This window comes from Ensifer sp. NPDC090286 (genome assembly GCF_044769565.1).
Taxonomy (GTDB): domain Bacteria; phylum Pseudomonadota; class Alphaproteobacteria; order Rhizobiales; family Rhizobiaceae; genus Ensifer.
Genome location: NZ_JBIVYF010000004.1, coordinates 620,695 through 734,047, shown reverse-complemented (window position 1 = coordinate 734,047; position 113,353 = coordinate 620,695). Strand labels below are relative to the sequence as shown.

The 113,353-nt window shown below is 63.1% G+C and carries 105 protein-coding genes (2 of these 105 running past the window's edge); 34 read left to right on the top strand and 71 right to left on the bottom strand.

Annotated features, from left to right (window positions below; translation table 11 throughout):
* On the top strand, positions 1–259 hold the final stretch of the coding sequence (locus ACIQUG_RS24070) for a GNAT family N-acetyltransferase (protein WP_402324565.1). Its footprint begins 848 nt before the window's first position; the window shows 259 of its 1,107 coding nt (coding positions 849–1,107); its start codon lies beyond the left edge, outside the window; its stop codon occupies positions 257–259.
* The gene (locus tag ACIQUG_RS24065; protein ID WP_402324563.1) at positions 256–1,278 is read left to right on the top strand and encodes a hypothetical protein; all 1,023 of its coding nucleotides are present in this window, start codon (positions 256–258) and stop codon (positions 1,276–1,278) included. The genes ACIQUG_RS24070 and ACIQUG_RS24065 overlap by 4 nt, the downstream gene beginning before the upstream one ends.
* A gap of 23 nt (positions 1,279–1,301) precedes the next feature.
* On the opposite strand, the gene ACIQUG_RS24060 is transcribed toward ACIQUG_RS24065, so the two are convergent.
* The 3 genes from ACIQUG_RS24060 to ACIQUG_RS24050 form a co-directional block, all read right to left on the bottom strand.
* Positions 1,302–4,700, bottom strand: a complete 3,399-nt coding sequence (locus ACIQUG_RS24060; protein WP_402324562.1) for an acyl-[ACP]--phospholipid O-acyltransferase — start codon at positions 4,698–4,700, stop codon at positions 1,302–1,304.
* Between the two features lie 88 nt (positions 4,701–4,788).
* Positions 4,789–5,067, bottom strand: a complete 279-nt coding sequence (locus tag ACIQUG_RS24055; RefSeq protein WP_034796305.1) for a YiaA/YiaB family inner membrane protein — start codon at positions 5,065–5,067, stop codon at positions 4,789–4,791.
* 28 nt (positions 5,068–5,095) lie between these two features.
* On the bottom strand, positions 5,096–5,782 hold the full coding sequence (locus ACIQUG_RS24050) for a PspA/IM30 family protein (protein ID WP_402324561.1): 687 nt from the start codon (positions 5,780–5,782) through the stop codon (positions 5,096–5,098).
* A 99-nt stretch (positions 5,783–5,881) separates the two neighbouring features.
* Between ACIQUG_RS24050 and ACIQUG_RS24045 the strand changes: the two genes are divergently transcribed.
* On the top strand, positions 5,882–6,478 hold the full coding sequence (locus ACIQUG_RS24045) for a TetR/AcrR family transcriptional regulator (RefSeq protein WP_402324559.1): 597 nt from the start codon (positions 5,882–5,884) through the stop codon (positions 6,476–6,478).
* 196 nt (positions 6,479–6,674) lie between these two features.
* Here ACIQUG_RS24045 and ACIQUG_RS24040 read toward each other — a convergent pair whose 3' ends face one another.
* On the bottom strand, positions 6,675–7,100 hold the full coding sequence (locus tag ACIQUG_RS24040) for a DUF4168 domain-containing protein (RefSeq protein WP_402324557.1): 426 nt from the start codon (positions 7,098–7,100) through the stop codon (positions 6,675–6,677).
* 256 nt (positions 7,101–7,356) lie between these two features.
* On the bottom strand, positions 7,357–8,586 hold the full coding sequence (locus ACIQUG_RS24035; RefSeq protein WP_402324555.1) for a Zn-dependent hydrolase: 1,230 nt from the start codon (positions 8,584–8,586) through the stop codon (positions 7,357–7,359).
* A 139-nt stretch (positions 8,587–8,725) separates the two neighbouring features.
* Here ACIQUG_RS24035 and ACIQUG_RS24030 point away from each other — a divergent pair, with 139 nt between their 5' ends.
* Both ACIQUG_RS24030 and ACIQUG_RS24025 read left to right on the top strand, forming a co-directional pair.
* A complete protein-coding gene (locus ACIQUG_RS24030) occupies positions 8,726–10,228 on the top strand; it encodes an aldehyde dehydrogenase family protein (RefSeq protein ID WP_402324554.1) in 1,503 nt (500 codons plus the stop codon).
* Between the two features lie 137 nt (positions 10,229–10,365).
* Positions 10,366–12,075: an amidohydrolase gene (locus ACIQUG_RS24025; RefSeq protein WP_402324552.1), complete on the top strand. Its 1,710-nt coding sequence runs from the start codon at positions 10,366–10,368 to the stop codon at positions 12,073–12,075.
* A gap of 95 nt (positions 12,076–12,170) precedes the next feature.
* On the opposite strand, the gene ACIQUG_RS24020 is transcribed toward ACIQUG_RS24025, so the two are convergent.
* The 13 genes from ACIQUG_RS24020 to ACIQUG_RS23960 all read right to left on the bottom strand — a co-directional run bounded on the left by ACIQUG_RS24020 (position 12,171) and on the right by ACIQUG_RS23960 (position 25,507).
* The gene (locus tag ACIQUG_RS24020; protein WP_402324551.1) at positions 12,171–12,920 is read right to left on the bottom strand and encodes a helix-turn-helix transcriptional regulator; all 750 of its coding nucleotides are present in this window, start codon (positions 12,918–12,920) and stop codon (positions 12,171–12,173) included.
* Between the two features lie 56 nt (positions 12,921–12,976).
* Positions 12,977–14,002 carry an agmatine/peptidylarginine deiminase gene (locus ACIQUG_RS24015; protein WP_402324550.1) on the bottom strand — a complete coding sequence of 342 codons (1,026 nt, stop codon included), beginning with the start codon at positions 14,000–14,002 and terminating at the stop codon, positions 12,977–12,979.
* Positions 14,003–14,100: 98 nt separating this feature from the next.
* Complete coding sequence (gene aguB / locus ACIQUG_RS24010; protein WP_402324549.1) at positions 14,101–14,976, bottom strand: N-carbamoylputrescine amidase; 876 nt, start codon at positions 14,974–14,976, stop codon at positions 14,101–14,103.
* Positions 14,977–14,988: 12 nt separating this feature from the next.
* Complete coding sequence (locus ACIQUG_RS24005) at positions 14,989–16,389, bottom strand: aminotransferase (RefSeq protein WP_402324546.1); 1,401 nt, start codon at positions 16,387–16,389, stop codon at positions 14,989–14,991.
* A gap of 44 nt (positions 16,390–16,433) precedes the next feature.
* Positions 16,434–17,459, bottom strand: coding sequence for an extracellular solute-binding protein (locus ACIQUG_RS24000; protein WP_052202054.1), 1,026 nt, complete (start codon positions 17,457–17,459; stop codon positions 16,434–16,436).
* A gap of 46 nt (positions 17,460–17,505) precedes the next feature.
* Positions 17,506–18,306, bottom strand: a complete 801-nt coding sequence (locus ACIQUG_RS23995; protein WP_402324543.1) for an ABC transporter permease — start codon at positions 18,304–18,306, stop codon at positions 17,506–17,508.
* A gap of 12 nt (positions 18,307–18,318) precedes the next feature.
* A complete protein-coding gene (locus ACIQUG_RS23990; protein ID WP_402324542.1) occupies positions 18,319–19,233 on the bottom strand; it encodes an ABC transporter permease in 915 nt (304 codons plus the stop codon).
* Entirely contained in the window at positions 19,230–20,408 is a 1,179-nt protein-coding gene (locus ACIQUG_RS23985) for an ABC transporter ATP-binding protein (protein ID WP_402324541.1), read from the bottom strand. Before ACIQUG_RS23985 ends, ACIQUG_RS23990 begins: the two co-directional genes overlap by 4 nt.
* A 203-nt stretch (positions 20,409–20,611) precedes the next feature.
* On the bottom strand, positions 20,612–21,382 hold the full coding sequence (locus ACIQUG_RS23980; protein ID WP_402324540.1) for an ABC transporter permease: 771 nt from the start codon (positions 21,380–21,382) through the stop codon (positions 20,612–20,614).
* Positions 21,383–21,389: 7 nt separating this feature from the next.
* A complete protein-coding gene (locus ACIQUG_RS23975; RefSeq protein ID WP_402324538.1) occupies positions 21,390–22,241 on the bottom strand; it encodes an ABC transporter permease in 852 nt (283 codons plus the stop codon).
* Positions 22,238–23,347: an ABC transporter substrate-binding protein gene (locus ACIQUG_RS23970; protein WP_402324537.1), complete on the bottom strand. Its 1,110-nt coding sequence runs from the start codon at positions 23,345–23,347 to the stop codon at positions 22,238–22,240. The genes ACIQUG_RS23975 and ACIQUG_RS23970 overlap by 4 nt, the downstream gene beginning before the upstream one ends.
* A 51-nt stretch (positions 23,348–23,398) precedes the next feature.
* Positions 23,399–24,478: an ABC transporter ATP-binding protein gene (locus ACIQUG_RS23965; RefSeq protein ID WP_402324536.1), complete on the bottom strand. Its 1,080-nt coding sequence runs from the start codon at positions 24,476–24,478 to the stop codon at positions 23,399–23,401.
* 15 nt (positions 24,479–24,493) lie between these two features.
* Positions 24,494–25,507, bottom strand: a complete 1,014-nt coding sequence (locus ACIQUG_RS23960) for a dimethylarginine dimethylaminohydrolase family protein (RefSeq protein WP_402324534.1) — start codon at positions 25,505–25,507, stop codon at positions 24,494–24,496.
* A gap of 148 nt (positions 25,508–25,655) precedes the next feature.
* Here ACIQUG_RS23960 and ACIQUG_RS23955 point away from each other — a divergent pair, with 148 nt between their 5' ends.
* Positions 25,656–26,567, top strand: a complete 912-nt coding sequence (locus ACIQUG_RS23955; RefSeq protein WP_402324533.1) for a LysR substrate-binding domain-containing protein — start codon at positions 25,656–25,658, stop codon at positions 26,565–26,567.
* A 69-nt stretch (positions 26,568–26,636) separates the two neighbouring features.
* On the opposite strand, the gene ACIQUG_RS23950 is transcribed toward ACIQUG_RS23955, so the two are convergent.
* The 4 genes from ACIQUG_RS23950 to ACIQUG_RS23935 form a co-directional block, all read right to left on the bottom strand.
* The gene (locus ACIQUG_RS23950) at positions 26,637–27,089 is read right to left on the bottom strand and encodes a DUF2721 domain-containing protein (protein ID WP_402324532.1); all 453 of its coding nucleotides are present in this window, start codon (positions 27,087–27,089) and stop codon (positions 26,637–26,639) included.
* A 261-nt stretch (positions 27,090–27,350) separates the two neighbouring features.
* Positions 27,351–28,685 carry a benzaldehyde dehydrogenase gene (locus ACIQUG_RS23945; protein ID WP_402324531.1) on the bottom strand — a complete coding sequence of 445 codons (1,335 nt, stop codon included), beginning with the start codon at positions 28,683–28,685 and terminating at the stop codon, positions 27,351–27,353.
* Positions 28,660–28,818: a hypothetical protein gene (locus ACIQUG_RS23940; protein ID WP_402324529.1), complete on the bottom strand. Its 159-nt coding sequence runs from the start codon at positions 28,816–28,818 to the stop codon at positions 28,660–28,662. The genes ACIQUG_RS23945 and ACIQUG_RS23940 overlap by 26 nt, the downstream gene beginning before the upstream one ends.
* A gap of 186 nt (positions 28,819–29,004) precedes the next feature.
* A complete protein-coding gene (locus ACIQUG_RS23935) occupies positions 29,005–29,838 on the bottom strand; it encodes an alpha/beta hydrolase (RefSeq protein WP_402324528.1) in 834 nt (277 codons plus the stop codon).
* A 329-nt stretch (positions 29,839–30,167) separates the two neighbouring features.
* On the opposite strand from ACIQUG_RS23935, the gene ACIQUG_RS23930 reads away from it, so the two are divergent.
* The 7 genes from ACIQUG_RS23930 to ACIQUG_RS23900 all read left to right on the top strand — a co-directional run bounded on the left by ACIQUG_RS23930 (position 30,168) and on the right by ACIQUG_RS23900 (position 37,226).
* On the top strand, positions 30,168–31,787 hold the full coding sequence (locus tag ACIQUG_RS23930; RefSeq protein WP_402324527.1) for a benzoate-CoA ligase family protein: 1,620 nt from the start codon (positions 30,168–30,170) through the stop codon (positions 31,785–31,787).
* Between the two features lie 4 nt (positions 31,788–31,791).
* Entirely contained in the window at positions 31,792–32,628 is an 837-nt protein-coding gene (gene kynA, locus ACIQUG_RS23925) for a tryptophan 2,3-dioxygenase (RefSeq protein ID WP_043624015.1), read from the top strand.
* Positions 32,629–32,670: 42 nt separating this feature from the next.
* Positions 32,671–33,810, top strand: a complete 1,140-nt coding sequence (locus ACIQUG_RS23920; protein WP_192449188.1) for an ABC transporter substrate-binding protein — start codon at positions 32,671–32,673, stop codon at positions 33,808–33,810.
* A 90-nt stretch (positions 33,811–33,900) separates the two neighbouring features.
* Positions 33,901–34,821: a branched-chain amino acid ABC transporter permease gene (locus ACIQUG_RS23915; RefSeq protein ID WP_043624088.1), complete on the top strand. Its 921-nt coding sequence runs from the start codon at positions 33,901–33,903 to the stop codon at positions 34,819–34,821.
* A gap of 8 nt (positions 34,822–34,829) precedes the next feature.
* Positions 34,830–35,801, top strand: a complete 972-nt coding sequence (locus ACIQUG_RS23910; protein ID WP_402324524.1) for a branched-chain amino acid ABC transporter permease — start codon at positions 34,830–34,832, stop codon at positions 35,799–35,801.
* Positions 35,794–36,543: an ABC transporter ATP-binding protein gene (locus ACIQUG_RS23905; protein WP_402324523.1), complete on the top strand. Its 750-nt coding sequence runs from the start codon at positions 35,794–35,796 to the stop codon at positions 36,541–36,543. Before ACIQUG_RS23910 ends, ACIQUG_RS23905 begins: the two co-directional genes overlap by 8 nt.
* Complete coding sequence (locus tag ACIQUG_RS23900; protein WP_402324522.1) at positions 36,540–37,226, top strand: ABC transporter ATP-binding protein; 687 nt, start codon at positions 36,540–36,542, stop codon at positions 37,224–37,226. The genes ACIQUG_RS23905 and ACIQUG_RS23900 overlap by 4 nt, the downstream gene beginning before the upstream one ends.
* 9 nt (positions 37,227–37,235) lie before the next feature.
* Here the strand turns inward: ACIQUG_RS23900 and ACIQUG_RS23895 are convergent, their stop codons facing one another.
* The 5 genes from ACIQUG_RS23895 to ACIQUG_RS23875 all read right to left on the bottom strand — a co-directional run bounded on the left by ACIQUG_RS23895 (position 37,236) and on the right by ACIQUG_RS23875 (position 42,367).
* Positions 37,236–38,204: a threonine/serine dehydratase gene (locus ACIQUG_RS23895; protein ID WP_402324521.1), complete on the bottom strand. Its 969-nt coding sequence runs from the start codon at positions 38,202–38,204 to the stop codon at positions 37,236–37,238.
* A gap of 135 nt (positions 38,205–38,339) precedes the next feature.
* The gene (gene kynU, locus ACIQUG_RS23890; RefSeq protein WP_402324520.1) at positions 38,340–39,587 is read right to left on the bottom strand and encodes a kynureninase; all 1,248 of its coding nucleotides are present in this window, start codon (positions 39,585–39,587) and stop codon (positions 38,340–38,342) included.
* 15 nt (positions 39,588–39,602) lie between these two features.
* Positions 39,603–40,526 (bottom strand): ABC transporter permease, encoded by a 924-nt coding sequence (locus ACIQUG_RS23885; protein WP_402324519.1) that lies wholly within the window; start codon positions 40,524–40,526, stop codon positions 39,603–39,605.
* 5 nt (positions 40,527–40,531) lie between these two features.
* Positions 40,532–41,311: an ABC transporter ATP-binding protein gene (locus ACIQUG_RS23880; protein WP_402324518.1), complete on the bottom strand. Its 780-nt coding sequence runs from the start codon at positions 41,309–41,311 to the stop codon at positions 40,532–40,534.
* Between the two features lie 66 nt (positions 41,312–41,377).
* A complete protein-coding gene (locus ACIQUG_RS23875; RefSeq protein WP_402324517.1) occupies positions 41,378–42,367 on the bottom strand; it encodes an ABC transporter substrate-binding protein in 990 nt (329 codons plus the stop codon).
* A 162-nt stretch (positions 42,368–42,529) separates the two neighbouring features.
* Between ACIQUG_RS23875 and ACIQUG_RS23870 the strand changes: the two genes are divergently transcribed.
* The 11 genes from ACIQUG_RS23870 to pcaF all read left to right on the top strand — a co-directional run bounded on the left by ACIQUG_RS23870 (position 42,530) and on the right by pcaF (position 54,510).
* The gene (locus ACIQUG_RS23870; RefSeq protein WP_402324516.1) at positions 42,530–43,303 is read left to right on the top strand and encodes a GntR family transcriptional regulator; all 774 of its coding nucleotides are present in this window, start codon (positions 42,530–42,532) and stop codon (positions 43,301–43,303) included.
* A gap of 100 nt (positions 43,304–43,403) precedes the next feature.
* The gene (locus ACIQUG_RS23865) at positions 43,404–43,928 is read left to right on the top strand and encodes a MarR family winged helix-turn-helix transcriptional regulator (protein WP_245281579.1); all 525 of its coding nucleotides are present in this window, start codon (positions 43,404–43,406) and stop codon (positions 43,926–43,928) included.
* A 235-nt stretch (positions 43,929–44,163) separates the two neighbouring features.
* Entirely contained in the window at positions 44,164–46,485 is a 2,322-nt protein-coding gene (locus ACIQUG_RS23860) for a bifunctional salicylyl-CoA 5-hydroxylase/oxidoreductase (RefSeq protein WP_402324515.1), read from the top strand.
* Positions 46,482–47,258: an SDR family NAD(P)-dependent oxidoreductase gene (locus ACIQUG_RS23855; protein ID WP_402324514.1), complete on the top strand. Its 777-nt coding sequence runs from the start codon at positions 46,482–46,484 to the stop codon at positions 47,256–47,258. The genes ACIQUG_RS23860 and ACIQUG_RS23855 overlap by 4 nt, the downstream gene beginning before the upstream one ends.
* Before the next feature lie 2 nt (positions 47,259–47,260).
* Complete coding sequence (locus ACIQUG_RS23850) at positions 47,261–48,103, top strand: enoyl-CoA hydratase family protein (RefSeq protein ID WP_402324513.1); 843 nt, start codon at positions 47,261–47,263, stop codon at positions 48,101–48,103.
* Between the two features lie 2 nt (positions 48,104–48,105).
* Entirely contained in the window at positions 48,106–49,302 is a 1,197-nt protein-coding gene (locus tag ACIQUG_RS23845; RefSeq protein ID WP_402324512.1) for an acyl-CoA dehydrogenase family protein, read from the top strand.
* Between the two features lie 16 nt (positions 49,303–49,318).
* Positions 49,319–50,506 (top strand): acyl-CoA dehydrogenase, encoded by a 1,188-nt coding sequence (locus ACIQUG_RS23840; RefSeq protein WP_402324511.1) that lies wholly within the window; start codon positions 49,319–49,321, stop codon positions 50,504–50,506.
* A 12-nt stretch (positions 50,507–50,518) separates the two neighbouring features.
* Positions 50,519–50,947, top strand: a complete 429-nt coding sequence (locus ACIQUG_RS23835) for an acyl-CoA thioesterase (RefSeq protein WP_402324510.1) — start codon at positions 50,519–50,521, stop codon at positions 50,945–50,947.
* Positions 50,925–51,320 (top strand): RidA family protein, encoded by a 396-nt coding sequence (locus ACIQUG_RS23830; RefSeq protein WP_043612409.1) that lies wholly within the window; start codon positions 50,925–50,927, stop codon positions 51,318–51,320. Before ACIQUG_RS23835 ends, ACIQUG_RS23830 begins: the two co-directional genes overlap by 23 nt.
* 11 nt (positions 51,321–51,331) lie before the next feature.
* The gene (locus ACIQUG_RS23825) at positions 51,332–53,302 is read left to right on the top strand and encodes a 3-hydroxyacyl-CoA dehydrogenase NAD-binding domain-containing protein (RefSeq protein WP_402324509.1); all 1,971 of its coding nucleotides are present in this window, start codon (positions 51,332–51,334) and stop codon (positions 53,300–53,302) included.
* Positions 53,303–53,307: 5 nt separating this feature from the next.
* Positions 53,308–54,510, top strand: a complete 1,203-nt coding sequence (gene pcaF, locus ACIQUG_RS23820) for a 3-oxoadipyl-CoA thiolase (RefSeq protein WP_402324508.1) — start codon at positions 53,308–53,310, stop codon at positions 54,508–54,510.
* A gap of 107 nt (positions 54,511–54,617) precedes the next feature.
* On the opposite strand, the gene ACIQUG_RS23815 is transcribed toward pcaF, so the two are convergent.
* The 6 genes from ACIQUG_RS23815 to ACIQUG_RS23790 are packed head-to-tail and all read right to left on the bottom strand — an operon-like array spanning position 54,618 to position 61,009.
* The gene (locus tag ACIQUG_RS23815) at positions 54,618–55,742 is read right to left on the bottom strand and encodes a substrate-binding domain-containing protein (RefSeq protein ID WP_402324507.1); all 1,125 of its coding nucleotides are present in this window, start codon (positions 55,740–55,742) and stop codon (positions 54,618–54,620) included.
* Between the two features lie 58 nt (positions 55,743–55,800).
* Positions 55,801–56,802 carry an ABC transporter permease gene (locus tag ACIQUG_RS23810; protein WP_402324506.1) on the bottom strand — a complete coding sequence of 334 codons (1,002 nt, stop codon included), beginning with the start codon at positions 56,800–56,802 and terminating at the stop codon, positions 55,801–55,803.
* A complete protein-coding gene (locus ACIQUG_RS23805; RefSeq protein ID WP_402324504.1) occupies positions 56,799–57,779 on the bottom strand; it encodes an ABC transporter permease in 981 nt (326 codons plus the stop codon). Before ACIQUG_RS23805 ends, ACIQUG_RS23810 begins: the two co-directional genes overlap by 4 nt.
* Positions 57,776–59,290, bottom strand: coding sequence for a sugar ABC transporter ATP-binding protein (locus tag ACIQUG_RS23800; RefSeq protein WP_402324503.1), 1,515 nt, complete (start codon positions 59,288–59,290; stop codon positions 57,776–57,778). Before ACIQUG_RS23800 ends, ACIQUG_RS23805 begins: the two co-directional genes overlap by 4 nt.
* Positions 59,287–60,135, bottom strand: a complete 849-nt coding sequence (locus tag ACIQUG_RS23795) for a sugar phosphate isomerase/epimerase family protein (RefSeq protein ID WP_402324501.1) — start codon at positions 60,133–60,135, stop codon at positions 59,287–59,289. Before ACIQUG_RS23795 ends, ACIQUG_RS23800 begins: the two co-directional genes overlap by 4 nt.
* A gap of 7 nt (positions 60,136–60,142) precedes the next feature.
* Positions 60,143–61,009 carry a sugar phosphate isomerase/epimerase family protein gene (locus ACIQUG_RS23790; protein ID WP_402324499.1) on the bottom strand — a complete coding sequence of 289 codons (867 nt, stop codon included), beginning with the start codon at positions 61,007–61,009 and terminating at the stop codon, positions 60,143–60,145.
* 162 nt (positions 61,010–61,171) lie between these two features.
* On the opposite strand from ACIQUG_RS23790, the gene ACIQUG_RS23785 reads away from it, so the two are divergent.
* From ACIQUG_RS23785 to ACIQUG_RS23775, 3 genes are all read left to right on the top strand, one after another.
* Entirely contained in the window at positions 61,172–62,206 is a 1,035-nt protein-coding gene (locus ACIQUG_RS23785) for a helix-turn-helix domain-containing protein (RefSeq protein WP_402324498.1), read from the top strand.
* Between the two features lie 53 nt (positions 62,207–62,259).
* Complete coding sequence (locus tag ACIQUG_RS23780) at positions 62,260–62,823, top strand: TetR/AcrR family transcriptional regulator (protein WP_402324497.1); 564 nt, start codon at positions 62,260–62,262, stop codon at positions 62,821–62,823.
* A gap of 276 nt (positions 62,824–63,099) precedes the next feature.
* Positions 63,100–63,558, top strand: coding sequence for a hypothetical protein (locus tag ACIQUG_RS23775; protein WP_402324495.1), 459 nt, complete (start codon positions 63,100–63,102; stop codon positions 63,556–63,558).
* A 96-nt stretch (positions 63,559–63,654) separates the two neighbouring features.
* On the opposite strand, the gene ACIQUG_RS23770 is transcribed toward ACIQUG_RS23775, so the two are convergent.
* The 10 genes from ACIQUG_RS23770 to ACIQUG_RS23725 all read right to left on the bottom strand — a co-directional run bounded on the left by ACIQUG_RS23770 (position 63,655) and on the right by ACIQUG_RS23725 (position 74,861).
* Positions 63,655–64,074, bottom strand: a complete 420-nt coding sequence (locus ACIQUG_RS23770; RefSeq protein WP_402324494.1) for a type II toxin-antitoxin system VapC family toxin — start codon at positions 64,072–64,074, stop codon at positions 63,655–63,657.
* On the bottom strand, positions 64,071–64,325 hold the full coding sequence (locus ACIQUG_RS23765) for a FitA-like ribbon-helix-helix domain-containing protein (RefSeq protein ID WP_402324493.1): 255 nt from the start codon (positions 64,323–64,325) through the stop codon (positions 64,071–64,073). Before ACIQUG_RS23765 ends, ACIQUG_RS23770 begins: the two co-directional genes overlap by 4 nt.
* A 211-nt stretch (positions 64,326–64,536) precedes the next feature.
* Positions 64,537–65,970 (bottom strand): NAD(P)(+) transhydrogenase (Re/Si-specific) subunit beta, encoded by a 1,434-nt coding sequence (locus tag ACIQUG_RS23760; protein WP_402324492.1) that lies wholly within the window; start codon positions 65,968–65,970, stop codon positions 64,537–64,539.
* A 19-nt stretch (positions 65,971–65,989) separates the two neighbouring features.
* Positions 65,990–67,576 carry a Re/Si-specific NAD(P)(+) transhydrogenase subunit alpha gene (locus tag ACIQUG_RS23755; protein ID WP_402324648.1) on the bottom strand — a complete coding sequence of 529 codons (1,587 nt, stop codon included), beginning with the start codon at positions 67,574–67,576 and terminating at the stop codon, positions 65,990–65,992.
* A gap of 431 nt (positions 67,577–68,007) precedes the next feature.
* Positions 68,008–68,889 (bottom strand): dihydrodipicolinate synthase family protein, encoded by an 882-nt coding sequence (locus ACIQUG_RS23750; protein WP_402324491.1) that lies wholly within the window; start codon positions 68,887–68,889, stop codon positions 68,008–68,010.
* A gap of 28 nt (positions 68,890–68,917) precedes the next feature.
* Complete coding sequence (locus tag ACIQUG_RS23745; RefSeq protein WP_402324490.1) at positions 68,918–70,537, bottom strand: ABC transporter ATP-binding protein; 1,620 nt, start codon at positions 70,535–70,537, stop codon at positions 68,918–68,920.
* Positions 70,530–71,453: an ABC transporter permease gene (locus ACIQUG_RS23740; protein WP_043612372.1), complete on the bottom strand. Its 924-nt coding sequence runs from the start codon at positions 71,451–71,453 to the stop codon at positions 70,530–70,532. The genes ACIQUG_RS23745 and ACIQUG_RS23740 overlap by 8 nt, the downstream gene beginning before the upstream one ends.
* 10 nt (positions 71,454–71,463) lie before the next feature.
* On the bottom strand, positions 71,464–72,378 hold the full coding sequence (locus tag ACIQUG_RS23735; protein ID WP_034796335.1) for an ABC transporter permease: 915 nt from the start codon (positions 72,376–72,378) through the stop codon (positions 71,464–71,466).
* 87 nt (positions 72,379–72,465) lie between these two features.
* Positions 72,466–73,935, bottom strand: a complete 1,470-nt coding sequence (locus tag ACIQUG_RS23730; protein ID WP_402324647.1) for an ABC transporter substrate-binding protein — start codon at positions 73,933–73,935, stop codon at positions 72,466–72,468.
* Positions 73,936–73,991: 56 nt separating this feature from the next.
* Complete coding sequence (locus tag ACIQUG_RS23725; RefSeq protein ID WP_402324489.1) at positions 73,992–74,861, bottom strand: DMT family transporter; 870 nt, start codon at positions 74,859–74,861, stop codon at positions 73,992–73,994.
* A gap of 230 nt (positions 74,862–75,091) precedes the next feature.
* Between ACIQUG_RS23725 and ACIQUG_RS23720 the strand changes: the two genes are divergently transcribed.
* The 3 genes from ACIQUG_RS23720 to ACIQUG_RS23710 are packed head-to-tail and all read left to right on the top strand — an operon-like array spanning position 75,092 to position 78,364.
* Positions 75,092–76,288 carry an exo-alpha-sialidase gene (locus ACIQUG_RS23720; RefSeq protein ID WP_402324488.1) on the top strand — a complete coding sequence of 399 codons (1,197 nt, stop codon included), beginning with the start codon at positions 75,092–75,094 and terminating at the stop codon, positions 76,286–76,288.
* Positions 76,285–77,241, top strand: coding sequence for a 4-hydroxythreonine-4-phosphate dehydrogenase PdxA (gene pdxA, locus ACIQUG_RS23715; protein ID WP_043612361.1), 957 nt, complete (start codon positions 76,285–76,287; stop codon positions 77,239–77,241). The genes ACIQUG_RS23720 and pdxA overlap by 4 nt, the downstream gene beginning before the upstream one ends.
* A 4-nt stretch (positions 77,242–77,245) precedes the next feature.
* Positions 77,246–78,364 carry an iron-containing alcohol dehydrogenase gene (locus ACIQUG_RS23710; RefSeq protein ID WP_402324486.1) on the top strand — a complete coding sequence of 373 codons (1,119 nt, stop codon included), beginning with the start codon at positions 77,246–77,248 and terminating at the stop codon, positions 78,362–78,364.
* Between the two features lie 58 nt (positions 78,365–78,422).
* Here ACIQUG_RS23710 and ACIQUG_RS23705 read toward each other — a convergent pair whose 3' ends face one another.
* The 11 genes from ACIQUG_RS23705 to ACIQUG_RS23655 all read right to left on the bottom strand — a co-directional run bounded on the left by ACIQUG_RS23705 (position 78,423) and on the right by ACIQUG_RS23655 (position 91,058).
* Positions 78,423–79,124, bottom strand: a complete 702-nt coding sequence (locus tag ACIQUG_RS23705; RefSeq protein WP_043612357.1) for a FadR/GntR family transcriptional regulator — start codon at positions 79,122–79,124, stop codon at positions 78,423–78,425.
* Positions 79,125–79,127: 3 nt separating this feature from the next.
* Positions 79,128–80,156 carry a four-carbon acid sugar kinase family protein gene (locus ACIQUG_RS23700; RefSeq protein ID WP_402324485.1) on the bottom strand — a complete coding sequence of 343 codons (1,029 nt, stop codon included), beginning with the start codon at positions 80,154–80,156 and terminating at the stop codon, positions 79,128–79,130.
* A gap of 422 nt (positions 80,157–80,578) precedes the next feature.
* Complete coding sequence (locus ACIQUG_RS23695) at positions 80,579–82,759, bottom strand: OmpA family protein (protein WP_402324483.1); 2,181 nt, start codon at positions 82,757–82,759, stop codon at positions 80,579–80,581.
* Between the two features lie 423 nt (positions 82,760–83,182).
* Complete coding sequence (locus ACIQUG_RS23690) at positions 83,183–83,620, bottom strand: SRPBCC family protein (RefSeq protein WP_043612350.1); 438 nt, start codon at positions 83,618–83,620, stop codon at positions 83,183–83,185.
* Between the two features lie 9 nt (positions 83,621–83,629).
* Entirely contained in the window at positions 83,630–84,463 is an 834-nt protein-coding gene (locus ACIQUG_RS23685) for a phosphoenolpyruvate hydrolase family protein (RefSeq protein WP_113294759.1), read from the bottom strand.
* A gap of 1 nt (position 84,464) precedes the next feature.
* Entirely contained in the window at positions 84,465–85,673 is a 1,209-nt protein-coding gene (locus tag ACIQUG_RS23680; RefSeq protein WP_402324482.1) for a Tm-1-like ATP-binding domain-containing protein, read from the bottom strand.
* A gap of 10 nt (positions 85,674–85,683) precedes the next feature.
* Complete coding sequence (locus ACIQUG_RS23675; protein WP_402324480.1) at positions 85,684–86,580, bottom strand: ABC transporter permease; 897 nt, start codon at positions 86,578–86,580, stop codon at positions 85,684–85,686.
* A gap of 3 nt (positions 86,581–86,583) precedes the next feature.
* Positions 86,584–87,576 carry an ABC transporter permease gene (locus tag ACIQUG_RS23670; protein ID WP_402324479.1) on the bottom strand — a complete coding sequence of 331 codons (993 nt, stop codon included), beginning with the start codon at positions 87,574–87,576 and terminating at the stop codon, positions 86,584–86,586.
* Between the two features lie 29 nt (positions 87,577–87,605).
* Positions 87,606–89,111 carry an ABC transporter ATP-binding protein gene (locus ACIQUG_RS23665; RefSeq protein ID WP_402324477.1) on the bottom strand — a complete coding sequence of 502 codons (1,506 nt, stop codon included), beginning with the start codon at positions 89,109–89,111 and terminating at the stop codon, positions 87,606–87,608.
* A 19-nt stretch (positions 89,112–89,130) separates the two neighbouring features.
* The gene (locus tag ACIQUG_RS23660) at positions 89,131–90,150 is read right to left on the bottom strand and encodes a BMP family ABC transporter substrate-binding protein (protein ID WP_402324475.1); all 1,020 of its coding nucleotides are present in this window, start codon (positions 90,148–90,150) and stop codon (positions 89,131–89,133) included.
* Between the two features lie 68 nt (positions 90,151–90,218).
* Positions 90,219–91,058 carry an SDR family NAD(P)-dependent oxidoreductase gene (locus ACIQUG_RS23655; RefSeq protein WP_052201598.1) on the bottom strand — a complete coding sequence of 280 codons (840 nt, stop codon included), beginning with the start codon at positions 91,056–91,058 and terminating at the stop codon, positions 90,219–90,221.
* A 113-nt stretch (positions 91,059–91,171) separates the two neighbouring features.
* Between ACIQUG_RS23655 and ACIQUG_RS23650 the strand changes: the two genes are divergently transcribed.
* Positions 91,172–92,581 carry a PLP-dependent aminotransferase family protein gene (locus tag ACIQUG_RS23650; protein WP_402324473.1) on the top strand — a complete coding sequence of 470 codons (1,410 nt, stop codon included), beginning with the start codon at positions 91,172–91,174 and terminating at the stop codon, positions 92,579–92,581.
* A 16-nt stretch (positions 92,582–92,597) separates the two neighbouring features.
* Here ACIQUG_RS23650 and ACIQUG_RS23645 read toward each other — a convergent pair whose 3' ends face one another.
* The 9 genes from ACIQUG_RS23645 to ACIQUG_RS23605 all read right to left on the bottom strand — a co-directional run bounded on the left by ACIQUG_RS23645 (position 92,598) and on the right by ACIQUG_RS23605 (position 102,320).
* Positions 92,598–92,972, bottom strand: a complete 375-nt coding sequence (locus ACIQUG_RS23645; protein WP_402324471.1) for a cupin domain-containing protein — start codon at positions 92,970–92,972, stop codon at positions 92,598–92,600.
* 208 nt (positions 92,973–93,180) lie between these two features.
* Entirely contained in the window at positions 93,181–94,689 is a 1,509-nt protein-coding gene (locus tag ACIQUG_RS23640; RefSeq protein ID WP_402324470.1) for an amidohydrolase, read from the bottom strand.
* 58 nt (positions 94,690–94,747) lie between these two features.
* Positions 94,748–95,641 carry an ABC transporter permease gene (locus ACIQUG_RS23635; protein ID WP_402324468.1) on the bottom strand — a complete coding sequence of 298 codons (894 nt, stop codon included), beginning with the start codon at positions 95,639–95,641 and terminating at the stop codon, positions 94,748–94,750.
* Positions 95,638–96,675 carry an ABC transporter permease gene (locus tag ACIQUG_RS23630; protein WP_402324467.1) on the bottom strand — a complete coding sequence of 346 codons (1,038 nt, stop codon included), beginning with the start codon at positions 96,673–96,675 and terminating at the stop codon, positions 95,638–95,640. The genes ACIQUG_RS23635 and ACIQUG_RS23630 overlap by 4 nt, the downstream gene beginning before the upstream one ends.
* Positions 96,672–98,252 (bottom strand): ABC transporter ATP-binding protein, encoded by a 1,581-nt coding sequence (locus tag ACIQUG_RS23625; RefSeq protein ID WP_402324465.1) that lies wholly within the window; start codon positions 98,250–98,252, stop codon positions 96,672–96,674. Before ACIQUG_RS23625 ends, ACIQUG_RS23630 begins: the two co-directional genes overlap by 4 nt.
* 140 nt (positions 98,253–98,392) lie before the next feature.
* Positions 98,393–99,418 carry a BMP family ABC transporter substrate-binding protein gene (locus ACIQUG_RS23620; protein WP_113294772.1) on the bottom strand — a complete coding sequence of 342 codons (1,026 nt, stop codon included), beginning with the start codon at positions 99,416–99,418 and terminating at the stop codon, positions 98,393–98,395.
* A gap of 113 nt (positions 99,419–99,531) precedes the next feature.
* On the bottom strand, positions 99,532–99,852 hold the full coding sequence (locus ACIQUG_RS23615) for an NIPSNAP family protein (RefSeq protein ID WP_043612319.1): 321 nt from the start codon (positions 99,850–99,852) through the stop codon (positions 99,532–99,534).
* An 11-nt stretch (positions 99,853–99,863) separates the two neighbouring features.
* On the bottom strand, positions 99,864–101,489 hold the full coding sequence (locus tag ACIQUG_RS23610; protein ID WP_402324463.1) for a GMC family oxidoreductase: 1,626 nt from the start codon (positions 101,487–101,489) through the stop codon (positions 99,864–99,866).
* A 3-nt stretch (positions 101,490–101,492) separates the two neighbouring features.
* Positions 101,493–102,320, bottom strand: a complete 828-nt coding sequence (locus tag ACIQUG_RS23605) for a uracil-DNA glycosylase (protein WP_402324646.1) — start codon at positions 102,318–102,320, stop codon at positions 101,493–101,495.
* Between the two features lie 253 nt (positions 102,321–102,573).
* Here ACIQUG_RS23605 and ACIQUG_RS23600 point away from each other — a divergent pair, with 253 nt between their 5' ends.
* On the top strand, positions 102,574–103,206 hold the full coding sequence (locus ACIQUG_RS23600; RefSeq protein WP_192449138.1) for a TetR family transcriptional regulator C-terminal domain-containing protein: 633 nt from the start codon (positions 102,574–102,576) through the stop codon (positions 103,204–103,206).
* A gap of 237 nt (positions 103,207–103,443) precedes the next feature.
* Positions 103,444–103,782, top strand: coding sequence for a ferredoxin (gene fdxA, locus ACIQUG_RS23595; protein ID WP_402324462.1), 339 nt, complete (start codon positions 103,444–103,446; stop codon positions 103,780–103,782).
* A gap of 56 nt (positions 103,783–103,838) precedes the next feature.
* On the opposite strand, the gene ACIQUG_RS23590 is transcribed toward fdxA, so the two are convergent.
* The 8 genes from ACIQUG_RS23590 to ACIQUG_RS23555 all read right to left on the bottom strand — a co-directional run bounded on the left by ACIQUG_RS23590 (position 103,839) and on the right by ACIQUG_RS23555 (position 112,270).
* Positions 103,839–105,236, bottom strand: a complete 1,398-nt coding sequence (locus ACIQUG_RS23590; RefSeq protein WP_402324460.1) for an amidohydrolase family protein — start codon at positions 105,234–105,236, stop codon at positions 103,839–103,841.
* Positions 105,233–106,156 (bottom strand): LysR family transcriptional regulator, encoded by a 924-nt coding sequence (locus ACIQUG_RS23585; protein WP_043612307.1) that lies wholly within the window; start codon positions 106,154–106,156, stop codon positions 105,233–105,235. The genes ACIQUG_RS23590 and ACIQUG_RS23585 overlap by 4 nt, the downstream gene beginning before the upstream one ends.
* Positions 106,157–106,198: 42 nt before the next feature.
* Positions 106,199–106,972, bottom strand: a complete 774-nt coding sequence (locus tag ACIQUG_RS23580) for an enoyl-CoA hydratase-related protein (RefSeq protein WP_402324459.1) — start codon at positions 106,970–106,972, stop codon at positions 106,199–106,201.
* A complete protein-coding gene (locus ACIQUG_RS23575; protein ID WP_402324457.1) occupies positions 106,969–108,126 on the bottom strand; it encodes a CaiB/BaiF CoA transferase family protein in 1,158 nt (385 codons plus the stop codon). Before ACIQUG_RS23575 ends, ACIQUG_RS23580 begins: the two co-directional genes overlap by 4 nt.
* The gene (locus ACIQUG_RS23570; protein ID WP_402324455.1) at positions 108,123–109,478 is read right to left on the bottom strand and encodes an FAD-dependent oxidoreductase; all 1,356 of its coding nucleotides are present in this window, start codon (positions 109,476–109,478) and stop codon (positions 108,123–108,125) included. The genes ACIQUG_RS23575 and ACIQUG_RS23570 overlap by 4 nt, the downstream gene beginning before the upstream one ends.
* 113 nt (positions 109,479–109,591) lie before the next feature.
* Complete coding sequence (locus ACIQUG_RS23565) at positions 109,592–110,428, bottom strand: ABC transporter permease (protein WP_402324454.1); 837 nt, start codon at positions 110,426–110,428, stop codon at positions 109,592–109,594.
* Positions 110,428–111,231, bottom strand: coding sequence for an ABC transporter ATP-binding protein (locus ACIQUG_RS23560; RefSeq protein ID WP_402324453.1), 804 nt, complete (start codon positions 111,229–111,231; stop codon positions 110,428–110,430). Before ACIQUG_RS23560 ends, ACIQUG_RS23565 begins: the two co-directional genes overlap by 1 nt.
* 4 nt (positions 111,232–111,235) lie before the next feature.
* Positions 111,236–112,270, bottom strand: a complete 1,035-nt coding sequence (locus ACIQUG_RS23555) for an ABC transporter substrate-binding protein (protein ID WP_402324451.1) — start codon at positions 112,268–112,270, stop codon at positions 111,236–111,238.
* A gap of 220 nt (positions 112,271–112,490) precedes the next feature.
* Here ACIQUG_RS23555 and ACIQUG_RS23550 point away from each other — a divergent pair, with 220 nt between their 5' ends.
* Positions 112,491–113,353, top strand: partial view of an aldehyde dehydrogenase family protein gene (locus ACIQUG_RS23550; RefSeq protein WP_402324449.1) — the 5' portion only. 571 nt of this gene lie beyond the right edge of the window; only the first 863 of its 1,434 coding nucleotides appear in the window; the start codon lies at positions 112,491–112,493; the stop codon falls past the right edge of the window.

Here is a 113,353-nt window from a genome sequence, read left to right as displayed (position 1 = left end):
CGCGCCCTGGCACCTGCTCAAGCACCGGCTGAAGCGTCGCCGCGCCGTGATCATCTTCCAGGGTGTGAAACCGGAACACCAGGGACGCGGCCTCAACCCGCTGCTGCTTGCCCATGTGCTGGGCGAGATGCGCCGTGCCGGCTACGAAACCGCCGGCGGCACCTGGATCGCGGACGTCAACGCGGCGAGCCTGAGACAGGCGGAGAAGGCAGGCGCAACTCCGCTTCATCGTCTGCATCTCTTCGGAAAGACGCTATGAAGCGCGTTGATGCCACCATGCTCGCCGCTCTCGCGGCCGAAGCCAACCTCGCCCCTTCCGTTCACAACACCCAGCCCGCCCGTTGGGCGCTCGACCAGGCGGGACGCATCCTGCTCGCCGCCGACCTCTCCCGGCAGCTGAGCGTCGGCGATCCGAGCAGCCGCGACATGGGGCTTTCCTGCGGGGCGGCACTTGAGGGCATGGTGATGGCGCTCGCCGCCCGCGGGATCGGTGTGGTGATCGATGATCTCTGGACGGACAATTTACGGGATTGGAAACCTGGCTATCGGCTGGCCGCACGGCTGGAGCTTACCGGCGACGACGCAGCGCCGCAGGCGCTTTCCCAGTGGATCACCCGGCGCTTCACATGGCGAGCGCGTTTCTCGCCAACCTCAACCGAGCAAATCGAGAGGCTCGAGCACTGGGCCGCCAAGGCGGCCGACGTGAGGCTTGCTTGCGGCCACGAGGACCTTGCCTTCATCTCGTCGCTCAACGATCGCGCAAGCCTCACAATCATGCGCGAACGCGCGTTCCGCGATGAACTCGTAAGATGGATGCGGCTTTCCCCCCGGCATCCGGCCTATTCCACCGACGGCCTCAACCTTGCTGCACTGCAGATGGGACGGCTGGAAGGGGCGTTGGCGGGACATGTCCTGGCCTCGCCGCTTTTCGACATTGCCGACCGCCTGGGGCTTGGCCAAGCGCTCGTCGCGGAATCGGAAAAGACGATGACGGCAGCCGCCTGCCTCCTGTTTCACCGGCCGGAGAATGAGAGCCCGATCGTCTCCGGGCAGGCCTTCTATCGTTTCTGGCTGAGCTTCACCCGCTTTGGTTTCGCCGGTTGGCCGATGGCGGTGCTTGCCGACCTGCCATCCGCTGCGCAGGCGTTGCGCGAGCGCTTCCCGCTGCCCCCCGGGCACCGGGTCATCAACGTGCTGCGCGTAGGGCCGGCGCCGTCAACGGTTCCGAAGTATCGCCTTCCGGCAAGCGATCTCGTGCTGGACGGGAAGCCGGCCTGAGGCCGGCTCCCTTTTCGACATTATCAGGCGGCGTTCTCGGTCGTTGCCGTCTCGGCAAGAAGCCTCTGGGCGCTGACGAAATCAACCTTGCCGGTCCCGAGCACCGGCACGGCACCCACCCTCACGTCAGAGGGAACCATCATGTCCATGGCCCCCTTGTCCTTGGCGAAGCGGAGGAAGGCGGCACGTGTCGCACCAGGAGCGTCGGTGAGCATGACCAGGCGCTCACCTTTCTTGGGATCAGGCAGCGACACGACGACCGTCAACTGGCCGGGCCACATCTCACCCGCCAGCGCTTCAACAGCGCCAAGCGAAACCATCTCGCCGCCGATCTTGGCGAAACGCTTGGCCCGCCCGCGGATGACGATGAAGCCGTCTTCATCGACCGTGACGATGTCGCCGGTGTCATGCCAGCCGTCGGGCGTCGGCTCGAGCACGCCGGGCGCCTCGACGCGAAGATACCCGGCCATGACGTTGGCGCCACGGATGAAGAGACGACCGCCTTCGGTGACACCCGGCACGGCATCGAGCCTGTATTCCATGCCCGGCATGATCTTGCCGACACTACCGGCCTTGTTGAACATCGGCGTGTTCAGCGCGATCACCGGCGCAGCCTCGGTCACGCCATAGCCTTCTAGGATGCGGACGCCGAACTTTTCCATGTAGAGCGCGCGCGTTGCGGCACGGACCGGTTCGGCACCGGCGAAGCAGTAGCGGATCGAACGGAAGTCATAGGGATGCGCCGTCCGGGCATAACCGTTCAGGAACGTGTCGGTCCCGAAGATGATGGTCGCGTTCGACGAATAGATCAGTTCCGGGATGATCCGATAATGCAATGGCGACGGGTAGAAATAGACCGGCACCCCGGAGATGAGCGGCAGAACCGTTCCGGCCGTGAGACCGAAGGAATGGAACACCGGCAGGATGTTGAACACCTTGTCGCCCGAGTGGAAATCGATGCGCGACGCGGCCTGGGCTGCGTTGGAGAGGATGTTGCGGTGTGTCAGCACCACGCCCTTCGGCGTACCCTCGGATCCCGACGTATAGAGAATGACCGCCGGCTCGTCGGCCGTGCGCCGCACAAGCGGCCGCCCCTTTCGCAGCAGACCACGCAGCTTGTCGGCAAGTCCGATCGTCTGGCGCAGATCATCGAGCCAGACGATCTCCACCGTCTTCGACAATTCCTCGACGACAGGCCCGAGTTTCGCCTGGGCGACGAAGGCACGCGACGTCAACACATGATGGACCTCGGCTGCCTTGCAGGCCGAGATGATGTTGGCCGCACCGGCGGTGAAGTTGAGCATGGCCGGGACCTTGCCGGCCGACATCACGCCGAGGATGGTGGCAACCGCACCGTTGGCGTTGGGCAGGAGAACGCCGAGCGCCTTTTCATTCGGGAAGAGCGACTGGAACTTGGCGCCGAGCACCGCCGCACCGGTCAACAGCTTGCCATAGGTGAGCGAACCGGTAACCGGGTCCTGCACGGCGAGCTTGTTGAACCCACGCTCCTTGGCCGTCTTGATCACCTTTTCGAGCACGGTGGTGTCCGTGTCGGTGGTGCGGAACATCAGCATCGACATGACCTGGTAGAGCGCGGCACCCGCGGCCATGCGCCGCTTGCGGCCCTTCAGCTCTTGCGGCACAGACAGGCGAACCGGCTCCAGAATGGTCACCTTCACCTTCGGGAACAGGCGGCGGCGCACGTGCATGGAACTGAGGCGCGAGAAGTAGCTCTTCTCCAGCCCGTCGATGCGCACCGGCACGACCATGGAGCCGGTCTTGTCGGCCACCATCGCGGCGCCGTCATAGACCTTCATCAAGGCGCCGGTCACCGTGATGCGGCCCTCAGGGAAGATCACCAGCGGCTCACCGTTGTTGACCGTCTTGATGAGCGTGCGCGTTGCCATCGGCTTTGACGGATCCAGCGGCAGGAAGTTGCACATCTTCAGGAACGGCTTTACCCACCAGGCCTTGGCGATCGTGTAGTCGACCGCGAAGGTCGGCTCCTCTTCGGTCAGCGCCAGCGCCAGCGCACCGTCGAGGAAGGACACATGGTTGAGCGCAATGATCGGTGCGCGACCGGCCTTCTTCAGATTTTCGAGGCCTTCGACTTCCAGACGCAGGAAGGCGCGGAAGAGGATGGAGACGAAATCGCGGAAAGCGTTGGTCGGCAGCGTGCGCAGCATGACCCAGGCCGCAACGGCATTGGCAAAGGCGAGACCGGCAAAGAGCACCGGTGTCGACATGCCGGACGCCTGCAGGATGGCGACAAGGCCGCCGCCGGTAGTGATGAAGGCTGCAGACAGCACGTTCGATGCGCCGATGACGCGCGACCGCTGGTCCTCTTGCGCCCAGGCCTGAAGCGCTGCGAGCGTGGGAACGGCGAGGAAGGCACCGGCGATCGCCATGCCGGCAAGATCGATGGCGATCCGCACCGTATAGGGATTGGCGAAGAAGGCAGAGAGCGTCTCAGCCGGAGCGACTGTGCCGGCTTGTCCCACGCACCAAGCGAGATCGAGACCGAACAGCGCCATGATCAGGGTGCCGACGGGTGCCGGCAGGAGCACGATGCGTCCGGCCGACATCCAGGCGGCAATCGCCGAGCCAATGCCGATTGCGACGGCAAAAACGGCGAGATAGGCGGTGATCGCCGTCTCGTCGCCGCCGAGATGGTTCTTCACCATGGGCGGCAGCAGCGACAACACGATGGCGCCCGCCAGCCAAAACCAGGCGGCCATCAGCGCGGTGCGCCAAAGGCGCTGGTCGCCGCGCAAAGAGGCAACGAGCCGACCGGTCGAGCGCAGGACGTTGCGATCGACGACGAGATCCGGAGCCTTTGCGCCGAGGCGAGGGATGTAACGGCTGGAAAGCCAGCAGGCGAGTGCCAGGCCGAGCATCATGGGACCGAACACCCAGGGATCGACGCCATCGGCCGCGGCAAGCCCTGCCACGACCGTGCCGCTGAGGATGGCGATGAAGGTTGCCCCTTCGATCCAGGCGTTGGCGCGCGGCAGTTCCTTGCGCTCCAGGTGGTCCGGCAGGATGCCGTATTTGACCGGCCCGAAGAGCGCGGAGATCGCGCCGAACAGGAAGAGTGCTACCAACAGTACCGCGATGGAGGAGAAGGCGATCCCGACAACCGCGACACCGGCGGCCGCAAGCTCCCAGCGCTTCAGTCTCTCGGCGACTTTAGCCTTGTCGAACTTGTCGGCGAGTTCGCCGCCAAGTGCGGAAAAGAGCAGGAACGGCGCCATGAAGACGGCGCCGGCCAGCGTGACGAGCGATCCCGCGTCATCGGCCGCCACGGTTGCGAGGATGAGGAAGACGAGCGTATTCTTAAGAAAATTGTCGTTGAACGCCGATAGAAACTGCGTCCAGAAGAGCGGCGCAAAGCGCCGGGAAGTCATCAGATTGTTTTTCACGGAACGTCTCCCTTTTTGAGCGTTCTAGATGAAAATAGTTACGCACTCGTCCACAGGTTGCTAGCCATCACGACAAGGCTAACGGGAACTAAACTTCGTCCGCCTTGATGCCGAGCAGCAATTTCTCGGTCTTGGCATCATCGATCCTGCGGATGAGCTTTTCTGCCTCCAGATTGTCGCGCAGCGTCTTGGTCACGTTCACGGCCGTCTGCAGCAGCATCAGGATACCCATGGCCAGGTAGCCTTTGCCCCAGAGGTCGATCGGCATCATGTAAAGGCCGATCACCACCATGAAGGCGGCCACGCCGAAGCTAACATAGGAAAAAGAGGTCCAGGCCGGGGAGTGTTTCATCAGGCTGTCGTTCATCGTCGTTGTCCTTTGAGAAACAGAGATTTCAAAGCGTGAGGTTCATCTTGGCGCGCAGGCGCTCGAGCACGTCGTCGGCGCTTGTCACGAGAGGACGCCCGCAACCGGCCGCGGCCAGTTTCTGGGCAAGTGCTGCCGGATCCGGCCGCTCTTCAAGCTCAATCAACGCTTCGGCGGTCAATTCAGCCTCGCGCTGGCGCGTTTCGAGCCGCGCCAGCGTTGCCTCGGCGTCGCCGAGTGTCGCGAGATCGTTGCCGGGCACCTCGCGGGAAAGCCGCTGCGTCCGGTCACGTGCGGCGGCTAGGCGTTCGCCGCGGCGCAGCGCCGCCAGGCGCGTTTCGCTCTGCCGCACCGCTTGCCTCAGCCGATCTATTCCGTCTGCAAATTCCGCCTGAACCTGACGCGCGTTCTGCAATTCGGTTTCCAGCCGCGCGATCGAGGCTGCGGCTTCCGCGGCCAGATCCCCTCGCCCCTTTTCAAGCGCCGCAATGGCGCGGATTTCGAGCTCCTCGATGTGAGCCGAAAGCCTCTCGGCATTTTCCTTTTCCAGGCGATTTTGCGCTATCGCCAAGGCGACGGCCCGGCGCGCGCTTTCGACACCGCGGGCGGCATCGCGTATCTGCTGCGCCAGAATGGGGAGCGCATGCCGATCGGCGAAAGCTTCTTCCGCCATATGGGCACGACCGCGCATGAGCGTTACGATTTGTTTGAACATCTCCTCACCTCCATGTATGAACAATGTTCAATAATGTTTTCTCATAAAAATGAACGTTGTTCAATATAAAAATGAACGCCGTTCAAAAAGAGGTGACCAGTGGCCGGAAAGCGTGAAGCGAAGAAGGAAGATCTGAGATCGAGGCTTGTTGCCGCGGGCACGGAGCTGATCCGGGAGCAAGGATTGAAGAACCTGCGCGCCCGCGACATAGCCGAGCGTGCAGGTGCGGCACTCGGTGGGCTCTACACCGTCTTCGATGATCTCGACGGGCTGATCCTGCATGTCAATTCGGGGACGTTAAAGCGCCTGGAAGCCGCCCTCAATTCGGCGGTCCTGCCGGCGGCAAATGTTCAGGAAACCTTCCTGAGCCTGTCGCTCGCCTATCTCCGTTTTGCACTCGCGGAGCGCAATCTATGGGCGGCGCTTTTCGAACACAGAATGCCCGAGGGCGCCCCGGTCCCCGAGTGGCATCTTGCCGAACATGGCTTCCTGATCGGTCTCATCGCAGCACCACTCGCGCAGCAATTGCCGCATGCCAGCCGGGAAGACGTGGCAATTCGTGCCCGCACGTTCTTCGCCGCCGTTCATGGCGTGATCTCTCTCAGCCTCGAAGGACGGTTCATCGGGATAACGCCCGAAGTGCTCGAGCGCGAGATTACGGCACTCGCCGGAATTCTTGCCAGGCGCCCGAACTGACGCGCTTATTGCCGACTTCAGCGACGTAGATCGCGCGCGCGTAGGTCAAAGGACAGTGGGAGAGGTTAACCAGGCGATCTTGAAGCGGCTGGACCTTGGTGAGGCCGATCGCCGAAGATCCATTTCCTAGCGAGTAGCCCACACCTGGTGCGGGCTACCCATTTGTCTCGGTCGAACCGGTTGCGTTCAAGCCCGGTTATTGCTGTGCGGGAGCCGTGTCTTGGAGCTTCGCCTGAACCTTCTTGGCGAATGCCGGATCGCTCTGTGCAGCTGTCAGGATTGCCGAATACTCTTCGATCGAAATGGTCGGTGAGGCTTGGACGGCCTCGACCATTTTCTTGCTGGCTTCGGTCTCCAGGTCCTTCTTCGCCGTTGCATCCGACGTAGCTTCTATCTTGGCAGAATATTCCTGCCTGACCTTATCGACCTGAAGATAGGCAACCGCGAAGGCCTCGATTTTCTGGTCGCTTATCGCAGCGTCCGGGGCCTTGTTGCCAGCCTGGCCCTGCGTCGGCTGGGTCGTTTCAGCCTGAGCGATCTCAAGGGCGGATGCGGGACTGACGACCATGAAGCTGAAGACCGCGGCTGCGAGTGACGCGACGGGTTTGTAACCGGTGATCATATTCATTCCTCTCTGATGCGCATGACGTGATCGGGAGCGACACTGATTTTTCAATCGCCCCCAAGGTCGGCCGGATACCGAATGCGCCGCGACGATGGAACGCTGGAATGGGCTCGATGCGGCCGTATCGGGGCCATTTGCTGACCATTCAACGGCAGCTTTACGGCTCAGACGATGCGTCCCGTCGCATCAAGAGCGATGTTCTCTCCCGTGCGGGGCCGACAATTCCGTTGCTCGTCCACGTCTTGCGCGCCCATCACGCCGACGCACGATCGAATGTGACGTCGAGGAGTACGTTCGCGCCGGCGGTGACATCGTCGGGTGACGCGTATTCGCGCGGATTGTGACTGACCCCGTCGCGGCAGGGTACGAAGATCATCGTGGTCGGGACCCGGCGCGCCAGATTGAACGCGTCATGGCCGGCGCCGGAAACGATGTCGCGATGGGAGAGCTGGCGCTCGCTCGCGCTTGTTCGAACGGCCGCGATCAAATCGCGATCGAAGGCGATCACCGGCGAATGCCAGGTCAGGCGCCCTTGAAGATCGATCGCTTTATGGCGTTGACGAAGTGCCTCCAGTCCGTCCGTCAGCCGTTGGTGCATGTTGTCGAGTACGGCTTCGTCGGGATGCCGCAGGTCTACCGTCATGTCAGCGCGCCCGGGGACGACGTTGATCGCACCAGGAGACAGGTCGATCCGGCCGATCGTGCAGCGTGCATCCTCGTCGACCCGACCGATCGCATGCACGAGCTCGATCACATGCATGAGCACCGGCACCGGGTCTTTGCGTAGCGCCATCGGCACCGGTCCGGCATGGGTTTCCTCGCCGTGAACCGATATCTCATACCAGCGAATACCCTGGCCGCCGGTGACGACGCCGATGGTCCTTGCCGCCGCTTCCAGGATCGGGCCCTGCTCGATATGAAGCTCGACGTAGCAAGCCGCATCCGGCAGGCCGGGTGCGCCCTCGCGATCGTAACCATGCCGGGCGATCTCGTCGGCCAGCACGATCCCGGCGCTGTCACGCGCCGACAGGGCCTTTTCCAAATCCAACACGCCGCAGGCAACGCCTGACCCCATCATCGCGGGCTGGAAGCGGCAGCCCTCTTCATTGGTCCAGACACAGAGATCGATCGGCCGGGCGGTTTCCACCGCCGCATCGTCCAACGTCTCCAAGACCTCAAGTCCGGCAAGCACGCCGAGCACGCCGTCGAAGCGCCCGCCGGTCGGCTGTGTGTCGAGATGACTGCCGATCAGGACCGGCGATGCTTCGAGATCGAGACCGGGACGGCGAATGAAGAGATTGCCGATCCGATCCTTGCGGATGCGGTAGCCACGCGCCTCACACCAGCCGAGAAACAGCGCCCGGCCGGCTTCGTCCGCATCCGTAAGCGCCTGCCGGCACGAGCCTCCTTCCGCCGTCGGCCCGACGTCGGCCATCGCCATCAGCCGTGCCCACAAACGATCCCCGTCGATCCCGCTTCGCATCCTGTCCTCCGAACCCATGTATTCGTCGCCGCCAAGGTCCGTGGCTATTCGAGGGAGCGCCAGTCACCCATGAGGGGGACTGTGCCGGGCTCTCTCCCGCTCGCTAGAACGGAGGCAAGGTCAACCGTGGAGGCAGGTCATGGACACGACACCGGACAGACGATGGCACCGCATCGCGGATGCGCTGCGACCCGAAACGCGACTGTTGATCGACGGACAGTTTCGCGCAGCCGCCGACAGTGAAACGCTGGCGTCGATCAATCCGGCAACCGGCGCTCTCGTCGCCAATGTCGCTTGCGGCAACGCCACCGACATCGAGGCGGCCTGCGAGGTCGCGGCGAAGCGATTCCGCCAAGGTGTCTGGTCGCGCATGCCGCTCCGGCAGCGGATACACATCCTCATTCGGTTTTCCGAATTGATCGCCGAGAACCGCGACATCCTGGCAGTGCTCGACACGATGGAAATGGGCAAGCCGATTGCCGAGATGTGCACGATCGACGTGCCCGGCGCAGTGCTGACCATGCGCTATATGGCCGAGAGCATCGACAAGATCGCAGGCTCTGCACCGCTCACCAATCCAGACGCGCTGCACTACATCCTGCGCCAGCCGCTGGGCGTCGTCGGCTGCATCACGCCGTGGAACTATCCGCTGATGATGGCCGTCTGGAAGATCGCCCCGGCCCTTGCCGCCGGCAACAGTGTCGTCCTCAAGCCCGCCGAAGATACGTCGCTGAGCGCCCTTCTGCTCGGTCGCCTGTTTCTGGAGGCGGGTGGACCCGACGGCGTCCTCAACGTCGTGCCCGGACGCGGCGCCGTCGCCGGCCAGGCGCTGGCACGTTCGATGCATGTCGAAAAGATCGCCTTCACCGGCTCGACGGCAATCGGCCGGCAGATGTATCGCTACGCCGCGGATACGAACCTCAAGGCGGTTTCGGCCGAGCTTGGCGGCAAGTCGCCGCAGATCGTACTTGCCGATGTGGAGGACCTGTCGGCGGTTGCCGAGAAGGTCGCCGACGGCCTGTTCGGCAATCAGGGCGAAGTCTGCTCGGCCGGTTCCCGCATTGTGGTGGAACGCAGCATTCACGACGAATTCTGCGCGCTCCTTGCAGGGCACGCTTCCCGGAAGTATCGGCCGGGAGATCCGCTCGACCCGACGACGACGATGGGACCGCTCGTCAACAAGGCCCATCAGGGCCGCGTGCTCGACTATATCGACGGCGCGCGCAAGGATGGGGCGAAACCCGTGATTGGCGGCGGCGCGCCCGATCGCACGTCAAGCGCAGCATGCTTCGTGGAGCCGACACTCTTTGCCGGCGTCGACAGCCGCATGACGATTGCGCAAGAAGAAATCTTCGGCCCGGTCGGCGCGATCATTGCCCATGACGGAGCGGAGGACGCCGTCAGGATCGCCAACGACAGCCCCTATGGCCTGGCCGCCGGCGTCTGGACGTCCAACCTCGGCAAGGCCCACCGCATCGCCCGCGATCTCGAATGCGGCATGGTCTGGATCAACGGCTATATGAACGGCGACATGAGCCAGCCCTGGGGCGGCTGGAAACTCTCCGGTCACGGCCGGGACAAATGTCTGCAGGCGCTCCTCGACAACACCCAGTCCAAATCCGTCTGGGTGACGCTCGACTGAGCGCCGGCGACAGCCGACAGCCCACCATACGTGGTGTCGGCACCCAAACGCCCGCAGCATCGATTATCGGAGAGTTCACCTGCATTGATGTGAGGAGCGTTATATCTAGAACATACGACAGGAAAGGTACGAACCCCATGGCCCCAAACACCAGGAGAACGCTGCGGTCGCTGACCGGCCTGCTTCTCGCAGCCTCGGCACTTTGCAGCGCCGCTGCCGGCGCCGCCGCCGAGACGCTCGTCATCACCGACGCCAAGGTCCGCACCATGAACCCCGCCGCCCCCTTGGCCGAGGCGGTGGCGATCGATGACGACGGGGTGATCCTTGCCGTCGGCGACGAGGCGGCTGTCCTTGAGAAAGCCGGAGCGGACGCCCACGTCGTCAAGCTCGGCGGTCGCATGCTCCTGCCGGGCTTCCAGGATGCCCACGTGCATCTGATCGAGGCCGGGGTCAATGCCAGCCTCTGCGAGTTCGAGCCCTTCGCCTCTCTTGAGGAGACCAAGGACAGCGTTCGCGATTGCGTCAAGCAGAGCGACAACGAATGGGTGGTCGGCTCCGGTGTCAGCATGACCAACCTGCTCGACGAAACCGAAGACCCGGTCGGCGTGCTGGACGAGATCTCCGAGGACAGGCCGATCCTGATCCTCGACGACATCGGCCACGGCGCCTGGGCCAACAGCGTCGCGCTTGAGGCTGCCGGTTACGACAAGATCGACGGCAACCCGCCGGGCGGCATCATCCTGCGCGACAAGAAGACGGGCGCGCCGAACGGCATCGTGCTCGAAAACGCCCAACAGAAGCTGCGCAACCTCGCCTTTCCGGATACACCCGAAAACGTCAAGTTCGCCTATGAAAGCATGCTGCCGACGTTAAAGACGATGGCCGAAAACGGCATCACCACCGTCAGCGATGCCGGGGGCTTCTGGCCGCAGGGGCACTTGAAGGCCTGGGAGATGGCGGAGAAGAACGACACGCTGACGCTGAGAGCCGCCAACGCAGTCTACGTCTATCCCGACCTGCCTTTCGACGAGCAGGTGGAAAAGCTGTCAAGTTTCTACAGCAACGATCCGAACCGGCTTTTGAAGTTCAACCAGGTGAAGATCTATGTCGACGGCATCCTCGAGCAGCGCACCGGTGCCCTGCTTGCGCCCTATAGAAAGGGTCCGGGCATCGACCACGGCTTCGACAGCGGGTTCCTCTATTTCGACGAGGCGACGCTCGACCGCTACTCCAAGGTTCTTTCCGAGAAGGGCTTCAAGCTGCACTATCACGTGACCGGTGACCGCGGTGCGCGCCTGGCGCTCGACGCCATCGCACAGTCCGCCCCGGCGCCAGGTCCGCACCGGTTGACGCATATCTACCTGCTCGACAAGACCGATTACGGCCGCTTCAAGGACGAGGGCGTCGTTGCCGATTTCCAGCTGGCACCGAGTTCGCTCAGCCGGGAATACGATGCCTTCATCCGCAAGTTCATCGGCGATCGCGCCGACACCATGATGCCGGCCGGAAGCATCGAGAAGACGGGCGCGACCGTGGTGATGAGCAGCGATTTCGACGCCGATGAGCTGTCACCGCTCGTCAAGATCCAGACCGCCCTTCAGCGCAAGAAGGATGGCGCGACGGATGTCGAAACGGCCGTCAAATGGATGACGATCAACCCGGCAAAGCTGCTCAACCAGGACGACAAGACGGGCACGATCGAGCCAGGCAAGTTCGCGGACCTCGTCGTCATCGACAAGGATATCTTCGAGATCCCGGTCAAGGAGATCGGCAAGGCCGCCGTCGAAGCGACGCTTCTGCAGGGCGAGCCAGTCTATGATGCGGAAGGTCTTTTCTCCGAACACTAAGCGCTAAAATGCCGTGCGTTCATGCGAACGCACGGCATCACGACTGTCGTTGCAGGGCTCTGCTTGCCGCAAGCCCTCGCGTGAAAGCGGCGTCTTTACCCGCCTGTACCGCCAAGCAGGAGCGAGAACAGCTCGCCCTGCGAGGAAATCTTGAGCTTGGAATAGATGCGCTTGCGGTGGACCTTCACCGTCTCCGGGCTGTTGCCGAGAATGCGCGCAATGCTCTTGGTCGAATGTCCCTTCAGCATCAGCCGGATGATCTCGCCCTCGCGGGTGCTCACCTTCAATTGCGACAGCGTGGCAAAGACCGTATCGGCCGCCGGCTCGCCATGTCCCTGGTTGGCGATCGGTTGCGGCCAGTGTTTGCGGCAAAGCTCGGAGACAACAGGCAACAGCCCGTCGAGATGGGCGCGGGCCTGCGGCCCGGGACGGCAGTCCTCTGTCCGCTGGCCGAGCGAAAGCGCGATCGCGGTGCCCTCGGCACTTGCGACCAGCATGACGATTTCGTCGTAGAGCCCGGTCTCCGAATAGAACATGCGGTAGTATTCGCTGGTGCGAAAATCGTCCGGAGCACAGTCGTCGAGGCTCACCACCCGGTCACCGGGATCGCTTCTGTAGAGGCTGTAGAACGGATCCAGCAAATAGGCGAAGCTGAGATAGGGGCCGACGGTGCGGCGGGTCGCCTCGGGATCGAGGTCGCTATAAAGCTGCAGCGGCGGCTGGTCTGTGGAAAAGACCGAAACGAACAGGCTGTCGAAGCCGTAGACGTCGAGGCACAGTTGCCTCAACGCATCCGGAAAGGCCGGGCTGCCGATCGCAGCCACGGCCTTGCCGATCAATGTCATTTGCTCAAACGGAAATCCCGTCATTCCCCGCCTTGTCGTCAAGAATCCCTCGACGATCAAAGCGGTTCCTGCTGGGTAATGCAATGGATGCCGCCGCCACCGATGGCAATGGCGTCGATGCGGACCTCACGGACCCGCCTGTCCGGAAATAGCGACCGGAACATCTGCCGTACGACCGTGTCGGACTCGATGCCATAACACGGCATGATTACGCCGCCATTGACGAGGTAGGAATTGACGTAGGAACGGCAGAACTTCGGATGATCCGACGGCGCGTCGACGGCTTCGGGAACCGTAACGATGCGGATCGGTCGGCCCTTGGCGTCGGTCTGGCCCTTCATCGCCTCGAGGTTCAGGCGGATGTAGTGGTTCCACTCATCCTCCTCCTTGCTCCCCCCCTCACCAGGGCTTTCCATCAGGACGACGCCGGGCGCGACAAAGACGGCAATGCCGTCCACATGGCCGTCGGTCTCGTCCTCGATCGGATTGCCGGGCAGCCAGATCACCTTTTCACCGCCGAGCATGTCGAGAAGCTCGCGCTCAATGTCGTCGCGGCTCCAGCCGGGATTGCGGTTGCTGTTCGGGAAGCAGGTCTCGGTGGTGATGATCGTACCTTCGCCGTCGACGCTGACACCGCCACCTTCAGCAATCAGGTTCGAGACGAAGCTGGCAACGCCTGCCTTCTCCAGCACCAGTCCGGAAAAGGCGGCATCGCCGTTGAACGGATGATATTTTCCGCCCCAGGCGTTGAACTTGAAGCGGGCGCCTGCGCGCCGGCCGTCGGCAGCCGTCAGGAAGCACGGCCCGGCATCACGCGCCCAGCTGTCGTTTATATCGGCCTCGACGAGATCGATCGACGGATCGAGGATGGCGCGTGCCTCGGCCATATCCTCCGCACGCGCGGCCATCGTCACCGGCTCGAACTCGCGGATCGCATGGGCGACGGCCGCATAATCGCGGCGGGTGGCGGCAATGTCGTCCCAGACTTCGTGACGGCATGGCCACATCATCCAGGTGCGCTTATGCGACTCCCATTCGGCCGGCATGCTAAACCCGGCTTCGCGTGGTGTCTGGTTCTTCATGATATCATATCCTTTCGCCCGGCCCCGTCATCTGCGATATCGCAGGCGACCGAAAACCTGGCTCTTCCGGTTGTCGTTGAGAAATTTGCAGGCGACCGTCAGCCGATCGCCGTCTCGCCATCGAGGGTGCGAATGGCGCCGTAAAGGTCCGGCCTTCGGTCGCGATAGATGCCCCAGCTGCGCCGGAAGGCGCGGACCGCATCAAGATCGAAACGTGCCGTCAGATAGGTTTCGTCGGTCCGGCTCGCCTCCGCAACGATCGCCCCCGTCTGGTCGGCAATGAAGGATGTGCCATAAAACAGCGCCTCGCTGTTGCCGGCTGCCTCCCTACCAACCCGGTTGGAGGCGATCACCGGGATCATGTTGGCGGCCGCATGCCCCTGCATCGTGCGACGCCAATGGCCGGAACTGTCGATCTCGACGTTCTGTTCGCTGCCGATCGCCGTCGGGAAGAACAGAAGTTCCGCCCCTTGCAAGGCGAGTGCCCGGGCGGTTTCCGGGAACCATTGATCCCAGCAGATGCCGCAGCCAATCCGCGCGTACCGCGTATCGACGGCACGAAAGCCGGTATCGCCGGGGCTGAAATAGAACTTCTCCTCGTAACCCGGCGCCTGCGGAATATGGGATTTGCGATAATTCCAGAGGATCTCGCCGTCCGCATCGATGATCGCCAGCGAATTGTATTGTGCCGGCCCGGCCTTCTCGTAGTAGGAAATTGGCAGAACCACGCCGAGCTCTTTCGCAACCGTGCGAAAATGCCTGATGGCGCGATCCTCGCCGAGGCTCGCCGCCAGATCGAGATGGTCGATCGTCTGCTCCAGGCAGAAATAAGGTGTCTGGAACAGCTCCTGCAGAAGGATGATCTGCGCGCCATCCTCGTGCGCAAGCCGCACCAGTTCCTCGGCCTTTTCGATGTTCTCGTCGATGTTCCAGCTGCAGGCCATCTGCGTCGCTGCGACCGTGACTTCGCTCATCTCAGATGCTCCTCAAGCGCGGGATGCCATGAAAGCGGCGATCGATTCCGACAGGGCAGAGACGATCGTGTCGCACTCGGTTTCCGTGACGATCAAAGGTGGCGATACGATGAGCCGGTTGCCGACCGGCCGGACGATGACGCCGCGGGCGACGCAGCCCTGGAAGATCACCTCGCTCGCCTTCTCGTAAGCCGGCAGTGGCTGTTTCGTGACCTTGTCTGCGACGAGATCGATGCCAAGCATCAGGCCCGCGCCACGGACATCGCCGACAATGTCGTGGGCGAGAAGAGCCTTTGCCCGGCGCTGCAGGTAGGCGCCGGTTTTCGCCGCATGCGGCAGGAGCCGCTCCCGCTCCATGATGTCGATGTTTGTGAGCGCTGCGGCACAGGCGACCGGATGGCCGAAATAAGTCAACCCCATCGAAAACACGCCGCCCTCGCACTGCGGACGGCTGATGACGTCGTAAATTTCGTCGGAAATCAGCGTCGCACCGAGCGGGATGTAGCCTGAGGTAATGCCCTTGGCCGAAACCAGGATATCCGGCTGCGTCTCATAAATGGCGTCGGAGGCGAACCACTCGCCGAGACGGCCGAAACCGGTGACCACCTCATCGGCGATGTAGAGAATATCGTTGCGGCGGCAGACCGCCTGCATGCGCTTGTGATACCCCTTCGGCGCCACCAGAACGCCCCCTGCCCCCATGATCGGCTCGGCGATGAAGGCGGCGACGTTCTGCGGTCCGAGCTGTTCGATGCGCATCTCGAATTCGCGCACCAGAAGGTCGCAATAGGCTTCCTCCGACATGCCGTCCGGACGGGCGTAACAATCGGCAGCCGAGATGTGGTGGATGAAATCCTCGCCGACCTGGGCAAAGCCATACTTGGTGCCGTGAATACCGGTCAGCGCCGCTGCCACATAGGTTGCGCCGTGATAGCCGTTGTTGCGCGAGATGATCTTGCGCTTGCCCGGCTTGCCGCGCATGGCGAAGTAGTAGTGCACGATACGAACAGCCGCATCGTTCGCGGTCGAACCGCCGCAGGTGTAATAGACATGGTTGAGGCTTCCGGGCGCAAGCTCCGCAAGCCGCGCTCCGAGTTCTGCGGCCGGCACGTTGCCCGATGCGCCGAAGGGATTGTAATAGTCCATGTCCATGACCTGAGCGGCGATCGCATCGGCCATCTCGCGACGGCCATGGCCGATGTTGACGCACCAGAGACCGGCGATGCCATCGAGCAGTCGGCGCCCGGCATTGTCGACGACATAGGCGCCCTCGGCCTTCTCGATGATCTGGCTGCCGGTCGCAGCAAAGGTCGAGAAGTCGGTATAGGGGTGCAGGACGTGATCCCGGTCCTTCTCGAAGGCCGAGCGGGCGTTCGGCCGATCGGCGGGAACGACGGATTGAACGATGGTCATTGGTTTCTCCAGAATGGCATGAGGCATGGTCTGCGGGATCGGCGTCACCGCAGAAGCTTGGTCCAGACACGGTCGTAAAGTTTGGTGACGGCGGGCGTGCAGGCGGTGAGGAATTCCGGCGCCGGCGCGCTTTCGGGCGGGCTGAGTTCGGGTGCACCGGCGAGCGCCTTGTCGACGAATGCTTCCGAACCCTTGATGCCGTTGGCGTAGCGGGCGTAGTTGGTGATCATCGCCGCGTTCTCTGGATCCATAATGAAATTGATCCAGAGCTTGGCGTTCTCGAGGTCCGGCGCGCCCTTCGGCACCGCGACATTGTCCATCCAGCCGGTGTAGCCTTCCTTCGGATAGATGTATTCGATCGACGGTCGCTCGTCGCGGGCGCGCATGGCATAACCGTTCCAGCTCATGGAAACGGCCGCCTCGCCCGAAACCAGAAGTTCCTTGGTCTCGGAGTTGTAGCTCTTGACGAATTGCTTCTGCGTCGAGAGCAGGTCGAGAACCGCTTTGAGGTCCTCGGGATTGTCGTTGCAGCGCGGCTTGCCGAGGTAGCGTAGCGCCATGTTTATGACGTCATTGACGTCGCGCAGCATGTTGATCTTGCCCTTCACCGCGTCATCCGGTTCGAACAGGATCTTCAGCGAGGTGTCGTCCCCCTTGACGATGTCACGGTCGACGGCAAGACCGGTCGAGCCCCATGCCCAGGGTGCCGAGTAAAGGCGACCCTTGTCCCAAAAGACGTCCCGCCACATCTCGTCGACATGCTGATAGTTCGGCATCGCCGCGACATTGATCGGCTCGAGCAGATTCTCGCCGATCAGGATCGTCATCGTATCGTGGCCAGGCACGATGATGTCGTAGCCGCCAGCCCCCGACTTCAGCTTGGCGAGCATGGTCTCCATGGAATCGTAGGTGTCGATATGGACCTTGACCCCATAGGTCTTCTCGAATTTCTCCACCATCTCCGGTGGCGTGTATTCGCCCCAGGTGTAGATGAAGAGATCGCCGGCGGCCGATGCGGGTCCGGCAAGGGTGGAGGCAAGCAGGGCAGTAAAGACGGCAGCTTTTTTCATCTGATGTTCCCTTTCTTGTTTTGGTTTTCGTTGAGTTTTCGCGATGTCAGTGCTTGCGGCCCGCCTGCCCCAGCAGTCCCGAAATCAAGACCAGCACGGTCGAGGCGGCCAGCATCAGCGTCGAGATCGCATTGACCTCCGGCGTCATGCCAAGCCTCAGCATTCCGTAGATGTGGAGCGGCAGGGTGGTGGCGCCGGGCCCGGCGACGAGCGCGGTGATGATGAAATCGTCGAGCGAGATGATGAAGGCGAGCAGCCAGCCGGAGACGAGACCGGGCACCAAGAGCGGCAGGGTGATGCGCAGGAACGCCCTGGCCGGTGACGCATAGAGGTCGGCCGCGGCCGACGGCAGTGTCGCGTCCATGCTTTCGAGCCGTGCCTTGATCGGCAGGTAGGCAAAGGGGATGCAGAAGACGATGTGGGCAATCAGGATGGTGGCAAAGCCGAGGCTGATGCCGACCGCGACGAAGAAGACGAGCGAGGCGACGGCAGTGACGATTTCCGGCACCATCAGCGGGAAGGTAAGCACCACATAGGCGCCCTCGCCGCCGCCCTTCTTGCGATTGACGGTCGCAATCGCGGCGCCGAGCGCAAAGACCGTGGCGACGGTCGCCGCGATGATGGCGATCACCACCGAGTTGATGGCGGCCGTCTGGATGTTCTGATTGGCAAAGACGGTCTGGTACCAGCGGAACGAAAAGCCGGTCCAGCGGGTGACCGAGCGGCCATCGTTGAAGGAGTAGATCGCCAAAACGACGATCGGCGCATAGAGGAAGACGACGCAGCCGACGGAAAGAAGGCCGAATCCGGGAAAGACACGCAGGTCGCGCAAGCGGGCCATGGACATGGCGGACCTCTCTCAGTGCTGCTGTTGCTGCTGGGCGGCGCGTCGCGCCAGCCAGAGAAGGACGATGAGGGTGATGGTGAGCAGGATCATCGACAGCGCAGCACCAAACGGCCAGTTGCGCGCCGCCTGGAATTGCGTTCCGATCAGGTTGCCGATCATCAGCGTCTTGCCGCCACCGAGAATGTCGGGCGCAAGGTAGGAGCCGACCGAGGGAATGAAGACGAGCAGGCTGCCGGCGATCAGCCCGGGCCGCATGACCGGCAGCACGATGCGGAAGAAGGCGACCCTGCGGCTCGCATAGAGATCGTAGGCCGCTTCGAGCAGGCGGAAATCGAAGCGCTCGAAGGCCGAATAGAGCGGCAGCACCATGAAGGGCAGGAACGAATAGATCAGCCCGAGCGAGATGGCGAAGCCGTTGTAGCTCAGCGCCAGGGGCTGGCCGATGAAGCCGAGGTCGAGCAAAGCGCTGTTGACCGGGCCATCGTCACGCAGCACGAACAGCAAAGCGATGGTACGGATCAGGAGGTTCACCCAATAGGGGATCGTGATCAGGAAGAGCCAGATGTTCTTCACCCGGTCGGTGCGGGTGGCGATGTAATAGGCGGTGGGCACGCTGATCACGAGGCAAAGCGCGGTCGCGACGGTCGCCTGCATGAGCGAGCGGGCGACGATGATCAGATAGTCGGGCGTAAAGGTCAGGCTGTCGTCGAGGAAATCCCGCTCGAACAGGATCTGCTCGTAGGCCGCCGTCGTAAACGTCCACTCGACGCCGCCATAGGCACCCGGCACCAGGAACGAATAGGTGAGCATGATCGCGATCGGCGCGACCATGAACACCAGGATGATACCGAGCGACGGCCAGAGCAGACCGGCATGGGCAAGGCCCGGCGGAATGCGCGAGGAAAGAGCGAGAGGCCGGGCGCTCATGACAGAAGCACCTTGATGGATCCCGGCTCGAAGCCGAGGCTGACGACATCACCGGGGGCGAAATCCTGGCGACCACGCAGGCCGCCGCGCGGCGACCGTGCCGTCAGCGCGTGGTTGCCGGCGCGCAGGTGGTATTCGACCGCATTGCCGAGATAGGTGCGATCGGCAACCGTCGCCGATGCCTGTCCATCGCCGTGAGCCGACCCAAGCATCAGCCGCTCGGGGCGGATCGACAGCCAGACCTCTTGGCCATCGTCGACGGGCTGCGCGAGCGGGGCATGCACCCGCCCGAAGCCGTCAATATCGAGCGCCGCCTCGCCACCGGCAGTGCCCGCGACTTTCGCCGCAATCAGATTCGACTCGCCGATGAAGTCGGCGACGAAGCGGCTTTGCGGCTGCTCGTAGATCTCCTCGGGCGTGCCTACCTGCTGCAGACGGCCATTGCTGATGACGGCGACACGGTCGCTCATCGCCAAGGCCTCTTCCTGGTCATGGGTGACGAAGATGAAGGTGATGCCGGTTTCGCGCTGGAGGGATTTCAGTTCCAGCCGCATCTTCTGCCGGAGCTTCAGGTCGAGCGCCGACAGCGGCTCGTCGAGCAACAGCAGCTTGGGCTGCGGGGCGAGAGCGCGGGCAAGTGCCACACGCTGGCGCTGGCCGCCCGACATCGTGTCCGGGCGGCGATCGGCATATTCGCGCATGTGCACGAGATCGAGCATGCGTTCGACGGTGCGATCGACTTCGAGCTTCGGCTTGCCGAGCATTTCCAGGCCGAAGGCAATGTTGCGGCGCACGGTCATGTGCGGAAACAGCGCATATTGCTGGAACACGGTGTTGACCGGCCGCGCTTCCGGCGGCAGGCGGCTGACATCCTCGCCGAAGATGCGGCAGGCCCCCGACGTCAGCATTTCAAAACCGCCGAGAATGCGCAGCAAGGTGGTCTTGCCGCAGCCGGAAGGGCCAAGCAGCGTGAAGAACTCGTTGGCGCGGATGGACAGACTGACGTCCTTCAGCGCCTCGTGGGCCTGCGGCGTGCCGGCATTGTAGGTCTTGCGCAGGTTCCGAACCTCGGCGGCGACGCTGTTTGGATGCTGTACCGGATCGGAACCGGCCATCGGCACGATGTTGTTTTCGGCCCGCGGCCTTGGATCGGGGTGTTTGATGGCGCGCTGCATGGCTCTCCTCCACTTGGGCCGAGGGGAGCGACACACCGCTCGGCATGGAGAAACTATGCGTGGCGCCGCCTGGGGGCGTTAGTCCCCCAGAGGGGGTACCGCCGATGGCAGGGGCTCCAGATGCCTGTAAACGCAAGAAAGGCGGCTTTCAGCCGCCTTTCGGAAAACCGCGCCAATCCCCATGAACGACGGTTGCGTCTCTTTCAGCTTCCCGCTTCCGACTTGCGGAAAACGATGACCAAGGTGGTCGCGACGATCATGATCACCGATATGGCGGCCACCGCCGGATCGAGATCCAGGCGCAGGTTGTCCCATATGCGCTTGGGCAGCGTGACGACGTTGACGCCGCTGACGAAGAGGGTGACGGAACTCTCTTCCCAGGACATGACGAGGCTGACGAACCAGGCCGCGAAAAGGCCGAAGCGGATGTTCGGCAGGATCACCCGGAAGATCGACTGCAGCTGGCTTGCCCCGAGGTTTCGGGCGGCAAGCTCGAGGTTCCGGTCCAGCCGGCTGAGCGCCCCGAGGATGGCGATGACGGCAAACGGCACGATCATCACCACATGGGAGAGCACCAATCCGGGGATCGTGTCGAGCAGGCCGATCTGCGCCAGCAGGAAATACAGCGCGACGGCGGAGGTGACCGGCGGAACGATGATCGGCAACAACACCAGGCCGATCAGGAAACGCCCGCTCGCCGGCCGCCGCAGCCAGATACCGATGCCGAAGGCGGCCGCAAGCGCCGTTGCAATGACGCTCGAGAGCAGCGCGACGAGCGTGCTCGTGCCGATGCTTGCAAGCCAGGTATCGGGGTCGAAGATCGCCAGGTAATGCCTGAGCGAATACGCCCCGTCCGGCATCGACAGGAAACGCTTGGCGGTGAAGGAAAACGGGATGACGGCGGCAAGAGGCAAGAGCAGGAAGAGCCCGGCCGCACCGGCAAGAAAGCCGCCAAGACGTGATGTGCCAAACATGATCCACCTACCGCGACATGAGTTGTTCGATGCGCATGACGCGCTGCGACAGCCAAAGGATGGCAAAGACGACGACGAGCAACACGACACCGAGGGCGGCACCGAGCCCCCAATTGGCCGTCTGGAACATCTGCACGAACACCGATTCCGCCGTCATCACCACCCGACCGCCACCGAGGATCATCGGCGTGACGAAGAAACCGAGCGAGAAGATGAAGGTCATGGCCAGTGCCGAAAACACGCCGGGCAACGACATCGGCAGGTAGATCCGCCAGAACACGCCGAGCGGCCGGCAGCCGAGACCGAGTGCGGCCAGAAGCACGCGCCTGTCGATCTTGCGCATGACGGAGGCCATCGGCAGGATCGCAAAGGGCACCATGAAGTGCACCATGCCCGTGATCACCGACCAGACATTTCGGCCGGTCGAAAGCCCGCTCAGACCGAAGGCCGCTGCGACGTCGCTGGCAAGCCCGTTGTTGCGCAGGATGACCACCCAGCCGAAGGCGCGCACCAGCACCGAGATCCAGAACGGAATGAAGATGCAGATCTCGATCAGCCGACTGCGGCGCGCGCTGCCCATCACCCAGTAGTAGGCGAGCAGATAGGCGATCGGGATGGTGATCGCCGTGCTCAACACGCACACCCAGAAGGTTCTGAAGAAGATCGCCTGGAAGTCCGCACCGGTGAAGATGCGGACGTAATTGCCGACGCCGAGCTCGGGCCGCGTGACGCTCCAGAGCGTCACGCCGGCAAAGGGCAGCACATAGGCAGCCAAGAGGATCACCGGCAACGCCCAGAGCATTACAAGCGACCCGCTCGCGCCGAGGGGCTTGAGCAACAGGAAACGCCTCTCGATCATGACGCGGTCATCGCCAGGTATTTTTCGAGCGCCGCATCACCGCGGGCCGAATACCAGTCCATGTCCATCAGCACCTGTTGCGCCATGTTCTCAGCCGAGCTGCAATCCAGCCGCTTCAGCTCCGCCGGCACGAGGTCATGCGCAAGCGGATTGGAAGGGCCGCAGCCAAGAGCCTTGAGGAGTTCGACCTGGCGCGTCGGATCCTGGCAATAGCGGATGAAGTCCATTGCCCGGGCCGACCCCGCCGGATTGCCCTTGATCACCGCCCAGCCCGACGGCGCAAGAATGCCTTCGGCATAGGTCCAGCTTACGTCGCCGCCGGTATCTTTCTCCACCAGATTGGCGCGGGTGTGCCAGATCAGCGCCATCGACGCCTCGCCGTCGCGCATCAGCTGTTGGCTCTCGGCACCGGAATCCCAGAAGCTGACGATATGCGGCTTGATCTCGTTGAGCTTGCGGATGGCGCGTTCTTCGTCCAGCGGATAGAGCTTGTCCATCGGTACGCCGTCGGCGAGAAGCGCTGCCTCCATGCAGCCCGACATCCATTTGTAAAGCGAGCGCTTGCCCGGGTACTTCTCGACGTTCCAGAAATCGGCCCAGGACTTCGGTGGGTTGTCGCCGAATTTCTTGGCGTCATAGGCGATGACATAGCTCAGGAAATAGTTGGCGACGCTGTATTCATAGGCAAAGCCCGATTGCACTTTCTCGCGATCGACCACCTTGTAGTCGATCGGCTCGATCATGCCCGCCTGCCCGAGCGACTTCGTCGCGCCGGGATCAGCGTCACAGACGTCCCAGGAAACCGCGCCGCTTTCGAACTGCGCCTTCATCGCGCCCTTGGTCGGCCCGGAGCCGTCGATCTTCACCGCAATCTTTTGTTGGTCGGCGTAGCTGGCGGTCAGGGACGCTTCGAAAGCGCCCACCGCGTCACCACCCCAGTTGGTGACGACAAGCTCGCCCTCGGCGGCGCGGGCCGATCGGCCGCCAAGATGCGGCGCGACGCCCAGCAGGACGAGGCCCGTCAGGAACGTCCGCCGATCGATACGGCCATTAAGATGGCCGTCTTTCAAGAGTTCGAGGCATTCCGCCTTCAGATCGTTGTTCATGCCATTTCCCCTTTTTGTTGTTTGGTTCGTTTGTGTTCTCAGGATGAGTCTTCAGCCGGCGAGCACGCGCCCGTCCAGGTGGCCCCAACGCACCCAAAGCTGTTCTCCGCGCACCGGCGGCATGCCGAGCGCGTCACGTGCGGTCGTTACTGTCAGGCCCGTTCCTTCCGGAGCGCTGCCCTTGACGATGGTCGTTCCGCCTTGAAAGACGACGCCGTCGACGGTCATCGGCAGCAGGTTGTGATCGATCTCAGGCCGGTCGCGGCAAAGGGTCAGCTTCTCCGGGCGAATAGCGAGAATGGCCGGCGCCCCCGCCAGCTGCTCGGCGTCGGGCAGCGTTGCCCTGACGCCGAACTCGCCGACATGGGCGTGAAATTCCCCGGCGACGGCCCGTTGCCGCGAGACCGGCAGCGTGTTCATCGTGCCGAGAAACTCCGCGACGAAACGGGAGTTGGGTTCGTCATAGAGCACGCTTGGCCGGTCGAGCTGGACGATGCGGCCATGGTCGAAGATCGCGATCCGGTCCGACATGGCCATGGCTTCCATCTGGTCGTGGGTGACGAACAGGAAGGTCGTTCCGGTCTTGCGGTGGATGGCGACCAGTTCGTCCTGCAATTGCTCGCGAAGGTTCTTGTCGAGCGCCGACAGCGGCTCGTCGAGCAGCAGGAGTTCGGGCTCGAACACCAGCGCGCGTGCAAGTGCTACACGCTGCTGCTGCCCGCCCGACAGTGCCGATGGGCGCTTGTGTTCGTGTCCCCTGAGGCCGACGAGGTCGACCATCCGGGCCACGCGCTCATCCACCTCCGCCCGTGCCACTTTCCGCACGCGCAGCGAAAAGGCGATGTTCTCGGCAACGGTCAGATGCGGGAACAGCGCATAGCCCTGGAACACCATGCCGAAATTGCGCCGGTCGGCCGGCGTCGCGCCGATATCCTCACCGTTTCTCAAAATGGCGCCCGACGACAGCGGCTCGAAGCCGGCGATCGCGTTCAGAAGCGTCGACTTGCCCGATCCGGACGGGCCGAGAAAGGTGAGGAACTCCCCCTTCTCGATGTCGAGCGAGACGTTTCTCAAGGCCTCGAAGGTCCCGAAGGACTTGCAGGCTTTGCGAATGGAAATATGGGCTGACATGGTCTCTAACTCCGCTCAGTCGACGCTGTCCCGGATCAGCGGGCTGGTCGAGCAATGGATGCCGCCGCCGTTGAGCTGAACCTTGTCGTAGTCGATCTCAAGCACGGTGACATTGTGGCGGGCGAGCGCCTCGCGGGTCTGGTCGGAGAGGCCGCGCGGCATGATCACCCGGCCGGGCGCAATCGCCAGGCCGTTGACGATCCAGGGATTGTCGTCCTCGTTCATTTCGATGGTGCGGATGCCGAGCGCGCGCAGCTTTTCCAGGAAGACGAAGGAGAGGCCGCGCGGCCAGACCAGGGCGAGATCGACGTCGATCATCAGAAAATGGCCGTCGATATGAATGTCGTAGCCGCAGAGGTCGACGACCAGAAGTTCAACGCCCTGGTAGCGCAGGACCTCGGCGATCTGGCTGATGCCGTCGTCGTTGATGCGGATGCCGCGGCCGATGACGGCGGTGCGGCTGTTGAGCCAGGCAAAGCTGCCGCCTTCAGCCATCGCGGTTCCGTGCAGGGTGCGAAGCACCGGCATGCCCTGCTTTGCCAGCGTCCGGGTCACGGCGAGTTCCTCGCCATGGCGCATGCGCGGTGCCAGCCGCGGGATGATCGCCCCGCCCTTCACGGCGATGCAGGAGTCCCGAGTGTAGACCGACTTGAAGCGGCCGCGATCGACGCCTTCGACATAAACGACCTCGACGCCTTCGGCCCGCAGCAAATCGGCGAGACCATCATGCTGGGCCTGCAGTTCCTCAAGGGTCGGGATGCTGTCGCTCTGCCAGTACCAGCCGGCCTCGAGGTCGCCATAGGTGCCGATTTCCTCAATGCGCTTGGTGCGGTCGATAACGGAAAACTCCTCTCCCGGACGGTGCATCAGCACGGTGCGCAGCTGGCCGACATCGTTGTCGCAACCCCAGTTTCGGCCCCAGAGGTTGCTCAGCCGCTCGGACGCCTCGAAAGCGGGTTCGGCGACAGAGCCGAAATACTTGATCGTTGCGGAGTAAAGATCTTTTTTCTTGGGCGGAACGGCGTTCATGTCTGATCCCCTTGCATGTGGTCGGCTGTCATAATCAAACCAGCCTCCCGTTTCGTTAAAGCAGATGCTAACGGATCGTTTTCCTCCCTCATAACGAATTGATTTCCGCTCTTACTTGAGGTTTTCTCAATCACAGGAGAGACCGGGAGTGAGATCTGTGACGAGACTGCCGCCGCTCAATGCCCTGCGCGCCTTCGAGGCGAGCGCCCGAAACAGGAGCCTGACGAAGGCTGCGCATGAGCTGCACGTGACGCCGGGGGCGGTCAGTAAGCAGTTCCGGCAGCTGGAAGAGCATTTCGGTTTTGCGCTCGCCACCAAATCGCGCGACAGCTTCGCGCTGACCCCCGAAGGCCAGGAGCTGTTCTCCAAGCTCACTCAATCCTTCGAGACCCTCAACGATGCGGTGCTCGGCCTGCAGCGCAATCCGATTGCCGGAAGGCTCGCCGTCAGGTGCATGCCGGCCTTTGCAACACGATGGCTGGTGCCACGTCTCGGCAAGTTCTACGAGCGTTACGAACACGTCGAGCTGCAGATCCTCTCGATGCCGGAATGGGGCGAACCCTTCCCGGACGGCCGCGCGGATCTGGCGATCATGTTCGGCGATCCCGCTGTCGCAAAAGGCGAGGCCACGCCGCTCAGGCAGTTGGAGTTCTTCCCCGTCTGCAGCCCGATCCTGCTCAACCGCGACGGTGACATCAAGCGCACCAGGGATTTGACCCGGCACATCCTTGTCGACGGCGTCGGCTCGACCCATTGGAACGACTGGTTCAGCCATCACGGCCAGGAAATACCGCCAACCGTCCGCCGGGTGAGTTTCGAGGATTTCAACCAGAACCTGGCCGCTGCCCGCAGCGGAATAGGCATCGCGATGGGTGACAATCTGACAGCGGGCGAAGAACTCGCCCAGGGCGCGCTCGTGCGTCCACTGAAGGGTTTCATCAAATCGGCTGCAAAGGGCTACTACATCGTCACGCAGAAGAACCGGGACAGCTCGCCGCTTGCCAAGGTGTTCATCGACTGGGTGGTCAACGAGGCGGAGGCCACGGTCGAATTCGCGTGATCGAAGTCGAGGAGTAGCGGTCTTGTCATCCAATGCGCTGCGCACCGGGGCGTGGATTTGCCCTGAGAATCAGTCGCTTTCCGGCGCCGCCAGGTCGGTGCGCATCTGGCGCAACATGTTTCGCCCGGCGATCAGCATCTCGAACAGGAAGGCCACCAGCGACCCGATAAGCGAGAGGATCGCACCGCCGAAGAACCAGAACAGGTTCTCCTCGCGAAACCGGAAATCAAGCGCTCCCGACAGAAGGTTGAGAATGGCGCAGCCCGTGCAGATCGCGGCCAGGGTTCCGAGCGCCACCGCGATCTCAAGCGCCAGCGTACGCCGGCGCAGATAGTTGAGCTGCGTGCGCCGCGCTCCGCTCTGCTCGTCCTTCTCCCCGATCTCGTTAAGGCGGTCGGACACCCTGCCAAGGCGGGTGGCGTAGACGCTGACGAAGCCCGCGGTGCCTGCGAGAAGGAACACCGGCGCCAGCGAGGTCTGGATGATCGAAGCAAGATCACTGACGTTCGACGGCGTGTCCATGCGAGCCTTCTCTTGTGCCCGTCGCGCTCCATGCGAGACCGGGAGCAGCACTCTAGTCAGTTTTGAAGGCGTCAAAAACCGATAAATTCGACCGTCATCGGAAGCGGTCGGTTTCGGTTTTGCGGAACGCGCATTCTTGCGGGCAGCAGGAAGCGTCGAGCCCCCGTCCTCGTCACGTACCGTAGCGACGTCATCGAATGCCAAAGAGCCAAGGGATGTTGCGGCCTGCGTAACGGGCGCTATTCCGTGGCTCTTGTCGCTTCAAAGCGGGTATGCCGGCGGCTCCGCCCTGATCGTCACCCACTGCCACTGGGTGAACTCTTCCCAGTTGGCCGGGCCGCCGATGCTGGTGCCGTTGCCGGAAGCGCCGACGCCGCCGAACGGATTGACGACGTCGTCATTGACCGTGGCATCGTTGATATGGAGCAGACCGACATTCAGCCTTTCGCCGAGCGCCAGTGCCCGGCCGACATTGCGCGAGACGATCGCTGCCGACAGGCCGTAATCTGTATCGTTGGCAAGCGCGACCGCCTCCTCGTCCGTATTGAAGGTCGTGACCACCGCCACGGGCGCGAAAATCTCCTCGGCGAAGGCGGGGTTCCCGGGCGAAACGCCGGCCAGGACCGTCGGCTGGAAGAACAACCCGTCGCTGCTGCCGCCGGCTTCGAGCTTGGCACCGCCTGCGACCGCCGCCTTGACGATGCCAAGCGCGTGGTCAGCCTGGGCGCGGTTGATGAGGGGGCCAAGCGCCACCTGGCCCGTGGCCGGATCACCGACCGGCAGCCTGCCGGCATGATCTGCGAGCTTGGCGGTGAACTTTTCGGCGATGCCCGACTGCACCAGGACGCGACCCGCCGACATGCAGATCTGCCCCTGATGCAGATAGACGCTCCAGACGGCGTTCCTGACCGCAAGGTCGAGGTCGGCATCGTCGAGCACAATGAAGGAATTCTTGCCGCCGAGTTCAAGCGACACCTTCTTCAGATTGCGCCCCGCCGCCTCGCCGACCCGGCGCCCGGCCGCCGTCGAGCCGGTAAACTGGATCATGCCGATGTTTCGGTCGTCCGTCAGCGCAGCTCCGGCCGCGCCGTCGCCCGGCAGCACCGCAAGCACGCCCTCAGGAAGCCCCGCTTCCTCGAAGAGGCGAGCGATAACGTGACCGCCGCAAAGGGCCGTGCGCGGATCAGGCTTGAGAACGACGGCATTGCCGACGGCAATCGCAGGCGCAACGGCACGCATGGCGAGATAGAGAGGGAAATTGAAAGGCGAGATGACGCCGACGACGCCGATCGGCCGGCGCTTGGCAAAGCTCAGCCGGCCCGGCTGCGACGGTAACACGGCACCGGCCGCCTGCGAGGGCATCGCAGCCGCCTCGTAGAGCGCCTTGATGGTGAGCGCGACCTCGAATTCGGCCTTTGCCGGAACGGAGCCGGATTCGCGCACGATCCAGCCGGCGATCTCCGCACGGTGTCCCTCGGCGACCTGCGCCGCCTTACGCAAGATCTCCGCACGCCGTTCATAGGCCGTCGCCGCCCAGGCCGGCTGTGCCAGCCGAGCGCGCGCTGCTGCTTCAGCGACCGCGGCGGGGCTGGCCATGCCGACCCTTCCCAATGTCGCGCCCCGGCTCGACGGCGTCCACCACATTCGCGGCCGCCCTCCAACCGCCGTCGAACAGGACACCGCCGATATGTCTTTCCTGCAGAAGCGTCTTGCCGATATCGCTGCTCATGTTTTCCTCCCGCGTCATTGCAACCAGGGTCACAAGATCGAACAGGCGCGGGAAAGCGTCCAACACCATTTGGGTTGGAGAGCATACCTTGCGGATATAGTAGCGATACCAACACGAGAGGTATGACGCGGATGGAAGCGCGTCATACCCTTGTCGTGGGAATAGCGAAGCGACCCGGCCTGACGATCACTCGTCCGACAGCAGCGTCCGAACCAGAGGATGCCTGGCGTCGGCAAGGCCGTCGATGACGTTGAAGTGGTGCCTGTCCGGTTCGGCGACAGCAGCCGTCCTTGCGCCCAACCCGGTCCAGATATTGGCAAGAAGCGCATTCTGGCGCAGGAACTCCGCACGCTCGCCGCCGCCGACCCAGCAGGTGATACGGGCGTCTTTCATGGGCCGCAGCAGCGCCGGGCTCTGCGAAAGTGCCTCGGCCTCGTCGATGGCGAGCTTCTCGTTCATGGTCGTCGACATGATCGGGCGCAGGTCATGGACGCCCGAGATCGACACGACGTTGCGGATCCGGGCCTGGACATCCCGCGAAAGCGGCGCTGTCGTCGTGATCATCCGGCTGACCAGATGGCCGCCGGCCGAGTGGCCAGTCAGCATCAAGGGACCCTCGACGCGTTTCGCTGCCTCGCTGATGGCGGCGGCGACGTCCTCGACGATCCCGGCAATGCGGATCTCCGGGCAGAGCGTGTAGGACGGCATCGCGACGGCATAGCCGTGCTCCACGGCCCCTGCCGCCAAGTGGGACCAGAAGCTCTTGTCGAGCTGCAGCCAGTAGCCGCCGTGGACGAAGACCACCAGGCCCTTGGGCGAACCATCGGGCAGAAAGAGGTCCATGCGGTTCCTCGGCCGATCGCCATAGGCAAGGTCGAGTTTGGCGCGTCCAGCGCTCGAGAGGGCGTTGCGGAACGCCTCGGCCGGCTTGACCCAAGCCTCCGGCCAGCGATCGCCGCGCGCGATGTTCGAGCCGTTCGCATAGGCGTCGTCCCAGTCGGAAATGCGGTGTTCCAGCATCGATTTCATCCTCCCCTTGATGTCTCCTTACAGATAGCAATCGCCTGCCCCACCGGGAAAGGCAATGCTGGAATTCGAAAAAAACTTTAGGCTTGAAATAATTTTGGACTGGTGCGATGCTGCCCCATGTTCAGCCGAGAAGTGGAGGTCTCGCTGTGCCTATCGCCATAACTGGGATCGCGTCAGCGACCGCCCGTGTCACCTTGAACCGTGACGCGACGCTCGTCGCGTGCCTGCAGACCAGGGCTTTGAACCACCGCAAGACTTTCAGCCGGCTTTGAACAATGCCTGGGCAACAGGCACGAACGAAAATAGGGAACAGCCGCCACATGCTTGGACCGACTTCGCACGTCGATACGTTCACCCGCGACCATCTTCCGCCACCGGAAGAATGGCCGGAGTTCCTTCTCGAAGGTTTTGACTATCCGGATCACCTCAACGCCGCCGTTGAACTGACGGACGCCATGGTCGCCAAGGGTTTCGGCGATCATACCGCGCTGATCGGCAACGGGCGCCGCCGGACCTACAAGGAACTGTCCGACTGGACCAACCGGCTCGCCCATGCGCTGGTCGAAAATTACGGCGTCAAACCCGGCCATCGCGTGCTCATCCGGTCCGCCAACAATCCGGCCATGGTCGCCTGCTGGCTGGCGGCAACCAAGGCCGGTGCCGTCGTCGTCAACACCATGCCGATGCTGAGAGCCGGGGAACTCGCCAAGATCGTCGACAAGGCCGAAGTCAGCCTGGCGCTCTGCGACACGCGACTGATGGAAGAGATGATCGCCTGCGCCAAGGACAGCCGCTTTCTGAAGCAGGTCGTGAGCTTCGACGGCACGGCGAACCACGACGCGGAACTCGACCGCATCGCACTCGACAAATCCGTCGTGTTCGAGGCCGTGCATACCGGTCGCGACGACGTGGCGCTGCTCGGCTTCACCTCGGGCACGACCGGGATCCCCAAGGCGACCATGCACTTCCATCGCGATCTGCTTGCGATCGCCGACGGCTACGCCCGTGAAGTGCTCGCCGTCACGCCCGATGATATCTTCGTCGGCTCGCCGCCGCTCGCCTTCACCTTCGGCCTTGGCGGCCTTGCGATCTTCCCCTTGCGCTTTGGAGCCGCAGCGACACTGCTCGAGCACGCGACGCCCGCCAACATGGTGGAGATTATCGAGAAATACAGAGCGACGATCTCGTTTACCGCTCCCACCGCCTATCGGGCGATGATGAAGGCGATGGACAACGGCGCCGATCTTTCATCACTGCGCGTCGCGATTTCCGCGGGCGAGACCCTGCCCGGTCCGGTCTTTACGGAGTGGACGGCCAAGACCGGCAAGCCGATCCTCGACGGCATCGGGGCGACCGAGATGCTGCACATCTTCATTTCCAATCGCTTCGAGGATCGCAAGGCCGCCTCGACCGGCAAGCCCGTCGGCGGCTACCAGGCACGGATCGTCAATGACGACATGCAGGAAGTGCCCCGTGGCACGATTGGCAGGCTTGCGGTGCGCGGCCCGACCGGCTGCCGCTACATGTCGGATGCCCGCCAGCGCGACTATGTCCGCGACGGCTGGAACCTTACCGGCGACGCCTTCTACCAGGACGAGGACGGGTTCTTCCATTTCGCCGCCCGCTCCGACGACATGATCATCACCGCCGGCTACAACATCGCCGGCCCCGAGGTCGAGGCGGCGCTGATCGCGCATCCGGAAGTCGCCGAATGCGCCGTTGTCGGCGCGCCCGATGCGGAGCGCGGCCAGATTGTCGAAGCCTATGTCGTTCTGATATCTGGCGTGTCGGCGGACGACGCAACGATCAAGCGGCTGCAGGATCATGTGAAGGCGACGATCGCACCCTACAAATATCCGCGATCGGTAAAGTTCCTGGACAACCTGCCAAAGACAGCCACGGGCAAGATCCAGCGGTTCCGATTGCGGTCGGAGAACTGAAAATATGAGCAAGTCATACGACCCTTCGAAAGAAGGCGCCCAAATGTCGTTCAAGGGACGCATGTCCTACAGCGACTACCTGATGCTGGAAAAGGTGCTGGACGCACAGGAGCCGCTTTCCAAAGCCCATGACGAGATGCTGTTCATCATCCAGCATCAGACGTCCGAGCTCTGGATGAAGCTCGCGCTGCACGAGATCAACGCGGCGGTCCGCTCGATCCGCGACGACCGGCTGGAGCCCGCGTTCAAGATGCTGACGCGCGTCGCCCGCATCTTCGAGCAGCTGAACAGCGCCTGGGACGTGCTGCGCACGATGACCCCGAGCGAATACACCACGTTCCGCGAATCGCTCGGCCAGTCCTCCGGCTTCCAGTCGTGGCAGTACCGGGCGATCGAGTTCCTTGCCGGCAACCGCAATGTCGCGATGCTCGGCCCCCATGCGCACCGCCCCGACATCATGGAAAAGCTGGAAGCGATACTTTCAGCGCCGTCGCTCTACGACGAGGCGATCCGGCTTCTTTCGCGCAACGGCTTCGACGTCGGCGCGGAAGCGGACAAGACCGATTGGCGCGAGACGCGAGCGGAAAGCGACAAGGTCTTTGCCGCCTGGCAGACCGTCTACCGCGATCCGGAACGCTACTGGATGCTCTACGAGCTTGCCGAGAAGCTGGTCGATTTCGAGGACTATTTCCGCCGCTGGCGCTTCAACCACGTCACGACGGTCGAGCGCATCATCGGCATGAAACGCGGAACCGGGGGCACATCCGGCGCGTCCTATCTGAAAAAGATGCTCGAAGTGGAACTTTTCCCCGAGCTCTGGCACGTGCGCACGGGTCTCTGATAGAACACAACCCAAAAGGGAACCAACAAAGAGGAGAACAGCATGAACCGCATTCTGGCCGCGGGCCTTCTTGGCCTTTCGCTTGCGACATCGAGCCTTGCCCATGCCGAGCCGGTGAAGATCGGCGTCATCACCACGCTTTCAGGCGGCGGCGCGGGCCTCGGCATCGACATGCGCGACGCCTTCACCCTGGCGATCAAGCAGTCGGGCAACAAGGACGTCGAACTGGTGATCGAGGACGATGCCCAGAAGCCGGAACTTGCGGTGCAGATCGCCGAGAAGATGATCCAGGGCGACAAGGTCGACCTGATGACGGGCATCATCTGGTCGAACCTCGCAATGGCCGTCGTGCCGAACACGGTGGCGCAGGACGTGATCTATCTCTCGCCGAACGCCGGTCCTTCGGCGCTTGCCGGTGCGAACTGCAATCCGAACTATTTCAACGTCGCCTACCAGAACGACAACTTCCACGAGGCGATGGGGCAATACGCCAACAAGGACTACAAGAACGCCTTCATCCTGGCGCCCAACTATCCGGCCGGCAAGGACGCGCTGACCGGCTTCAAGCGCTACTACAAGGGTGCACTTGCCGGCGAGATCTACACGCAGGTCGGCCAGACCGACTATGCCGCCGAGATCGCCCAGATCCGCGCCTCGGGCGCCGACAGCGTCTACTTCTTCCTGCCCGGCGGCATGGGCATCGCCTTCATGAAGCAATACGCCCAGTCGGGCGTGAACATCCCGGTCATGGGCCCCGGCTTCTCCTTCAGCCAGGACGTCCTGCCGGCGATCGGCGATGCTGCCCTCGGCGTCAAGAACTCCGCGACCTGGTCGAAGGACCTCGACAACGAGGCCAACAAGAAGTTCGTTGAAGCCTTCAAGGCCGAATACAAGCGCCTGCCCTCGATCTACGCGGCGCAGAGCTGGGATACGGCCAACCTGATCCTCGCCGCCCTTTCCAAGGCTGATGTCAAGGACAAGGACGCCTTCCGCGCAGCGCTTAAGGCAGCCGACTTCCAGTCGGTGCGCGGCAAGTTCGTCTTCAACAACAACAACCACCCGATCCAGAACATCTACGTTCGCGAAGTGGTGAAGGAAGCCGACGGCGTGCTCACCAACAAGATCATCGCCACCGCTTTCGAAGACCACAAGGACGCCTACGCCGACAAGTGCAGCATGTAACGCTTGTCGCCCGTCACCCGGATGCCTGGCTTTGATGCCGGCATCCGGTCGATGATCCGTGTCGTCCCGAATGAAGCTTGGACCGGTCTCTTGTTCACCGCACTTCTGATCGAACAACTGCTCAACGGGCTCCAGCTCGGTGTGATGCTGTTTCTGATGGCCGCCGGCCTGACGCTGATCTTTGGCGTCATGGGTCTGATCAACCTGGCACACGGCTCGCTCTACATGATCGGCGCCTTTGCCTGCGCGACGGTCGCAGCCGCTACAGGCTCCTTCTGGATCGGGCTGATCGCGAGCCTTGCGGCCGCCGCCGGCGTCGGTGCGATCATCGAGGTCGCCGTCATCCGCAGGCTCTATGACCGCGATCATCTCGATCAGGTGCTCGCCACCTTCGCGCTGATCCTGGTCCTGTCGGAAGGCGCCCGCTGGCTGTTCGGCTCGTTCCCGCTCTATCTCGACATCCCGCCCGTGCTCCAGGGCGCGGTGCCGCTTCCGGGCGGCGGCCAGTACCAGCTCTACCGGTTGGCGATCATCGGCGTCGGTATCGCCGTTGCCATTGGCCTCTATCTGCTGATCTCCCGTACCCGGCTCGGCATGCGCATCCGGGCGGGCGAGTCCGATCGCGAGATGATCGGAGCGCTCGGTGTCGACATCGGCACGCTTTATACGGTGGTCTTCGCGCTTGGAGCGGCGCTTGCCGGGCTTGCCGGTGCACTGGTCGGCGCGCTGCAATCGGTGCAGGTCGGGATGGGCGAGCCGGTGCTGATCCTCGCCTTCGTCGTCATCGTCATCGGCGGCATCGGCTCGATCAAGGGCGCGCTGGTCGGTGCCATCATCGTCGGCGTCGTCGATACGATGGGCCGCTTTCTGCTTCCCTCGCTTTTGGCACTCACTATGCCCGCATCGCAGGCGACCACGATCGGGGCAGCGCTCGCCTCGATGCTGATCTATGTCGTCATGGCTCTCATCCTCGCCTTCAGGCCAAGCGGCCTGTTTGCGGCGCAGTCGTGAGGGCATCGATGACCCGCGAAACCACAATCAACCTGCTGCTCGCCCTCCTGCTTCTCGGCGCGCCGATCCTGGCCGCAAATCTGGGCGAACCCTTCTATGTGACACTCGCAACCCGCATCGCGGTGCTGGCTCTTGCCGCCGTCGGCCTCAATATGGCGCTCGGGCTCGGCGGGCTGCTTTCGTTCGGGCATGCGGCCTTTTTCGGCCTCGGCGGCTACGTCGCCGGCATCCTTGCGACCCACGCCTTCAATGCCGAGCCGCTTTTCGCTGGCATTCCGGCGACGACGTCGATGCCGATTATCTGGGTTACGGCGATCGCGGTCGCCGGTCTCATCGCGTTGCCCATCGGCGCGATCAGCCTGCGCACGTCGGGCGTCTATTTCATCATGATCACGCTCGCTTTTGCGCAGATGATCTATTACTTCGCGATCTCCTGGCCGGCCTATGGCGGCGAGGACGGTCTTTCGCTGTCGATGCGCAACGCCTTTCCCGGCGTCAACACCGCCAAGCCCCTGCCCTACTTCCTGATCTGCTACGCGGCCCTGATGGTGGCGCTGCTCCTGTTTCGCGTCGTCGAAGGCTCGCGCTTCGGCAGCGCCCTGCAGGCGGCAAGGCAGAACGGGATCCGCCTTGCGGCAGTGGGCATTGCGCCCTTCAACATCCGGCTCGTCGCCTTTGCCGTCTCGGCGATGATCACCGGGCTTGCCGGCGCGCTCTATGCCGATCTCAACCGCTTCGTCGGGCCCTCGATGCTCTCCTGGCACATGTCGGGCGAACTGATCGTACTCATCATCCTCGGCGGCAAGGGCCGGCTGTTCGGCCCCGTCGCCGGCGCGATGATCTTCGTCTTCTTCGAATATGTGCTCGGCGGCATTACCGAGCGCTGGCAGTTCTTCCTCGGCCTCATCCTGCTCGGCATCGTGCTCTTTGCTCGCGGTGGTCTGCTGGGTCTCCTCTCCGGAAAGCCGCGCCATGTCTGAGCCCGTTCTCGAAATCCGCGATCTCAGAAAATCCTTCGGCGCGCTGAAAGCGACCGATGGTGTCAGTCTTGAGCTCCGCCCCGGCCAGATCCACGCACTGATCGGCCCGAACGGCGCCGGCAAGAGCACCCTGATCCACCAGATCGCCGGCTCACTGAAAGCCGATAGCGGCACGATCCGCTTTCTCGGCCAGGATATCGGCGGCCTCGACATGGCCGCCCGCGCCAAACTCGGCCTCGCCCGCAGCTTCCAGATTTCCTCGCTGGCGCAGGAGTTCTCGGCGCTTCGCAACGTCATGCTGGCAGTGCAGGCGCGACAGGGCAGCAGCTTCCACTTCTTCCGCCAGGTGACCCGCGACAAGGACCTGATCGAACCGGCGATGGCGATGCTGGAGCGCGTCGATCTGGCCGCGCGTGCTCATGTGCCCGCAGCCGAACTCTCGCACGGCGAGCGCAGGCAGCTCGAAATCGCCATCGCATTGGCGTTGTCGCCGAAGGCGTTTCTCTTCGACGAGCCGATGGCCGGCATGGGGCCGGAGGGCTCGAAGCGGCTGACCTCCTTCCTCGACGGTTTGCGCCACGAAGCGCCGATGCTCCTGGTCGAGCACGACATGGACGCGGTCTTTGCGCTGGCGGACCGCATTTCCGTGCTGGTCTATGGCCGCATCATCGCGTCGGGCACGGTCGATGAAATCCGCAGCGATCCCGAAGTACGACGGGCCTATCTGGGAGAAGCCGCGTGAGCCTGCTCGAACTGAAAGGTCTTGAAACCTTCTACGGCGCGTCACAGGCGCTCTTCGGCGTCAACCTCGATGTGCGCGAGGGCGAGGTCGTCGCGCTCATGGGGCGCAACGGCATGGGCAAGACGACGACGATCAACTCGATCCTCGGGCTCGTGCGCCCGCGCTCAGGCGCGATCAGCTTTGCGGGCAAGACGATCTCCGGCCTGCGTCCGCACCGGATTGCGAGACTCGGCCTCGGCCTCGTGCCCGAAGGACGGCGCTGCTTTCCCAATCTCACCGTCATGGAGAACCTCGTCGCCACCGCCCGCGGCAACGGATGGACCTTCGAGAAGGTGACCGCGCTCTTCCCGCGCCTCGGCGAACGGCGCGACCAATATGCCAACACACTGTCTGGCGGCGAACAGCAGATGCTGGCGATCGGCCGGGCGCTTATGACCAATCCGAGCCTGCTCATTCTCGACGAGGCAACCGAAGGGCTTGCCCCGGTCATCCGCCAGGACATCTGGTCGGCGATCCGCACGCTGAAGGCATCGGGGCAATCGATCCTCGTCGTCGACAAGACGCTTTCGGAGCTGCTACCCGTTGCTGACCGTTGCTTCGTCCTGGAAAAGGGTACGACCGTCTTCGAAGGCGCACCGGCCACGCTAACGCCTGAACTTCAGGACCGCTATCTCGGCGTTTGAGCCAGTCGCTCAGGCCGAGGGAATGCCACCGCCGAGCACGGTCGAATAGGCCTCGGCATCGATGTTGCCGCCCGAGATAACGCAGACGATGTTGCCCTTGAGATCCGGCCGGGCGGTTGCTGCCGCGAGCGAGGCGGCCCCGGCTCCCTCAGCGACCACCTTTGCTTTTTTGAAGAGCAGCCGTATCGCGTCGCACACCTGCGCCTGGCTGACGGCAATCGCCCCATCGATCAGGTCCCGCGCGACCGGCCAAAGCTGCGGCACGAGCGATGGCGCACCGATGCTCTTGATAAAGGACGGGCGGGTTTCGATCGTCACGATCTGCCCGGCCTCAAGAGTTGCCGAAACCGGGGCAGCACTGTCATCCTCCACCGCAAAGACACGGCAACGACTGGAAGCGGCCTTAAGAGCGCTGGCCACCCCGGTGGTCATGCTGCCGCCGCCAAAGGGCGTCAGCACGACATCGACCTCGGGCAGGTCCTCGAGGATTTCCATGCCGATGGACCCATTGCCGGCCAGCACCGCCTGGTCGGTTACCGGATTGATCAACAGCTCCGGCGCGTCCGGGCGATCGACGCCAGTGATGTAATCCCACCAGGTCTCGGCACTGACGAAACGCACCTCACCGCCAAGCATACGCACGCCGTCTATCTTGGTCTGCGGCGCGCCGCGATACATGTAGGCAACCATGGGCACGCCGATAAGGCGTGCGGCCCAGGCCATGCCATAGGCCATGTTACCGGAACTGGTGACTGCGACGCCGTTTTTGAGATCGGCCGGATCGCGTGACAAGACAGCGTTCAGGGCCGGGCGGAGCTTGAAGGCGCCGATCGGAGACAACGTCTCCAGCTTGAGAAAAATCTGACGGTCCGGAAGCCCAAGATCGAGCCTGACCAGCGGCGTGCGCGCAAAATGCGGCGCGATGCGCTTGCGGGCGTCGGCGATTTCGTCCGGTGTCGGGCGGCGTGGCGCAGTCATGGCTTAAGTCCCCCGTTCGCCGTCCTCTCGCCCCAGGGCACAGTAGCTCTGAACGAACGCTGCGGGCGGCTACCTCAGTACGCGTCTGAACGAGAAAGCAGCGGACGAAAATGCCGCCCGCTGCTCTACAGTCCATCAGGTCACGGCCGCACGGACCGCGAAGCGCGCATCCTGCCATGCACCGGTCTTGAGGATGTCTTCGAGGATTTCGACCGCCTGCCAGACGTCGGCATAGCTCACATAGAGCGGCGTGAATCCGAAGCGCATCGTCGTTGGTGCCCGGAAATCGCCGATGACGCCGCGGGCAATGAGCGCTTGCATGATCTCGTAGGCGTTCGGGTGTTTGAACGAAACCTGGCTTCCGCGCTTCGTACCATCGCGCGGGCTTTCGAGCTCGAGGCCATAGGCACCGCATTTCGCCTCGACCAGCGCGATGAAGAGGTCCGTGAGGCCGATGCTTTTTTCGCGCAGCGCCTTCATGTCAACCGCGTCCCAGACGTCGAGCGCCCCCTTCAGTGCCCGCAGCGACAGGATCGGCTGCGTTCCGCAGAGGAAACGTCGAATGCCCTCGCCGGCTGCATAGTGCTTTTCGAAGGCGAAGGGACGGGCGTGGCCCCACCAGCCGCTAAGCGGCTGGCGGATATCGCCGTGGTGACGGGTGGCGGCATAGATGAAGGCGGGCGCGCCGGGGCCGCCGTTCAGGTACTTGTAGGTGCAGCCGACGGCGAAATCGACATTGGCGCCATCGAGATCAACCGGCAGGGCGCCGGCCGTATGGCAGAGGTCCCAGATAACAAGCGCGCCGTGTTCGTGCGCCTTGCGGGTCAAGGCCGCCATGTCGCGCAGCTCGCCGGACTTGTAATTGACATGGTTGACCAGAACCACGGCGACGCTGCCGTCGATCAGGTTCTCGATCTCGGGCGCATCGACCCCTTCGAGCCGGAGCGAAGCACCGGGGCGCGTCGAGACCACGCCTTCGGCCATGTAGAGGTCGGTCGGGAAACTGCCGCCTTCGCTGACGATCACCGAACGGTCCGGCCGGAGCGCCATGGCCGCATGCAGCGCCTTGTAGATGTTGATCGAGGTGGTGTCGCAGACGACGGTCTGGCCGGCGGCAGCCCCGATCAGCCGCCCGACCCGATCTCCGAGGGTCAGCGGCATATCGAACCAGCCGGCGGTGTTCCAGCTGCGGATGAGGTCCTGCCCCCACTCCACCGTCGCGGCCTTCTGAAGTTCGTCGAAGGCGGCGGTCGAGGCAACGCCGAGCGAGTTGCCGTCGAGATAGATGAGCCCCGGCGGCAGGATGAAGCGCTCGCGCATCGGGGCGAGCACGTCGGCCGCATCCATGGCCTTGATCGCAGCAAAATCGGGAACAGCATTCATAAAGGTGGTCCTCACTTATTCGCGAACGGTTTCGCGGGCGGGCGCGGGCCCGCGGCTTCGCTTGAGGCTCGGAAGAGCCAGCATGGCCAGAACGAAGAGGCCGGTCGCCAGCTTCAGGTCCGGCGGCGGCATGCCGGCGGCCAGGCAGAAGGAGACGAGCTGGTAATAGACGATCGCACCGACAAACGGCGCGGCAAGCTGGCGCGCCACACTCTGCTTGCCGACGATCGCCTCGCCGATCATCAGCGCTGCAAGGCCGTTAATCAGGATGCCGAGGCCCATGTTGACGTCGGCGAAGCCCTGCGACTGCACCATCAGTGCGCCGCCGGCTGCCGAAAACGCGCCTGCCAGTCCGACGCCGCCGATCGTCGCCATCCAGACATTGATGCCTTGGGCTTCTGCCATGTCAGGATTGGCGCCGACGGCGCGTACGGCCGTGCCCTTCTCCGTGCGGAAGAAGTGATAGAGCAGGAAGAAGACGATGAGGGCGATCAGCCCCGCAACCACGATCTTGCTTGCCGGGAAGCCCGGCTGCAGCCCCGGCGCCCAGTCGAACACCGTCGGCGCACCGAAAACGGAAAGGTTCGAGCGGCCCATGATCCGGAGATTGATCGAATAGAGCATCGTCATCATCAGAATGCCGGCAAGCAGCGTGTGGATCCGGAACCTGAGATGGATGAAGGCCGTACAACAGCCGGCGAGGAACCCGGCGAGAAGCGCGATGGCGATCGCGGCGAGCGGCGACATGCCGGCCGCCATCAACACGCCGCAGACGCAGCCGCCGAGCGGAAATGCGCCTTCGCTGGTCAGGTCAGGAAAGCTCAGCATGCGGAACGGGATCATGATCCCGAGCACGACGAAGGCGAGGATCAGGCTCTGGGCGAGCGTGACCGGAACGAGCGAGACGAAGCTCGAAATGGTGTTTTGAATGATATCCATGATCGTCAGCTCGCCAGAAACATGCGGTCGGTTTTGACGGCGAAATGGCCGATCAGGTCGGGAACCGTCGTCTGCGCCTTTTCCTTGCCATCGATCTCGAGGCGCACGCGCCCGGCATCGAGCATGATGACCTTGTGACCGAAGTCGACGGCATGCTGCATGTTGTGCGTCACCATCAGCGTCGTCAGCTTCAAGGCTTCGACCGCACGGATCGTCGCCTGCATGACGATATCTGCCGTGCGCGGATCAAGCGCTGCGGTGTGTTCGTCAAGCAGCAGCAGTTCCGGCTCACCGCCGACCGCCATGATCAAGGACAGCGATTGCCGCTGGCCGCCGGACAGAAGCTCCACCCGTGTGTCGAGGCGGTTTTCAAGGCCGAGCCCGAGCAGCGACAGGCGCTCCTTGTAGGTCGCCAGCCGCGGCGCATTCAGCCCGCGCCGCAGCGTGCGCTTGTTGCTGCGAAGTTCCGCAAGCAGCATGTTTTCGGCCACCGTCATCGAGGCGGCGGTACCGCGCATCGGGTCTTGGAACACGCGGGCAAGCCGCATGGCGCGCTTGTGCACGGGCGTTGCGGTCACGTCGTCGCCGTTGATGACGATCTGGCCGGTATCGAGCACCAATGCACCCGAAATGGCGTTGAGCATGCTGCTCTTGCCGGCGCCGTTGGAACCGATGACAACGCCGAATTCGCCCGTGGCAAGACTGAGATTGAGGCCGTCGAGCGCGACCTTTTCGTCCGGCTGCCCCTTGTAGAAGACTTTGCGGGCCGATCTGATTTCCAGCACTGGCTCCCCCTTAACTTATGAAATGACGGCGCTCGGGGCGCCGTCACTGAAGAGACAAGACGGAGATCAATCGACCACGCAGTTGCATTCGGTCGCAAGCGCTGCCGGCACTTCGATACCGAAGGCGGCGGCCGCCTTCTTCGAGATCAGCGGCGCGTGATCTTCATAGGCCGGACGCGACGGTGCGATGGTCTTCGGGTCTGCACCCTTGAGGATCTGAGCAGCGATCTTGCCGGCATTGACGCCGACCTGCTCGTAGTTGACCGCAAAGCTTGCCGGTACGACGCCGTCACGCACGGCACCGTCGTCGGAGTTGACGATCGGGATCTGGGCCTGGCGCGCGGCTGCCGAAACGGCGCCGATCGCCGGCTGCAGCAGGTTGGATGCGGGCGTGTAGATCACGTCGGCCTTGCCGGCGAAGGAGGCGATGCGCTGCTGAATGTCGTTGACGTTGTCGACGCCGACCTCCACGACCTCAAAGCCTGCAGCAGGGGCTGCTTCCTTGATCTTGTCGAGCAGGGCCTGGTCGTTCGCTTCACCCGGATTATAGGGCACGCCAAAACGCTTCGCATTCGGAAGCAGCTTGTGCGTAAAGGCCATGACGGCGGCCACGTCCTGAAGGTCGGTCGCACCGGTCATGCCCTCGTCACCGGCTTCCCAGGACGGAACGAGCTTGGCGGCCACCGGATCGGTGACGGCCGAGAAGACCACCGGAATGCCGGAGCCGGCGAGCGCCTTCTTGGCGATCTGCGAGACGGGCGTGGTGATCGTATAGACCAGTTTCGGCTGTTCGGCCTGCAGCTTGGCGATCATCTGCGGAACCAGCGAGGCGTCGAAATTGGTGTGGCTCTCGGTGTAGACGACATCCTTGCCTTCGACGAAGCCGTTTTCGGCCAGTGCCTTCTTGAAGCCGGCGATCGACGCGTTCAATTGCGGATGCTCGCCGAAATTGGCAATGCCGATGCGGATCGGATCGGCAGCAGCCGCGCCCAGTCCCCATGCCATTGCGCCGGCGACAACCAATCCCGAAAGCCACGTGCTCTTAAGCCTGCTCATACATCCCTCCCAGAATTCGACGAGCGTTACCGCCCTCCTCGGCGGCTTGCGCGGATCATGGGACCACTCCGGGCTCTTGTCAAATTAATATATATATTTTCATTCCAGGCGCTGAACTATATATATTTGTCTCAACCCGAGTGTGGCGCTAAGGGAACTTGGATGCAAGACCAAGAACAGTCGACCAAGACGGAATCGGCCTACCGGCTGCTGCGCCGCGACATCCTTGCGACGCGGCTGAAGCCGGGCGCGCCGATGAAGCTGAGCACGCTGCGCGAAAGTTACGGCATCGGCTGGACGCCGCTTCGCGAGGCCCTCTCGCGGCTGGAGGCGGAAGGGCTGGTGACGGCCATCAGCAATCGCGGCTTTGCCGTTGCTCCGGTGTCACGCGAAGAACTCGACGACCTCACCCGCGCCCGCCTTGCCGTCGAAATGCCGCTGCTCATCGAATCGATCGAGAACGGCGACAGCGCCTGGGAATCCGCCGTGGTCACGGCACACTACCGGCTGTCGCGCTGCAAGGTTTCCGTCGAGCGCTTCTCCGAGAGCGAAGTCGACGAGTGGGACGAAAAACATGCCGGCTTTCATACGGCTCTAATCAGCGCTGCAAGATCGCGCTGGCTCACGCGGTTTCAGGCAACGATCTCCGACCAGCTTCGCCGTCACCACCGCTTCTTAAGCCTGGCGCCGACGATGCGGGCCGCTGCCGGCATGAGTGCAGGCTACGAGGAGGCCGTTGCCGCGCTTGAGGACGCCATGGCGATCGAGCACCATACCGAGCTGATGGAGGCAGCACTCGATCGCGATATCGAGCGTGCCCGCACCCTGATGGCCGAGCACATCGGCTTTACCGTCAACGTCTATGTCCAGTCCGAGGATGGCGGTCGCGCGTCGCCATCGCTCGCCCAGGCCGTGCCCGGCCTTGCGTCCAAATGACGGCCCGTGACAACCTGTCCAAGACCTGCTTACCTCTCTAAAAGCAGAAAAACGAAAGAGCCGCTGATTTGCGGCGCAGGGTTGGAAGCGGACGTTGGGAATGATGGGTGAAGACAAGTTCGACACCTCGCCGGAATGGGTGGATGGCGAGACCAAGGCGCTCGAGGCTCCGGGCGATCACCGCGCAGAGCTCAGGCTATGGCTGCGTCTTCTGACCTGCTCGACGCTGGTCGAAAGCGAAATCCGTCGGCGGCTGCGGGAAGACTTCGATTCGACGTTGCCGCGTTTCGACCTGATGGCCCAGCTCGAGCGCGCGCCTGACGGCATGGTGCTTGGCGAGGTCTCCAAGCGGATGATGGTCTCGCCCGGCAACATTACGGTGCTGGTGGAGCGGCTGACCGAGAGCGGCCACATCAACCGTACGACGCTTCCGACCGATCGGCGTGTTCAGATCATCGCCCTTACCCCCTTCGGCCGCGCCGAATTCGAGAAGATGGCGGCAAGGCATGCCGATTGGATCTCGGACCTGTTCGCCGGCCTTCCGGCCAAGGACGGCGGCGTGCTGATGGATGAGCTTGCCACGCTCAAGCGGTCGATCATCGCCTCGCTTGGCCGAAACTCCTGAGGCCGCGCGCCTCGGCCCTTCCTGTCCTCCCTTGCCTTTTGCCGCACCGGCCTTGAAGCGATGCGACAGCGCTCGCCTGCGCTGCAAAAGCCGGCGTCGGCGTCCCGTCTGCTCAAAACAATTTTAAGCTTGAAATTTCTCCGGAACGAGTCCACCCTGCTTGCAACAGTCCGGCATGGCCGCTTGCGCCAGCTCGACGGTGACGCGCGCAGCCGGAACTCGGGAGGAGAACGACATGCGGATCGTCTGTATCGGTGGCGGACCTGCCGGACTCTATTTTGCGCTGCTGATGAAGCGGCAGCATCCGGAGCACCACGTCACGGTGGTCGAGCGGAACCGCGCCTTCGACACCTTCGGCTGGGGGGTGGTTTTTTCGGACGCCACCATGCAGTCGATGCGGCAATGGGACCCGGAAACGGCCGAGGCGATCGAGGTTTCCTTCAACCATTGGGACGATATCGAGCTGGTCTTCAAGGGCCGCAAGATCCGCACGACCGGCCACGGCTTTGTCGGCATCGGCCGCAAGAAGATGCTCAACATCCTCCAAGAACGCTGCCTCGAACTCGGCGTCGAGCTGCTGTTCGAGCAGGACGTGGAAAGCGACGAGCAGTTCGCCGACGCCGATCTGATCATCGCCGCAGATGGCGTCAACTCACGGATCCGCAACAAATACGCGGACGTCTTCAAGCCCGACATGGTGATCCGGCCGAACCGCTATGTCTGGCTTGGCACGGACAAGAAGTTCGACGCCTTCACCTTCGATTTCCAGCGCACCGAACATGGCTGGTTCCAAGCGCATATCTACCGCTTCGACGAGAACACCTCGACCTTCATCGTCGAGACCACCGACGACGTCTTCAAGGCCCACGGCCTCGACCAGATGGACCAGGACCAGTCGATCGCGTTCTGCGAGAAGCTGTTCGCCGAGACACTCGACGGCCACAAGCTTATGACCAATGCGCGGCACTTGCGCGGCTCGGCCTGGCTGAACTTCGGCCGACTGATCTGCGAGAAGTGGAGCCATTTCAATGGCCAAAGCCACGTCGTTCTGATGGGCGACAGCGCCCACACCGCCCATTTTGCCATCGGCTCGGGCACCAAGCTTGCGATCGATGACGCGATCGAGTTGACCCGCCAGTTCGACATTCTCGGCCACGACAAGGCGAACATCCCGGCCGTGCTCTCGGCTTACGAGGAAGTGCGCCGCGTCGATGTCGCCCGCATCCAGAATGCCGCCCGCAATGCCATGGAATGGTTCGAAGTGGTCGGCACGCGCTATGCCGACACACTTGAGCCCGAGCAGTTCATGTACTCGATGCTGACCCGCTCGCAGCGCATCAGCCACGAAAACCTTCGCTTGCGCGACAAGGACTGGCTCGAGGGCTTCGAGCGCTGGTTTGCCGAACGCGCCGGTGTCGAGCCCGCGGCGAATGGGGCGGTGCCGCCGCCGATGTTTACGCCGTTCAGGCTTCGTGGCCTGACACTGAAGAACCGCATCGTCGTTTCGCCGATGGCGATGTATTCGGCAACGGACGGCGTGCCGAACGATTTTCATCTCGTGCATCTCGGCGCGCGCGCCATGGGCGGCGCCGCCCTCGTCTTCCCGGAAATGACCTGCGTGTCGGCCGACGCCCGCATCACGCCCGGTTGCCTGGGGCTCTGGAATGACGAGCAGGCCCAGGCCTTCAAGCGCATCGTCGACTTCGTGCACCAGCAGACACCCGCCAAGATCGGCATCCAGCTCGGCCATGCCGGCCGCAAGGGCGCGACGAAGCTCGCCTGGGAGGGGATCGACCAGCCGTTGAACGAAGGCGCATGGCCGCTCATCTCCGCATCCGCCCTGCCCTACCTCAAGCATTCCGACACGCCGCGGGAAATGACGCGGGAGGATATGGACCGGGTCGTCGCCGATTTCGTGCACGCCACCGAACGGGCCCGCGACCTCGGTTTCGATATTCTCGAACTGCACGTGGCGCACGGCTACCTGCTGTCGAGTTTCCTGTCGCCGCTCACCAATCTGCGCACCGACGACTATGGCGGCGACCATGCGGCTCGCGCCCGCTTCCCGCTCGAGGTGTTCCACGCAGTCCGTAAGGTCTGGCCCGAGGACCGACCGATGTCGGTCCGCCTCTCGACCCATGACTGGCACGAGGGCGGCAATACGCCCGAGGATGCGGCGATCTTCGCCCGGCTGTTCAAGGAGGCCGGCGCCGACATGATTGACTGCTCCTCCGGCCAGGTGGTGAAGGAGGAAAAGCCGGTTTATGGCCGGCTGTTCCAGACGCCGTTTTCCGACAAGATCCGCAACGAGATCCAGGTCCCGACCATTGCCGTCGGGGCGATTTCCGAGGCCGACCACGCCAATTCGATCATTGCCGCCGGTCGGGCCGATCTCTGCGCGATCGCCCGTCCGCATCTGGCCGACCCGTCCTTCGTCATGCACGAGGCGGCGAAGATCGGCTACGAGGAGCAGCCCTGGCCGAAACAGTACCATTCGGCTCGAGCGCAGTATGTGAACAACCTGGCGCGCGCCGCAACGACGGCGGGCAAATCATGAGCAAGAGACACGCCCTCGTCACCGGTGCCGGAAGCGGCATTGGCAAGGCGATCGCGCTGGCACTGGCCGCCGACGGCCATGTCGTCAGCCTCGCCGGCCGGCGCGCAGCACCACTTGAAGCCGTGCGGGACGAGATCCTTGCGGCCGGCGGACAGGCCCTTGTCCGTGCCGGCTTCGATGTGACCGACCCCGAGGCAGTCGAGCAAGGCATTGCGGCCGCAATTGCCGAAGCCGCAGACATCGCTGTTCTCGTCAATTGCGCCGGCGAAGCACCCTCGGCACCGTTCGAAAAGACCGACTTCGCGCTTTGGCAGCGGGTGCTTTCCATCAACCTCACCGGGGTCTATCTGGTGACGCAGGCAGCGCTTGCCTCCGTGCGGCGGGCCGGCAACGGCCGGATCGTCAACGTCGCAAGCACCGCGGGCCTCACCGGCTATGCCTATGTGTCGGCCTATTGCGCATCGAAGCACGGCGTCGTCGGCCTGACGCGCGCACTGGCGCTTGAGCTTGCCCGCAGCGACGTGACCGTGAACGCCGTCTGCCCCGGCTTCACCGACACGCCGCTTATCGATGGTGCACTCGATACGATCAGCGAAAAGACCGGCCGCTCGCGCGAGGAAGCGCGCGCCAGCCTTGCCCGTTCCAACCCACAGGGGCGCCTGGTGACGCCGGAAGAAGTCGCCCACACCGTCTCTTGGTTGGCATCGGAGCGAGCGACCGCAATCACCGGTCAGGCGATCGCCGTCGCCGGCGGCGAAGTTCTCGGAGGATAGAGATGACAAATCCGATGCAGGCCAAGAAGCGCGCCTTCAAAGACCATAAGGCCAAGCACTTCCTGTTCGAGACGGATGCCGACGGGCGGGTCGCCACGATCACCCTCAACCGTCCGGAAAAGAAAAACCCGCTGACCTTCGAAAGCTACGAGGAACTCTGCGATCTTTTCCGCTCGCTTGCTCGCGCCAGCGACGTGCGCGCCGTGGTGCTGACCGGCGCCGGCGACAATTTCTCCTCCGGCGGCGACGTCTTCGAGATCATCGAGCCGCTGACGCGCATGCCGATGCCCGATCTTCTGGATTTCACCCGCATGACCGGCGAACTGGTGCGCCAGATCCGCGCATGCCCTCAGCCCGTTATCGCTGCGGTCGATGGCATTTGTGCCGGTGCCGGAGCGATCCTGGCCATGGCGTCGGACTTCCGCGTGGCAACGCCGGAAGCGAAGACCGCCTTTCTCTTTACCCGCGTCGGGCTGGCCGGCGCCGATATGGGTGCCTGCGGCATTCTTCCCCGCATCATCGGCCAGGGCCGCGCAGCCGAACTGCTCTTCACCGGCCGCGTGATGACCGCGACGGAGGGCAATGCCTGGGGCTTCTACAACGCCCTGCATGAACGCTCGTCGCTGCTTGCCGAAGCGCAGAAGTTCGCGCGCAATATCGCCGACGGTCCCTGGTTTGCCCATGCGATGACCAAGAAGATGCTCGACCAGGAATGGGCGATGGGCATCGATCAGTTGATCGAGGCGGAAGCGCAGGCGCAGGCGATCTGCATGGCGACCGGCGACTTCCGCCGCGCTTTCGAGGCCTTTGCCGCCAAGGCGAAGCCGGAATTCAAGGGGAACTGAGCATGAGTTCCCATGACACGGCCTTGCGCCCGCCTTCTCGCGATCATCTGGATTGGCCGTTCTACGATGACAGCCACCGTGCGCTCGCTGTTGAGCTCGACGCCTTCGTGGCCTGTGGCGGCCTCGGCGAAGTCGACCACGCCGATGTGGATGCCGCCTGCAAGCGGCTGGTCGCAGCACTCGGCACCGCGGGCGTGCTTCGTCATTGCGTGCCGAAGGCATTCGGCGGCGCCAGCGAAGAGATCGACAGCCGGTCGCTGTGCCTGATCCGCGAGACGCTTGCCTATACAGACGGGCTTGCCGATTTTGCCTTCGCCATGCAGGGGCTCGGCACCGGTGCAATCAGCCTGTCCGGCTCCGAGGCATTGAAGCAGGCTGTCCTGCCCAAAGTCGCCCGCGGCGAATGGATTTCCGCCTTTGCACTTTCCGAACCCGAGGCCGGCTCTGATGTCGCGGCGATGGCGTGCGCTGCGCGCCGCGACGGCGATCACTTCGTGCTCGACGGCGAAAAGACCTGGATATCGAACGGCGGTATCGCCGACGTCTATACCGTCTTTGCCCGCACCGGCGAGGCGCCCGGCACGCGCGGCATTTCGGCCTTCGTGGTCTTTGCCGAGACGCCGGGCTTCACGATCGCCGAGCGCATCGAGACGATCGCGCCGCATCCGCTTGCCCGTCTTCGCTTCGACAATTGCCGCATCCCGGCCTCGCAGCTTTTGGGTGCGCCTGGCGAAGGCTTTAAGATCGCCATGCGCACACTCGACATCTTCCGCCCCTCCGTGGCTGCCGCGGCAATCGGCTTTGCCCGCCGCGCGCTCGACGAGGCGGTGGCGCACGCAAAGAGCCGCAAGATGTTCGGCGCGACTCTTTCAGATCTGCCGACGGCGCAAAGCACGCTCGGCGAGATGGCGACCGCGATCGATGCGGCAGCGCTGCTGACCGGCCGTACCGCCTGGCAGCGCGACGTGCAGAAGCGGCCGACGACGCGCGAAGCGGCAATGGCCAAGATGACGGCAACCGAGAACGCGCAATGGGTGATCGATCAGGCGCTTCAGCTCTTTGGCGGCCGCGGCGTACGCGTCGGCGAGATCACCGAGCGGCTCTATCGCGAAATCCGCGCGCTCAGGATCTACGAGGGCGCGACCGAGGTTCAAAAGCTCATCATCGGCCGGGAGCTGATGAAGGGCACGGGACGATAACGAGGGGGTGTCGAACATGCATGGTTCGAAAGCGTCATTCGACTGGCAGGATCCGTTCAACCTGGATGGGCAGCTGAGCGAAGAAGAGCGCATGGTGCGGCAGACCGCTGAGCGCTATGCCGAAGACCGGCTGGCTCCGCGCGTCCAGGAGGCCTTCCGTCACGAGAAAACCGATCCGTCGATTTTCGCCGAGATGGGCGAACTCGGCCTGCTCGGTCCGATGGTGTCGGAGGAATACGGTGGCGCCGGCCTCAACTACGTTTCTTACGGCCTGATCGCCCGCGAGGTCGAGCGCATCGACAGCGGCTACCGCTCGATGATGAGCGTACAGTCTTCGCTCGTCATCGTACCGATCTATACCTTCGGCAGCGAGGCGCAGAAGCGCAAATACCTGCCGGGCCTGATTGCCGGCACCAAGATCGGCTGTTTCGGCCTCACCGAACCGGACCACGGTTCCGATCCCGGATCGATGATCACGAAGGCCGCCAAGGTCGATGGCGGCTATCTGCTTTCCGGCTCCAAGACCTGGATCTCCAATGCGCCGATCGCCGATGTCTTCGTCGTCTGGGCAAAGACATCGGATGGTCTGATCCGCGGCTTCATTCTCGAAAAGGGATGGAAGGGTCTGAGCGCCCCGGCGATCCATGGCAAGGTGGGCCTGCGAGCCTCGATCACCGGCCAGATCGTCATGGAGGAAGTCTTCGTTCCGGACGAAAACATGCTGCCCGAGGTGACCGGCCTGAAGGGCCCCTTCACCTGCCTCAACTCAGCACGCTTCGGCATCGCCTGGGGCGCGCTCGGTGCAGCGGAATCCTGCTACGAGACGGCGCGACAATATGTGATCGACCGCAAGCAGTTCGGACGCCCGCTCGCCGCCAACCAGCTGATCCAGAAGAAGCTTGCGGACATGGCAACCGAGATCGCCCTTGGCCTGCAGGGCTGCCTGCGCCTCGGGCGCATGAAGGATGAAGGCAATCCGCCGGTCGAGCTGACGTCGATCCTCAAGCGCAACTCCTGCGGCAAGGCGCTGGAGATCGCCCGAGCGGCGCGCGACATGCTCGGCGGCAACGGCATTTCGGACGAATTTCCGGTCGCCCGCCATCTCGTCAATCTCGAAGTGGTCAACACCTATGAGGGCACGCACGACATCCATGCGCTGATCCTCGGCCGTGCCATCACCGGCATCGCCGCCTTTGCGAACTGAAGTCCGGCACAAATGTTCAGGACCAAAAGACCGCTGCGCTTTGGAGACTGCGACCCCTCGGGGATCGCCTATTTCCCGTCTTACCTCAACATTCTCGTCGGGGTGACGGAGGACTTCTTTGCCTCGCTCGGCTTTCCCTGGAAGGCCATGAACGACGAGCGGCGGATCGGCGTGCCGACGGTGCGGCTCGATCTCACCTTCTCTCGACTGGGCTTCCAGGGCGACGAACTGGATTTCGCGCTCAAGATCGCGGGCATCGGCCGCTCATCGCTCGACATGGAGCACACGGTCTCGGCGAAAGGCACCGTGCTCTGGACAGCAAAACAGCGGGTCGTTGCCACCTCGCTCGACACGCACGCTTCTTTCGCCTGGCCGGACGATATCCGCGCCGCGCTGACACAACATCTGGAGACGACCGATGCACACCATCCTGCAACCTGAAGGCTGGGCTAAGCCCATCGGCTATTCCAACGGCGTTTCGGCCAAGGGCCGCACTGTCTTCGTCGGCGGCCAGATCGGCTGGAATGCGCAGTCCGAGTTCGAGACCGACGATTTCGTCGAGCAAGTGCGCCAGACTCTGAAGAACGTCGTTGCCGTGCTTGCCGCCGGGGGCGCCGAGCCGCAGCACATCACCACCATGACCTGGTACTTCACCGACAAGCAGGAATATGTCGGCAATCTGCGCGGCATCGGCCAGGCCTATCGCGAGACCATCGGCCGGCATTTCCCGGCGATGGCCGCGATGCAGGTGGTGTCGCTCGTCGAAGACCGCGCCAAGATCGAGATCCAGGCCACCGCCGTCGTCCCCGATTGAGGTTCGCCGCGATGACCGAGATGCGATTTTCCGAGAGCGTTTCCGCCCGTGTCGAAGGCAATGTTCTCGTCGTGACCATCGACAACCCGCCCGTCAATGCGCTCTCCGCGCATGTCCGGTCCGGCCTGACGGCGGCGCTCGATCATGTTGCCGAGCACCCGGCAATTGCGGGTCTCGTCATCACCGGTGCCGGCAACACCTTCATCGGCGGCGCGGATATCAGGGAGTTCGGCAAGCCACCGATCGAACCGGTGCTGCCTGAGGTGATCGAGCGCATCGAGACCTTCGGCAAGCCTGTCATCGCCGCTGTCAACGGCGCCGCCCTTGGCGGCGGCTGCGAGGTGGCACTTGCCTGCCACGGCCGCATCGCCGGCGAGAAGGCATCGTTCGGCCTGCCGGAGGTAAAGCTCGGCCTGGTTCCGGGCGCCGGCGGGACGCAACGTCTGCCGCGCATGATCGGCATGGTCGCGGCGATCGATCTCATCGGGACGGGCCGTGCCGTGAAGGCTGGCGAAGCCGTGACGCTTGGGCTTGCCGACAGCCTTGCCGCCGATCCCGTCACCGCCGCGCTGGCTTTCATACAGGAACAGGCCGGCACGCCGCTTCGGCGGACCGGAATGATCGCGGTTCCGCCAGCGGACGGCGAAGCCATCGGCGCGGCGGAAGCGAAGGTTCTGGCGAAGGCCCGCGGCCAGGCTGCCCCCGCCGAGGCAATCCGCCTCGTCAAGGCAGCCGGAGAACTCGATCTGAAACAGGGACTGGCCGAGGAACGCGCGACCTTCTTGAGGCTTCGCGATTCCACCGAGTCAGCAGCCCTCAGGCATGTGTTCTTTGCCGAGCGCGCCGCCGGCAAGGTCGAGGGACTCGACAAGGTTTCGCCTCGGCCGATCGCGACCGTCGGCGTGGTCGGCACTGGGCTGATGGGGTCCGGCATCGCCGTCTCGGCCCTGACGTCCGGCTACCGCGTGGTCGCCCTGGAGCAGACGGAGGAATCGGCCGCCGGTGGGCGGGCGCGCATCGCCGAGACGCTGGAGAAGACCGTGCGGGCCGGACGGCTGACTGCTGATGGACGCGACGAATGCCTGGCGCGACTGCAGACAACGGCGAAAGCGGCGGAACTCGCGAAGGCCGAACTCGTCATCGAAGCGGTGTTCGACGACCTCATGGTCAAGACGGAGCTGTTTCGGAAGCTCGACGGCATCGTTGCGCCTGGCGCCATTCTCGCGACCAACACCAGCTATCTCGACCCCGATGCGATCGCGGCGACGACGGCCGATCCGTCGCGTGTTGTGGGCCTGCATTTCTTTTCTCCCGCCAACGTGATGCGGCTCGTCGAAGTCGTCGATTGTGCCCGGACGGCGCCAGATGTGCTGGCGACGGCACTCGCCTTCGTCAAACGGCTCGGCAAGCTGCCGGTCGTCACCGGCGTCACCGAAGGCTTCATCGGCAACCGCATCTTCTCGGCCTATCGCCGCGAAGCCGAGTTCATGCTCGAGGATGGAGCACTCCCGCACGAGATCGACGCCGCGCTCGAGGCCTATGGTTTTCCGATGGGCATCTTCGCCGTCAACGATATGGCCGGGCTCGAGATCGCCTGGGCACGGCGCAAGCGACACGCCGCGACCCGCGATCCTGCTGCACGCTATGTCGAAATCGCCGACAGGCTCTGCGAGGCCGGCCGTCTCGGCCGCAAGAGTGGCCGCGGCTGGTACGCCTATCCCGATGGTAAGCGCATCGTCGATCCTGATGTCACGGTGGTGATTGAGGCGGCGCGGGCAGCCAAGGGCATCACGCCGCGCGCCTTTAATTCCGACGAGATCATGAGCCGGCTTCTGGACGCCATGCGCGACGAAGGTAACGCGCTGCTTGCCGAAGACATTGCCGCGCGTCCCGGCGACATCGATCTGGTGATGATCAACGGCTACGGCTTTCCCGCCCATAAGGGTGGGCCGATGTTCGCCGCCGGGCAAAGCAAAGGATAAATCTCATGGCTGAAGCCTATATCGTCGGCGGCGTCCGCACGCCTATCGGCCGCTACGGCGGTGCGCTGTCGAGCGCCCGCCCGGACGATCTGGCAGCGCATGTGATCCGCGAGGCGTTGGCGCGCGTCTCATCCGTTCCGGCCGAAGCGATCGACGAAGTCGTGCTTGGCTGTGCCAACCAGGCCGGCGAGGACAATCGTAACGTTGCCCGCATGGCCGCCTTGCTCGCCCGGCTACCGCAGACGGTTGCGGGAACGACGATCAACCGGCTCTGTGGTTCCGGTCTGGACGCTGTCGGCTACGCTGCTCGCGCGATCCGGCTCGGCGAAGCCGAGATCATGGTCGCCGGCGGCGTCGAAAGCATGTCGCGCGCACCCTTCGTCATGCCGAAGGCCGAAGGCCCGTTCCAGCGCAGCACCGAGATCCACGACACCACCATCGGCTGGCGCTTCGTCAACCCGGTGATGAAGGACCAATACGGCATCGACTCGATGCCGGAGACCGCCGAAAACGTCGCCGCCGAGTTTTCCATCTCCCGCGAAGACCAGGATGCCTTTGCGCTTCGCAGCCAGGCGCGCGCGGCAGCTGCGCAAAAGAGTGGGCGTTTTGCCGGCGAGATCGCTCCCTATGCGATCAAAGGACGCAAGGGCGAGACGACATGGGTCGAACACGACGAGCATCCCCGCGAGACGACGATCGAAAAGCTCGGCAGCCTGCAGACGCCCTTCCGCGCCAATGGCACGGTGACCGCCGGCAATGCTTCCGGCGTCAATGACGGCGCCGCGGCAGTCATTCTCGCCTCGGCCGGCGCAGTCGAGCGTTACGGGCTTCAGCCGTTGGCCCGCGTCGACGGCATGGCAACGGCCGGTGTCGCGCCGCGCATCATGGGCATCGGCCCGGTCTTTTCGACGCGAAAGCTGCTGGAGCGTTTTGGTCTCGGCATCGGCGACATCGATATCGTCGAGTTGAACGAAGCTTTTGCCGCACAGGCGCTCGCCTGCATGCGGCAGCTTGGACTGGCCGACGATGCGCCCCACGTCAATCCGAACGGCGGCGCCATCGCGCTCGGCCATCCGCTCGGCATGTCCGGCGCGCGTCTGGCCCTCACCACGGCCCTGGAGCTTGAGGCGCAGGGTTCGAAGCGTGCGATTGCCACCATGTGCATCGGCGTCGGACAGGGCATTTCGATGCTGTTGTCACGGCCGTAGCGATTGGACGTTTCGGTCGTCCGCCGAAGGCCGCCCAAAACGTTGAGAAAGCCGGGCTACTCAGTTGAGGAGTTAAGACCGAGCCGCAGGCGGCTCGGTCTCCAAGCTTACTTTCCACCCCAGGCGGCGGGATAGTCCGGCAGCTTCTCGCAGCCGCACATAGCGTGATGCAGCGGCGGCATCTTGGCATCGACATACTGGTCGAGCGTTTCTGCCGTGATCGCCGGCTGCGGCATGACCCATTCCGGGCCGGGCACGGCCTCTCCCTGCAGCACCTTCACTGCCGCGATGATCGGCGTGCGCCATTGGTAGGTCGGATAGGTTGGCGCTATCGCCTTGAAGCCTTCCGACTTCCACTTGACCAGGAAGTCCTGCTGGTCCTCGCCGGTAATGATCGGAGGCGGCAGGCCGGCATCCTCGAAGGCTTCGAGGGCTGCAACCGCCGTCGCACCCGCATCCATCCAGATCGCATCGATCTTGCCCCGTTGCAGGTAGTCTTCGACGATCGACTTGGTCTTGGCATTGTCGCCCTCGGTGAATTCCTCGCCGATGACGTTCAGGCCGGTCTCCTTGAAAATGCGCTTGGCCGCGGACGCGCGGGTCTCGAGAACATCGACACCCGGCACGATCCGCAGCATCAGGACGTCGGCCCCCGCCGGTGCCGTGGCCGCCACGAACTCGCCTGCCTGGATACCGAAGCCGTAACCGCCGACCGGGTGGATGAAGGTGACCGGGCACTTGGTGTTGACGCCGCGGTCAAAGACGATCACCGGCAACTTGGCACAAGCTTTTTCGACCGCCGGCGTCAGGGCTGCGGTCGTATTCGGCGAGACGATCAGGGCCGAGCACTTGCCGCCATTGATGAGGTCGTCGATGTCGGCGATCTGCTTGTCGTCGGACCCTTCGGCATCGACGTGAATAAGCTCCTTGATCTCCGGATGGAGCTTCACTTCGGCCTGCATGTTCGTCCAGCCGGTTACCCGCCAAGCATTGTTCACGCCGGCGTTCGAGAAGCAGATCGTGTAAGGACCTGGCTTCTTGTACTTTGCAGTGTCGGCCATCTGGTCGCCATAGTACTGTTGCCACGGCTCCCCTTCCGGGCCATTGGCCTTGGCCGTCAGCAGCGTCCGTTGCCTGTCGAACTCGGCTGTATCGTCGAAGTTCAGCTGTTGGCTATGCGCCGTGCCGGCGATGAGTGCCGCCGAAAGGGCGGCGGTCAGCAATCTTTTCATGTCTCACTCCCATTGATCATGATTTTCAGTTCCTCCCGACGGCTTGAGGCCGGCGAAATCAGGTCCCGCCGGCGCGGTTGCGCCGGTAGGTGGCAAGCACGACCGCGGCGATCAGGATCAGGCCCTGGACGACATCGCGCGTCGGCTTCGGCAGTCCGATGAAATTGAGCAGCGTGAAGATGGCGGTCAGCGTCAGCGCGCCTGCAATCGAGGCCGAAACGGAGCCGCGGCCGCCGAGAAGCTGCGCGCCGCCGATGACGCAGGCGGTGATCGCCTGGAGCTCGTAGCCGACACCGACATCGGTCGATACGCCTGCAAATCCACCGAGCAGGATGCCCGCCGTCACCGCGCTCAGCGACGAGGCGACAAAAGCGATGATGCGCACCCTCACGATCGGGACGCCCGACATCTGCGCCGCCCGCGGATTGTCGCCGAGCGCGTGCAACATGCGCCCGAGATTGGTGCGATGCATCAGCCAGAACAGGACGAAGCCGACAACCATAAGCACCAGCAATGCCACCGGCAGGAACTGGATCAGCGGAATGCCCTGAAGGCTGGCGCGCCCGAAGAAGCGGAACGTCTCCGGCAGGTAGCCGCGCGGCGAACCGCTCGACCACATGAAGGCAGCACCATTGAGCGTGATCATCATGCCGAGCGTGGCGATCAATGACGGCACCCGGAGGTAGGAAACGACCATGCCGTTGACCACGCCGACGGCAAGCCCCACCGCATACATGACCGCAATCACCCACCAGGTCGCATCGGCGCTGTTGTCGAGCAGCATCGACGAGCCGACAACCGTCAGCGTGATGAGCGAGCCTGCGGATAAGTCAAAGCCGCCGGACACGATGACGTAGATCTGGCCGGCCGCGAGGATGGCGAGAGGAGCGGCACGCTTCAGGAAATTCATGTAGCCGGTGGGCTCCATGAAGTTCGGGTTCGAAAACGTGATGGCAACGAGAAGGGCTGCCAGCACGAAGAAGACGGGATTGATCTTCGGCAGCCGCCCAACGCTTGCCACGCCGCGCGTCTTTGCGGAGCCGACGGTTTCCTGGATCATGCCACTATCCTCTTTGAACGGACTGCGTAGAAGGCGACGGCGGCGACGATGATGATGCCGCGCATCACCTGCTTGGCGAAGGCGTCGATGCCGGCGAGATTGAAGATGGAATCGATCAGCGAGAAGATGATCACGCCGGCAACCGTGCCCCAGATCCCGCCCTTGCCGCCGGCAAGGATCGTGCCGCCGATGACGACGACCGCGATCGATTCCAGATCGTAGGCGCCTTCCGTGCCGATCCAGGGCGAGCCGGATTTCAGGCGGCTGGCCAGGTAGAGGCCGGCGAGCGCCGCGCAAAGGCTGCAGATGATATGGCTCGCCATGACGACCCGGGTCGTGTTGATGCCGGCCGCGCGCGCCGTGTCGCGGCTGCCGCCAACCGAATAGATGTTGGATCCGAAGCGCGTGAAGCGCAGCACGATCCATGCGCCAAGGACGAGCAGCGCCAGGACGATCAGGCTGACCGGTAGCCCGAGCACCTCTCCATAGGCAAAATACTGGAACGCATCCGGCACCGAACCGCCGAACCGGCCATGAAAGGAGGCAAGACAGCCCTGAATGATCAGTGCCATGCCGAGCGTCGCGATCAGCGGGTTGACGTCGAGACGCGTGATCAGGAGCCCGTTGAGCGTGCCGACCACCGCCCCCATGACGAGCACCGCAACAACCGCCGGCACCATCATCGCCGGATCGCCGTTCATGATCGCGGAGGACACCACGGCCGAGGCCGAGATGAGATGGGCCACCGACAGGTCGATCGAACCGACGAGTATGGTGAAGGTCTGCCCGACGGCGGTGATGCCAAGCGCGATGGACCGGTTGAGGATGGAGACGGTCGCCTCCGGCGTCAGGAAGCGTGTCAGGCCGAGGCTGAGCGCAATCGCGACATAGATGAGGACGGCCAGCCCGAGCAGCAGCGCCGGCGCGTAGTGTTCCCTGCGCCAGGCCGGAAAGCGGATGAGACTTACCTTGTTCATGCTGCCACCGCCTCCTCGCCGGTTGCCGCCAACATCACGTCGGCCTCACTGACCCCGCGCGAAAACGCCGCGACGAGTTCGCCATTCCGCATCACAAGGACGCGGTCGGATACGCCGAGAACCTCCGGAAGATCGGACGAGACCATCATGATGGCCGTGCCCTTGCGCGCGAGATCCCGCATCAGGTGGTAGATCCCGGCCTTGGCATTGACGTCGATCCCGCGTGTCGGCTCGATGAAGATCAACAGCCGAGGCGCGAGCGCCAGCCAGCGCGCGACGATGGCTTTCTGTTGGTTTCCGCCCGACAGCGCCTTGATGTCCTGGGCAAAGCTGCCGGCGCGCACGTCGAGTTCCCGCAGCAGCTTTTCCATTGCTTCCGTCGAGGCGAATGACGTCGCATTGGCATTGCCGGAAAGGGAGGAGAGCGCGCGGGACGTCAGCATGCCGTTGTCTACGACCGATTGCATCAACACCAGCGCTTCGGCCTTGCGATCGCCCGGTAGCAGCCCGACCCCGGCGCGGATCGCCTCGCGCGGACTGGCAAACCGTGCCGGCTTTCCGGCAAGGGTGATCTCGCCCTCGGTGAAGGGAGAAAGGCCGAATATCGCCTGCGCGAGCGCAACGCGCCCTGCCCCTTGCAAGCCGGAGAAGCCGACGATCTCGCCGGCACGCAGCTCGAAGGACACGTTTTTCAGCCGGTCGTTTCCGGCATTGCGGACTGAGAGCACGACGTCGCCGATCTCCTGCGGTGCGGCCGGTTCCGCATAGAAATCGCCAAGGTCACGGCCGACCATGGCGCGCACGATCGCCTCCGGCTCGGGCACATGGTCGAAGCAAACCGCCACCTCGCCATCCTTGAGCACCGTCACGCGATTGGCGAGCCGCGTGATTTCAGGCATGCGGTGGGTGATGTAGACGATGGCCACACCGCTCTTCTTCAGGGTGTCGACGAGACCGAAGAGCACCTCGCATTCGGCCTCGTTCAGCGCTGCCGTCGGCTCGTCCATCACGATCACCTTTGCCTCGAGCGACACCGCCTTGGCGATCTCGACCAGTTGCTGGCTGGCGACGTCGAGGTCGGCGACCACAGTGCTCGGCTCGATCCGATGCGCCGAGCCGAACAGCGCAAGCACGCGCTGCGCTTCGTCGTTCATCGCCCTGTGGTCGATCAGACCGCGACGCGTCGGCTCGCGGCCGAGGAAGATGTTCTGTGCGACGGTTCGCTCGGGCAGCAGGGAGAATTCCTGATAGATGACAGCAATGCCCGCCCGGATCGCCGCCAGCGGATGCGTGAAATGCCGTTCCTCGCCGTTCACGACAACCGCGCCTGCGTCCGGCCGATAGACGCCGGAAAGGATTTTCATCAGCGTCGACTTGCCGGCACCGTTCTCGCCGGCCAGCGCATGAACCTCGCCGCAATGGGCGGAGAAGCTGACGCTTTTCAACGCCTTGACGCCGGGGAAACTCTTGGTGATACCGCGCATCTCGATGGCGGGATGTTGCGTGTTCATGCTGCAGCCCATGTCTTGCGGATGAATGTCGCGCTCTCGGAAAAGAGCGTATCGAAGTCGGGAAACAGCGGCCGCCAGACGCGGGTCGCCGTCGCAATCGCCGGAAGCCCGGCGCCGAATGCCTCAAGCGTCAGCCAACCGTCATAGCCGATCTCCTTCAACACCGTGAACATCGCCGCAAAGTCGATATGCCCGCGCCCCGGTATGCCGCGATCGTTCTCGGAGACATGGAAGACACCGATATCCTGGCCGATCAGCCGGATCGCCGCCTCCGGCCGACGCTCCTCCACATTGGCATGGAAGGTGTCGTACATGATCTTGAAGGCAGGATGTGCCACGCGATCCACATAAGCACGCGCCTGCTCCATCGTGTTGAGAAAATAGGTCTCGAAACGATTGAGTGGCTCGAGGCTCAGATGCATGCCGTGGGCCGCGGCCCGCTCCGCGAGCGCATGGTGCGCGTCGGCCCCGTGTTTCAGCTCGTCTTCGCTGGCGCCCCGCCCGGTGAAGAAGCCGATCGGCGCATGAAACGGCCCACCCATGCTTTCGGCGCCAAGGGCGATGGCGCAGTCAAGCGCCCAGTCGAGATGGGCGCGCCCGCGCGCCCGCACGTCGGCATCGCAACTGACGGGGTTTGCCTCGGGCGTCGGGACGATCGATGTGGTGGACCGGCCGAGGCCGAGTCCGTCCAGTTCGCGGCCCAGGCGTTCGTAGTGACTTACCTTGCCCGATAGAACCGGCACTTCGACGCCGTCATAGCCGAGATCGCGCAACCGGCTGATGTTGTCGAGATGCCTCTCCTCGACGAAATCGGTCAGGCAAAGGAGATTGATACCAAGCTTCATGGGGCACTCAATTCAAAGAGATGCCGAGATCGCGACAGATCGCGCGGATCCAGGCCAGTGACGTTTCGATCATCGGGCCAGCGGCGCCTTCGCATTCGAGGCTGAGCACACCGTCGTAGCCATGGTCGCGAAGCGTGGCGAGGCAAGCCTTGATGTTCTCGGCATTGACGCCCTCGCCGAGCGCGCAATGGCTGACCGCGATCCCGGTTTGCCCGCCGCGGGCGGCCGCTGCCAGCGACGGCGACACGTCCTTCAGATGGACATGGGACACCCTGTCGATGAACCGCGACAGAAACTGCTGCGGTTCCTGCCCGGCGATGAACGTGTTGCCGGTGTCCATGTTCATGCGCAGCCACTTGCTGTCTGCGAAGTCGAGCATGCGCTCCATGAATTCCGGACGCGTCGTGAAATGACCATGGGGCTCGATGTTGACGACGATCTCGTGTGCTTCGGCGACTTCGACGATCTTTTCGTAGCTGCGCTTCATCAGCGCCATCGATTGTTCTTCGGTCAGTCCGGGCGGCATGTGGAGCCCGTCTGTCGTGTCGACGCAGGGGCTGCCGGCCTGCGCTGCCCAGGCAATCGACTTCAGCACATAGGGCACACCTCTGAGCGGCCCGTCCTCGCCAGACAGTGGATAGGCCGCATCGACCTGCGAAAAGCGCACGCCGTAGCGCTCCATCTTGCGACGCAAGAGGACGGGATCCTCGTAGAGCGCGACATGCGGTTGGTAGCCCAGTCCGTGGATCCAGCTCACGCCATCGATCAGGCCGCATTCGATCAAGTGCAAATCGTTGTCGCTTGCCCATTGCAAGCATTTTTCAAACGACCAGTAGGCCGAGTTGAACGCGTCCGTGTGGAAGCCTATCCGCACCGGCAAAATCCTCCCCATTTCCCTCCATACCATTGAGTTTCAACGGCAAATCACCAGCGCCTCCAAAATGTCGCTTGATGATGCCCAAGCATTGCGCAATAAATCGATGCCTGCGTTCGAAATAGACGACTGGTAAATTTTATACATCCGCGAGGGAGCAGCATGACGAGGAGCAGCAACGAACGGGCCGTCAATCGGCCTGCGGTCTTCCGCGAGCCGGGCGCCCTGCTCTATGCCGGCAATTGCCAGGACCTGATGAAGGCCTCGCTTGCGGGCCAGGTGTTGCTCAACGCCTGGACGCGGCGCGGCTATCCCGGCATCGATCTCGGCGCGGCGCTGCCACAGGTCTGCTCCGTCGGCGGCTGGGATGCGACCACCCCGCAGGACTGGGGCCTGCGCGAACATTGCAACGAAGGGGTCAAGATCGCCTATCTGGCGCGCGGATCATTGACGATCACTATGGATGGCCGCAGGACGACGATCAAGGAAGGCCAGATGTTCGTCGTGCGACCCTGGCAGTTGCACGCGCTCGGCGATCCCAATGTCGGCGCCAGCCACATCATCTGGGTGCTCATGGATATGGGCGTGCGCCGCCCGCACGAAACCTGGCTGTGGCCCGACTGGATCGGCTGGCCCGAGCGCGACCGAAAGCGCCTGAGCGAACTTCTGTCGAAGAACGAACAGATTTCCTACAACGCCTCGCGCGAGGTCGCCCGCACCTTCCTCGATATCCACGAGGTGGTGGCAGGCGGCGATATCGACGGTGGCGAAGCGCATCTGCGCCTTTTGATTTCGATGATGCTGCTGCAATTCCGCCAGATGCTGGAAAGCCAGGCGCCGGTTCTGGATCTTGCTCTCGCAAGCTCGAAACGCACGGTCGAGATCTTTCTGAAACGGCTGCGTCACGCGCTCGACGAGGACTGGACGCTCGAGAACATGGCGGCGGAGTGCAATCTTTCCCGCACGCAATTTTCGCAGCATTGCCAGGTGCTGACCAACATGACGCCGGTCCGCTACCTCCAGACGCTCCGGCTCAACGCCGCACGGCAGCTTCTCGAAAGCGGCGCGCATTCGGTCACCAATATCGCCTTTGATTGCGGCTTCTCATCGAGCCAGTATTTTGCCACCTGCTACAAGAAGCGCTTCGGCTTTTCGCCAATGGAAACGCCGCGTCAGACGCTATCGATCGCCAACTGAAAGTGAGCCGCCGCGACCGGATCAAAGCCGCTTCGCAGCGACGCTCGCGAGCGATGATCGAGGCGCTGGTGGAAGCGACGGCGCGTGTCCTGATCAAGGAAGGATTTGAGCGCGCAAACACAAATCGCATTGCCGAGGAGGCCGGCGTCAGCATCGGCTCCCTCTATCAATATTTTCCGAGCAAGGAAGCGCTCGTCGTTGCCGCCATCGAACGGCACAAGGGCGAGATGGTCGATGTCTTGCGGAGTACCCTCGCAAAGGTGACGACGCTACCGCTCGACAATGCCGTGCGCGAACTGGTCAAGGCGATGATCGATGCGCATCGCGTGAACCCGGACCTTCATCGGGTGCTGGTCGAGGAAACGCCTCGTGCGGGACGGATTGGCACGATCGACGGCTTTGACAGAGAGTTCTACGAGCTGATCAGGGCGTATCTCGAATTGCACAAGGTAGAACTGCGGCCGGTGGACCTGGACCTGGCCGCTTACATCTGCGTCAGTTGCACGGAAGCGCTGACGCACGGCGCGGTCGTCGGCAGTCCAGATAAGCTAAACGATGGGAACGTCGACGCCTTCATCAACGAAGTGACGACGCTGATCACACGCTACCTGAAGTAACGCCCTCCAGGTCCAGACATCCAAGATGCGAGCAGGGTCTTGGTAACGTGACGCCGCTCCGTGAACGCCTGCGGCCAACTGCGTGAATTGCCGGGGAAATTTGGAGGGGTAGCGCGCGCCGAGACAGCTTCCCGAACGCGAGTAGATTTTTGCGAGCAATCGCTCACAATTCGCCTGCGCGCGGCCATTCCGACAACCAGCCTCGTGTCGACATCGAATGCCACACGAGCGGTCAAACAACCGCTTCTCGAAGCCCCAGACCAAGGTAACAGGAAGATGTACGCACACGTCGTGATGATTCATGCCGCGGCCATGGGCACGGCATTTCTGCTGTTTGCAGCACGGGAGCTGCTTTTCATTACTGCCTGGCGAGGGCAAATCGGCGCTGCGAAATTGGCGCTGACCGCCAACTGGATTGCGGGCCTGCTCACGGGCATAGGGATTGCCGGAGGCATTGGGCTCATCGTCTTGGGCGGGTGGCCGCTATCGACACCCTGGCTACTGGTGTCATTCACCCTGATCGCCACCTTGATGGTTGTCGAAAGCAGGTTCGTACGGCCATGGGAGGCACAGGTGCAACCAGCCCTTCAAGGCGCGAGCGACACAATGGAAGTCCGAGCGCTTCTTGGAAACAAGCGCGCCCTGGGCGGCCGCCTGGCATCGATCTTACTTTTCGCTCTGGTCATAGCGCTGATGGTCGTCAAACCCGACCTACCCGGCATTTTCGGCGCCTAGGGCCACGCCGGCGGGCACAGCAGCGTTGCACGGCCCTCGGAGGACGACCCTGACAACAACGTCTAAGTCAGCCTCGCTGTTTGGCGAATGCCAAGTTTAGAGGCGGTCCCAAGGATTGACGACAGGGACACCTGCCGCCTCAAAGGGGCTTGTATCGCGTGTTGCGATTGCAAAACCCTTGGAGGCTGCGATAGCGGCGATGTACCCATCAGGCGTCGGGAGGCCCTTCCCCGCCGCTCGCGCCCCTGCTGCGAGATCCGCATAATGCCGCGCGCACGCAGCGTCGAACGGCAATACGCGATCACCGAACAATTCGAGCAGGCCATCAAGTGTTTCGGCTAGCGCTTTCTTGCGACGCCCCTCCGGCAGCGCGGCGATGCCAAACAGCAGCTCCGCCAACGTCACACTGGACAAATAAAGGGTCTCGGCGACTTGGTCATTCAACCAAGTGCGCACTGCCAGATCCGGCGCCGGCTTCATCGCTTCCGAGACAACATTCGTGTCCAGGATGATCATTCAAACCTCATTGGCTTCGCCGGCACCTTGTCCCGCACCTGGTCGAACACTTCAAAATCCTCGTTGGTCAGGCCAACCCGCGCGCCTAGTTCAGCCAAGGCGTCTCCCATACGGACACGTTCTTCCGGTTTTACCGCTAGTTCCAAGATATCTCGGACTTCCGCCTCTGTGCTGCGGCCGTGAACCGCCGCCCGAACACGCAAGGCTCTGTGCACTTCTTCAGGCACATTTCGGATTGTCAAAACAGCCACAGTCAGACACTCCATCTTGATTTCATTGACTGCAGTATAGTCTCAATGCAGTCACCACTCAAGTTACAGGATTGTGGCGAGTACGAAACGCTCATTAAAGTACCGACCAGCGCTTCAACGCAACTCGCAGCCCTCCGCGCCAGCCGTTCATCAACGGATTTGAACTCACCGCCCTACATGCAGGGCGGTGAGTTTCCGTTTCAGGGTGTCGTCACGCCAGTGCCGGCAGCAACTGGTCGATGCTCTTCTTGGCGTCGCCGTAGAACATGCGGGTGTTGTCCTTGTAGAACAGCGGGTTCTCGATGCCGGAGTAACCGGTACCCTGGCCGCGCTTGGAGACGAACACCTGCTTGGCCTTCCAGACTTCGAGCACCGGCATGCCGGCGATCGGCGAGTTCGGGTCTTCCTGAGCAGCCGGATTGACGATGTCGTTGGAGCCGATGACGATGACGACGTCGGTTTCGTGGAAGTCTTCGTTGATCTCGTCCATCTCCAGCACGATGTCGTAGGGAACCTTCGCCTCGGCCAGGAGCACGTTCATGTGGCCCGGCAGACGGCCGGCGACCGGGTGAATGGCGAAGCGGACGTTCTTGCCGGCCGCCCGCAGCTTGCGGGTAAGCTCGGAGACCGACTGCTGCGCCTGCGCCACCGCCATGCCGTAGCCCGGCACGATGATGACGCTGTCGGCGTCGTTAAGCGCAGCGGCCACACCATCGGCATCAATGGCGATCTGCTCGCCGGTGATTTCCATTGCCGGACCGGTGGTGGCGCCGAAACCACCGAGAATGACCGAGACGAAGGAGCGGTTCATCGCCTTGCACATGATGTAGGAGAGGATCGCACCCGAGGAGCCGACCAGCGCACCGGTGACGATCAGAAGGTCGTTGCCGAGCGTGAAGCCGATCGCGGCGGCCGCCCAGCCGGAATAGCTGTTCAGCATCGACACCACCACCGGCATGTCGGCGCCGCCGATGCCCATGATCAGGTGATACCCGATGAAGAAGGCGGCGAGCGTCATGACAAGCAGCGTCCAGGTGCCGGCACCATTGACGTAGAGCGCCAACAGAACGAGCGAGAGAAGAGCAGCACCGGCGTTGAGCAGGTGACCGCCCGGCAGCTTCTTGGCCTTGCCGTCGACCTTGCCGGCAAGCTTGCCGAAGGCGATGACCGAGCCGGTGAAGGTGACGGCGCCGATGAAGACGCCGAGGAAGACCTCGACCTTCATGATCGACAGTTCCACCGGTTCCTTGTGCGCGAGGATCGCGGCAAAGCCTGTCAATGCGGAGCGGGCCGCCGCATCGAGGCCGGCGACATCAGCCGCCTCGATATGGGCATTGAAGCCGATGAAGACTGCGGCGAGTCCGACGAAGGAATGGAGGGCCGCAACAAGCTGCGGCATCTCGGTCATCTGGACGCGGGAGGCAACGAAGTGGCCGAGCACGGCGCCGCCGGCAATCATCAGGACGATGATGAACCAGTTGCCGACATCGGGTCCGAAGACCGTGGCGACAATGGCGAGTGCCATGCCCGTCATACCGTACCAGACGGCGCGCTTGGCGCTTTCCTGGCCCGAAAGTCCGCCGAGCGAGAGGATGAAGAGGACGGCTGCCGCGATGTAGGCGGCCGATACGATACCGATCATCATAATGTCTACCCCTGCCCGATCAGGATTTCTGGAACATGGCGAGCATGCGCCGTGTGACGAGGAAGCCGCCGACGATGTTGATCGTGGCGATCAGCACCGACAGCGCCGCAAGCAGCACCACCAGCCAGTTGCCTGACCCGATCTGCAGCAGTGCGCCGAGAATGACGATGCCCGATACCGCGTTGGTGACGGCCATCAGCGGGGTGTGCAGCGAATGCGAGACGTTCCAGATGACCTGGAAGCCGACAAAGCAGGCGAGCACGAAGACGACGAAATGGCTCATGAAGGCCGGCGGCGCAAAGGCGCCGACCAAAAGCAGCAGCGCCGTGCCGACGGCGAGAAGCGTCAGCTGTCTCTTCGTCTGGGCCTTGAAGGCTGCGGCCTCGGTGGCGCGCTTTTCCTCCGGCGTCGGTTCCTTCACTTTCTCCTTGGGTTTCTGCGCCGCGATCGCGGCGATCTTCGGCGGTGGCGGCGGGTAGGTGATGGCGCCTTCGAAGGTGACGGTCGCGCCACGGATGACGTCGTCCTCCATATTGTGGACGAGCTTGCCATCCTTGCCCGGCGTCAGGTCGGTCAGCATATGGCGGATATTGGTGGCATAGAGCGTGGACGCCTGCGCGGCCATGCGGCTCGGGAAATCGGTATAGCCGATGACGACGACGCCGTTGTCGGAGACGATCCGCTGGTCGGCAACCGTCAGATCGCAGTTGCCGCCGCGCTCGGCGGCAAGGTCGACCACCACCGATCCCGGCTTCATTGCGGCCACCATGTCGGCAAGCCAGAGTTTCGGCGCGTCGCGACCGGGGATCAGCGCCGTGGTGATGACGATGTCGATCTGCGGCGCAAGCTCGCGGAATTTGGCAAGCTGCTTCTCGCGGAACTCCGGCGAAGACGGGGCTGCATAGCCGCCGGTGGCAGCGCCGTCCTGCTGAGTGCCCCCCTCACCATCGGCGAAATCGAGATAGACGAATTCGGCGCCCATGCTTTCGATCTGTTCGGCGACCTCTGGACGCACGTCAAAGGCATAGGTCTGGGCGCCGAGCGAGGTGGCGACACCGATCGCCGCAAGTCCGGCGACGCCGGCACCGATCACCAGGACCTTTGCCGGCGGCACCTTGCCGGCGGCCGTTACCTGGCCGGTGAAGAAGCGGCCGAAATTGTTGCCGGCCTCGATCACCGCGCGATAGCCGGCGATATTGGCCATTGACGACAGCGCATCCATCTTCTGGGCGCGGCTGATGCGCGGCACCATGTCCATGGCGATGACGTTGGCGCCCTTCGCCTTGGCAAGCTCCAGCAGTTCGGCATTCTGGCCGGGATAGAAGAACGAGATCAGCGTCTTGTCCGCAGACAGGTGCGCGACTTCACTCGGCTCGGGCGGCCGTACCTTGACGACCACATCGGCTGAACCCCACAGCGCCTCTGCCGACGGCGCCACCTCGACGCCCGCGGCGCGATAGGCATCATCGGAAAAACCAGCCGCAACGCCAGCACCCGTTTCGATGATGCTGCTATAGCCAAGTTTCGCAAGTTGCACCGCGCTGTCAGGTGTCAGCGCCACGCGCGCCTCGCTTGCGGTGACCTCCCGCGGCGCGCCAATTTTAATCGCCATGCTTGTCTGTCCTCTCCTGCCGACTAGGCAATGCCTTGTCCCTCAACAATGCGACAGCAGAACAAGCAAACCTTGAGAGTACTGTCCAGTACGCTTTGCCGCGAATCCGTCCATTCTTGTCGCTTTTTAGTTTTCCCTAATCGTTTTTATCGGCCGGGCACCACGCCAGGCCGGCCGATCGGGCGCGAATGGTCAGCAAAAAGCAGACGGAGACGCCTCCGCAAAGCGGGCGCGGAATCGGTTCCAGGGGCCCGCCGATCGCGTGTGTGAAGCGACGAACATCACCCGAGAGGGGTCCGAGTCCGCATCCGTTGCATGAAACGATCACGCCGAGCGGCGACCGGCAACGTGGCGCACCGACATCGACGCGGCACGGGGAGGTGCCGCGTCGTGCGAATCAAACTCGGCTGTCTGTTGAAGAGCCTCTAGAGAAGGCGGTAGCGTTTCAGGATTTCGGCGATCTGTTCGTCCTGCTCCCTGTTGGGCAGAAGAGCTGGCTGGCGGCTTGCGCCGACGGATGCGTCCTGAAGGTAGAGCGCGCGCTTGACCATCGCCGGGGCAAAGCCGAGTGCATAGAGGTCGGTCCGAAAGGCGGCAAAGGTTGCCTGCTGCTTCTGCGCTTCGACGATATCGCCGGCATTGAAGGCCTTCAAGATGCCCGCGAGCACATCCGGCATGGCATTTCCGAGGCCCGAGATGCAACCGGCCGCACCATTCTGCAACGCCCAGAGCACGAGGTGGTCAGGGCCGGAATAGACTTCAAAACCGTCGACCTCCTTGGCAACCTGCAGATAGGCTTCCAGCGTTTCCTTTGCGCCACCGGAATCCTTGATGCCGGCAATGTTGCCGTGGCCGGCAAGCGTGCGCGCCGTATCGGGCTCGATATGATTCTGCGTGCGGGCCGGAATATCGTAGAGGTAGACGGGCGTCTTCACGGCATCGGCCACGGTCGAGAAATGGCGGACAAGGCCATCCTGGGTGCAGGCGATGAAGAACGGCGTGATCACCGCAATGCCGTCGACGCCGATCCGGTCGAATTCGCGGGCGAGCTTGACGGTTTCGAAGGTGGCCGGCATGCCGGCATTGACGATCACCTTGACGCGACCGCCGACTTCGTCGACCACCTCTTCCGTCAGGCGCACCTTTTCCTCGAAGGTCAGCGCGGAGAAGTCGCCGTTGGTTCCGGCGCACATGATATTGTTGCCGGCTGCGACCTGGCGGCGGACCTGGGCGCGCGTCGCCTGGTAGTTGATGGTTTCGTCCTCGTTGAAGCAGGTTACGAGGGCGACGAAAGCTTGCTTGGTCATGCGGGTATTCCTCTTACTGGACGACGCCTCACGAGGCGCGCTGAAGGCGGGCGGCGCGGTGGGCTGCCTGGACATCGGGATCGGGATCGAGTCCGGCGGCGAGCAGCGCGCGCGTGTAATCCTGTTGCGGCGTCTCGAACACCTCGCGCACCGTGCCGAGCTCGACGATATTGCCCTTCTGCATGACCATGACGTGGTCGGCAAAGTCGCGCACCACCGGCAGGTCGTGAGCGATGAAGATGAAGGCGATGCCCATTTCCTTGCGCAGCCGGTCGAGCAGCGCGATCACCTGCGCCTGCACCGAAACGTCAAGTGCCGAGACCGCCTCGTCGCAGATGATGAGCTGCGGCTCGAGTGCGAGTGCGCGGGCAATGGCGATACGTTGCCGCTGGCCGCCGGAAAACTGATGCGGGTAGCGGCCCATGTGTTCCGGGCCGAGACCGACCTGCACCAGAAGTTCGGCGACGCGCTCGCGCCATTTCGCCTTGGGCAGGATATCGGGATGGATGACCCAGGCCTCGGAAATGAGCTGGTAGACGGTCATGCGCGGATTGAGCGACTGCGTCGGGTCCTGGAAAACCATCTGCAGGTCGCGGCGCAGCTTGTAGAGTTCCGCAGGCGACATCGTGAAGAGGTCACGGCCCTTCCACAGAGCGCTGCCGCTATCCGGCTCATCGAGGCGAAGCAGGATGCGCGCCAGCGTCGACTTGCCCGAGCCGCTCTCTCCGACGACGGCCATGGTCTCGCCGGGCATGAGATCGAAGGACAGACCCTTCAACGCCTCGAAGGAGCCATAACGCTTGCGCACGTCGCGAACGGAAAGGACAGGCTCGGCGCGGGCGGCCGGCGCATGCATCGCCCCCTTGCCGGGAGCAGCAGCAATCAGTTTCTTGGTATAGGGATGCTGCGGGTTCTTGTAGACCTCGCGCACGGTGCCGGCCTCGACCAGAACGCCTTTTTCCATCACCACCACGCGATCGGCGATCTCGGCGACCACACCGAGGTCGTGGGTGATGATGAGCACCGCCATCCCGGTCTCCCGCTGCAACTCTTCGAGCAGGGCGAGCACCTCGGCCTGCACGGTAACGTCGAGCGCCGTCGTCGGCTCATCGGCGATCAACAGGTCCGGGCGGAGCGCCAATGCCATGGCGATCATGACGCGCTGGCGCTGGCCGCCGGAGAATTCGTGCGGGTACTTGTCCAGCGAGCGTTCGGGGTCGGGGATGCCGACCCGGGTCAAAAGCCGCAACGCCTCGGAAGCGGCCTTCGTCGCATCCGTTCCGTGGGTGGTCAGCGCCTCGCGGATCTGCCAGCCGACGGTATAGACCGGGTTGAGATGGCTCAGCGGGTCCTGGAAGATCATCGCAATGCGGCGCCCGTTGACCTTGCGCCTTTCCTGCGCCGGCATTTTCAGAAGGTCGACGCCGTCGAGCAGGATCTCGCCCGAGCTGATACGCCCCGGTGGCATGTCGATCAGGTTCATGATCGCCGAGGAGGAGACCGACTTGCCGGATCCGCTCTCTCCGAGAATTGCGAGCGTTTCGCCCCGGTCGAGATGGTAGGAGATGTTGCGGACCGCTTTCACGACGCCAACTGCGGTGTGGAACTCGACCGACAGGTCGCGGACTTCGAGGAGATGATCAGCCATTCTTGCGACCTTTCATTTCGAGACGCCAGCGCTGCACCGGATCGAGCGCGATGCGCAGCCAGTTCGACAAGAGGTTCAGTGACATGGTGGTAAGGATGATCGCAAGGCCCGGCCAGAACGAAAGCCACCATGCGTTGGTGAGGTACTGGCGTCCCTGCGAGATCATCAGACCCCAGGTGATTTCCGGCGGCTGGATGCCGATCCCGAGGAACGAAAGCGCGCTTTCGGCCAGCATCACATAGGCGAAGTCGAGGGTCGCAAGCGTCGTCAGCGTCGGCAGCACCACGGGCAGGATGTGGCGAAAGACGATGCGCTTGCTCGATGCGCCCATGACGCGCGCTGCCTGCACGAACATGCGTTCACGGATCTCCAGCACTTCGGCGCGTGTGGTTCTGAGGTAGACCGGGATGCGGGTGATTGCCAGCACCAGCATGAGGTTCAGGACCGACGAGCCGAGAATGTAGAGAACAATGACGGCAATCAGCAGCGACGGGAAGGACATGATGACGTCGGCGAGCCGCATGATGATCTGATTGACGCGCGGCGAGGAGAAGCCGGCAACCAGGCCGAGGATGGTGCCGACGGTTGCCGAAAGCGCGACGGCACCGGCTGCCACCATCAGCGTATTCTGGGTGGCAACGATGATGCGGGCAAGCAGAGGCCGCCCGAGGGCATCGGCGCCCATCCACCAGACCCAACCACGCTCCCAGTCGAAGGGAACGGCGTTGCGGCCTCGAAGGTTCTGCTTGGTCGCGAGATCGCCGAGCCAGGTCGGCCCGATGATTGCGAGGATAAGAACGAAAAGCAGGAAGATCGCAGCGCAAAGCGCGAACTTGTCGGCAAGCAGCATGCGGAACATGCGGGTCGCAAAGCGCGGTTCTTCGGCGATGACGGGATCGGCGGTCTGCAGGGTCATGGTCCCCTCCTCAATGCCGGATGCGCGGATCGAGCAGCGCGTAGGCCAGATCGATCAGCAGGTTCATGAGGAAGATCGCCAGCGCCGTGACGAGGATGGCGGCAAGCACGACGTTGAAATCGCGCTGCAGAATCGAATCGATCATCAGCTTGCCGACGCCCGGAAAGCCGAAGATGGTTTCGACGATCACCGCGCCGTTCAGAAGGCTCGCGGCCTGGTCGCCGATGACGGTAATGACCGGCAGCATGGCGTTACGCAGCGCATGCACGAAGATGATCGGGCCGGATTTGACGCCCTTGGCGCGCGCCGTCTTCACATAGGCCGAAGAAAGCGCCCCGATCATCGAGCCGCGCACCACCTGTACGATGATGCCAAAGGGCCGGATGAACAGAACCGAGATCGGCAGGATCCAATGCAGCAGCGACCCCGTGCCTGACGTCGGCAGCCAGGCGAGGTTGACCGAAAAGACGACGATCGCGACGATGGCGATCCAGAAATCGGGAACGGAAGCGCCCACCAGCGAGATCAGCGAGGAGAGCCGATCGAAGAAGCCGCCGGCACGGAAGGCGGCAAGCGAGCCGACAACAATCGCAGCGCCGGCGACCAGCGTCATGGTGATGACGGCAAGCCAGAGCGTCCAGGTAAAGGCCTCCAGCACAACATCCAAGGCAGGGCGAGCCTTGCGCAGGGATTCGCCGAAGTCGCCGGTGACGACGTCGCCGACATAGCGTCCGAACTGCACCAGCATGGGATCGTTCAAGCCATGCAGCTCGCGGAATTGCGCCTTCATCTCAGCGGAGGCCTCGACCGGCAGGAACAAGGCGGCCGGATCACCCGTCAACCGCGACAGGAAGAAGACCATGACGAGCAGCCCGACGAGCGAGATCAGACTGGCCACGGCGCGTTTTCGAACGAATTTCAGCATGGCGCCCTCGAAGAAATCCGGCGGCGGGATCATCCCACCGCCTTGATTGCTGTTGTGACTGGCGAACCTGTCGTTCGCCAGGGCAGATTACTTGATCTTGATCTCCGAGAGCTGCAGGGTCCCGTTGGTCGCCATCGTCGGCTTGAAATCGAGCCGCTCAGAGACGCGGGAGAAGCCTACCATGTGGAAGAGCAGGACGTCGGCAACGACGTCGTCGTGCAGATAGGCGATCAGTTCCGACCAGAGCTTGGCGCGCTCGTCACCAACGGCAGCCGACGCACGCTTGATCAGGTCGTCGACCTTCGGATCGGAGAAGCCGGACTGGGTGCCTTCGGTTGCGTATTTGAAGAACATCGAGAACGACGGATCGCCCTTGGAATTGTCGTGCATGGCGGCAACGATCTGCGGACCGCGACCTTCCTTGAAGGGCTTTGAGTAGTACTGCTCGTGCTCGGCGACCTCGACGAATTTCAGCTCGACCTTGAAGCCCACTTCCTCAAGCTGCGCCTGAATGGCTTCCATGATCTCGGTCACGTTCGGAAAGTTCGCCGAACGGGCGATGATGGTGATCGGCGTGTCGACCTTGACGCCATCGGCCTTGGCTTCCTCAAGCAGCTTCTTGGCGCCTTCCGGATCGTAGGGGAAGACCTTGACGTCGGGGTTCCAGCCAAGCGTCGGCGGCGGCACGATCGCGGTGGCAAGCAGCGCGCTTTCGGGAACCAGGGTGCCGAGGAAGGCCTGGCGGTCGATGGCGATGTTGAGCGCACGGCGAACACGAACGTCGTTCAGCGGCTCTATGTTGTGATCGATGCGCAGGTAGACGGTTTCGCTGTCGAGGTAGGAAAAGTCCGTTGCCGGATTTGTGGCGTCGAGCTGCGAGATCGACGGCGAAAGGTCGGCTTCACCGGTCTGCACCATGGCCGCGCGCACCGACGGGTCGGCGCGGAACAGGTAGGTGGCTTCCGTCACTTCCGGCTTTGCGCCCCAATAGTCGTCACGGCTGGTCAGCACGATCTGCTGGCCCGGGGTCCAGTTGGTCAGCTTGTACGGACCGGTGCCGACTGGTTCGCGCACGAACTCAAGGGGGGTTTCCTCCGGCACGATCGTGACGAGAGACATCAGCAGCGGCAGGATCGGCTGAACCGGATCGGCCTTGAAATCGATCGTGTAGTCGTCGACGACCGTCGGGGTAACCGTGATGCCGCCAAAATAACGGCGCGATTCACAGGTGTTCTTGTCGCTCATGATGCGATCGAAGCTGTGCTTGACGTCCTTGGCGTCAAAGGTCGTGCCGTCGGAGAACTTGACGCCCTTGCGCAGGTGAAAGCGCCAGCTGCTGTCTTCGTTCTGCTCCCATTTGTCGGCCAGGCGCGGCATGACGCCCTTGTCGCCGCGAACGTCGAGTTCGGTCAGCGTTTCGCTGACGTTCTGCATGATGACGCGGCCGATGTTCGAGCGCGTGGCCATGCAGGGTTCTAGCAGGTCGGCCTCCTCGGCCAGCACGATCTTGATGGGGCCAGACCCCGCGAATGCGGGCGACAGGGCCGAACTCAACATGAGCGCACTCAAGACGAATAGTTTCTTCACGGCATTTCCTCCCTAGTGAAATTCGTTCAGCTGGATGTTGCTTTTCCGGATCGCGCGGCGATCAGCGCCGCACAACCGATGAGCCCGCCGCCGCAAAGGGTGGTGAGGGCGATGTCTTCACCAAAAAGCGCGAAGCCGCCGAGCGCCACGAGCGGCAGGCGCAAAAAATCGACCGGCGCGACGATCGTGGCGGGCGCGAGCGAAAAGGCATGGGTCATCATGCCCATGCAGGCCGTTCCGACGACTCCCTGCAGCGCCAGAAGCGTCATCTCCCTCGTCCCCGGCATGGTCCAGAACGGCAAGGCGAAGAGAAGCGCGATCGGAACAGTCAAAAGGAGGTTCCAGACGACCAGCGTCGCGGTCTTATCGCCCTTCGACATGGATTTCAGGATCAGCTGGATGGTCGACTGGAGCACCGCGCCGGTGAGCGCGAGAAGGATGGCGAGACTGAAGCCGGTTCCCGAGGGGCCGATGATCAGCATCGCGCCGCCAAAACCGAGCACCACCGCACCGATCATAGCCGGACCAGGCCTTTCGCCCAGCGCCAGTGCGGCCCCGAGCAAAAGGAAGATCGGCGAGGTGAAGGCGATGGCCGTCACGTCGGCAAGCGGTCCCCAGCTGAAGGCAGCGAAAAAGGCGACCATGGCGAGCAGCTTGAAGCCGGCACGGACCGCATGCTGACGCAAGGGGTGGCTCGACCTCAAGACCGATGGACGCAGGGCAATCCAGGGAAGAAGGATGACCGCGCCGAAGAAGGCGCGGAAGAAGCCAATGACGAAGGGGTGCACGGCACCGTTCAGCGCCCGCACGATCACCGCGTCGGTGGCAGCAAGGATCGCTGCGCCGACCGCGAACATGACCGCCATCTTAGCCCCCTTCGGGCTGGCTTCCGGCATAAGACCTCCTCCCGGCATCCTCTTGCCGGCTTGCCCAGACCATCCACCTTTCACCAAAGTTTGTCAAATTAATTCGCGATGTAAATTTTATTCGGAAGCAGACTAATAAAATATCATCATTAAAACAGTGCGTTAATAAACTTCAAAATGGAACTCACTCCGATTTGTAACTTTATCAAACTTGACAACTTTGAAAATTGGGTGATTTTCGAGGCAGACAGGAGGAACTCATGGACCCTGAAGAAATCGCCCGCAGCATGAACGGCCTGCTTCAAACCGTGTCGCCCGAGCGCATGGAAGCGCTATTGCCGTCGCCGATGATCCAGAACCATGCAGCCTTCCTGCACCTGCTTTCAGATGGCGCGCTCGCCTGCGCCTGGTTCGGCGGCACGCTCGAGGGCAAGTCGGACATTTCCATTTTTGCTTCGGTGCTGCCGAAGGGCGCGACGCAATGGGGGCCGCCACAGCGCCTGAGCTTCGATGCCGCGCATTCTGAACAAAACCCGGTGCTCTTCACCGCATCCGACGGCAGGCTGTGGCTCTTTCACACCTCCCAACCCTCCGGCAATCAGGATGAGTGCCGGATCCGGATGGCTGAGGTTCACCGCGATCCCTCCAACCCGTTGGCACTAACAACCAGCGAAGACCGCTATCTGAACCTTCCTCGTGGCTGCTTTATCCGCGCGCCGCTCGTGGTGCGCAGCGACGGCGCGTGGCTGCTACCGATCTTCCGCTGTGTCCAGCGCCCGGGCCAGAAATGGAACGGAAGCCACGACACGGCAGCCGTCGGCATTTCCCTCGACCAGGGCGCGACGTGGCAGCTAAAAGAACTGGATCAGTCCATTGGCTGCGTGCACATGTCGCCGGTGTCGCTTGGCGAAGGCCGTCTTGCTGCCTTCTTCCGCCGGCGGCAGGCCGATCGGGTCTACCGGACCGAGAGCCTCGATGACGGCCACTCCTGGTCCGCGCCGGAGGCGAGCGACGTCCCGAACAACAATTCCTCGATCGCCGCTCTGCGCCTGCGTGACGGCAGGATCGCGATGATCTGCAATCCCGTCAGCGCGGCCGACACCGACGAGCGACGCGCCTCGCTCTATGACGAGCTCGGCGAGGACGACAACCGCCCGGACGCCGACCCCACGGGCGGCTGCGTACCGATCTGGGGTGTCCGGCGCGCGCCGGTCGCCCTCTGCCTCTCCAAGGATGGTGGCAAGACTTTTCCCGTGCGCCTGCTGATCGAGGACGGCCCCGGCACCTGCCTATCCAACGACTCAACCGACGGCCGCAACAAGGAGATGTCCTATCCCTGGCTGCTCGAAGGGCCGGACGGGACCATGCACCTTGCCTACACCTACCACCGGCGCGCCATCAAATATGTCCGCCTAGCCCCCGGCTGGGACCACGCCGACCAACGGAGACCTTCATGAGCAACATCATCGGCATAACCATGGGCGACCCGTGCGGCGTCGGCCCCGAGATTTCGGTGCGCGCGCTGGCCGACATGTCACAGCAGGAGCGCGACACGGTCCGGATCTACGGCAATCTCGCCACACTCGAAGCGGCCCGAACCGCTCTCGGCCTTGAGGTCGATCTCGCCGGACATGTCGTCGATCTGCCGATCGAGGGGGCTCCGCTTGCCTGGGGACAGTTGAGCCCCGTCGCCGGCGACGCGGCCTTTCGCTTCATCGAAAAGGCGGTGCGCGATGCTGAAGCCGGTGTGATCGGCTGCATCGTCACGGCGCCCATCAACAAAGAAGCGCTGAACCTTGCCGGTCATCACTATGACGGCCACACCGGAATGCTGCGCAGCCTCACCGGCTCCAAGGCCGCTTACATGCTGCTTGCCTCCGAACGCCTCAAGGTCATCCACGTTTCTACCCACGTGGCGTTGCAGGAGGCGATCCGGCGCTCGACGACCGAACGGGTGCTCGCCACCATCCGCGCCGGCGACGCTCACTTGAAACGCATCGGTTATGCGGCACCCAAAATCGCGGTCGCCGGCATTAATCCCCATTGCGGCGAAAACGGCCTGTTCGGCACCGAGGATGACGACCAGATCGCGCCGGCCGTTGCAGCAGCACGTGCGGAAGGCATCGATGCCTATGGACCGATTTCCGCAGACACGGTGTTCCATCGCGCCTATTCGGGCGCCTTCGACCTCGTGGTCGCGCAGTATCACGACCAGGGGCACATCCCCGTGAAGCTCGTCGCCTTCGACACCGCCGTAAACGTCTCAGTGGACCTGCCGATCGACCGAACCTCGGTCGATCACGGCACGGCGTTCGACATCGCCGGCAAGGGGATCGCCAACCACGGCAACATGAATTCTGCCATCGCCTATGCCCGCAAGCTGGTGGCAGGCGACGCCAAGCGAGGATGACACCATGACCATCGCTCCCATCACCCTTCATCAGCCGCGCCGCCTCGCCGTCGGCGCCGGCACGATCGCAGAGGTCGGCGCCTGGGCGGCCGATGCCCGTTCAGTGCTCGTCATCGCCACGCCGATCACCACAGGCTTCGTCGATCGCCTGAAGCTTTCCGGCCGCGTCACGGTGTTCGACGCCATCCCGGGCGAACCCGATGTCGACACACTCGATGCCGCACTCGACTTCGCGCGCCAAAACAAGCCGGATCTCATCGTCGGCCTTGGGGGCGGATCGGTGCTCGACGTTGCCAAGCTGGTTGCCGTGCTTTGGGACTCTCAGCAGACGCTTGCCGACGTTGCCGGACCGAACCGGGTTCTCGGCCGCAACACGCGCCTGGCCCAGGTCGCAACAACCGCCGGCACAGGCTCGGAGGCCGGGATCCGCTCGCTGATCACCGATCCCGCGAAGGGAAACAAGATCGCGGTCGAAAGCCCGCACATGATTGCCGACTTCGCCGTTCTCGATCCGGAACTCACCTATTCCGTGCCGTCAGCGGTCACCGCCGCCACCGGCGTCGATGCCATGGCCCATTGCGTGGAAGCCTTCACCAATCGCCGCGCCCATCCGATGATCGACGGCTTTGCCCGCATGGGCTTCAAGCTCGTCGGCAAATATCTCGCCCGGGCCGTCAGGGACGGTGCAGATACCGAGGCGCGAGAGGGGATGATGCTGGCTTCCTACTACGGCGGCATCTGCCTTGGCCCGGTCAACACAGCTGCCGGCCATGCGATTGCCTATCCGCTCGGCACGCGGCTTCGCCTGCCCCATGGCCTGGCAAACGCCATCATCTTTCCGCATGTGCTCGCCTTCAACCAACCAGTTGCGGCGGGCAAGACGGCGGAAGTCGCAACGGCGCTGGGTCTTGGCGAAAATCTCTCCTCCCGGGAACTCCTGGGCGCTGCCCGTGGCTTCTGCCGTGACCTCGGCATCGAGATGTCGCTTGCCGCTCACGGCGCAAGTGCCGACGATTTGCCGCTCTATGCAAGCGAGGCCCATGCCAACCGAAGGCTGATGGACAACAATCCGAGCGACATGAGCGTGGAGGACGTGCTTGCCGTCTACAAGGCAGCCTTTTGAGCAATAGACCAATGCAAAAAACAAAACCCCGGCGTCTGCCGGGGTTTTGTTTTATCGATTACTTGGTCGCCTGGAACAGGCGTTCGCGGGATCCGGCAAGGTGGTCATGCATGAGTTGCCTCGCCTTTGCGCCTTCACGCGCGGCAATCGCTTCCGCGATCGCTTCGTGCTCACCGAAAACGCGCGTCAGCCCGGTCGTCTCCCGTTTGACCGAGGCGCCATGAAACCGCATGCCAACGGCAATGTGGTCCTTGAGCGCTTCCATCGCCGTAAAGAAATAGCTGTTCTGGGCGGCGCGGGCGATCGCAAGATGAAACTGGAAGTCGGCATCTTCCCGGTGTGATTGCCGGTTGGTGGCGTCCCGCATCAGTTCCAGCGCCTGCCGGATGGCGGCCAAGCCGGCCGCGTCATGTCGCTCCGCGGCGGCGGCCGCCGCCGCCGGCTCGACCGTCAGGCGGAACTCGTAGCAGTTCAGGAGATCGGCAACGTTCTCAAGCTGTCCGAAGCCCAGCGGCTCACGCATGCCGACGGCACGAACGAAGCTGCCGGCACCGCGGCGCGAATAGATGAAGCCCTGCTCGCGCAGTCGGCGCAGCGCCTCGCGGATGATCGGACGCGAAACCTCGAACTCGCTTGCCAGCTCGTGCTCGGTCGGCAAGCGCTCGTCCGGCTTGTAGGCGCCGGACTTGATCGCACGGTGCATGCGCTCAAAGACGAGATCGCCGAGGCTCTTGCGTGCTGTTCCGTTCTCCAGTCCCATCCGTCATCCCATCTTGCGGAGGACAGCCTCCGCGATTTCCTTAAGCGTGCCCGGCGCACCGAATCCGCCAGACTTGGCGATGATGCAACGTCCGTCGACCTCAGCCAAGCCCAGGCCGGGCAGGCATTCGCCGAGCAGGCGAAAACGCTGGATGCCCATCTTCTTCAATACTGCCTCGGCGGTTGCGCCGCCGGACAGAAGCAGTGTGCCCGCCCGTTCGACAAGGCCCGGACAAACGCTTTCGGCCAGCGCCTCGGAAACGGCCTCCGGCGTCACCTCCCCGTCACCCGGCACCGCCTGAACGAGCGTGATTGCGCCGCCGGTCTTGTCTGCGACCGAAAGCCGGCCGTTGGGCGCGGGCAAATAGGATAGGGCAAGGCCGTCGCGAAGCGTATCGATCTGGGCAAGGGTAATCGGATCACGAGACCCGATGACGAACAAGGCCGGGCCGGCCGACACCTCGGCAGCCCGCGCTTGTTGACCGCCACTCATCCTTTCGGCAAGCGCCTCGGCCAGACCACGCGCACCAATGAGCAGATCCGTGCCGCTTCTTTCCGCATCCTGAAGTAGGGCGCGCATTTCCGCCTCGGTGGAGACGTCCGGGATCACGGCCTTGCTCGCATGCGGACCGAGCTTCTCGGCAATCGAAATGGGCGTATCGACCCCGAAGCCTTGTACGCTCCCGGACATGACGACCCGACCGAAGGCTGGAATGGCAGGCGCCACGAGCGCTGACCCGAAAGACATCGCGTCGAGTTCGGCAACGATGTTGCCCTTGAGGCGGGAGTCGACCTTCTTGAAGATGCGCGAACCGGAAGGCAGCGCGGCGAGCGTGGCAACTGTTCGTTGCCTGGCCACTGCGGGGCTGAGCTCTCGCGATCCGAGATTGACCGAAACCACGTCCGGCCCCGTTTTCAGGACATCATCAATCGCTTCGGGCGCCAAGGCGACTTCGACATAAAAGCCCCTCGCGGCAAAGGGCGCTGCGGCATCCAGAGCGCCGGTCAGATCATCAGCGACAATGACGAGCATCTCAAAATCCAGACGATTTGTTGTTATCTTTAAATGTCCAGTTTATGTTGAAATGTCAATATTTTTCGAGATTAAATTACAAATCATGCGAGCTCTTCCGCAACGGGAACGAGGCACCTGTTTTCGTCCTCGGGCTCCCGCGTGCCGATCGTCAGGAAGCGCGTGCCATAGCCTGGCAACAGCAGACTGTCCGCCGCAAGGCCGGAAATCTCGCCCAGGAGGGCTGCAGCAAGTTTCTCTTCGAAGAGGAAAAGGAACGGTCGAACAGGCGGCGCCTGGATGCCCGTTCCTCAGGCGTTTTCACCAGTCGCACGGTTAAGCGTGCCACGCAGGACGAGCGTCAGGTTCGCCACGTCATCGGGCCGAATAAATTTGAGCCTCCCTGCTCCGGTGCAAGCGCCGCTGGCTGGATGTCGCGCGCACTATCGCTGCGCGACCGGGCGCACCAGTGGCGTCACGCGGCGGATGGTCACCCGGCGGTTCTCTTCCTCGGGCTCCTGCGTGCCGATCTTCAGGAAGCGCTCGCCATAGCCTTGCGTCACCAGGTTTTCCGCCGGGATGCCGTAGACTTCCGTCAGGAGAACCGCGACGGATTCGGCGCGCTCGTCGGAGAGAACGAGGTTAGACCGGTCAGAACCGACAGCGTCCGTGTGCCCTTCGATGAAGAAGGTTTCGCCGGGATCCTTGCCGAGCACTTTCTGCATGGCGTCCGCGACCGTTCGCAGCGTCTTTGCCTGTGACATCGACACTTCGGCGCTCCCCGTGTCGAAGTGAATCGTGTCGAGATCGATGCGCCGGACCTTGTCACGGAGGCGGGCCGAATTGCGGACCTCGTCGATCGTATAGACGCGCTCCACGCGCTCGACCGGCGGTTCGGACAGGAACGCGTAGTAATCCCGATCCGGTTCCTGCGAATAGTCGACGACGTAGTCGTCGACCGGGATCGTCAGGCGCATCGGCGGCAGGTCATAACCGACGTCTGCGATCGCCGGACGCCGTTCGGCCTGGTAGTCCGGCGCGTACATCAGCACATATTCGTTGCCGTCGCCGTCGACACGCGAGCGCTGCAAGACGTCACCATAGCGGTCATAGACGGTGACGATCCGGTAGCCTCCCGGGCGCACGATCGTTTCACGCACGCGGCCGCGCGGAAGTTCGTCGTAGTACGCTTCCCGCGCATCGTGGCGCAGGCGCGGGCGATCGTCGCCACGCACGAAGATCTGGTCGCCAACGCCAAGGACGACACGATCGTCGAGCCTCTCGACCACGTGCACCTCGTTCAAATCCTTGTTCCTGGTGTTGTTGACGGTCCTGGTGTTGATCACCGTATTGTTGATGACGGTGTTGTTGATGATGTTCGTTGTGTCCGGAACCGCAAAGGCAGGCGCCGCTTCGACGCGCCGGCCCTCCTCCTTGATCGCCGCCTCGATCCTCTGCGGGGCCGCCTGCCGAACCCCGGCCGGGATTTCGGCCTGGGCCGCGGCGTCATCCGTCGGCGGCGCTACGGCCTTTTGCTCGGTGCGTAGCTCTTCACGCTGCTTGCGCCGAGCCTCGCGCGCCCGGTCGCCACCCGACTTGTCGGCATCCTTGTCGCTGTCGAGCACGGCGGCACCGTTATCGACCGGAAGCACGACGGTTTCGTCGGTCGCCGCCGGGTCCTCAGCGATCTTGCGCTTCTCAGCCTTCGTGCGCTTGTCGACGACCACAGGTGAAGGCCTGCCCTGAGGCTCCTCACCCTGACGCTGCTCGGCTGTTGCGGGCTGTTTAGACCCTGGAACCAGCTGCTGCTCACTCTCGCCGGTCTGTGGCGCCGGCTGTTCCGTGGACGGTGCGGCACGCTGTTCGGGCGCCGTCTGCTCATCCGGCCGCTGACCTTCAGCTTGCTGCTTGCGTTTCTTGGGCACTGGGACCTGCTCCTCCCCAGTGTTCTGCGGAGTGCTCTCCTCCATGGCAGGCTGCTGTCCTTCCGCTTGCTGCTTGCGCTTCTTGCGTTCAGGCGCCTGTTGCTCCTCGGCCTGCCGCGGTGCCACTTCCTCGGCGCCAGGCTGCTGCTCTCCGGCCTGTTGCTTGCGCTTCTTGCGCTCAGGTGCCTGTTGTTCCTCGGCCTGCCGCGGAGCGCCTTCCTCGATGGCGGGTTGCTGTTCTTCGGCCTGCTGCTTGCGCTTCTTTCGCTCGGGCGCCCGTTGCTCCTCGGCCTGCCGCGGTGCCACGTCCTCGGCGCCAGGCTGCTGCTCTTCGACCTGCTGCTTTCGCTTCTTGCGTTCAGGCGCCTGTTGCTGGTCGGCCTGTCGCGGTGCGCTTTCCCCGGCGCCGGGCTGCTGTTCTTCAGCCTGTTGCTTGCGCTTCTTGCGAGACGGCTCTTCCGTCTGGCGCTGCGGCTCCTCGGCCTGCGGTTGCTGCTGTTCTGCCTGCCCTTCCTCGGCGGCCTGCTGCTTCTTGCGCTTCTTGAGCAACAGCAAGTCCTCGGGCGACTGCTGATCGACCCCTTCCTGCGCCACCTGGAACGGCGCCCTCAGGCTCTCGGCCAGAGCCGGCTGAATCACGAGTGATGCGGCGAAGACTGGAAGGGCGACCGTTGCGAAAAGTTTGGAAGGAACCGACATGACTTTCACTCCTCTTACTGGGAGGCCCCGGCGCCCGTCGGCGCCGTACGAACGGCGCGCGTTACGTGGCAGCACAAAAGGGGCCATCACCCACGCCTTCGACTTTTGTGTTCATCAAAGGCTAGTCCCAACGCAGCAGCGCGCGAACGGTTCCGCGCGATAGACCCGTTGCGAAACTGCTGACTGCAGGTTCGGACGGTCATTCCCAGGGATCGAAGAGGCAAAAGTGAGGCGTTGTCGGCCAGGTGTGCGGGCGGCTGTCACCGATCATGCATGCGGAGGTCGTGGCGTTCCGCTTGAGCTGCCGCCCACCCAGAATATCATCGGGTCGGCCGTGATGTTACGCGCCGTCGTCCGGTGGCTGTTACAGTCGCAGGCATTTGGCGGGTGGCGAAACGTTCGCCACCCGCCAAACGAACATGTCTACCCGGCGAGCTTCGCCCGGAGCGCCGACCAGCCGGCTGCAAAGACATGCGTAGAGATGATCTCCACGTACTTTCCGGCATCCTCCGGTGCCTCGTCGAAAACGGCGGTCCATTCGACAAAGGTGCGGTTGCCGTCGGTGATCGGAAGCAGCCTGATCCCCGCAACATAGTTCGTCACCGGAAAGGCCGGTTTCACGAAGCTGTAGGAGAGCGAATGCTCGCTATCGCTGAGGGCAAGGAGCTGCTCGCGAACATGGGCTCCATCCTGAAGATAGAAGGAGCGCACGCAACCGACTTCGGCGCTGCCTCTTCCCTCTTCGATTTCACTGCTGGCGATGGCCGGGTGCCAGGTCGCCAGGCCGTTGAAGTCGCGAACGATCTTCCAGACGGTCTCAATCGGCGCATCGATCACTGCGCTTGCATATGCCTTTGCCACATTTCCCTCCTACTGCTGGATGACAAGTTTCTTGAAGGCCTGCGTCTGGGCGACGAGGGCCTTTTCGACCGGAAGACGCTCCATGCTGGATGCGCCATAAAACCCGTGGCAACCCGGGCATCGTTCGAGGATGTAGCGGGCATCCTCCGGCTCGGCGATCGGGCCGCCATGGCAAAGAACGATGATGTCGGGATTGACGCTTCGGGCCGCAGCCGCGATCGCGTTGACCTCATCGACACACGCCTCAAGCGTCAGCGCGGTGTCAGCGCCAATCGCGCCGCCGGTCGTCAGCCCCATATGGGCGACGACGATGTCTGCCCCCGCCTCCGTCATGGCCCGGGCATCGTTGGCCGAAAACACATAGGGCGTGGTCAGCATGTCTTTGCTGCGCGCCAGGCGAACGAGGTCGACCTCCAGGGCGTAACCCATGCCCGTCTCTTCGAGATTGGCCCGGAAGGTGCCGTCGATGAGACCCACGGTTGGAAAATTCTGAATGCCGGCGAAACCGACGGCCTTCAGCTGGTCCAGGAAGAAATCGAAGTTGCAGAACGGATCCGTGCCGTTCACGCCGGCAAGAACCGGCGTGTGCTTGACCACGGGCAGCACCTCGCGTGCCATGTCGAGCACGATCTCGTTGGCGTTGCCATAGGCAAGCAGGCCGGCAAGCGACCCTCGTCCGGCCATGCGGTAGCGGCCGGAGTTGTAGATGACGATGAGGTCGATGCCGCCGGCTTCCTCGCATTTGGCCGAAAGGCCGGTGCCAGCGCCGCCGCCGATGATCGGGATCTTCGCTTTGATCTGCTGGCGAAATTTGTCCAGCAACTGGCGTCTTTCAAACTTCATACTAACTGCCTCTACTGATTTCGTTGAAATGACGAAGGATTTCGGAACTGAATTCGGGCGCGTTGATCGCGTGCGGCACGCGCAGGACGCGACGCTCGTCGGTCTGCTCAACCGTGTTTTCGATGGTGGTGAACAGGGCCTCGTCTGCCTCCGGGTCGTGGAAAGGCTGGCCCGGTGCATCGAGCAGCGACACCCCGCCCGTCGGCAGAAGGAAGCGAACCGGACCGATGCTGCGGTTCAGGCGCTCGCCGATCCATTTGCCCATCGCGACATTCTCGTCGACCGTCGTGCGCATCAGCGTGATCTGCGGGTTGTGCACATAGAGATTGCGGTGGCGATACTTCTCCGGAACCGTCTCGAGGCCGGCGAAGTTCACCATGTCGAGGGCGCCGCAGGATCCGACATAAGGAAGGTCCGACTGGGCAAGGAAGCCGAACCGCTCTTCGGTCGCCGGCAAGATGCCGTCAAACAGCAGATCGCACACCTCAGTGGTGGTGATGTCTAGAACGCCTGCGAGATAGCCGGACGAAGCAAGCTTCTCCATCGACTGCCCGCCGATGCCGGTCGCGTGGAACACCAGGCATTCGTACCGGTCGCGCAGCTGCTCGACGACCTGGGTGACGCAAGGGGTGGTGACGCCGAACATCGTCAGGCCAAGCGCCGGCCGGTCGTCCTGCTCGGCTTCCCGCCGGTTGCGCACCATTCCGGCGATTGAATTGGCGGCATTGGCAAGGACGGTTCGCGAGATGCGGTTGAGCCCGGCGATATCCGTGATCGAATTCACCATCGCGATGTCGTTCGGACCGACATAGGCGCTGACGTTTCCGGCCGCCACCGTCGAGACCATCACCCGCGGCGTTCCGACCGGCAGGGCGCGCATGGCCTGGGTGACGACCGCGGTTCCTCCGGATCCGCCAAGCCCGATGATGCCGCCGACGTCGTCACGCGACAGGATGAACCGTTCGAACGCCAGTCCCATGGCGGAAACGGCGCTGCCGCGATCCCCGGTAAAGACGGCTAAGACACCGCCCGGATGGAAACCGGCAACCTCTCTCGCGTCGATATCGGCATCCGCCGAAGGCTTGGCGGTGGAAAGATCCACCAGAACCGCAGGCATCGATTGCGCCCTGATCAGCTCCGCCACGTAGCGCAGCTCGTCACCCTTGGTGTCGAAAGTGCCCGCTACATAAATCGTCTTGGCTGTACTCATTCATTCCTCCTCAGGTATTTCTTATCTTTCTCATCGCCCCGCGCAGGCCGAGGCCGATCATCGCCAACAGGGTGATCGCGTAGGGCGCGATATCGGTGATCTGGTTCGGCAAGCCCTGGCCCTGCAGCCGCAGGCCGATCGCGTCTGCGAGACCGAAACCGAAACAGGCGAGCGCGATGCCGAGTGGATGGGCGCGCCCAAGCATGACGGCAACCACCGCGATCCAACCGCGACCGGCCGTCATGTTTTCGGCAAATAGGGCGACTGAGCCGAGCGCCAGCTGCGCACCCGCCAGACCGCACAGAGCGCCCGCGAGAAGCACGATCGCCGTCTGATAGCGGTTCACATTCGCGCCCATCGCCGCTGCTGCAGACGGCACTTCACCGATCCCCCGCAAGCGCAGGCCCCATCGCGTGCGAAACAGGTAGACGTTGAGGACGAGCACGAGCAGCCATGAGAGATAGACCAGCAGATTGTGCCCATCGACGATGGCGCCGAGGACGGGAATCCCGGCAAAAGCGCCGATACCGAAGCGCGGCAAGGCGATCACCGCGGGATCGACCAGTGTGCCGGTGACGCCGAAAAGCGCGCTCAGAAGATAGGTTGTTAGCCCTGCGGCAAGCAGGTTCAGCCCGATACCGATCACGATCGGATCGCCGCCGAAGCGGGCGCCGCCGAGCGCAAGGGGGAACGCGAAGATCGCGGTGCAGACGACGGCGAACAGAACCGCAACCATCGGCAAGCCGAAGGCAACGCTCGCCGCGACCGCGGCGAAAGCGCCGACCAGCATCTTGCCCTCAAGCGCGATGTTGAAGACGCCTGCGCGCTCGCACAATGTTCCGGCCATCGCCGCCAGAAGCACCGGCGTCATCAGATCGAGGACCTGCGAAAGAAGCATGTTGAGCATGGTCTATCGCCTCTTGAAGAACACGGGACGCGCAGCGAGGCACAGAATGATCAGCGCCTGCAGGACCCATGTGAGGACAGCCGGAAGACCGAGCGCCCGCTCCATGGCGAAGCCCCCCACCTGCAGCGCCGCGAAGAACGCCGCGGTGACGACCGTCGCGATCGGGTTTGCCATCGCAAGAACCGCGGCCATCAGCCCCGACCAGGTATAGCCCGGCGCAAGCAAGGCCCCGTCGGTGAACCGGTACTGCTGCCCGAGGATCAACAGCGCCCCAACCAGACCGGCAAGAGCGCCGCTCAGGAATGCCACCCTCTGTGTCTGCCGCGGCAGGTTCGTACCCGAGTACCCGGCGAAACGCGGATTAAGCCCAGTCATTCGCCACTCGAAACCGTTGACGCCATGCTTGTCGTTGACGATGACGGCAATCGCAACCGCGGCCATGATCAACATTCCGACGCTGATCGGCAGATCGAAAATGCTGCTTGGGAGGCGCGCCGCGGAGGCGACGCGATAGGTTTCCGGCATGCCCGTGGAGGGATCGCGCAACGGGTAGCGTACCAGATAGGATGTGACGCCGCGTGCGATGTAGCTGAGCAGCAGGCTCGTGATCAGAAACGGGATGGCGAGGCCAAGCTGAAGTACTGCCGCGATCCAGGCATAAAGCCCACCCGCACAAATGGCGGCCGTCAAGGCGAGCACGGCCCGCACGGCCCCTGGTGCCGGAACATAGAGCGCAACGAGCGCGGCCGCGAGCCCGCCCACCAGCATCTGCCCGTCGCCGCCAAGATTGATGAGGCCGGCGCGAAAGGCAATTGCGGCTGCAAGACCCATGCCGATCAACGGGACCGAGCGGCTGAGCGTCTCACCCAGACCGCGTCCCAGAAGCGCACCCTGGACGATTTCCTGATAGACCGAGAGGGGATTGGCGCCGGTCGAAAGCACCACGAGCCCCCCAAGTACGACGGCGACCGCGATGGACAGCAAGATTGCCGTCAATCGAGATTTCGTCTCGAGACCAACTCCTGTCATGCCCCTGCCGCTCCCCCCATCATCCATCTCCCAATGGTGTCTTCGTTCATGTCTTTCCCACTGAGGCTGGCGTCGATACGGCCTTCAAACATCACGAGAATCCGGTCTGAGAGCGCCAGCAGTTCGGTGAGGTCAGACGAGACCACCAGAATGGCCCGGCCCTTGTCCCGTTCGGCGATCAGGGTCTTGTGAATGAATTCGATCGCCCCGACGTCCACGCCCCGTGTCGGCTCTTCGATGACGATCAGCGGCGACCCGTGCTCGATTTCGCGCGCGATGACGACCTTCTGCATGTTGCCGCCCGACAGCGATCCGATCGGCACGTCTTCCGAGGCGGCCTTCACCTTGAATTGCTCGATGAGCTTGCGGGCCTGCGCGCGGATCGCCTGCTTCTTCAAAAACCCGTAGCTCGACACCGCGGCCGTTCGATGCGTGCCGAAGGCAATGTTTTCGGCGATCGAAGCGGCCGGTGCCGTGCCCGTCAGGTGACGATCTTCCGGCACGTATGAAATGCCGACGGCGCGGCGTTCAGCAATCGAAAGCCCCGCAACGTTCCGCCCTGCGATGACGACCTCGCCGGTCGAAGCCTCAAGCCCGGTCACAGCCGAAATCAACTGCGGCTGCCCGTTTCCCGGAACGCCGGCGATCCCGACGATTTCGCCCGGCCGCACATCGAACGTCACGTCGTTTACCACGGCCACGCCGCCCTTTCGCACCGACAGGTTCCGGACAGAGAGCATCGGCTGTGCGGTCGACGTGACCTTGGCGGCAACCGTCGGTGGCACGTTGCGCCCGACCATCGCGCGGATGATCTCCGCCTCGTTGGTCTGCCGGGTCGTCAGCGCGCCCGAGACCCTGCCGTCACGCATGACCGTGATCTCGTCGGTGACGGCAATGACCTCGGGGATCTTGTGCGTCACCAGGATGAGAGCCATGCCCTGGCTTGCCAGATGGCGCATCGCCACAAAGAGACTGTCGCGCTCCTGCGGCGTAAGCACCGCCGTCGGCTCATCGAGGATCAGTACCTTCGCCTGGCGCGAAAGCGCCTTCAGGATCTCGAGACGCTGGCGAATGCCCACCGCCAAATCACGCACGCGGCTGTCGGGATTAATTTCCAGGCCGTGTTTTTCCCCGAGCTGCCGCACGACATCGCGCGCGGCAGCTGCGGAAACAAACGGCCCCTGTCCCGGTTCGTTCTGGAACACCAGGTTCTCCCAAACGGTCAGGTCGGGAAACTGCCTGAACGTCTGGTGGACCATGCCGACACCGGCAGCGATAGCACCGAGCGGGCTTGCGAAGTCCATCGCCTTGCCATCGATCCGGATCTCGCCGGCATCCGGCTTGAGCAACCCATACAGGATGTTCATCAGGGTCGATTTTCCGGCCCCGTTTTCTCCCATCAAGGCATGGATTTCACCGCTTTTGACCGAAAGGTCGATCCCGTCATTGGCAACGAGACTGCCAAATCGCTTCGAGATGCCTTTCATCTGGAGCAAGGTCATTGCTTCAGCTCCCGGACCGCTATTGGGCCATGGGGTCAGGCACAGTGATGGCGCCCGACACGATCTTTGCCTGGATCTCGGTCAGCTTGCCGATGACATCAGGCGCCTTGGCGATCATGCAGCCGGACGCGGCCAGGTCCTCGGACATGGCAACGAGTTCGAGCCCGCCTTCCGCCAGACCGAAGCTCTCGACAGGCCTAGCCGTGCCTTTCAGGATGCCGTCAATGGTTGCGGGAAGAACGACGTCCACGCGCTTGAGCGTGCTGTCGAGTATCGCGCCTGGCGCATCGCCGCATTGGTTGACGTCGAGGCCGATCGCCATCGCTCCCGGCTTTTCCGCCACCGCCTTGAACACGCCGCCGTTGCTGCCGGCCGCGACCGCGTAGATGCGGTCTGCACCGTTGGAGAGCTGCAGGACCGCCTGGGTCTGTGCCCGCACCGGATCCTGGAAGGGATTGTCCCCGCCGATCCACGCCGTCGGCAGCACGTTGATGTCGGGGTTGGCAGCCTTGGCGCCGAGTTCATAGGAATCCGTGTAGCGATGCAGGAACGGAATATCGAGCGCACCGATTACGGCCACCGTCTTGCTCTGTGACGTCAGGGCAGCTTCGGCCCCGGCGAGATAGGCGATTTCCTGTTCGCGGAACACCGCGCAATAGACATTCTCCGGTGCTTCCGGAATGCAGGTGTCGATGATTACGAACTTCGTTTCCGGGTTTTCCGGTGCCAGATCGGCAATGATGTCACCGAACTCGAAGCCCATGACCGTGACGATCGGGGCGCCCATGTCGATGGCGGCCTGAACGTTCTGGCGGCGGGTCGACGGATCCGTGCCCTCGAATATGCGCGCTTTCGCCCCTTGAGCCTCGGCGGCCTTTTCGATCCCCGTCTTGCCGAGACCGAGGAACTTGTTCACGCCGATGCGGCTCGGTGTCACCAGGACATAGGACGTGTCGTCGGCCCTGGCGGACGCTGTCGTCGCCGCAACGGCGAGCAAGGAACCGAGGCAGATATGCAGGAATTTGCTGGTAGTCGTCATCTTGGACTCCATGAGCAAGTGTGTCGCGATGGTGGAACGCTGCGGACGCCGGTTCGCCGGCGCACCGATCAGTACGGCGTGTCGCCACCGTCGGCGTTGATCGCCTGACCGCGAATGATGATCGCGTCGTCGCTGAGCAGGAACGAAATCGTCCGCGCCACTTCGACCGGGTCGATATGACGACGCAACTGCGAGCTGACGAGCTGCTTGAAGACCTCGTCGGGCGCCTGCTTGACCAGGTCGCCATAGGCGACAGCAACCTCACGCAACATGTCCGTCGCCATGCCACCGGGGCAGACGCAGTTGACGTTGATGTCCTGCGGCGCAAGCACTTCGGACAGAACGCGGGTGAAATTGATCATGGCCGCCTTGCTGGCGCTGTAGGCCAGCGACTGCGTATGGCCTTTCTTGCCGGCCTCCGAAGCGACATTGACGATCGCTCCCTTGATGCCCTTGGCAATCATTGCCTTGGAAACGAGCCTGGCTGCCTCGAACGCGCCGTAGACGTTGATGGAGAAGATGCGCTCCCAATCGCTCCAGGGCGTTTCGAGCGGATCGACATGACGAACGATCGCCGCGCAGTTTACCAGCCCGTCGATTGCACCGAGGCGCGCTTCGGCTTCCTTGATCGCAGCTGCGATCGAGCCTGCATCGGCCAGGTCGACGACAACGCCGGACAGCGCCTTGCGGTCATGACCGAGGCTCGCAATCGCCTCTTCCAAGGCTTGCGCACGGACATCGCCGATGACGACCGAGGCACCCTCGGCAACGAGCAATCCTGCAGCCGCCTTGCCGGCGCCGCCCGCACCGCCAAGCACCAGGTAGCGCTTGTTCGCATGCGAGCGCGTCGGCGCAACCTGCCTTACGGCCAACGGGGCATGTTCGCCCCTCGTGGCAAAGGAACCCATGTATCCTCCCTTTGAGCCTCCGCTTGGAAACTCTTCCTCTCTGTTCTCCGGGAACCACGTTGCTCCAGTCACGGGGATCTGACAAAGTCCACTTGTCGAGAAGTGGATCACACATGAACAGGATTTCTCCCGCCCGCATCGGCCGGCTTATCGGCAACTGGCGAACCTCAGACGGCAAGGTCAGCGAGCAGCTCAGTCTTTCGATCGGCAGATTGATTACGGCAAGGGAGTTGCCCGTCGGCGGTGTCCTGCCGTCGGAACGGGCGCTGGCGACGGCGCTTGCGGTCAGTCGCGGGACGGTCGTGGCGGCCTACGGCTCGCTGCGGGACGCCGGGGTGCGGGACAGCCGCCATGGCAGCGGCCACCGCATCGTTGCCGCCGCGGCGCCATCGGGAGCTGCGCACACGCGCCTGGCCGGCGAGATCCGGGCGCTGCCACAGGACATCGACATGACGAGCGGCGCCCTGCAGCCGTCACCCATCCTGACCGAAATGCTGGCGGCGTTGAAAGGGGCGGACCTTGCCAGTGTGGCAGCAGGCCTCGGCTACGACGCCTCCGGCCTGCCGACGTTGCGCTGGGCCATCGCGCGCTATTACGCGGACCTTGGGTTGCCGACGCATCCGGACAACATCCTGATTACCAGTGGCGCGCAGCAGGCCGTCTGGTTGCTCGCCAATGCGATGGTGGATGCGTCGGACGCGGTGGTGGTCGAAGACCCTGTCTATCGCGGTTCGCTCGAAGCCTTCCGCCGCCGCAACGCGCGGATCGTTCCGATCGCGGTGACCGACGAGGGCCTTGATATCGGCCAATTGGAGAAGGCACTCAAGAACCGCCCGAGGCTGCTTTATCTCTTTCCCGAGGCGCACAATCCGACCGGTCGTTCGCTCAGCGATCAGAGCCGGCGTGAGCTCCTCGACCTCCTCGAGCGCTATCCGACGTTTCTGATCGAGGACGGCGCGCAGAACGAGCTTTCGACCATCGCCGGGCGAACACCGCGCCCTGTGGCGGGACAAGCCAACCCGGAGCTTGTCGCAACCATCGGCACGCTTTCGAAGCTGTTCTGGGGCGGCCTGCGCATCGGCTGGATCCGTGCCGCGCCGCCGGTCGTGAAGCGCCTGGCGAGCTTCAAGGCAGTCAACGACCTCGGCTGCTCGATGTTCGATCAGCACCTGGCCGTCGGCTTGCTAGAAAACATTCGCGAGGCGCGGGTCTATCGTCACCGCGAGATTTCCGAGCATCTGGAGGCGGCAGAAAGGATCATCGCCGATCATGCGCCGGGCCACTGGCATTGGTCGCGCCCCTCGGGTGGGACTGCGATGTGGATCAACATGCCCGGCATCGATGCGGTGGCCTTGTGCCAGGAAGCACAACGCCACCGCCTGTTCCTGTCTGCCGGACCCGGCTATTCCGCGCGGGAAAATTTCGGCGACGTCATACGCCTGCCCTTTGTGCGCCCGCTGCAAACCATGCAGTTCGCAATCGAAACCATCTGCAGCCTGGCAGGCGGAAAATCCGCCGGTTAGGCGCAGCAACGCTTCGCTATTGTTCCAGGTTCACGTAGGAATCCGGGAAAAAGCGCGGCGTGCACAGGCAATAGAACTCAAGATCGACCGAGCCTGTGTTTTCGATACGTTGCGCCGCACCGGCCGGTATCACCGCCTGATCGCCGACGCGAAGCGTCTGCTTGACGCCGTCGACCTCGAGAATGCCCTCGCCCTGGCGAAGAACGTAGCGCTCGATCACCCCGGTGAGGCTGTGCAGTTGCGTGGTAACCCCAACCTCCACGCGGGCGACTGCAAGCGATGCCTCGGGCGACGCGTCGCAATTGTGCAGTTCGGTGATGTAGCACCGTTCATCCGTCCAGAATTCTCCCTGACCGTTTGCAAATACGATCCCGCCTTTGTCTACAACCACGGCATTCCTCCTTCTTGTTGCGGACTGAACAGAACGGGGAACACCTGGATCGACAAGGACCACTTTTTACAAAGTGGTCCAGGGGCCATACTGTCTAACAGATCTTGGGGCAGACGGCCCTGCCGGACCCCTTTGGCCACATGCGGCCAAAATGCGCTGGCGGACGATCGGTGTTCTTGGCCGATATCATGTGCTCCGCCAGATTAGTTCACACCATATCGCCCTGGTATCGGTTGAGGGGGAGATCCATGCCGGTCGCCATGCGATGGATTTGTGCCATGGCGGGTTCGAAGATCGCATTGCGGCGCTCAAGCTCGGCATGTTCGGCAAGGTAGGCCGGTACGAGTTCGGAAATCTCATCGAGCACGGCCTGTTCATCCACCGTGGTCAGACGACCGTCCTGCATCACAACCCGTCCGGCAACCATGACCGTCTCGATCGAGCATCCATTTTCCGAATAGACAAGGTGCTTGGCGATATCGTTGAGAGGCTGGAAGGGATAGTTGCGCATGTTCAGGATCAGGAGATCGGCCGATTTGCCGACTTCGAGGGAGCCGGTCACCTGCTCCAGCATCGCCGTTTTCGCGCCGCCGATAGTCGCCATGGCGAGAATCTCGTCCGCCTTCAGCCATCTCTCATAGTCGGGACCGGCAGCACTATGTACGAGACCGGCGACGCGCATGACGTCGAAGATACGCGATGTATCGTTCGACGAAACGCCATCGGTGCCGAGGCCAACAGTGATGCCGGTATCGAGCAGGCGGCGGATCGGCGCGATGCCGGCGCCAAGCTTCAGGTTCGAGACGGCATTATGAGCGATGGAGACGCCCGCCTGTCCCATGAGCTCGATGTCGTCGTCGCTCACCCATACCGAGTGGGCGATGGTCGTATTGCGCTTTAGAAGCCCAAGGTCGTGCATATAGGCGATCAACGACTTGCCGTGTCGAACGAGCCCCGTTACCGCCTGCGTCTTGGTCTCGAGGATGTGCGTGTGGAACGGCACGTGTTTGTCCACCGCCAGGTCCATGCAGGCGGCCATGAGATCCGGTGTGCAGCGCTGCGGCGCCGACGGGGCGATCATGAACCGCAGGCGACCAGACATGCCATGCAGGCTGGAAAAGGCCGCTCGGCAATAATCCGCATAGGTTTCAGCCGACATCGGCGGGCCGAAATCAAGCAGCTCCTGCAGTGCCAAGGGCATGACCTCCCGCGCAAATGGCAGCGCATCGAGCGTATGCACATTCATCGCCGCGCTGGAGACATTGGCGCGGATGCCGGCATCGTCATAGGCGCGAAAGACGGTGGCGAGCCGGTCGAGGTCGTGACGCGGCGGATCGAAAAAGTCGTCGCAAAGCGTCGTGACGCCGTTGCGCAGAGATTCCATCGCCAAGAGCAGGCTGCGCAGGTACAGCAAGCGCTCGCCGATCGGGTCATTCATCAGCAGGCGATAGGCGTAGAGCAGCCAGACTTCGAGCGGCATGCGCTCATAGCGCCCCCGCAGGAATGTCTCGCTGGAATGCGTATGGGCATTGACCAGACCTGGCATGACCAGCTTGCCACGCCCGTCGATGATTTGAGCGTCGGGCCCAGCCGCAAGTCCCGACCCGATGGATTTGATCTCGGTGCCTTCGATCAGTATGTCGGCGGCAAACGGGGTGGCGCCGTGAGCGCCGTCCATTGCAACAAGTGTGGCATTGCGGATGAGAATTTCGCGCATGACTACGTCCCGGAAATGACTGAACGATCCGATGATGGCGCCCGCCACGACATCGCGACTATTGATCCCTGAGCTCGGCAAATGAGCTTGCGCCCTTCGCTCCGCCGCGAAGCTTTCCCGACAGCCAGACGCCGAAGACCGTCGCCAGATACGGCAAGGCCTGCAGGAGGTCGTGGGGGATCCGGTCTCCGAACGTCAACTGCGCCCGGATGCCGATGGCGCCCACGATGGCGAAGAACAGGGCGGCGAAGGTGGCGCCAACCGGATGGGCCGCACCGAAAATCACCGCCGCAAACGCCATGAAGCCGCGACCGGCCGTCATGCCCTGGGCAAAGAATTGCAGGCTGCCCGCGGCAAGTTCCGCGCCGCCAATGGCGCACAGGACGCCGCCGATCGAAAGCGCTGCCAGCCGCATGCGCGAAGGGTCGGCGCCGACACCGCGCGCAGCAAACGGATGCTCTCCGCAGGCGGCAAGCCGCAGGCCGAAACGCGTTCGCCGCAACAGCACCCACATGGCAAAGACGACGAAGGGCATGGCCGCGACCGCGACCGAAAGCACGCCATAGGAACCAAAGGCCGGCCCCAGTTTCGGAATGCCGAAGGGTGCCGTCACGGTTGCCTGCGTACCAAAGATCGACTGGACGGCCAATGCCGTACCACCGATGCCAAGGCCCGTCAGCCCGAGACCGGCGATAATGGGATTGGCCTTCAGCCTGTCGATGACGAACCACAGAAGCACCGAGGCCAAGACGCAGGCTATGATGGCTATCAGTATGGCAGCGCCAACGGACTTGGTGAGCATGATGCCGAGAATTGTTGCGCAGGCACCGATGATCATCAGTCCCTCGAGCCCGAGGTTCCAGACCCCTGCCCGTTGCGCGATAACGCCGGCGAGCGTGACATAGATCAGCGGCGTTCCGGAACGCAGAATGGAGATGATGATCTCGTTCATGTCTTGCGCCCTCCGAGACGCAGCACCCTATCGATGACGGTCGACCTTGCCGTTATGAACAGCGCGATCGCCGCATTGATGATGTCGATCGCCGCCGACGGCAGCCCGGCCATGATCGGCAGATAGAGCGCCGCCGAGGCCAGCCCGCCGAAGAACACCGCAGCCACCGCCGTCCCGAGAACGGAGAGGTTGGCGACGAGCGCGATCAGGATCGCCGTGAACCCATGGGCCGGCAGGAAACCAGAGGCGATGCGGCCGTTCGGCCCCATGAATTCGATGGTACCGGCAAGACCCGCAAGCGCACCCGATATCAGGAAACTCGAAAGGCCGAGCTTCCAGAGACGTGCGCCCTGCCACTCCACCATGGTGCCGTTGCGGCCGGCAAGGCTTGCCAGAACCCCGAAGGCAGTCCGGTTGACCAGCAGCCACATGAGGATGCCGATGGCGACCGCAATCACGATGATCGTTGGCGAAAGACCGAGCGAATCCGAGATGCGGTAGGCCGGGTCCAGCGGACGGCTCGATGCCTGCTGACCGGAGCCCGAGGGATCCTTGAGCGGCCCCGAAGTGACATAGACGAGCAGCAGGCCGGCCATGAAGTTGCCCATGAGCGTGGTGATGACCTCGTCGGTGCCGGAGCGAAGCCGCAGCAATCCCGGCCAGAGCGCCCAGAGTGCACCGCCGAGCATGCCGGCTAGAAGCAGGGTCGGGATCACGAGGAAGGCGGGCCCGCCTCTTACAGCTTCGGCTGCGAAGGCGGCGCAAATCGCACCGACATAGAACTGCCCCTGGGCACCGATGTTGAAGAAGCCCGCGCGGAAGGAGATGCCGACACCGACGGCCGTTATGAACAGCGGCAGTGCCCATCGGAGACTTTGCTCGATCGCCCCGGTCCTGAGAAACGCCCCGTCGAGCACCGCCCAAAGTGTCACTGGCGCGTTATAGCCGGCAAGCTGGAACACGAGCGCGCAAAGGATGAGCGCGAACGTCACGAAGATCAGGCTGCGAACGACGGTGATGAGACTGTCTTTCATGCGCTTGCCCCCGCCGCGGCACCGGTCATGGCCGCCCCCACAACGCTTATGTCGAAGGGCGCTTGGAACTCACCATTCAGGCGTCCCGACAGCATCACCACGACGCGATCCGATATGTCGAAGAGCTCGTCGAGATCCGACGAGATCAAGAGTATGGCCGCGCCACGGTCGCGCGCTTGCCGCAGGGCCTGCCAGACGAAGGCGGTCGCCCCGATGTCGAGGCCGCGTGTCGGCTGTGCCGCAATGATCAGCTTGGCCTCAGGATCGATTTCCCGCGCAAGGATCACCTTTTGCGCGTTGCCGCCCGAAAGCGACCCGGCCCTCTGCCCGGAATTGTTATAGTGGACGCTCCATGCCTTTAGCGACCGGTCGCAAGCTTCGCGGATCGCAGCGGGCCGAATGCCCTTGAGCAAGCTCCCCTGCAACAGTTCGCGCGCGCTCCAGTTTTGCCAGAGGGAACTCGTGAGGCTGAGGCCCTCCACATTGCGCTCGAAGGGAATGATCCGAAGGCCGATCTTGCGGCGTGCGGCAAGTGGCTGCCAGGTCACGTCGTGCCCAGTGAGATTGATCGTTCCGCCTTCGAGATCTGCGAGTGCGGAGATCGCCCGCACCAGGGTTTTCTGCCCATTGCCTTCCACCCCGGCGACGCCGACGATCTCTCCCGGGCGGATCTCGAGGTCGACGGCATCGAGAGCGATACCCCCGCTGTCCGGCCTCGTGGAGACAGCTTTCATCGAAAGGATGGCAGTCCCGACCGCATGCGTGTGCGGATCGGAGTTCCCATGCCCGGTTGGCTTCGTTCCGACCAATGCATCGCGGTCTTGGCCACCGAGCGTCTTGGCTATGGCCTCGCCGACGATGAGGTTGGCCAGCCGCTCACTTGAAACTTCCGCGACCGGCAGCGGCCCTTCGACCTTCCGGCCGCCCCGCAACACCGTGACTGTGTCCGCGATGCCCAGCACCTCGCGGATCTTGTGCAGGATAAGGACGACTGTGACCCCACGTTCCTTAAGGCGGCGAACGCGCGCGAACAGCATGTCGATGCCGGCCGGGGACAGGACCGCGGTCGGCTCGTCGAGAATGAGGACGCGCGCATCCGTAACCAGCGCGCGGGCAATCTCTATCCCCTGCTGTGTCTCGATCGGGAGGTCCCTGATCCGCCGGTTCAGATCGACCTGAACGTCGAGACCCGCAAGATGCGACCGCCATTTTTCAACGAGACCCCTGCGGCTGAAGACGCCGCCCCTGCCCGTTGCGCCAAACTCCATGGCTTCGGCAACCGTGAAGGACGGCGGCAAGGCAAAGCTCTGGTGGACGAGTTCCACCCCGGCGGCCCGGCTTTCGCTGACCTGCCCCGTCCGGATGTCGTGACCCATCACATTGACGGCGCCGGAAGTGGGCTGGACCAGGCCGGCCGCCACACGGGCAAAGGTGGTCTTGCCGGCGCCGTTCTGACCGACAACCGCATGGATTTGCCCCGGCGCGAACGAAGCTGAAACCTCCGACAATGCCGTCACGTCTCCGAATTTGACGGTGACGTTGCGGCACTCCAGAGCCGATTTCGCAGATTTGGACATTGAGCTTCCCATCGAGAGCAGGCGTCGCGGCCGTCAAAAGGGCTGGAACCGGTCCGCGAACCCCAGTGAACTCCCCAAGGGGGAGGCCTTACCGACGTCTTTCGAACGATCGGCCTGGCTCGGCAGCCAGCACCGGGAGATCAAAGGGTGGTGTTGAAAGGCACCTTGATGGATCCATCGAGGATGCCGGCACGAACCTTGTCGACCTCTACCAGCGCTTCCTTCGCCCTGGCGTTCAGGTCCGCCGGCCCCTGCTCGGCAAAGACCGGCGAGAGAATGAAGTCGATGACGCCCGTGCCGAGACCCGTATGCTCGTGCGCACCACCCTTCCATTCGGGCCCGACCGCCTTGCCGGTTTCGTTGTAGAGCGAAACGCCGAAGTCGAGGCTGACGATCGAGATCAGCGATTTCGGGCCGAGCTCATACTGTCCCGGCGCAAGGCAGCTCACCATGCGGCCTTCCTTCTCGTTCGCCGCAGCAATGATGCCGCCATCGGTGGCCGCCGCGTCGGTCTGAATGTAGTCGATGCCATCATTGTACATTTGGGTCGCGATTTCCTGGCCCTTTGCCGGGTCCTGGAACGAGCCTGCGAAGGCAGCGATAACCGTGGCATCCGGTCGAACGGAATGCACGCCGGCCTTGAACGCGTTGAAGTCTGCGTTGAGCGGAGGGATGGAAACCCCGCCGATGAAGCCGGTCTTGCCGGTCGACGTCATCTTGGCCGCAAAGACGCCCGAGAGATAGCAGCCAAGATAATAGTCGTAGGAGACGGTCACCACATTCGGGATTGCCGGCTCAAAGGGATCGGCGAACAGCTGGATCCACTTGGTATTCGGGTAGGAAGGTGCGAGCGCCTTGAAGGGCTCGGCCACTTCGTTGAAGGTCGAGACGATGATCGCCGCGCCGGCGTCGCCGAGCGTGCGGTAGACAGTCTCATAGGTTGCAGGGTCCTGCGCGTAAATGGCGCGGTACTCAAAACCTTTTTCTTCCGAAAGCTGCTTGAGCTTGGCGATCATTTGGTCCACCGGGCCATTGTCGCCTGCAGCCTGCGTGTGCACCAGGGCGACCAGCCCTCCGGACGCGCGGGCGAACTCCGGGACGATGGTCGCCGCAAAGGCCAGCGCTGCGGCGCCCGCGCTCGCCTGCAGGAATGTCCGGCGATGCATCATGTGCTGTGCGCTATTTCCAGTCTTGTCCGTCATGATTGTTCCCTCTTTTTGTCTTGTCGTTTCTCATGCGCATGCCAGGGCGCAGGCAATGCCCTGCGCCGCTTCCCGCCTCAAAGGGGCGGGGAATAGGGGGCCGGGTTCATGATCATCACCTCCTGCTTCTGGATTGCGTCCAGCGCCCAGACTTCGGAGATGAATTTCTGCCAGTCCGGGTCGGCATACATGGCCGTCCGGCGCGCTTCTCGGTCCGCGAGACTGTCGTAGGCCCACATCAAAACCGTGGTGTGGAGCGTGCCCAGTTCCGACACATAGAGACCAACGAACTTGTTCAGATGGCGCTTCTGCACAGGCAAGCCGTCCGCCTCGTACTTCTTCATCCACTTGTCGACCGTGCCGGGCTTGAAGGTGTAGGTGCGGTGTTCCAGGATCATCAGGTTACTCCCTATGCGTTCAGGATGAATTCGGCGCATTTCTCGCCGATCATGATGGCTGGCGCGTTGGTGTTGCCGCTTGAGATTACGGGCATGATCGAAGCGTCCGCGACCCGCAGCCCCTCGATGCCGCGCACCTTGAGCCGCGCGTCCACCACAGCCATGCGGTCGTTGCCCATCTTGGCGGTCCCGACCGGATGAAACGTCGTCATCGCGGTCGCCCGCAGCCAGCGGGTCAAAGTGGCATCGTCAAGCGCTTCCGGCCCCGGAGCCAGCTCCTTGCCGCGATAGCGGTCGAAAGCCTTCTGGCCGACGATGTCGCGGGTCAGCCGGATGGCATCGATCATCGTGCGGATGTCGAAATCGTCGCGGAGGTAATTGGCCTGGATCTTCGGCTTGTCCGTCGCGTTCGCCGAGCGCAGCGTGATCTCGCCGCGGCTCACCGGATTGACCGGGCCGACGCGGATCGTGAACCCGTGGTTGGCTTCCACCGCCTGCTTCTTTCGGAACGGATTGGGGAAGTGCAGATTGGCTGTCTTTTCCAGCGCCGGCATGAAATGCAGCTGAATGTCGGGCGCGATCAGGCCATCGTTCGAACGGATGAAGGCACCCGCCTCATAAGGGAACGTCGTGGTGACGCCCTCGCCGAACAACATGCCCTGGGCAACAGCGGGGATGAGCTTGTCAGCCCGCAGGTCGCTGAACAGCGTGATGGGCTCGCGGCATTCCCAGCTCATGACGCAGTCGACATGGTCCTGGAGGTTCTTGCCGACGCCCGGCAGGTCCAGCACCGGCGCGATGCCAAGCGCCCGAAGCTCGTCCGCCGGCCCGATGCCGGAGAGAAGCAACGCCTTTGGCGAATTGACCACGCCTGAAGAGAGGATCACCTCTCGCGCCGCCCGGGCGCGTCCCAGGACGCCGTCCTTCAGATACTCGACGCCGCACGCCCGGTCGCCTTCGATGATCAGACGCGTGAGTTCCGCCCCCGTCAGCACCGTGAGGTTCTTACGGCCGAGCGCCGGGCGCAGGAACGCCCACGAGGTGGACCACCGTTTTCCCTTGCGGATGGTGAAGTCGTAGCGGCCAAAGCCTTCTTGCGTCTCTCCGTTGAAGTCGTCGTTGGCCGGGTAACCCGCCTGGATGCCCGCCTCGCAGAACACGTCCATCAGCGGATTGTTGCCGCGAGCCCGGCAGACGGTGAGCTCTCCGTCGCCGCTGTGGAAAGCGTCCTTGCGCTCGACATGGGTCTCGGAGCGTCGGAATGCTGGAAGCACCTCGTCATAGGACCAGCCGGGCAGCCCGAGCTGCGACCAACGGTCGTAATCATGGCGATTGCCGCGCACGTAGATCATGCCGTTGATGGTGGACGTCCCGCCCAGCACCTTGCCTCGCGGCCAATAGAGCGAGCGGCCATTGAGATGGGGCTCGGGCTCTGTGTGATAATGCCAGTTGTAGATGCCCGAATGGAACAGCTTGCCCATCAGCATCGGCAACCGGAACAAGGGGTTGCGATCCTTGCCGCCAGCCTCGATCAAAAGCACGCGGTTTGTCGGATCCTTCGACAGGCGGTTGGCGAGAACACAACCGGCCGAGCCCGCACCAACGATGATGAAATCATATTCCGGGTTACGCGCCATGGGTCACCATGCGATGGGCCGGTCGCCCATCGCCTCCAGATGAAAATTGCTGAGAAGGAAAGGATTTTCCCGGCCGAGCACCTTGTCGGCAAAGGCGGGATGCTCGCGCTGGATATAGGCGACATGATCCTTGCGCCCCTCGGCAACGCCGGCTTCTGCAAAGATGTCAGCAGCCGCGCCACCGAAGCCGAGGAAGACGATTGGCTTACCGCGCGCCAAGAGCGCTTCGACCACGCGCAGCATCAACGGCCGCCAGAAGGCAAGGTGACCGCGCGACTGGTGCGGATCGATATCGACACGAAAGCGAGAAAGCGTCAGCGACGCATTGAGCAGGAGCACCCCCTCCTTGACCCAACGATCTGCGATCAGGCTCGGCGGCTCGAACGACCCTGCGGGATCGCAAAGCAGATGCCGCACATCCGGCCACCGGCTGAAATCGCGCGCGAGATCCTCGTCACCCAGCCGCGCAGCCGCGATCAGCTGCATATAGGCGCGGATGCTCTTTGAGAACATCTTGTCCAGCTCGCCCCACGCCGCCAGGTTGCCCGCCTCGAACGCCCGCCCCGTTGCAAAACCCGGCTCGGGATAAGGATCTTGCCCAAGCACGAGGCAGCGCACGCCATCGGGTGCAATGCCGTCAAACGCCGCGAGCGCATGTGCGCCCCGTGGCTGACCGGGAAAAACCCGGCCGCGGCGCACCGGGAAGATCGGTTCCCACGGTTCGAGATCAAGGTCCGCATCGATGCGGGAGAAATCGTCGCCAACGGCGCCGAGCGCATCGCGCCAAACAGGCGGAAGGTCGTCCTCCCAGCCCGCAAACGTTTCCGCCATTGCCTCCCTCAAGCGCATCGGCATCACGGCTCCTCTTCCGTTCGTTGAAGGTGAGACTAGACAAAAGCTGACCAAAGTGTCAACTTTCAAAAAGATAAAAAATGACGACTCGGTCAAGTTTTTCTGACCATATCGTCAACTTTCCAGCGAAGGTCGATACGCTTGCTTTTCGCTGGAAAACGCGGCAATTGCGAAAGCAGTCCCGCCACCACGCAAGATTGCCTGGTGCGAAGCGAGATGGAGGCGAAACCATATGGCAAGGGCAGTACGAGATCCCGAAGAGCGCATCCGCGAACGCAACATGCGGCTCATCATCAAGGCCGGGATCGAAATCTTCGCCCGCAAGGGCTTCGACGGCACGCGCATCGCCGAGATTGCCGAGGCTTCGGGGCTGCCCAAGGCAAATGTCTACTACTACTTCTCGTCCAAGGAGGAGATCTATACCGCCATCATCGCACATCTCATCGCCAGCTGGGACGATGCGTTGAAATACATCTCGCCGGAGCGGGAGCCGGCAGAAGCGTTCAAGCTCTACATCAAGGCGAAACTCGAATACACGCGCAAGAACATGGCCGAGTCCCGGCTCTTTGCCAGCGAGATCATTCAGGGCGCGCGCTTCCTGTCCCGGAAGGATCGCGAGCATATCCGCCAGGTCACGGATACCCATGTCGCCGTCGTCGAGGGCTGGATCGCCGCCGGCAAGATGCTGCCGGTCGATCCGCGCCATCTTTTCATCATGCTCTGGGCGTCGACGCAGTTTTACTCGGACTTCGAACCTGTCGCCGTCGACGCGCTCAGAAAGCCCCGCTTGAAAGCCGACGATTATGAAAAGGCGGCCGCCACGATCACCGAGACGATCCTGAGAGGCATTCTCCGGCAGCCCTAGCCGACAAGCGGACAAGCGCACTCTACCTGCATGACCTGACTGCCCTACGACCGGGCGATCACGCGCGTCTCAGGCTCGCGCTTTTGCGGCACTTCACTTAGTCACGGGATCAACTTCTATAGAAAGACGCACCGGTCGTTGCCTTTTTGGCAATCGACATTGCGAATATCTATGCTTCTTCGGCAAGGGAAACTCTGAATAATTGGCCGGGCAAGCAACTCTTCAGAGACCCGCAAGATGGCCTATGTCATTACCGAACCCTGCATCGACATAAAGGATGGCGACTGCACCGCCGCCTGTCCTGTGGACTGCATCTACGAGGGCGGCCGTACCTTCTACATCCACCCGGATGAGTGCATTAATTGTGGCCTCTGTCTTTCGATCTGTCCGGTCGATGCCATTGTCTGGGATCAGGAGATACCCGACAGCCAGCGCCATTTCATCGCTGTGAACAAGGAGTTCTTCGGGTCCGACGTCACAGGGATGGGGTCGCCTGGCGGCTGGAGCAAGGAGTGCTCCACGACGCAGGACCATCCGTTCGTTGCCGCCTTCGAGAAAACAGCCGCGATCGCTTAGCAAGTTCGCCCCTTAGGAGAGACCAGCGGGTGACGCCTACCGCCTTGTCGCCGCGCTCACCAGTCGGCGTAATAGGCCTTTGTTGCCGCGGCCAGCTTGGTCACGCGTCCGCGCTCAGCGGTCAGCCGCGGCAGGTCAGCGCGCGCCTGCTGCAGAAGCTCGGCCCGGGCGGCCTCGAAATCGACCCGGGTCAACCGTCCATCGCACATGATCTCCTGTCCGCCGACATAGAGCGCCTTTGCATGCGCGGCCGTCATCCGCATGAGCAGCACCTCCGCTTCATCCAGGTCGTTCATCAGACTGTCGGCAATCAGCGCAGCATAATCCACGAGCACCAGGTCTTCGTTTGCCGGCGCATTCACCACCTTGGCGCCGACATGGATCGCGGCATCGAAGACACGTCCCGGCGTAAAGGCTCGCGTCAGGTCGCGGCCGCCATGCAAAAGATGGGCAAGGCGCAATTCGCGCCAGAGATCCTGGTCGTCGTCAAAGCCCGTTCCGTCGAGGCCGAACGCGAAGTCGGGGCCGCTTGCCGGAAGCGTGGCGACCGGTGCCACACCTGAGCGCAGGCGCAAATTCGCCGACGGGTTCGAAACGAGCTGTACGCCGCGCGCAGCCAGCAGTTCCAGCTCGTCCGATCTGAGCTGGACGCCGTGGGCGACGGCAAGGCGGGGCGAGAGGAAGCCGATCTCGTCGAGATATCGGACGACCCCTTGCGGGAAGCGTCGATCCAGCCATTGCCTCTGCCTCGGGCTTTCAAGCAGATGCATGTGGATGCGCCGGCCGGTTGCGTGAGAGGCCTCGGCGATCGCTTCGAGCAGTGCATTGGAACACCATTGCGGCCCGATCGGACCATACTGCACATCGATCAACGGACTTGTATTGGCCGCGGCGACCGCGTCGGCTGCCGAGATCTGCACCGATGGCGACGCATATTTCGGGATCGAGGCGCTGAGATCGTCCCAGTCTGCTGGAGCGAGATACGGCCGCAATCGCTCAGGCCCGCCGTCATAGGCCCACGGATCGTAGTCGAGAAGCGGACAGGAAAGCGCAAGCCTTATGCCGACCTCGCTCGCCGCCCGCATGACCGCACCGGCCTCGTCGACGAGACGGTCGATGTTCAGAGAATTATGGCAATGCATGGTCGCGCCGACGCCCGTTTGCGCCAACCTCGAGAAGGCCACCAGCGCTTCCAGATAGGGGTCGGTTCGCGGTCGGAGCCGCAGTCCGGGGATCCACACTTCCAGGGCATCGTCGACATTGCCAAAATCAAGTGTGCGGATGCCATAGCCATGGTCATGGGCATTGACGGGCGGCGGCATCAGCAGAGCATCGGCCGGGATCGCCGTCCATGAGGCGCCCTCAGGCAAATGGTCCAGGAGATTTGGCGCGCGCCCTGCAGCCTCGTGGCCAGGTCGCAGGAGAAGCCGCCCGGGAACGGATGCTGCACTCACGGATGAATCGCCTCCATGATCTGGTCGCTGAACTTCTGCAGTTCTGCGCCAACGAATTCGATAACGGCCTCGGCCGCGTGCGTGCGCTGCCGGCGTCGCTGCACCAGAATCCCGATATGCAGGTTCTGAAGACGCGAGCCGGAAAGCGGTATGGCGACGAGATCGCCCGACCTGATCTCGGCAAGGAATCCGATCGGCGTGAAGAACGCCACGCCCTGACCGGACAGGATGAATGGCTTGAGCATCATCTGGCTGTTCGAGAGAACAAAGGGCCGCCCGGTCCGCTCGAAGACCGAGAGTTCGATTTCGATGAGCGAGCGGATCGGTTGCGTGTCGAGCTGCAGGAGAAGGTCGTACTGGGCGCATTCGGCAAGCGAGACCTGCCGCTGTTTGGCCAGCGGGTGTTCCCGACCAACGAAAGCCATCAGCGGCATCGGCACGCGAAAGAGCATCTCGGTATCGTCAGGCCGGGCGAGATCGAAGGTCATGCCCATATCGACATCGCCTTCGGCGACCAGGCTGCTGATATTGCCGTGACCGGCGGTATGGATGTGAAAGCTCACGCCGGGGTGGATGCTGTGAAACGCGTTGACCATGTCCGGCAGGAACTGGATGGCCAGGCTGTCGAGACAGGACATTTGCACGCGACCGGTCTTTTTCCCCTGCAGGGCGCCGAGGTCGCTGCGCAGCAGTTCGAAATTTTCCAGCGTCACCCTGGCGTGGCGCAACACGTTTTCCCCGGCAACTGTCAGCCGCAAGCCATTCGAGAGCCGCTCGAAGAGCGCTATTCCAAGCTCGTCCTCCAGTTTCTTGATCTGCCGGCTGACCGCCGAGGACGCGACATGAAGCTCCTCGGAGGCCTTGCGAATGGACCCGGATCGCGCGACCGAGACGAAGTATTTCAGGATGCTGGCGTGCATTCGATTGGACCCCTCCTCCCTGGGCCCCGACCTATAACACGCTCATCGTCCCCTCCAAACGGGCGCGCGCTTCTCCTGAAAAGCGCTGACGCCTTCCATCGCGTCCTCGCTGTTCAGCGCCTTGACGAGCGCGGGCGTGCGCAACCCCTGGGCCTCGGCCGGTGACAGATGCCCGGTGCGATTGACCGTCTGCTTGATGGCGCGCAGCGAGAGCGGCGCACAGGCGACGATCTCCTTCACCCAACGGGCAACGGCCGCATCGAGCGCACCCGGTTCGACCAGTTCGTTGACGACGCCGAAGGCATGCATCTCGGCTGCCGAAAACCGGCGGCCGGTCAACAGCACACCCATGGCAAGATTGTGCGGGATCCGCCGCTGGAGAAGCACCATGCCGCCATCGAGCGGCAGGCGCCCGACGCGGGCTTCGGGCAGGCCGAACGCCGCCTCCGTCGAGGCGATGACGATATCGCAGCCGAGCACCATCTCGAACCCGCCACCGAGTGCGTAGCCATTGACCCTGGCGATGACGGGCACGTCGAGCGAGCGGCGAAACGCCAGTCCCCCGAAGCCGTTCGGGCGGCTTTCGGTCCAGTATTCAAGACCGGTCTTTTCAGCCCCCTTCAGATCAGCCCCGGCGCAAAATGCCCGTTCGCCGGCGCCCGTCAGCACGACGCAACTGATGTCGTCGCGCGCTTCGATCTCTTGCCAGATCGCCTCCAGTTCGCGCTCGGTTGCAGCATCGACCGCATTCATCCGTTCCGGGCGGTTCAGCGTGACGCTGGCGACGCGATCCTCTACGACGAAGGTGACGCTCATGCCGCATCTCCCCGACGAACGGAAAGCCCCGAAAGGACCTCGTCATTGTGCTCGCCGAGCTTCGGCGGAGCGATGCGCACCGTCACGGTCGCCGCCGACATGTCGATCGGCGAGCCGACCAGCCGGATCGGCCCGGCCTTCGTTTCGCCGGCCTCGAGGATCATCCGGTTGATCGTCGTCTGCTCATCGTCAAGGGCTTCGGGAAGCGAGCGCACCGGTGCGCAGAGGATGTCCACCTGCTCCAGCCGGCCGAGCCAATGGGCGCTGCTGTTCTTTGCAAACGCCTCGCGGAAGATCTTCTGCAATTCCGGGCGTCGCTGCATCTGCGCGTCGAAGTCGGCAAATTGCGGCTGGAGGGACAGGTCTTCGATCTCGAGCGCAGTGCAGATGTCGCGCAGCGGATTCTGCTTGAAGGCGCCGACCATGACGATGGCGCCATCGGTGGTCTCGAACACACCGGTCAGCGGGAAGGCGCCCCAGTTCAGGTCCTTTTCCCGCATCATGTGCGTGGTGCCTTCCTGCATCTGCATGGCGAGCATGGAGCTGTAGAGGCTGACCGCCACCTGCTGCCCGTGCCCGGTCTTTTCCCGATGCAGCAATGCAAGCAGAATGCCTTGCACCAGGTGCATGCCGGCCGAGTAGTCGGCAAGCGGCGTCGCGTAGATCGACAGCGGATGGCTGGCATCGGACTTGCGCCGCATGACGCCCGAAAGCGCCTGCGCCAGGATGTCCTGCCCGCCCTTGTGCCGGTAGGGACCCTCAAGGCCGAAGCCGGTACCGACAGCGTAGATCAGTCGCGGGTTTGTCCGTTTGAGTTCCTCATAGCCGAAGCCCATGCGCTCCATGACGTCAGGGCGGAAATTGTTGACGACCACGTCCGCCGTGTCGATCAGCGCGCGGACGGCCGCCCGCGCCTCGTCCTGCTTGAGGTCGAGCGCGAGGCTCTTCTTGTTGCGGTTGAGCGAGGAGAAAACCGGATTGTTGAGGCCATCCGGGTCCGAACCCAGCGACCAGCGCGAGAGGTCGCCGATCTTGGCCTTTTCGACCTTGATGACCTCGGCGCCGTAGTCGGCGAGCACCTGCGTGCAGCACGGGCCAAGCATGACCTGGGTGAAATCGACGACACGGATACCGTCGAGGGGAAGAGACGTCATTCTGCGGCCTCCAGATAGGTTGCGTTTTCGGATGGTACGTCGCCGGGATCGGCACCCTGCGCCCGCAGTTGCTTCTGGATCGCCTTGACATCGGCGTCTCGCACCTTGACGCCGGCATTGAGCGCGACGGTGGCGGCAACACCCGCCGCCTCGCCCATCGCCATGCAGGGCGGGATCTCGCGGCTCGACTTCTGCGCCTGAATGGTCGCGGAATAATGCCGGCCTGCGACGATCAACTGATCGACTTCCTTGGGCAGCATGGCCCTATAGGGCGTGTAGTAGTCGCGGCCACGGCACACCGTGTCGGTGAAGTGCTGGCGGTTCATCACGTCGTCCTTGGTGACGACATATTCGCCCTGGAGCAGCCGTGACTGGCGCACGCCCGTCTGCGGCGCGAAGTCGATCACATGGGCATTTTCGAAGCCCGGCAGGTTGGCGCGGGCGAAGTCGAGCAGGCGGGCGATGCGGCCACGGCCCTCGAGTTCCGCATAGGTCAGGTCTTCGACACGGAGGCCGGAGAGCTTCGGCATGTGCGGGCAGTTGAGCCAGATGACGCCCGGCAGCGGGGTCTTCAGCCACCAGAACGACCAGCAACCACCGATCAGACGCTTGGCCTCGTGATCGATAGCCTTGAACTTTTCCGGCTCCTCGAATTCGAAGCGCTCGGCGGCTTCAGTGTCGATGCCGCCCCAGCGGGAAACCGTCGTCAGGATGAAATTGCCGTCCGTATGCTGGGCACCGGCATCGGCGGCAACGTCGAGGTCGCCCGAGGCGTCGATGACGACGTCGCCCATGATGGCCTCGCGGCCGGATTTCGTCTGGCAGACCACACCCTTGATCGTGCCGTTCTCGACGATTGCCGAGGAAAACCAGCTGTGCGTCCTGAGCTTCACGCCGGATTCGCGAAGAATGTCATAGGAGACGCGCTTGAAGGCGTCCGGATCGAAGGCGGCCGCGTAGCAGATCGGGTGCGGCGCAGACGGCGTGTGGAAATCGAACAGGCCCCAACGCGCCCATTTTTGCCAGGCCTCCGGCGTATCGCGAATATCGAGCTGGCGGTCGCCGTCCGTCGGCGTGACGCAAAGGCCAAGCGTCTTCATCCGTTCGATCATTTCCATGCAGATGCCGCGCACGGTGATTTCGACGCCGTTGACCATGTCGTCGAGCACCAGAACCATGCCGCCTGCGGCAAGGCCGCCGACATAGGGATAGCGTTCGAGCAATGTGACGCTCGCTCCGGTGCGTGCCGCAGAAACCGCGGCGGAGATCCCAGCCGGGCCACCGCCGACGACGACGACGTCCGAGCGGTCGACGATCCGGGCATTGCGCAGGGGTTCTCTGATTGTTTCCATAGTCGTTTCCTCCATAGGGGAAGTGTCCGGCGAAATGTGAGGAGCTCACAGCCAGTGACTTCGTCGTTGACCGGACCCGGGTATCCAGGTCCGGCAGCAAAGGGTTTGGGGGGTCAGTGGTCCGTCGTCGGCTTCCAGCGGACGATCTTCGATTCCGCGTAGGAGACGGCGAAGAAGAGAACCACGGCAAGCGAGGCCGCAATCACCACCGTCGCATAGAGCAGCGGCGAACGGAAATTGTAGGTCGCCTCGATGATGAGCGCGCCGAGACCGTAGCTCGAGCCGATCCATTCGGCGACGATGGCGCCCATCACGCTGCTGGTTGCCGCGATCTTCAGCGCCGCGAACAGGAAAGGCAGCGAGCCCGGCAGGCGAACCTTCCAGAAGATTTCGGAATTGCTGGCAGACAGGATGCGCATCAGATCGAGCATTGCGGGACTCGCCGACTTCAGTCCCTGCACCATGTTGACCAGCGTCGGGAAGAAGCAGATCAGGCCGGCGATGATGATCTTCGGCGCAATGCCGTTGCCGACGAGCAGCACCATGATTGGAGCAAGCGCGATGATCGGGATCGACTTGATGATGACGGCGATCGGATAGAAGGCGCGTTCCGCGAGCGGGCTATAGACGAACCAGACCGCCAGAAGGACGGCAATCACGTTGCCGAAGATGAAGCCGAGAACCGCCTCCATGAGCGTCGGCCAGAAGTTCGTCCAGAGCACGCCGGCGTTTTCGCCGAAGGCCTTGATGACGTCGACCGGCCCGGGCGCCATGAAGGTCGGCACCGAAAAACCCCAGACGACGAGTTGCCACAAAAGGATGCAGCCAAGGATCGCGAGTGTCGCCGGCAGATGCCGCAGGATCGCAGCGGCAAGGCCATCGAGTATCCGGAACCGGTTGCCGTCGGTCAAAGCGCGGCCTTCCGCCGGTGAAGGAAGGGCATTGGCCATCAGCATTCTCCCAAAAGTTTGCGCAGGTGGGCGGTCACCTGGATGAACTCGACCGTGTCGCGCATCGCTAGGGACCGCGGATAGGGCAGATCGACTTTCATGAATTCTTTGACGCGGCCGGGATGGGCGGCGAGCATCAACACATGTTGACCGAGGAAGACCGCCTCGGGGATCGAATGGGTGACGAAGAGGATCGTCGTGCCGGTTTCCTGCCAGAGGCGCAGTAGCTCTTCGTTGAGCTTGTCGCGCGTGATCTCGTCCAGCGCACCGAAGGGCTCGTCCATCAGGAGAATACGCGGACGGGTCACCAGCGCGCGGGCGATCGCCACGCGCTGGCGCTGGCCGCCCGACAATTCGTGCGGCATCGACTTTTCACGCCCCTTGAGCCCCACGAGGGCGAGAAGCTCCTCCGGATCGGCATAGGTCGCGCCCGCCTCGCGTTTCCCCACCAGCAACGGGAGACGCACATTGTCGATCACATTGCGCCAGGGCAGCAGCGTTGCTTCCTGGAAGACGAAGGCGAAATCGCGTCCCTCGCGCGCCTTGCGCGGCGTCTGGCCATGCACCGACACCGAACCGTCGGTGATGTGCACGAGATCCGCGACCGTACGCAGCAAGGTCGACTTGCCGCAGCCGGATGGGCCGAGCATGGTCACGAGCGAGCCGGCCGGTATCTCGACCGAGACATCCGAGAGTGCGGTGAAGCCTGAATCATCCGCGCCAAAGCGAATGTGAAGGTTCTTCACCGACACGGCGACGTTGCCGACCGAAGCCTGGCCAGGTCTGATGAGCGTTTCCAGCATCGCCTTATCCTACGCTTTTGCGGACATCGGCGGTCGCATCCAGGATCGCCGTTGTGTAGACGTCGTCGACGTTGGGAACCGGACCTGTGAACTGGCCGAGGTCCGCATAGGTCTTGATCTGCTCCGCCCAGTTTGCCTGGTCCATGCCACCCCAGCCCTCGCTCGCGGTGGTTTCGTTGAACACGAACTTCATCAGCGGCCCGATGGCCTCCAATTCGCTCGCCTTGTCGAGGTTGGGGTAGGATTCGAGCAGGATGTCGACGGCCTCTTCCTGATGGTCACGGGCATAACCCCAACCGCGGGCCGAACCGGATACGAAAGCTGCGAGCTGGTCCGCGTGATTTTGCAGCTGGTCGTCGGTGGTATAATAGACGTTGGCATAGAGCCGGATACCGCCATCCCAGAGCGTCAGATCGACCCTGTCATCCCCGAGCACCTTCAGCGCGTTGACGTTCGTCAGCCATCCACAGACCGCGTCGGCCTGGCCAGTCACCAGCTGGTTCATGTCCGAGCCCATGTTGACGATCTTGACCTGGTCTTCCGAGATCCCGTTCTTGGCGAGCAGCGCGCGCAGAAGGATGACCGAGGTCGGGATCGCGGCGATCGTCTTGCCGATCATGTCCTGAGGCTTGGCGATCGGATTTGCCTTGCGGGAGAAATAGGCGAAGGGATGTTTCTGGTAGCCGGCGGCGAATGCCTTGATCGGCGCGCCGGCCGAACGCGCCAGCATGACGGACGGGCTGGAGGAAATCTGGCCGATGGTCGACTGGCCAACGGCAACGCCCGCAACGCCATCGACATTCGGCCCGCCGGGCACGATTTCGAGCTCAATGTTCTGTTCGGCGTAGTAGCCCTTCTTGCGGGCCACGAGCTCTCCGAGAAGCCCGTTCGACGGCAGCCAACCGAGCTGCATGCGGATGGTGGCGGAATCGGCCGCAAGGCCGGGTGAAACATTGATGAGGCTATGGGTGGCAGCGATCGCGCCCATTGCGGCCGCACTCGAAAGGAAACCTCGGCGGTTCATCATTAAACGAGACATATCGTTCCCCTTGCTTGTTATGGGAGCGATGATGATGGAATTTGGCATCTCATAAAGCACAATTTTTAGCGGTTGGTATTGCCGATACGGCAACGCTCGGGCCGACCTTCAGGTTTGCCGTTTCGGCAATGGCGGGGTCGAAAGATTGTTCTTTCTGCCGGCCCCATCGCGTCCGATAAGCGGAGACATAGTCAAAGTGTGAGCGCCGCGGAGGATAGATATGGTGCAGAAAAACCTGATCGATGGGGAATGGATCGCCGGTAGTGAAGCGTTCCGCAACATCAACCCGTCCGACACCAATGACGTGGTCGGCGAATATGCGCGTGCGTCTGCGGACGATGCGCGGGCGGCGATTGCCGCTGCGAAGGCGGCGTTTCCGGCCTGGTCGCGTTCGGGTATCCTCGAGCGCCATGCGATCCTGAGGAAGACCGCCGACGAGATCCTTGCCCGCAGGGACGAGCTCGGAAAGCTGTTGTCGCGCGAGGAAGGCAAGACATTGGCCGAAGGCATCGGCGAGACCGTGCGCGCCGGCCAGATCTTCGACTTCTTCGCCGGCGAATGCTTGCGGTTGGCAGGCGAAGTGCTGCCGTCGGCAAGGCCCAATATCGGTGTCGAGATCACCCGCGAGCCGGTCGGCGTCGTCGGCATCATCACGCCCTGGAATTTCCCGATCGCCATCCCCGCCTGGAAGATCGCGCCGGCGCTTTGTTACGGCAACACCGTCGTCTTCAAGCCGGCCGAACTGGTGCCCGGCAGCTCCTGGGCCATCGTCGACATCCTGCATCGCGCCGGCCTGCCGAAGGGCGTGTTGAACCTCGTCATGGGCAAGGGCTCGGTCGTCGGCCAGGCGATGCTCGACAGCCCCGACGTGCACGCCATCACCTTCACCGGCTCGACCGGCACCGGCAAACGCGTCGCGCTCGCTTCCGTCGAGCACAATCGCAAATACCAGCTGGAAATGGGCGGCAAGAACCCCTTCGTCGTGCTCGACGATGCCGATCTCAGTGTCGCGGTCGAGGCAGCGGTCAATTCTGCCTTCTTCTCCACCGGCCAGCGCTGCACCGCGTCGTCGCGCCTCATCGT

What these genes read in the sequence shown, in the direction of transcription:
- ACIQUG_RS24065 (WP_402324563.1), top strand. Translation starts at nt 256, where the DNA reads ATGAAGCGCGTTGATGCCACCATGCTCGCCGCTCTCGCGGCCGAAGCC.
- ACIQUG_RS24055 (WP_034796305.1), bottom strand. Translation starts at nt 5,067, where the DNA reads ATGAACGACAGCCTGATGAAACACTCCCCGGCCTGGACCTCTTTTTCC.
- ACIQUG_RS24050 (WP_402324561.1), bottom strand. Translation starts at nt 5,782, where the DNA reads ATGTTCAAACAAATCGTAACGCTCATGCGCGGTCGTGCCCATATGGCG.
- ACIQUG_RS24040 (WP_402324557.1), bottom strand. Translation starts at nt 7,100, where the DNA reads ATGATCACCGGTTACAAACCCGTCGCGTCACTCGCAGCCGCGGTCTTC.
- ACIQUG_RS24035 (WP_402324555.1), bottom strand. Translation starts at nt 8,586, where the DNA reads ATGCGAAGCGGGATCGACGGGGATCGTTTGTGGGCACGGCTGATGGCG.
- ACIQUG_RS24030 (WP_402324554.1), top strand. Translation starts at nt 8,726, where the DNA reads ATGGACACGACACCGGACAGACGATGGCACCGCATCGCGGATGCGCTG.
- ACIQUG_RS24025 (WP_402324552.1), top strand. Translation starts at nt 10,366, where the DNA reads ATGGCCCCAAACACCAGGAGAACGCTGCGGTCGCTGACCGGCCTGCTT.
- ACIQUG_RS24020 (WP_402324551.1), bottom strand. Translation starts at nt 12,920, where the DNA reads ATGACATTGATCGGCAAGGCCGTGGCTGCGATCGGCAGCCCGGCCTTT.
- ACIQUG_RS24015 (WP_402324550.1), bottom strand. Translation starts at nt 14,002, where the DNA reads ATGAAGAACCAGACACCACGCGAAGCCGGGTTTAGCATGCCGGCCGAA.
- aguB (WP_402324549.1), bottom strand. Translation starts at nt 14,976, where the DNA reads ATGAGCGAAGTCACGGTCGCAGCGACGCAGATGGCCTGCAGCTGGAAC.
- ACIQUG_RS24005 (WP_402324546.1), bottom strand. Translation starts at nt 16,389, where the DNA reads ATGACCATCGTTCAATCCGTCGTTCCCGCCGATCGGCCGAACGCCCGC.
- ACIQUG_RS24000 (WP_052202054.1), bottom strand. Translation starts at nt 17,459, where the DNA reads ATGAAAAAAGCTGCCGTCTTTACTGCCCTGCTTGCCTCCACCCTTGCC.
- ACIQUG_RS23995 (WP_402324543.1), bottom strand. Translation starts at nt 18,306, where the DNA reads ATGTCCATGGCCCGCTTGCGCGACCTGCGTGTCTTTCCCGGATTCGGC.
- ACIQUG_RS23990 (WP_402324542.1), bottom strand. Translation starts at nt 19,233, where the DNA reads ATGAGCGCCCGGCCTCTCGCTCTTTCCTCGCGCATTCCGCCGGGCCTT.
- ACIQUG_RS23985 (WP_402324541.1), bottom strand. Translation starts at nt 20,408, where the DNA reads ATGCAGCGCGCCATCAAACACCCCGATCCAAGGCCGCGGGCCGAAAAC.
- ACIQUG_RS23980 (WP_402324540.1), bottom strand. Translation starts at nt 21,382, where the DNA reads ATGTTTGGCACATCACGTCTTGGCGGCTTTCTTGCCGGTGCGGCCGGG.
- ACIQUG_RS23975 (WP_402324538.1), bottom strand. Translation starts at nt 22,241, where the DNA reads ATGATCGAGAGGCGTTTCCTGTTGCTCAAGCCCCTCGGCGCGAGCGGG.
- ACIQUG_RS23970 (WP_402324537.1), bottom strand. Translation starts at nt 23,347, where the DNA reads ATGAACAACGATCTGAAGGCGGAATGCCTCGAACTCTTGAAAGACGGC.
- ACIQUG_RS23965 (WP_402324536.1), bottom strand. Translation starts at nt 24,478, where the DNA reads ATGTCAGCCCATATTTCCATTCGCAAAGCCTGCAAGTCCTTCGGGACC.
- ACIQUG_RS23960 (WP_402324534.1), bottom strand. Translation starts at nt 25,507, where the DNA reads ATGAACGCCGTTCCGCCCAAGAAAAAAGATCTTTACTCCGCAACGATC.
- ACIQUG_RS23950 (WP_402324532.1), bottom strand. Translation starts at nt 27,089, where the DNA reads ATGGACACGCCGTCGAACGTCAGTGATCTTGCTTCGATCATCCAGACC.
- ACIQUG_RS23945 (WP_402324531.1), bottom strand. Translation starts at nt 28,685, where the DNA reads ATGGCCAGCCCCGCCGCGGTCGCTGAAGCAGCAGCGCGCGCTCGGCTG.
- ACIQUG_RS23940 (WP_402324529.1), bottom strand. Translation starts at nt 28,818, where the DNA reads ATGAGCAGCGATATCGGCAAGACGCTTCTGCAGGAAAGACATATCGGC.
- ACIQUG_RS23935 (WP_402324528.1), bottom strand. Translation starts at nt 29,838, where the DNA reads ATGCTGGAACACCGCATTTCCGACTGGGACGACGCCTATGCGAACGGC.
- ACIQUG_RS23930 (WP_402324527.1), top strand. Translation starts at nt 30,168, where the DNA reads ATGCTTGGACCGACTTCGCACGTCGATACGTTCACCCGCGACCATCTT.
- kynA (WP_043624015.1), top strand. Translation starts at nt 31,792, where the DNA reads ATGAGCAAGTCATACGACCCTTCGAAAGAAGGCGCCCAAATGTCGTTC.
- ACIQUG_RS23920 (WP_192449188.1), top strand. Translation starts at nt 32,671, where the DNA reads ATGAACCGCATTCTGGCCGCGGGCCTTCTTGGCCTTTCGCTTGCGACA.
- ACIQUG_RS23910 (WP_402324524.1), top strand. Translation starts at nt 34,830, where the DNA reads ATGACCCGCGAAACCACAATCAACCTGCTGCTCGCCCTCCTGCTTCTC.
- ACIQUG_RS23905 (WP_402324523.1), top strand. Translation starts at nt 35,794, where the DNA reads ATGTCTGAGCCCGTTCTCGAAATCCGCGATCTCAGAAAATCCTTCGGC.
- ACIQUG_RS23895 (WP_402324521.1), bottom strand. Translation starts at nt 38,204, where the DNA reads ATGACTGCGCCACGCCGCCCGACACCGGACGAAATCGCCGACGCCCGC.
- kynU (WP_402324520.1), bottom strand. Translation starts at nt 39,587, where the DNA reads ATGAATGCTGTTCCCGATTTTGCTGCGATCAAGGCCATGGATGCGGCC.
- ACIQUG_RS23885 (WP_402324519.1), bottom strand. Translation starts at nt 40,526, where the DNA reads ATGGATATCATTCAAAACACCATTTCGAGCTTCGTCTCGCTCGTTCCG.
- ACIQUG_RS23875 (WP_402324517.1), bottom strand. Translation starts at nt 42,367, where the DNA reads ATGAGCAGGCTTAAGAGCACGTGGCTTTCGGGATTGGTTGTCGCCGGC.
- ACIQUG_RS23870 (WP_402324516.1), top strand. Translation starts at nt 42,530, where the DNA reads ATGCAAGACCAAGAACAGTCGACCAAGACGGAATCGGCCTACCGGCTG.
- ACIQUG_RS23865 (WP_245281579.1), top strand. Translation starts at nt 43,404, where the DNA reads ATGATGGGTGAAGACAAGTTCGACACCTCGCCGGAATGGGTGGATGGC.
- ACIQUG_RS23860 (WP_402324515.1), top strand. Translation starts at nt 44,164, where the DNA reads ATGCGGATCGTCTGTATCGGTGGCGGACCTGCCGGACTCTATTTTGCG.
- ACIQUG_RS23855 (WP_402324514.1), top strand. Translation starts at nt 46,482, where the DNA reads ATGAGCAAGAGACACGCCCTCGTCACCGGTGCCGGAAGCGGCATTGGC.
- ACIQUG_RS23850 (WP_402324513.1), top strand. Translation starts at nt 47,261, where the DNA reads ATGACAAATCCGATGCAGGCCAAGAAGCGCGCCTTCAAAGACCATAAG.
- ACIQUG_RS23845 (WP_402324512.1), top strand. Translation starts at nt 48,106, where the DNA reads ATGAGTTCCCATGACACGGCCTTGCGCCCGCCTTCTCGCGATCATCTG.
- ACIQUG_RS23840 (WP_402324511.1), top strand. Translation starts at nt 49,319, where the DNA reads ATGCATGGTTCGAAAGCGTCATTCGACTGGCAGGATCCGTTCAACCTG.
- ACIQUG_RS23835 (WP_402324510.1), top strand. Translation starts at nt 50,519, where the DNA reads ATGTTCAGGACCAAAAGACCGCTGCGCTTTGGAGACTGCGACCCCTCG.
- ACIQUG_RS23830 (WP_043612409.1), top strand. Translation starts at nt 50,925, where the DNA reads ATGCACACCATCCTGCAACCTGAAGGCTGGGCTAAGCCCATCGGCTAT.
- ACIQUG_RS23825 (WP_402324509.1), top strand. Translation starts at nt 51,332, where the DNA reads ATGACCGAGATGCGATTTTCCGAGAGCGTTTCCGCCCGTGTCGAAGGC.
- pcaF (WP_402324508.1), top strand. Translation starts at nt 53,308, where the DNA reads ATGGCTGAAGCCTATATCGTCGGCGGCGTCCGCACGCCTATCGGCCGC.
- ACIQUG_RS23815 (WP_402324507.1), bottom strand. Translation starts at nt 55,742, where the DNA reads ATGAAAAGATTGCTGACCGCCGCCCTTTCGGCGGCACTCATCGCCGGC.
- ACIQUG_RS23810 (WP_402324506.1), bottom strand. Translation starts at nt 56,802, where the DNA reads ATGATCCAGGAAACCGTCGGCTCCGCAAAGACGCGCGGCGTGGCAAGC.
- ACIQUG_RS23805 (WP_402324504.1), bottom strand. Translation starts at nt 57,779, where the DNA reads ATGAACAAGGTAAGTCTCATCCGCTTTCCGGCCTGGCGCAGGGAACAC.
- ACIQUG_RS23800 (WP_402324503.1), bottom strand. Translation starts at nt 59,290, where the DNA reads ATGAACACGCAACATCCCGCCATCGAGATGCGCGGTATCACCAAGAGT.
- ACIQUG_RS23795 (WP_402324501.1), bottom strand. Translation starts at nt 60,135, where the DNA reads ATGAAGCTTGGTATCAATCTCCTTTGCCTGACCGATTTCGTCGAGGAG.
- ACIQUG_RS23785 (WP_402324498.1), top strand. Translation starts at nt 61,172, where the DNA reads ATGACGAGGAGCAGCAACGAACGGGCCGTCAATCGGCCTGCGGTCTTC.
- ACIQUG_RS23780 (WP_402324497.1), top strand. Translation starts at nt 62,260, where the DNA reads ATGATCGAGGCGCTGGTGGAAGCGACGGCGCGTGTCCTGATCAAGGAA.
- ACIQUG_RS23775 (WP_402324495.1), top strand. Translation starts at nt 63,100, where the DNA reads ATGTACGCACACGTCGTGATGATTCATGCCGCGGCCATGGGCACGGCA.
- ACIQUG_RS23770 (WP_402324494.1), bottom strand. Translation starts at nt 64,074, where the DNA reads ATGATCATCCTGGACACGAATGTTGTCTCGGAAGCGATGAAGCCGGCG.
- ACIQUG_RS23760 (WP_402324492.1), bottom strand. Translation starts at nt 65,970, where the DNA reads ATGATGATCGGTATCGTATCGGCCGCCTACATCGCGGCAGCCGTCCTC.
- ACIQUG_RS23750 (WP_402324491.1), bottom strand. Translation starts at nt 68,889, where the DNA reads ATGACCAAGCAAGCTTTCGTCGCCCTCGTAACCTGCTTCAACGAGGAC.
- ACIQUG_RS23745 (WP_402324490.1), bottom strand. Translation starts at nt 70,537, where the DNA reads ATGGCTGATCATCTCCTCGAAGTCCGCGACCTGTCGGTCGAGTTCCAC.
- ACIQUG_RS23740 (WP_043612372.1), bottom strand. Translation starts at nt 71,453, where the DNA reads ATGACCCTGCAGACCGCCGATCCCGTCATCGCCGAAGAACCGCGCTTT.
- ACIQUG_RS23735 (WP_034796335.1), bottom strand. Translation starts at nt 72,378, where the DNA reads ATGCTGAAATTCGTTCGAAAACGCGCCGTGGCCAGTCTGATCTCGCTC.
- ACIQUG_RS23730 (WP_402324647.1), bottom strand. Translation starts at nt 73,935, where the DNA reads ATGTTGAGTTCGGCCCTGTCGCCCGCATTCGCGGGGTCTGGCCCCATC.
- ACIQUG_RS23725 (WP_402324489.1), bottom strand. Translation starts at nt 74,861, where the DNA reads ATGCCGGAAGCCAGCCCGAAGGGGGCTAAGATGGCGGTCATGTTCGCG.
- ACIQUG_RS23720 (WP_402324488.1), top strand. Translation starts at nt 75,092, where the DNA reads ATGGACCCTGAAGAAATCGCCCGCAGCATGAACGGCCTGCTTCAAACC.
- pdxA (WP_043612361.1), top strand. Translation starts at nt 76,285, where the DNA reads ATGAGCAACATCATCGGCATAACCATGGGCGACCCGTGCGGCGTCGGC.
- ACIQUG_RS23710 (WP_402324486.1), top strand. Translation starts at nt 77,246, where the DNA reads ATGACCATCGCTCCCATCACCCTTCATCAGCCGCGCCGCCTCGCCGTC.
- ACIQUG_RS23705 (WP_043612357.1), bottom strand. Translation starts at nt 79,124, where the DNA reads ATGGGACTGGAGAACGGAACAGCACGCAAGAGCCTCGGCGATCTCGTC.
- ACIQUG_RS23700 (WP_402324485.1), bottom strand. Translation starts at nt 80,156, where the DNA reads ATGCTCGTCATTGTCGCTGATGATCTGACCGGCGCTCTGGATGCCGCA.
- ACIQUG_RS23695 (WP_402324483.1), bottom strand. Translation starts at nt 82,759, where the DNA reads ATGTCGGTTCCTTCCAAACTTTTCGCAACGGTCGCCCTTCCAGTCTTC.
- ACIQUG_RS23685 (WP_113294759.1), bottom strand. Translation starts at nt 84,463, where the DNA reads ATGAAGTTTGAAAGACGCCAGTTGCTGGACAAATTTCGCCAGCAGATC.
- ACIQUG_RS23680 (WP_402324482.1), bottom strand. Translation starts at nt 85,673, where the DNA reads ATGAGTACAGCCAAGACGATTTATGTAGCGGGCACTTTCGACACCAAG.
- ACIQUG_RS23675 (WP_402324480.1), bottom strand. Translation starts at nt 86,580, where the DNA reads ATGCTCAACATGCTTCTTTCGCAGGTCCTCGATCTGATGACGCCGGTG.
- ACIQUG_RS23665 (WP_402324477.1), bottom strand. Translation starts at nt 89,111, where the DNA reads ATGACCTTGCTCCAGATGAAAGGCATCTCGAAGCGATTTGGCAGTCTC.
- ACIQUG_RS23660 (WP_402324475.1), bottom strand. Translation starts at nt 90,150, where the DNA reads ATGACGACTACCAGCAAATTCCTGCATATCTGCCTCGGTTCCTTGCTC.
- ACIQUG_RS23655 (WP_052201598.1), bottom strand. Translation starts at nt 91,058, where the DNA reads ATGGGTTCCTTTGCCACGAGGGGCGAACATGCCCCGTTGGCCGTAAGG.
- ACIQUG_RS23650 (WP_402324473.1), top strand. Translation starts at nt 91,172, where the DNA reads ATGAACAGGATTTCTCCCGCCCGCATCGGCCGGCTTATCGGCAACTGG.
- ACIQUG_RS23640 (WP_402324470.1), bottom strand. Translation starts at nt 94,689, where the DNA reads ATGCGCGAAATTCTCATCCGCAATGCCACACTTGTTGCAATGGACGGC.
- ACIQUG_RS23635 (WP_402324468.1), bottom strand. Translation starts at nt 95,641, where the DNA reads ATGAACGAGATCATCATCTCCATTCTGCGTTCCGGAACGCCGCTGATC.
- ACIQUG_RS23630 (WP_402324467.1), bottom strand. Translation starts at nt 96,675, where the DNA reads ATGAAAGACAGTCTCATCACCGTCGTTCGCAGCCTGATCTTCGTGACG.
- ACIQUG_RS23625 (WP_402324465.1), bottom strand. Translation starts at nt 98,252, where the DNA reads ATGTCCAAATCTGCGAAATCGGCTCTGGAGTGCCGCAACGTCACCGTC.
- ACIQUG_RS23620 (WP_113294772.1), bottom strand. Translation starts at nt 99,418, where the DNA reads ATGCATCGCCGGACATTCCTGCAGGCGAGCGCGGGCGCCGCAGCGCTG.
- ACIQUG_RS23615 (WP_043612319.1), bottom strand. Translation starts at nt 99,852, where the DNA reads ATGATCCTGGAACACCGCACCTACACCTTCAAGCCCGGCACGGTCGAC.
- ACIQUG_RS23610 (WP_402324463.1), bottom strand. Translation starts at nt 101,489, where the DNA reads ATGGCGCGTAACCCGGAATATGATTTCATCATCGTTGGTGCGGGCTCG.
- ACIQUG_RS23605 (WP_402324646.1), bottom strand. Translation starts at nt 102,320, where the DNA reads ATGGCGGAAACGTTTGCGGGCTGGGAGGACGACCTTCCGCCTGTTTGG.
- ACIQUG_RS23600 (WP_192449138.1), top strand. Translation starts at nt 102,574, where the DNA reads ATGGCAAGGGCAGTACGAGATCCCGAAGAGCGCATCCGCGAACGCAAC.
- fdxA (WP_402324462.1), top strand. Translation starts at nt 103,444, where the DNA reads ATGGCCTATGTCATTACCGAACCCTGCATCGACATAAAGGATGGCGAC.
- ACIQUG_RS23585 (WP_043612307.1), bottom strand. Translation starts at nt 106,156, where the DNA reads ATGCACGCCAGCATCCTGAAATACTTCGTCTCGGTCGCGCGATCCGGG.
- ACIQUG_RS23580 (WP_402324459.1), bottom strand. Translation starts at nt 106,972, where the DNA reads ATGAGCGTCACCTTCGTCGTAGAGGATCGCGTCGCCAGCGTCACGCTG.
- ACIQUG_RS23575 (WP_402324457.1), bottom strand. Translation starts at nt 108,126, where the DNA reads ATGACGTCTCTTCCCCTCGACGGTATCCGTGTCGTCGATTTCACCCAG.
- ACIQUG_RS23570 (WP_402324455.1), bottom strand. Translation starts at nt 109,478, where the DNA reads ATGGAAACAATCAGAGAACCCCTGCGCAATGCCCGGATCGTCGACCGC.
- ACIQUG_RS23565 (WP_402324454.1), bottom strand. Translation starts at nt 110,428, where the DNA reads ATGGCCAATGCCCTTCCTTCACCGGCGGAAGGCCGCGCTTTGACCGAC.
- ACIQUG_RS23560 (WP_402324453.1), bottom strand. Translation starts at nt 111,231, where the DNA reads ATGCTGGAAACGCTCATCAGACCTGGCCAGGCTTCGGTCGGCAACGTC.
- ACIQUG_RS23555 (WP_402324451.1), bottom strand. Translation starts at nt 112,270, where the DNA reads ATGTCTCGTTTAATGATGAACCGCCGAGGTTTCCTTTCGAGTGCGGCC.